Genomic DNA, 115,343 nt, shown 5'->3' on the forward strand with positions numbered 1-115,343 from the left:
GCCCAGGCTCGCGCGGCCAAGCGCAGCTCGGCGCGCCAGCCGGAGCGCGCGCCGGTCGTACTGCCGCCCGCGCAGGCGCCGTCGCATGCGGTTGCCCGCCATATCGATCCGCACGACCATGCGGCGCTTCGGCCGACGCGCCAAGGCGTGATCCGCATGCGGGGCCGGACGGACAAGGGGCGCCAATGGTATCAGGAGATCGATCTCGAGATGGCGGCGACGCTCGTCAAGGAACGGGCCGCCATCGTCGTGAACCGCCATACGATCCGCCGGCTGTTCAGCAACAAGGACTTCCGCAGCATGATCCTCACGCGCGACCGGTATACCTGCTATTTCTGCGGGGAGTACGGAGATACGATCGACCATCTGCTGCCCCGGTCCAAGGGCGGACATACGACGCCGGACAATTGCGTCTGCGCGTGCAATCTGTGCAACCAAACGAAGGCCAATCGAGATCTTGACGAATTCATAAGCGCCGGGATCCCCGAACGGGTCGCCACATCGCTGCAGGAAGGCTGAACGAGCACGGCCGATATCCGGAACGGCTCGGGAGTCTCGTTCCGGTCTTTGAGCGTGCCTCGGAGGCGCGCCGGGGTGCTTCGCATTCCCCAATGAACGGGTTTCCCCGGGATTTGAGGTTTAGCCGCAAAGCTTGACGCAGCTCCCAAAGCGGGCAGCTTCCCCAGAACACCAAAAGACCTCGCCGTCAGCATACGGCGAGGTCTTTTGTCGTCCGTTGCGACTCGGCATCCGCCGTCGCCGGCAGATTTACTTCGCATGCTTCCCGAAACAGCCCTGCGTATGCTCTGCTCCGCGCTCATCCCTGCGCCCGCTGCCGCTTCTTCGCGTAGAACTCCGCGGCCTTGTGGCGGTTGCCGCACGACTCCATGCTGCACCAGCGCCGCTTGCCGCCCTTGGAGGTGTCTACGAAGTGCAGAATGCAGGCCTCGTGCTCGCAGGCGCGGATGCGATCTAACGCGACGTTGGTCAGCGTATCGAACAGCGAGCGTACGATCGGATAGCGCACCGCGTCGACGGCGTTCCGTCCGCGCGGAGCGAGCGCGACCCGGCCTTCGCCGTCGCGAGTCGCCTGCAACGCGACGGCGATCGCCTCTGCGTGCGCGCGCATGCGTTCGAACGTGCCCGCCGTCAACGCGCCATCCCGATCCAGATCGGCCAAGACGGCCGTGCACACCTCGCGCAGTTCCCGCAGCGCCGCGTGAATCGTCGCCAATGCCTCGGGCGCAGGATCGGGCGCATCCGCGGGCAGCAGCTCATTTTCCCGAAGCCATGCCAGTTGGTTCGCCTGTTCGGAGAAGGCGTCCGCTACACGCCCGTCTCGCATATGCAGCGTATTCGCCAGATTGATCCAAGAAGAGCCTCCGCGCATATAGAGGGACTGGGGTTTATCCATAGGGCGTCATCCTTTGTAATTTATAACGTTATCGATTCCTTCGAGGCCAGCAGCGCCACTTCCATTTTACCATCCGCGCTGGACCGCAGGCGACCCTGCCAGTCGTCGGTTTGCCGGTAGAGAGGCGGCTTGTGGATGGCCGTATGGTGTATCGGGACGAGGCGCTTGGCTCCCAGGACGACGGCGGCCGCGACCGCTTGCTCGGGAATCAGCGTGATCGGCATGCCGCTGAACGGCGTCATATCCGGACGTTCGAGGATAGCGCCATTGACCGGCAGGCAGACGGCGTCGAATGGGCCGAAGGCTTTCGCGATCTTCCACCAGTAGCCGTGCCACAGCGTATCCCCGCCGTGGAAGAGGCGCCGTTCGCCGTCGTCGACTACCCAAGCTACCTGACAGTCGCCGACTCCGTCCACCGAGTAGGTGGCCGTGGCGGTGAAGGCGCCGATTCGGAAAGCTTCGCCGACCGAAGCCCCGGTCGCGTTCGTCAACCCGGCCGCCAGAGCGACTGCGACGCTCTCCGCGGGGAGGAATACGGGCACATTCGGGCCATAGGCATCGATGATGGCGGCGGGGTCGAAGTGATCTCCGTGCTCGTGGGTGATCAGCACGGCGTTCGCCGGACCGAACGCGCGAAGCGGGAAAAGCGGTTCGTTCGATGAGCCGTACTTGGTCGGAAAGTTGTAGAGCGGGTCAATGACGACCGCGCTGGTGCCCGATGTTACGCGAATGCCTGCCCAAGGCAGTTTTTGAACGTTCATATTCATCCATCTCCTTTAATTGTATAACCCTTTATAATCATTTCATTGGTTATGTTTGGAGTATACCTGATTCGTTATAACCTGTAAACATATAATTAAAGGGTTATGCATGGCATTGAAAAAAGACAGCGCCTCGGCTGTCTTTCCTGTCTTTCCGGTATGAATGGGAGAACCGCGGCTTGCCCGGTCTAGCCGGGGTGCGGGCCCATTTCGCCAATCGCTTACTTCCGCGTGATGATGCATGGATCGCTCCGGTACCGTCAGCTGGCTTGCAATGCAGGCAGCGGATGGCCTTTTATCGCCTCGTTAAACCGTTCCTCGCTCAGGTGCCGTCAGTGGTCCTGTTGTAGGCGGCAAGCTTCCTTGGATCCTCTACGCTGTCGCTCGCTTCATCGCCGGTCATACCGACACTCGCTTCGGGACTGTCGCGTTCGGCTGGTGCAAGCGACCTGCGATCAGCGCTTCGAGCGCATCGGCCCTGGATAGCTGGGACAGGTCGGACATCGCTTGAAGATCCGCGTCCATCGCGGGATCTTCATTCTTCAACGTGCCGCCGCTTTGGAGGAACAAGCCTTGGATGCCGCCGCCTACGATGTAGTAGGTATCGGGCGTCGCGTCGGGCTGCGGGTTCATGCTGAGGATATATTTTTCGCCGGATTGCAGAAGTCCCGCATCCCCGAATTGTCCGTTCTGAATGACGCGAATATGGAAAGGCGACGCTCCCTTTAGACGATTCCGCACCTCGACGGTGGAGATGACGGCGCGTCCGTCCTGCCGGATCGCCTGCGCGATGACGGTGCCGGACACGATCAGGCTGGAGGCGTCGATTAAATGCTGCAGCGAAGATTGGCCGTCGCCGTAGCTCCCCGGATCGGTCACGGGCCGCATCGGAGGCGGCGTGGCGGATGGCGATCCGCGATGATCCGAATCCGAAGAGATTACCGACCGGACGGCGGATGACAGGGCGAATTGCGGGTTCATGGCGCCGATCAGGATCGATCCCGCCAGCGTAACCGTGCCGGCCAGGAATGCGAACGTCTTGAGTCTCATGGGGGATCACCTTGGCTCTAGGATTTTACCTGTAAGACGGATCGGCAAGCCCAAATGTTTCGCTTGGCGCGGTGCATGGTTCATCCAAATGATGGATCGCTTCGTGGGGTTACAGCCTGCGAACGGGCTCCCGCGCCGTGCGTAACCCGAAAAAATCGGGTTACAGCCCACAAACTAGCCCCTGCGCCGCGCGTAACCCGAAAAAATCGGGTTACAGTCCACAAACTAGCCCCAGCGCCGCGCGTAACCCGAAAAAATCGGGTTATAGCCCATAAACTAGCCCCAGCGCCGCGCGTAACCCGAAAAAATCGGGTTACAGCCCACAAACTAGCCCCAGCGCCGTGCGTAACCCGAAAAAATCGGGTTACATCCTGCAAACCGGCCCCAGCGCCGCGCGTAACCCTAAAAAAATCGGGCTACAGCCCGCGAACCGGCTTTCCCTCCTCTTCGCCGCCTTAAGCCCGGTGGTCCTCGTAGAACAGCGGCGTCCGCAGGAAGCGGACGATCTCCTCCGTCCCGTCGAAGTTGGCGCACGCCAGCATGAGCTTCATGAGCGCGGCCTCGGCGGACATATTCTCGATCGCGATGCCGCCGGCTTCCGTGAGGCTGTTCGAGGAGGCGTAGACGTCCCCGGCCGGGTCGCGCATCGGCACGAGGAAGACGTCCGTACGGTGCGCCCGGCAGTCGGCGATGAACCGCGCCAGCGAGCGGCCCGCCGCCTCCCGCGTGCAAGCCGTGCCGGAGTGGTATAGGTCGTGCAACACGGCGCGGGGCGCGCGGCGCGAGAAATCGTAGACTCCGTAGTCGATGCCCGGGTACGGCTTGATGTACAGGACCGGCGGCATGGCATCCCCTATCGCCCAATGGGGCGCAGCGACCGGCGCCCGCTTGCGGAGCGTCTCCGGCGAAGGGTTCACCGGATGGTCGTTCCAGACGAAGCGCCCGTCCGTCATCGTCCCGTAGGGCGCGTCGTACGTGCAGTCGAATTGATCGGTGAACGGCAGCGCCTGCGTGATGCGCGTGCCCAGGTAGACGACGGATTCGCCGCGGTCGTTGCCGAACACCGTGAACACGCCAGACAGCGCTTGATCCAGAATGAAGTCCGCCGACGCCGCGAAGTTTCGGAGTCCGTTGCTGCGCGCGTCGTCCAGCGGATAGTTGCTGGCCGTGACGACGATGGGCACGGATGCGTCGCAGAGCAGATAGGCGAGCATCGCGGAGCTATAGGCCAGCGTGTCGGAGCCGTGCGTCACGATGACGCCTGCGTAGGCGCCGGGATCGGCCGACCGGATCGCCGCCGTCAGTCGGGCCCAATCCTCCGGCACCAGATTTTCGCTCAGAATATTGTAGGGTTGGACGGCTTCGAACGCGATACCGCGGTTGTTCTCCAACCGCTCATATTGTTCGATCAGAAAGTAGGACCCGGCTTCGTTCACGTCGATCCCCCGATCGCCCTTTCTGCTGCCGATCGTGCCGCCGGTAAATACGACTAATATCTTGTCCAAAGGACGTCTCCCTCCGTTTGCATCCGATTGCTAATAACCCCATACTACTAGACAAGAGCTTTTTCGCCAAATGGAGGGACATCGGTGCAGCATTCGACAGAGGTGAGCGGGGCGGTCGCCCAAGTCTGCCTGCTGGCAGGCAAGATCATGCTGGAGAACGGGGGAGAAACGTACCGGGTGGAGGATACGATGGCGCGGATCGCGGCTTCGTTCGGCATTCAGAGCTCGCATAGCTTCGTCACGCCGACCGGCATCCTCTTCTCGATCGAGGGGGCGGAGCCCGCCACCCGGCTCGTGCGGATCTCGCAGCGCTCGACGGATCTGAGCAAGGTCGCCCTGGTGAACGAGATCTCGCGGCGCATCGGCCAAGGCGAAATGACGGTGACGGAAGCGTACGGACAATTGGCCGCGGCCAGCCGGGCCAAGCCCGTCTATTCCGTCCATTGGCAGGTGGCGGCTGCGGCGATCGCGAGCGGTTGCTTCCTCCTCATGTACCAGGGCCGGCTGGCGGACGTCCCGGCCGCCGTCGTCGCCGGAGGGACGGGCTATTATGTCGCCGCGACGGTGGGGCGGCTGCTATCGATCAAGTTTTTCGCCGAGCTGCTGGCGTCCTTCGTGATCGGGCTGCTGTCCTTCCTGTCCGTCCGCAGCGGATTCGGGCGCGACCTGGACCTGATCATGATCGGGTCGGTGATGCCGCTCGTTCCGGGCTTGTTGATCACCAATGCGGTTCGGGATCTGATGGCGGGACATCTCGTATCCGGGATCTCGAAGGGGGCGGAAGCGCTCCTGACGGCCTTCGCCATTGGTGCGGGCGTCGCGCTCGTGCTGACCCTCAACTAGGAAAGGAGTGCCTCCATGGCGATTCGATATCTCGAGCAGCTGCTCGCAAGCTTCATCGGCACGGCGGCGTTCGGCGTGCTGTTCCAGGTGCCGCGCCAGACGCTCGTCCAATGCGGGCTGGCCGGCATGGCGGGCTGGCTGCTCAATTACGCCCTGATGCGCCTGTCCGTCGACCTGGCGATCGCCACCTGGGCTTCGGCCTTCCTCGTGGCGCTGCTCGCGCACGGGATGGCGATCCGCTTCAAGGTGCCTGTCACCGTCTTCATCGTCTCCGGCATCATCCCGCTCGTCCCCGGCGGCATGGCGTACGACGCGATGCGCAAGGCGGTGCAGAACGACTATGAGGCCGCCGTTCAGCTGGCGGCCAAAGCCTTCATGCTCTCCGGCGCCATCGCGGTCGGTCTCGTCTTCTCCGAGGTGGTTCAGCAGATCGCAAGAAGCGCCCGCGCCCGCCAGAACGGCTGAGCGCGCCGCCCGCCCGTCCGCCGCAATCCCTTAGCCTCTGCGTCACAGGCGTCTCAACCGGCAGGCAGTTGAGGCGTGCGCAAGCCGTCCGCGTAGGCCGGCAGCCGAATCTCCACGCACGTCCCGCGGCCGACTTCGCTCTCGTAGCGAATGCTGCCCTTGTGATTGGCCAGAATCTGCTGGCTCACCATCAGACCGAGGCCGTGGCCGGCCTCCTTGCTCGTATAGAACGGCTCGCCGAGCCGCCCAAGCTCCTGCTCGGGGATGCCGCATCCGTCGTCGCAGATGCGGATCGCTACGCGATCCAGCCGCGGCTCCCCCGCGATATCGATCTGCAGCCGCCCGCCCTCCGGCATGGCCTCCATGCCGTTCTTCAGCACGTTCAAGAACACCTGCTTCAATTGATTGGGCTCGCAGTTGAGCGGCGGAATGTCTTCGTCGGTTCGCAGCTCGATCTGGACGTTGCTCAAGAGCGCGTGGGATTCGATCAGGGAGATCGTCTCCTGCATGATCCGCCGGACGTCGACGAGCTGGTAGTGCACGGCCTGCGGCTTCGAGAAGATCAGGAACTCGCTCACGATGAGATTGATCCGATCCAGCTCCGACAGCATGACTTGGAGCTGCTGCGGGGAGGAGCGGCCCGTCTGCATCTGCAGCTGCACGAAGCCGCGCAGCGTCGTCAGCGGGTTGCGGATCTCGTGCGCGACGCCCGCGGCGAGCTGGCCGACCATGGACAGCTTCTCCGAGCGGCGCAGCACCTCCTCGGTCTGCTTCCGCGCCGTGATATTCCGGGAGATGGAGGCGATGGCGACGATCGCCCCCTCCTCGTCGCGGATCGAGGAGATCGTCATGCTCACGTCGATCGGCGCGCCGTCCTTGCGATAGCGGACCGTCTCGTAATCCGCCACGGCGCCGCCATCCATGACCGTGCCGAGGATGCGGGCGAATTCCGGCTGCAGATCCTCGGGGATGTTGTGCAAGGCGCTGCCGAGCGCTTCTTCCGTCCGCCAGCCGTACATCTTCTCGAAGGCGTTGTTAACTTGCATGAGGCGGCCGTTCAGATCGGCGACGTGGATGGCGTCGGACGTCTGATTGACGAACGATTCGAGATACTGCTTCGTGCTGCGGAGCTCCTCCGCGGCGTCCTTCAGCCGCGTGGTGTACGAATGCAGATTGCTGGACATCGTGTTGACGCGCGAGGCGAGGAGCCCGAGCTCGTCCTTGCTCCGGATCGGCAGGCTTGTGCCGAACCGGCCGCCGGCGACGGCGTTGACCTTGCGCAGAATCTGATGCAGCGGACGGATCAGGAAGCCCGCGAGGAAGTAGCTCGCGAAGACAGTCGCGACCAGCAGGCCGAGACCGATGAAGCTATGGACGAGCAGCTGATGCACGAGCGTCTCGCGGATGACGTTCCGGTCGAAGCTGACGCCAATGACGTAGTTCTTGTCCGCGGCGATCGGGATGAAGCTCTTCAGGAGCCGTTTGCCGTTCCGGTCGGCCGACTTCGTGATCATTCGTCCCGTCTGAACCGCCTCGTCGATGACCGCTTTGTCCGCCGGCACGTCTCTGTAGATGTAGTGGCCGAATTTGAGGTCGCGCACGTCCAGATTGTAGACGGGCTTGCCCTGCTTGATCTTGATGATGGGATTCTTGCCGAAGAACTCGGGGTCGAATCCGGCGATCTCCAGAATGTCGGGGTTGTCCTTGAGCAGCTGGGCGATGATGCCCTCGGTCCCGATCGATTTCTCGAAGTCCATGAATACTTCCACGTGAACGAACGGGTTGATCATATAGTTGGTCGAACCGTCGTAGTAGCTGCCCCATTTGTTGATCTTGGAAGGATCGGAGGTGGAGAAGTTGATCGGCCCGGACCAGTAATGCGTCAGTTTCTGGCCTTGGACGACCGTGACCGGCTTCAAGGCGAAGAGCTGCTGGAAGGCGGTATACCAGTAGTCCATCGTCTTGGAGCCCAGCCCGATCTCCTTGGACTCCGAAGATTTCTGCACGACAATATCGTCGTCCGTCTTCTTCCAGAGGGTGATGCCGTCCACTTCAAGCTTGCGGCTGAGCGCGACCAACTGCGCGTTCGTCACGTTGGCGATGTCGGGATCAAGCTGGGCCTCGGCCGCGACGGCGGCCGCCCGCAGCTTCTCTCCGATCTGTTCCTCCATGAACTGCCGCGCCCGCCAGGACGACTTCACCGAGGCGCCGACCTGCTTGGCGATGATCTCCGTCTGCTGCAGGGCTTGCTCCTCCAGGCCGGACTTGGTGGAGAAATAGGTGATCGATATATTGAGGAAAAGGATGATGGCGACTAGAAATGAGATGTATAACGATAATTTCGCCTTGATGGACAAGGGAGGGTGCCTCCTATTTCTCAACGGCAATCTGGGGTGTTTCTAAAGAATTAGACGTTTTTCGAGCAATTCCTGTTCGCCCGGCCGGCGCGCCCGGTAGTTTTTTTATAGAAAAGCGCCTGCCCGACAAGGGGGAGAGGTTGTACATTCTTCACAAAAATTAAAGCACTTAAACTTTTGGCCTTGCGTTCTGGCTTGTTCCCGGTTTATGATAACGCTAACAAATATTATAGCAGTCGTCCTTGTGAACGTCTTTCTGTTTCTCTTAAAAGTTAAAGCGATTTAACTTTCGAATCGAGGGGAGTTTTAGGAAATGAGACGGAAGCGGATGAACAGGGAGACCAAGGCGTTCTACTGGTTCATCTCCCCATGGCTTGTCGGATTCGTGGTGCTGGCGCTGTTCCCGATCCTGGCTTCGCTGTATTACAGCTTCACGGAATACGACGTCGTGCATGCGCCGGTGTGGATCGGTCTGGACAACTTCCGCGAACTCTTCCATGACGAGCAGTTCTGGAACTCCATCCGGGCTACGCTCAAGTACACGCTCATCAGCGTGCCGCTGACGCTGCTGCTCTCGCTGGCGTTCGCCATGCTCATCAACCAGAAGGTGCCGTTCCAGAGCTTCTTCCGCACGGCGATCTACTTTCCGAGCATGATCTCGGGCGTCGCGATGTCGCTGCTCTGGTTCTGGGTGTTCAATCCGCAAGCCGGTCTTTTCAACTACGTGCTGTCCTGGTTCGGCGTCGATCCGATTCCGTGGCTGCTGGACGCGAGGTACGCCATCTGGGCGCTCATCATCATGTCCTTCTGGGGCATGGGCGCGGGGATGCTCATCTTCCTGGCCGGCCTGCAGGGCGTGCCGCAGCACCTGCTCGAAGCCGCGAAGCTGGATGGCGCGGGGCGCTGGAAGACTTTCCGCAACGTGACCTTCCCGATGATCTCTCCCGTATTCCTGTTCCAGCTGATCATCGGCATCATCGATTCGTTCCAGGTGTTCACGCAGGCTTATACGATCACCCAAGGCGGACCGAGCTATTCGACCTGGTTCTACGTGTACAACATCTACATCAACGCCTTTAAGAACTTCCGGTACGGCTACGCCTCCGCCATGGCCTGGATCCTGCTCATCGCCGTCATGATCATCACCTACATCATCATGAAGACCTCGAACCGCTATGTGTACTACGAAGGGGGGCAGAGCCGATGAACGCAACCGCCATCGCGGACAAAGAGCCGGCTCCGATGCCCCGCAAGCGGAGGCGGCTGAGTTGGGGAGCGCTGCTCGGCTTCGCGCTGCTGCTCGTCGTGACGGTCGCCATGCTGTCGCCGCTCTGGTTCATGGTCTCGACGTCGCTCAAGACGACCAAGGAGATGCTGGCCTTCCCGCCGACCTTCATCCCGGAGACGTTCGCCTGGTCGAACTTCGCGGAGCTGTTCACGAACAGCGACATCAAGTTCGGTCAGCAGTACGGGAACAGCCTGATCGTGGCGGTCTCCTCCGTCATCGGGACCGTGCTGTCCTCGTCGCTCGTCGCCTTCGGCTTCGCCCGCTACAGGACCCGCGGCAGCGGCTTGCTGTTCATGCTCGTGCTGAGCACGATGATGCTGCCTTATCCGGCCATCATGATCCCGCAGTTTCTGCTGTTCACGAAGATCGGGCTGCACGACTCGCTCCTGCCGCTGATCCTGCCGAATTTCTTCGGCTCGGCCTATATCATCTTCCTGCTCAAGCAGTTCTTCTCCACGCTGCCGAACGAGCTGTACGACGCCGGCCGCATCGACGGCAGCAGCGAGTTCAGGCTGTTCTGGAACATCACGCTTCCGCTGGCCGGCCCCGCGCTCGCGACCGTATCGATCTTCACCTTCATCTGGAGCTGGAACGATCTGCTGGCCCCAGTCCTGTACCTGGACTCGCAGGAGAACTTCACGCTCCCGATCGGGATGGCCGCGATGATGTCGTCGAAGTTCCGGCTCGCGCCCTGGAACCTGCTGATGGCGGCCGCGATCTTGTCGTCGCTTCCGATCATCGCGCTGTTCGCGGTCGCCCAGCGGCGCTTCGTCGAGGGCATCGTCCTAACCGGCATCAAGTAAGCCCACATAGAATCGATAAGAGATCAGGAGGATGGGGTTATGAACAAGAAATGGTTGTCCGCGGCAACTTGCATCGCCCTTACGACCGTCGTGGCGGGAACGGCTTGCTCCAAAGGCGAAGGGGGAAGCGGCAAGACGGTCACGATCACGCACTACACGATCGACTCGCCGGACCGCACGTTCGTCGAGAAGCTGATCCCGGACTTCGAGGCGAAGCATCCGAACATCAAGGTGAAGGTCACCAAGGCGCCTTACGAGCAGTTCGACTCCAAGCTGCAATCCGCCATCGCCGGCAAAAAAGCGCCGGACGTCACGTCCCACTGGGGCTACGGCGGCTTCATGGAGTACTACAGCAAAGGCATGCTGATGGATCTGTCGCAGCTGCTGCAGGATGACGGCTTCAACGCCGCGGACTACAACATTCCCGAGAACGTGATGGACATCTACAAGGTGGACGGCAAGACGTACGGCGTGCCGCTCAACAGCTACGTGACCGTCATGCTGTACAACAAGGACATGTTCGACAAGGCCGGCGTCGCCTATCCGCCGACGGATTACGAGGACAAGAGCTGGACGTTCGACAAGATGGTCGACGCCGCGAAGAAGATGACGGTGGACTCCAAGAACCTGGCCGATGCGCAGTACGGCGTAGACTTCGGCTGGGGCGAGCGGGATCAGCGCGTGCAATACTTCGGCGCCGACGTCTATTCGGAAGACACGTGGACGAACGGCGGCAAGCCTTCGAAGGTCAACCTCGACAAGCCGGAAGTCATCGACGCGTACAAAAAGATCTACGGCCTCATTCACGATCAGAAAGTCTCGCCGACCCCGGCGTTCAGCAAGTCGGTATCCGGCCAATTCGGCGATCCGTTCCTCTCCGGCAAGATCGGGATGTCGGTCGTCGGCTCGTGGAGCCTCGCGGCTTCGAACAACTTCAACTTCAAGGTCGGCGTCGCGGCCGTGCCGCAAGGTCCGAATCCGAAGGTGCGCAGCGTGCTGTACGTCGATCCGCTGTTCATCCTGAAGGACTCCAAGCATCCGAAGGAAGCGCTCGAATGGATCAAGTATCTGATCACCACCGAGGTGCAGGAGAAGTCCATCGAGCTGTCGGGGGGCAACCCTCCGGTCAACCAGAAGGCGGCGGATAAGTACTACAGCAGCTTCGACGGCATCGACCCGGCCCAGATCAAGCAAGTCTACGATGGCGCCTACAAATACGGCTTCGAATCGTATAACCACCTGATCGACAACTACTCGCAGATCAACGAGCTGTTCATCAACGAGTTGGGCCCGGTAGAGAACGGGGACAAGAAAGCGGAAGAAGTCCTTCCGGTCATCCAAGAGAAGCTGACCAAGCTGCTCGAGCGGCTGAATAAGTAGCGCCGCGAAGGCGGAGGGACGGCATGCCGTTCCTCCGCCGATACGCCTTTGTCAGCGCTTCTTGGCTATGGTACGGTAATCGTATCCTAGAAAATTTTAGAACGGCAGGAGCGCTGGTTCGATGAAAGTGAGCATATTTGACGTTGCCAAGAAATCCGGATTGTCCGTCGTCACCGTCTCGCGGGTGCTGAACAATTCTTCATCCGTGCGCCCGAAGAACCGCGACAAGGTGCTGCAGGCGATGAAGGAACTGGACTATCAGCCGAACGCCGCGGCGCGCAGTCTGGCCAGAGGCAAGACCGGCATCATCGGACTCACGCTGTCGACGCTCCACGACTCCTTTCTCGACGCTATCGTGAAAGGGATCAACGACCGCTTGGCCGAGCACGGTTACTTCCTGGCGCTCTCGGTCTCCACGGGCTACGACGAATCGTTCCATCGGATGATGTTCCAGGAAGATCGCGTGGACGGGGTCATCCTGCTGTCTCCGATTCGCGAGGACGAATACGTGCTTGAGCTCAAGAAGAAGAAAATCCCGTTCGTCATGCTGGACAATCAGCATCCAGGCCCTTCCGCGCCGTCCGTCATCGTGGACAACTTCAAAGGCGGCTACGATGCGACCCGGCACCTGATCGAACTTGGACATACGAAGATCGCCCATATTACCGCTTCGGAGATCTACCTCAGCAGCCGGGAGAGGGAGCGGGGGTTCCGGCAGGCGCTGGCGGACGCGAGGCTCGAGCCTTATGCGGTGGAGCGGGGCGAATTCGAGATCCCTTCGGGCTACGAGATCGCCTCCCGTTGGATCGCATCGGGACGGCTGCCGACCGCCGTGTTCGCGTCGGACGATTACATTGCGCTTGGCGTCATGGACGCATTTAAGAACGAAGGCATACGGGTGCCCGGCGACGTCTCGGTGATCGGCTTCGACGATCAGATTCTCGCCTCGGCGTTCCGGCCGCAGCTGACGACGGTTCGCCAACCCGCCGAGAAGATCGCGAAGGAGGGCGTGGAGTTGCTGCTCGGCTGGATTAACGGCGCGCCCATGCGGAACGTGACGATTCAGCTCGAGCCGGAGCTGGTCGTTCGGGCGTCCACGGCGCCGCCTTCCATGGATACCAGATAAGAGCATAAGGTGCGGGAGAGGATATCATGAACTATTACTTGGGCGTCGACGCCGGCGGGAGCAAGACGTATACGCTGATCGCCGACGAGCAAGGCGTCATCGTAGGCAAAGGGCAAAGCGGAAACGGGAATCATCAATTGGGTTACGAGGAAGCGAAGCGCAATATTACGGAGTCCGTCGAGATGGCGCTCGCCGAGGCTGGGCTGACGCGGGACCGGATCGCCTACGCGTACTTCGGCTTGGCCGGAGCGGATCGCGAGCCGGACTATCGGATTCTCCGTCCGATGATCGCGGAGCTGGGGTTCCCTAAGCACGACATTAACTGCGACACGATGATCGCCATGCGGGCAGGCACGAGCCGGCCGCACGGGGTCGTCCTGATCTGCGGCAGCGGCACGAACAGCGCGGGGCGCAATCAGGCGGGCCAGTTCTACCAATGCGGAGGCTTCACCTATCTGTTCGGCGACTTCGGCGGCGGCGGCACGATCGTCGTCGAGGCGTTCCGTTCGGTCATCCGATCTTGGGACGGACGCGAACGTCCCACGGCGCTCACGGATCTGCTCCTGACGGAGCTGGGCTACGCGGACGTGCAGGAGATGTTCGACGATTACCTGGACAACGGCAAGTCGCCGCCGCTGCATCTCGCGAAGCTGGTCTTCGAGGCGTCCGTTCAGGGCGACGCCGTCGCGCAGGATATTCTGCGCGTGCAGGGCAAGGAGCTCGGCAAGTCGGCCGTCGCGGTCATCCGCCGGCTCGGCATGGAGGCGGAGGCGTTCGACGTGGTGCTCGCGGGCAGCATCGTCACCCGGGGCAAGGGCGACTTCGTCCATGCCGAGATTCGCCGGGCCGTCGCGCCGGTCGCGCCGAACGCCTCGGTCGTGAAGCTCGAGATCGAGCCGGTGGTCGGCGCGCTCTGGATGGCGTTCGAAGCGGAGGGCAAGCCCCTCCCCGCGCACGTATACGAGCGACTGCGCGGCGTATCGGATTATCAGACTATTTCCTCTTCCATTTCATGATACAGACGGGATGTGACTGGCAATGACCAAGGGATTAAAAGTAGCGGTTATCGGCGGGGGCTCCTCGTATACGCCGGAGATCGTCGAGGGCTTCATTCAGAAGTACGATCATCTTCCGATCCGGGAGCTGTGGCTAGTCGATATCGAGGCGGGCAAGCACAAGCTTGAGATCGTCGGCGCGCTGGCGCAGCGGATGGTGGCGCGGTCGGGACTGCCGATCGAAGTGCATCTCACGCTCGACCGGCGGCGCGCGATCGAAGGTGCCGACTTCGTCTCCACGCAGATGCGCGTGGGTCTGCTCGAAGCGCGGAAGTGGGATGAGCATATCCCGAACCAATACGGCGTCATCGGCCAGGAGACGACCGGCCCCGGCGGCATGATGAAGGCGCTGCGCACCATCCCGGTGCTGCTCGACATCTGCCGCGACATCGAAGAGCTGGCGCCGAACGCCTGGCTGCTCAACTTCACCAATCCGGCGGGCATGGTGACCGAAGCGATCCACCGCTATACCAAGGTTCGCAGCATCGGTCTCTGCAACGCGCCGATCGGCCTGCAGAAATGGCTCAGCACGAAGTACGAGACGCCGGCTTCGCATATCTATACCGAGTTCGTCGGGTTGAACCATCTGCATTGGGTTACCCGCATCGAGGTGAACGGCGCCGACAAGCTGCCGGAGCTGCTGGACAAACGCGAAGAATACTCGGGCAAAAACGTGCCCGCGAGCGAGTGGGACGCCGACTTCCTGCGGACGCTGGGCGGATTGCCTTCTTATTATTTGAAGTATTTCTACATGACCGATGCGATGCTGCAGGAGCAGTTGGAGTCGATGAAGGCGAGCGGCACGCGCGCCGAGGTCGTGAAGAAGGTCGAAGACGAGCTGTTCGAGCTCTACAAGGACCCGGACCTGAAGGAGAAGCCGAAGCAGCTCGAGAAGCGCGGCGGCGCGTACTACTCCGAAGCGGCCGTGAACCTGATGGAGTCGCTGCACGGCGACAAGCGCGACATTCAGACGTTGAACGTGCCGAACGGCGGGACGCTGGACTTCCTGCCTGCGGATGCGTGCATCGAAGTGAACTGCGTCGTCACCGGCCAAGGGCCGTTGGCGCTGCCGGTCACCCAGGTGCCCGAGCAGGCCAAGGGGCTGATCCATGCCGTGAAGACGTACGAACGGCTGACGATCCGCGCCGCGGTCGAGGGAGACCGCGATCTCGCGCTGCAAGCGATGGTCGCGCATCCACTCGTGCCGTCGGTGAGCATAGCCAAGCAGCTGCTGGCCGACATGCTGGAGAAGAATAGGCCTTATTTGCCCGCTTTTTTCCGCGGGTAAGGGAGTGAGGCTGAGACTTGGTTTGGCAGCCCCCGTTCCGCCTTCGGCGGGCGGGGGTTTTTTGGCGTCGGCGCGTGTGAGCTGGAATGTGTGAGATGGAATGTGTGAGACGGAATGTGTGAGACGGAATGTGTGAGATGGAATGTGTGAGATGGAATGTGTGAGTTGGAATGTGTGAGATGGCAGGAGTGAGTTGGCGGGAGTGAACTGGCAGGAGTGAGTTGGCAGGAGGGAGCTGCGCGTGAGAGATTACAGGGCGTGTGAGGGGTGGGCGCAAGCTTGGCAAGTCGCAGAAAAATGGTCGGGGACGGGCGAGGGAACCCGTTTCTCTATTGCCGAGCCTTAGGGGATGGTTTGGAGGGTCATAATCCGATATTTTCGGGTTACATGATCGCGGAATCTTGATTTGGCGGATGCAACCCGATATTTTCGGGTTACATGGCTGCAGGATCTTAGTTTAGGGGGGGGCAACCCGATATTTTCGGGTTACATGATCGCGGAATCTTGATTTGGCGGATGCAACCCGATATTTTCGGGTTACATGATCGCGGAATCTTGATTTGGCGGATGCAACCCGATATTTTCGGGTTAGAAGGGTTTGCATACGGCGGCAGTCCGTTGTTTTAGCGTGAAGAGATGAGAGGGCCCGGGCGAAAACGCCAGGCTATTCATGCACATACTGGCGCAAGTCCATTTTGTAAGCAGGTTGACTTTGACCTGAAATGTAACTATAATAGTTACAGGATGATGCGTGCAAATTTTACATAGGAACTGGAGGGTTATGAAGATGAAGATCGGCATTATCGGAGCGACGGGCAAGGCCGGCGGCAATATTCTCAAGGAAGCGGCGAGCCGCGGTCACGACGTTACAGCGATCGTTCGCGACGCTTCCAAGCTCACGGACAAAGTGAACGTACTGGAGAAAGATGCGCTTGCGCTCACAGCCGCGGACTTATCCTCGTTCGACGTAGTCGTGAACGCCTTCGGCAACATCGAGAACGTCTCGCTTCACGTGGAGCTGGGTAATCGGCTCATCGATGCGCTAAAGGGAACGGATACGCGCCTTATCGTCGTAGGCGGAGCGGGCAGCCTGTTCGTCGATCCGGAGAAAAAGGTGCGCGTCGTCGACACGCCGGACTTCCCGGACTTCATCAAGCCGCTCGCGAACGCGCAAGGAGAGAACCTACGCATTCTCCAAGGCACGAGCGACTTGAAGTGGACGTTCATCAGCCCTTCGGCCGAGTTCGCGCTGGGCACCCGGACGGGCGCTTACCAGAGCGGCCAGGACAACCTGCTGGTGAACGCCAAAGGCCGCAGCTATGTCAGCTACGAAGACTACGCGATTGCCGTCGTCGACGAGATCGAGCAGCCGCGACATATCGGCGAGCGCTTCACCGTCGTATCGGAAGGTTAAACGGCGCTAGACAAACCCCTCGACTGGAAGGTCGAGGGGTTTGCCGTGTTTACGGGATCGGCTGTCGGAATTGCCGATCAGGGGGAGCGGACGGACGCCGACGAACGGAGGGCGATTCTCGCCTTCCGTGCCGTTGGCTGTGCGGAATCTCCTTGCCTGGAGCCGGGGCTGCGCCAACTGAAAAGGTGCCGGAGCCTGTGCCATGGGGCAGGGGCGGCGCATGTTGGGGATCGGGGCGCAACTGCGGCGCCGAAGGCAAGGCGACTTACGCGCCGATGCCGGCGTAAGTGGCGTTCCATAATACTTAGGGCTTCTCGATGCGATCCTCCGGCGTTCTCGGCCACCTCAGGCCGCGTTCGCGAGCGGCTGTTGGAATACGATGTCTTTAAACCGGGCAGTCCGGCTCGAAACCGTTCCGGCGCACTAAAAAAGACGAACTCCCGACTCAGGAGCTCGTCTTCTCCATGCGTACCGACACCAGGCGATCGTCGGACGGGCGGAACCTCACGACGACGCGGACGCCGAATTCGCGGTTTCCTTGCCGCAGCCATAGCTTGAACGTCTCTTCGGACAACGCGGCGCTAATATCCTGCCGGCCAATGTGTAAATAGTCGACGATGGACGCGCTCGGATATTTGGCCTTCGTCTCCTGAACGGCAATGAGGCCCCATTTGGCATAGGCGGGGGCTGCCGGGGCGTAGGCGGCGGCAGCGTGAACCGCGGCGGACGCGTGCCCGGGCGCAAGTGCGAACCAAGACGCCCAGGCGACTGCGTACAGCGTCCGTATCGCGAGCGCTTGTTTTCCTCTCGGCATCAAATACGCTCCTCAACTGGCTCAGATCGAATTCGACCTTAGCATATCCATACCGCCGGCCAGGCTATCGGGCGACTTGTCGGCGGGAACTGGGCCGGCGGCCCGAGGGCTTGGCATGGCGAGCGGTCATAGGATCTACTTGACCCGAAAGGCCGCATACGTCGAAGGCTGCAGCCGCACCTCGTACAGCGAGGCGCCGTCCCGCTCGCTCTCGGCCAGCTTCGTGGCGCGGGCCGCGGCGGTCAGTCCCGTCAGCTCGCGGCCATGCGGAATGAGGATGCGCCACTTCTGCGGCTGAGGCGCGAAGTTCTCCAGCACGAAAGCGCCGTTGTCGTAGGCGAACAACCCGGCGTTCGCGGGCCCCTCGACCCGATAGTCGAGCTGCCGCGCCGTGAATAGGCCGCGCAGCGCGGTGACGACCGGCTCCGGCAGCTTCCATAGATCCGCGTAGTGGTCCGGGATGACGAGCGTGTGGATCTTGCCTTTCCCGTAGTTGTCGTACATGAGGATCGGAATGTTGTTGTGCCCGTTCAAGGCGACGATCGACTGCCAGGTGCCGTTCGTGCTGTAGTCGAAGATCGGATACGACAGCGGCGGCCCGGCCAGGGCGAATTCGTCGAAGGTGCAGCTGTTCGTGTTCAGCGCGAATTGTTGGACGGCCATCCGCTTGCCGGTAGGCCGCATCGTAGTGAACGCCTCGACGCCATGGCCGGTCATGCGCTTCACGAACCCGGACGTCATGACGATCTGGCCGCCCGCCTGCAGGAACGACTTCATCTTGTCGATGATGTCCCCGTCCCTGGCCACGTTCTGCGTGATGAGCAGCGGCGCGGCGGGGTGGGCCGGAAAGTGCGGCGTCAGCTCCATCGGGATGCCGAGCATGCCGAGATAGTCGTATAGATGGTCCTCGCCTTTCGCGTGATGCGGTTCGTACACCGTCACCCCGACGGGATGGCCCAGCTCGCCGGCCAGCCGGTCCAGCTTATCCAGCTGGAAGCCGAGCGCAGGGATATAGTAGCTGTCCCGCAGCAGCGAGTAGCAGAACAGCGTCAGTTCCTTGGCCTTGCCGAAGACGGTCAGGTACGCCTGCTCCAGGTAATAGTCGACATAGGTGCAATCGAGGCTGTCGAACCAGCCGCCCCCGTTGCGGCCGGGCGCTAGATTGTCCATCCATCGGAGCAGCGAGTAAGAGGCATAGCGCGGAATGTGCTGCTGGCTGATCGCAGGATCGCGCGTCTCCGTGCCGGTATAGAGCCCGTCGAACAGGCGCGGCTGCGTCTCGGTATTGTAGCCGGACGCTTGGTAGGCTTCGTTCCAGTTCGGATACTTGATGATCATGCGGGACTTCGGATTGACGGCGCGGGCCGGCTTCAGGATCAGATGCTCGGACACCTCCGTCATGAGCTCCAGTCGGAATTCCTCCCAGCTGCGGTCGCCCTTGCGCGCGAGGCAGTCGTCGCAGCCGCAGTTCGTGAAGAAGAAGTCGTCGAAAAGGACCTCGTCGAACACGGCGGCGGCATTCTCCACGGCTTCGCGGAATTTCGCTCTCGAAGCTTCGTCGGTATAGCAGATGCCGCCGAACAGCCGCTCAAAGCCGGGCCGGTAGGCGGCCCCCAGCGTCGGCGTGATGCCGCCCGCGACTTCGATGCCGCGCGCCTCGAAGAACGCCTTCAGCTCGCGCAGCCGCTCCCTGCTCAGGCTCTTGTCGCCGCGGTGATTTTCCAAGTAGACCTTCGACAGCTTCAGGTTCCGCTGGAAAAAGTCGACGTCCTTCGCGATCTCCTCCAGGCTCTTGTCCAGGCAGCCGGCCGTGCAATAGATCGCCAGCTTGAAATGCTCGTACGCTTGTTGGGCTTGTGCCATGTCGTCCCTCCATCGGGTCTATTTACGACTGATTATAGGTGCTATACTGGGGAGGAAGTTATGCGCTTTCAACCAAAACTATCAAATTTGCAACTTGCGCAAAGCGCGCTGATCCGCAAACGAGAGGGGGCGGGCCGATGTCCGTGCTGCACTTCGACGCGCTGCCGCTGCCGCACTTCATCCATTGCGGCTACAGCCTCGCCGGACCCGGCCGCAAGCATCCCGAGCGATCGTCGGTCGGGGAATTCGACCTGCTCGTCGTCAAGCAGGGCTGCCTCTACGTCGGCGAGGAAGACCGGCACTACGACGTGGCGGAAGGGCACGCCCTCATCCTGCGTCCCGACCTGCACCACTACCCGACCGGGGGCACGCGCGAGCTGACGGCGTCGTACTGGCTTCACTTTCATACGGCCGGCGCGTGGCGCGCGGAGCCCGGCGAATCGGACGCGTCCGCCGAGACCCCATCCGTCGCGGCGGACGAACCGGACGGCGGGGAAGGCTGCACGTGCGGCACGAAAGGCGAAGAGGCCGGCGTCTTAGCGGCATTGAACGCCGGACGGAGCGAAGCTGCGGGCAACGTCCCTGACGAAGACGGGCTTGATCCCCCGGACGTAGAGGGCGGCGGGGCGCTGCATACGGGCCAAGAGGAGGGAGGACGGGGATCGGAGCATTCGGCGGTCTGGACCGGACGTTCCTTCCGGATGGCGGCGTTCGGCATCCGGCTGCCGCAGTTCACTCGTTTGGCCGAGCCGGCCAAGGTGTACGACGCGCTGCAGCAGCTCACGGCGCTGGAGTCGAACTCGCACTTGGACGCGGTCCGCTGGAAGCAGCAGCGGCTCTTCCAGGACGTGCTGGGTTTGCTCGCCGAGTCGCTCGACGCCCAGCGTCCCAAGCCGGGAGAGGACGTCGCGGACCGGGCGGCCTCCTATCTGCGGCTGAATTACAGGGAGCCGGTGACGGCGGCGGAGCTGGGAGAGGCGCTTCGTTTCCACCCGGTATATGTGGCGCGCTGCATGCGGCAGCGGTTCGGCTGCTCGCCCATGGAGTATCTGATGCGCTACCGGCTCGAACAGGCCAAGCGGCTGCTGCTGCAGACCGATCTGCCGGTACACCTCGTGGCGCGCGAGACCGGCTTCCAGCAGGCGGCGTACTTCACCTCCTGCTTCCGCAAGCTCGAGGGACTGACGCCGCGGGATTACCGGATGATTTTCCATAAGAAGGGTTGACCGAATTCGACTTGCGCTTTGACAAGGCGAGCGGCATATCGGTACACTCGGATGAGAGATTTTTTGACGGATCAGAAAGTATAAGTTCCACCTATCCTTCTCTGATCCGTCTCCGATAAAAACGTGTCACCCTCTAAAGAGGACGGCAAATCCGTTTTTACTTGAAGAGACGAACAGAACGGGGAGCAGGAGCGCGCGATGAAATTTGCCATTCAGAATTTGTCCTTCTTCGTCATCCAAACCGACGGCGGCAAGGAGACGGACGCGACCAGACGGTACAAACACTACAAGACGCTGGATCACTACGACTACGAGGACAGCGAGATCAAGTCGTTCCTCGACGAGGAATTCTCCCGGATCGGCAAGCGGAAGGCCGACGTGCACGCGGATTCGGAGAACGCGCCGACGAAGATCGGCCGGTTCATCGTGGAGCCGGGACAGGATCTCGAGAGCAATCCGAACTACAACCTGTTCCAGCGGCTGCGGGCGGCGGGCACCAAGGAGCAGTTCCACTATGCCTGCGACGACCTGCTGCGGGCCTATATGGACACGAGCGCGGTGCGGGGCGGGGCGTTCATCGTCGCGCTCGGCAAGATGAACGAGCTGTTCGACGATCCGTTCGTGTTCGTGTTGAAGTGCGACTTCGAATCGAAGATCGCGCGCATCTCGGACGAGAAGAGCCTGATCTCCAAGGTCGACATGGCGATCAGCGCCCGCAACATCAAGTCCATCCAGTATCCGCACATGCCCGAGGAGGGGATGCTCGAGCCTTGGGAGCTGAAGATCCACCAGGCTTCGCACGCGCGGTATTTCGAGGACTTTCTGAAGTACGTCTCTTATGAGAAATCCAAGCCCGAGATTCTGAACGAGCAGGTGCTCGGTCTCGTGCAGGAATATATGGAGCGCAAGTGGCAGGACCCGGACGCCGGCGCCTCGCTCGCGCCAGCGCCGGCCGCGCCGGCCTACGGCGAAGAGCCCGGCGGCTACGCCGACGCGGGAGCGGGGGCTTACGGTTCGGGCGGCGGCTATGAGGACGCGCCCGCGCGTCTGCAGTCGGCCTACGACGTCTACGAGGACGGCGAGCCGGACGGACAGGCGCCGGCCTACGAGACGACGCGGGCCGAGCGGGAGAGCGCCCCGGGCTCGCAGAACTACGGGTACAGTCCCTACAGCGGCGGCCACCCCGGCTACGCGCAGGAGGCGCGGCAGCTCGAAGTATGGGCGGCCGGAGACAAGCGCCAGCTGCAGGAGAAATGGACGCACGACGATGTCATGGAGGCGACGGCGCGCATCGTCGAGCACCAGCCGGATCTGGACCTCAAGTTCAAGATCGACGACCTCGCCGTCCGCGGCAAGATGACCGACTACGGCGACAGCGTCCACATCGCGCGCATGAACGGGCGGTACGTCGTCCTGATCGAAGGGGATTCGTTCCAGTTCGAGAAGGGGATGTCGCCGGTCGAGCTGCTGCATCCCGAGGACATCGAAGAAGTGCTGGCACGCATGCGGAACCGCACGGCAAGGCACTGACCGGCGCATTTGCGTTGCGGACGACGGTCTGCCGAGGAGGTTTGCGTTGCGGACGACAGTCTGCCGAGGGAGGTTTGCGCTGCGGACGACGGTCTGCCGAGGGAGGTTTGCGTTACGGACGACAGTCTTCCGAGGGAGGTTTGCGTTACGGTCGGATTGCGTGTCACGGGAGCGTCTGCGTTCTGTCTTGCTGTCTGTCGCGAACGGCGATAGCCATGTCCTATCCGCCATACTGAACAAGGGGCACAAGTGTAACTATAACCGTTGCATTTGTGCTTCTTGTTTGACGTTATCCTTTGTCTATACGTCTCCGCTCAAAACGTGTCGTCTCCGCTCAAAACGTGCAGCCTCCGCTCAAAACGTGCCGCCTCCCAGAAGACGGCAGTCGTTTTTTACTTGGTCATACACCATAATGTATGAAGTTATGCGTCTATCCATCACGTATGACCTCCGATCAAAACGTATCGTCGTCTGAGAAGACGCCAAAGCCGTTTTTACTGATGGGAGCGGCTTCACGCCGGCCATCCTTGCGTCGGGAAAGCAATAGCAATATCTTGCAAAAATACAACTTTTTTTGCTCATTTTGGCGTCAAAGAGGAAAAAGCTTGTAAACGTACAACTTATTTGAGCCAAAATCACCGAACGAGCGAAAATAGGCCGAATAAGTGGTACTATTGCAACTTATTCTTGTTTGGACGACGTAAGCGGCGAGAAAAGTGGTACATTTACAACTTTTTTAGTCTGGTGGCTGCTGAAGGCCATTATTTGTTATGCACGCCTAGCTGTTTCAGAGCGCTGTTCGTGCTGGTATCCTGCGTCGGCCTCGTCGGCGCGCCGAGCTTCTCGCTGGCCATGCGCGGCCAGGGCCGCGCGGCGGGCAGCGCCTCCGCGCTGCTCGGCGTCCTGTCGTTCATCGCGGGCGGCCTCGTCGCTCCGCTCGTCGGCATCGCGGGCAACGGCACGGCCGTGCCGATGGGGATCGTCATCGCGGCGGCGGATGTCGGAGCGGTGCCCGTCTATGCGTGCATGGTCGGGAAGCACGGCCGCGGCGCGAAGAACACGGCAGCCTAATCTTGGTCATCCAGCAAGTATAAGTTTATGCCTATGCATTTCTGTATGACCGTCGATAAAAACGTGTTGTCCGCTTCCTAGAAGATGGCAAACCCGTTTTTACTTGGGGTTAGAAGTCGCACCCTCCGAAGCGGTATAATCATAACGTAGATTCAATCGGCGCTTCGGATGACATGAGGTGGCAGACTAACTCGGACGGAAGGCGACAGCGATGGAGATGCAATACGAACCGGCGAGCCGGCTTGCAGTGCCGCGCCGTCCCCGGCTCGGCCGGCTGATCGTCTATGATCGGGGCGGCTGGGGCGCCGCGGGCGCCGGCAGCTGGGTCGCGAGCTGCGCGGCTGCCGTCGTAGGCATGCTGGGGGTGCCGACGGGTCTGGGCCGGACGTTCGACGTGCTGTCCGCCGTCGCGCTCGCCACGGCGGGGTACGCGATCTCGTCCCTGATCGTAGCCTGGCTGCTCGGCCTGCTCCGGCGTCCGCTTCCCGGCGCTGCGATCGGCGGCTTGCTCTATACGGCGATTTTGGTGTTCTTTATCCTTTTTCTCAACGATCTGGGCGTTCCTTTCTCGCTCTTGTTCGCGGCCGGCTATACGGCCTTCGGCGCAGGGGCGGGCTTCTTCGCGCGGGCGATCGGCAGCCGCCGGACCGGGAGGCGCGCCAAGCTGGCCGCCGCGGCGGCGCTTGCCCTCATGGTCGCGGCCACCGCTTATGCGATCGTCGTCCCCGATCGGGAGGATGGCCCGGCTGCGCCGGATGGCGTCGGCTTGCCCGCGGGCGCGGCCGTCGTCCCGGATCCTTCGGTTCCGGGGAGCCATGCTTATACGGCGTTTACGTATGGGAGCGGCGCGGACCGGCAAAGGAAGGCGTTCGGCAGCGGCGCGGCGCTGCGTTCCGAATCGGTCGATGCGTCGGCCTATATTCCGAGCTGGCCGCTGCTGCGGCGCTGGTTCTGGGGCTTCGACGCGCACGCGCTGCCGCTGAACGGCAGAGTATGGATGCCGGAAGGGGAGGGCCCGTTCCCGCTCGTGCTCATGGTGCACGGCAATCACGTGATGGAGGATTTCTCGGACGAGGGGTACGGTTATCTGGGCGAGCAGCTCGCGAGCCGAGGCATCATCGCCATATCCGTGGACGAGAACTTTCTGAACTATTCGGCCTGGTCGGGCATCCCCGCGCAGGATATGAAGGTCCGCGCCTGGCTGCTGCTTTGCCATATTCGTCAGCTTCAGACCTTCGCGGCGGCGCCGGACTCGCCGTTCTACGGCAAGGTCGACTTCGCGCGTCTCGCGCTGCTCGGCCATTCCCGCGGCGGGCAAGCGGTCGCGATGGCGGCCGACGCCGACCGCTGGTTCTCGGAGGCGCCGGGCCTGCCGGAGGCGGGCAGCTACCGGATCCGTTCGGTCGTCGCTTTGGCGCCTACGGACACGGTCGTGGACGGCGCGCAGGCCGAGCTGCGGGACACCTCCTACCTGACGCTCCAAGGCGCGAGCGACGCGGACGTGAACAATTTCTACGGGGATAGGCAATATGTGCGCACAACCTTCACCGGCGCGGAGCCGGGGGCGTTCAAGGCTTCGCTCTATATCGCGGACGCCAATCACGGCCAGTTCAATACGGGCTGGGGAGACGAGGACGCGACGCTGCCGGCCAGCTTGTTCCTCCGCAAGCCGAACCTAAGCGCCACTGCGCAGGAGCGGATCGCCAAAGCATACGTATCCGCGTTCTTCGAAGATACGCTGCTCGGGAACGCCGCGTACGCGGACCTGTTCCGCGATTATCGCGCGGGACGCGGCTTCTTGCCGGTCACCCGGTATTATAACCGCTACGAGGATGCCGGATTCAACGCGATCGCGCGGTTCGACGAAGCGCTCAGCGCCGACCGGCCGTCCGCGGCGGTCACGGCGGACGCCGAAGGCTTCGAGCGATGGGAGCTGACGGAAGCGCTGGATCGGCAGCGGGAGGGCAAAGGGACGAAGGGAACCGCGTTGAAGTGGTCCGAGGAAGGCGGGACTTACGCGATCGAGGCCGCTCCCGACGCTTCGGTCCTTGACATTCCGGGTTTGGCGGAAGCGGACGGCGCGGAACTCGTCTTCTCCATGGCCGACCTGTCGCGCGATCTCTCCGAGTCGGAAGACCTCGAATCGGCGCCGCTCGACCTGGACATCGCGCTGGAGGACGGCAACGGCGTAGAGGTCACCCTGCCGTTAGACGCGTTTATGCAGCCCGAACCGCTGCCGGAGACGAATTATACATGGCTCGCCTGGCTGGAAGAGGAGATGGAGGAGGGCAAATACGCGGAACCCGTCGAGCCCGTCTTCCAGACGTATGCGCTGCCGCTGGAGGCCTTTCAGGCCGCCGATCCGCAGTTTTCGCCGGACTCGCTCCGCAAGATCGCTTTTCTCTTTCGGGGCGGACCCGGCAAGGCGATGCTGGCCGATATCGGGATCGGGAACGCGGCGCGTGAAGATCGGTCTTAGCACGCGCTAGCTATTCGAGGCTCTCGGCAGGGGTCCCGATTCGATCTGTAATTAGATGGTTGACAGTTCGGGGCGCGTCGTCTTATACTGTGCTTTGTAATGCACAGTTGAGTCCGGCATAAGACGACATCGGATGCTTCAAGCTAAAGAGGCGAACCGCGCGTATAACTATGTTAATTATTAGCATCGTTAGCGATCAGCGAGAAGTCGTCCTCATCTATCATTCCTAGGAGGGAAACCCCATGTCTGCTATTCCATTGGATACCATTCAAGATTACAAGACGGTCGTTCGCGAACGGCACTCCGTCCGCCATTATGATCCGAACTGGCAAATCTCCCAAGCCGAGCTTATGGAGATTCTAGGCGAAGCTGCGCTCGCTCCGTCGAGCAGCAATACCCAGAGCTGGCGCTTCTTCGTCTTTCATGACAAAGCGCTGAAGCAACGGCTGCTGCCGATCGCCAACAACCAGCAGCAAGTCGCGGACGCTTCGGCGACCGTCGCGGTGCTGGGCGATATCGAAGGATACAAGAGAGCGGGACAGATTAACGGCATCGGCGTCGACAAAGGCTACATGACGCCGGAATTCGCCGAGCAATTCACGGCGAATACCCTCAAGGGGTACGGCGGCTTGCCTCCGGAGGTGCTGACGCGCATCTCCCTCGTGGACGGCGGTCTGGTGAGCATGCAGCTGATGCTCTCCGCCAAGGCGAGAGGGTACGACACGGTCCCCATGGGCGGATTCAATGCCGCCAAGCTGGTCGAGGAGTTCGGCATCCCCTCGAACCTCGTGCCCGTCATGCTGATCGCCATCGGCAGAGCGGCGGTGCCGGGCCGTCTGACGCCGCGGCTGCCCGTCGAGGAAGTTACCTTCTGGAACGGCGAAGGTCTCAAGTAACTCCAGCACAGTTATCGGTTGATTGCGCAAACCGTCTTTCCCAGATCCGTATAGGGTCCGGCGAAGGCGGTTTTTTTGTTTTAAGCGCTTGTTAAGCGGCATAGCGGACAATGGAGGCAACAGCGCACTTATGCGGCAGGGAGAGATGGCATGAGCGGAACGGTCCTAATTGCGGACGATACGGCATTTATGAGAGCATTCCTGAGAGATCTGATGCAGAGCAACGGCTACGAGGTCGTCGCCGAAGCGGCCAACGGACTCGAAGCCGTACAGATGTTCAAGACCTATCGCCCGGACGTCGTGACGATGGATTTGACGATGCCGATCATGGACGGACTTATGGCCCTCAAAGAGATTCGATCGGTCGACCCGACGGCCAAAGTGATCATCTGTTCGGCCATGGGCAATCAGCAGATGGTGGTGGAGGCCGTTCAGGCGGGGGCGCGCGACTTCATGGTCAAGCCGTTTCACCGGGAGCGGCTGCTGGAGTCGTTGCGCCTGCTTCTGCAGGATTAATCGGCGCGAATCGGCAAATGCGGCTATCCCGGCGTGCGGTTCGGCATTACAATGGGAGAATAAACGGCCAATTCGACAAACGGGCAGGGTGAAATCAACTTGAAGCTGCTGAAGATCATCCGATCCGCGGCGACCGACCCTTTCCTGCTGCTGACGGCGGCAGGCGTCGCCGTCGCCTTGGCGCTGATCCTTTTCGTCGGCGGTTTCGCTTCGTCCGCCCCGGCCGCCAGCAAAGGCGTTCTGGACTTGTCCGACTGGGATCTCGGGGCCGAGGGGACGGTCAAGCTGAACGGGGAATGGGCGTTCTATCCCGGACGGCTGCTCGAGCCTTCCGAACTCGGGGAGCTCGGAGGGAAGGTCGCTCCGACTTACATAAAGGTACCCGGCGCATGGAACGGAAAAGGGATGGGCAGCTATGGAGCCGGCACCTATCGGCTGGAGGTTCGGTTGAAGCCGACCGACCGGCTGCTGGCGCTCCATAAGCAAGTCATCCGGTTCGCCGACCGGACCTATATCGACGGCAAGCTGACGGGCGAGTCCGGTACGCCGGGAACGAGCCGCGCCGCCTACGAGCCGGGCAACGTACCCTATACGGTCGCTTTCTACGAACCGGGAGACCGGATCGAGATCGTCATCCAGGTCGCGAACTTCGACTATCCGACCGGCGGCATTTTCCTGCCGCTCAGCTTCGGGCTGCACGAAGACGTGCAGTGGGCCAGGCAATCCCAGTCCATCCTGGAATGGGCGGGCGTGATCGTGCTGCTGCTCTTTTCGATCTTTTACTTTTCGCTCTATGCGTTTTTCCAGCGCAGCGCCCCGTTCTTGCTGTTCGGCGGCTTTTTCCTGTGCTTCTCCGTGATGCTGCTCTTCAACGGGCAGCGCATGTTTATGCAGTTGATGCCGACCTTCGATTTCGAGTGGAAATGGCGGATCAAAGACATCTCGCTCTTCCTGACCCTGCCTTTCCTGCTCGGGTTTACGGCGACGATCTACCCGTCTCCGGCCTACCGGCGGGCGCTGCTCTGGCCCGCAGCCGTGATCGTGGCGTTTTGCGCGTTCGTGCTCGTCGTTCCTTTTCACGTCTATTCGTGGGCGCAGGAGCCGATGACGGCGCTGTTTGCCTTCTTCATGTCCGGCATGACCTTGCTTCTGATCGGTTCGTATACGGTCGGCAAGTACGGCGTCATCGAGAAGCGGGAGCTGCAGTTCTATATTCTCGGGCTCTGCTGCCTGATTCTAACTACGTTGAACTCGGCCTTCCGCAACAAAGGCGACGGGACGTTCCTCTCCCAAGCGTTGTCGGACTTGTTCCTGGTGCTGTTCGTCCTGTTCATCGCCTCGATGATGGCTTACCGTTACTTCGAGACGTACGCGTCGATGGTCAAGCTGACCGACCGGCTTCAGGCCGCCGATCAGATGAAGGACGACTTCCTGCTCCGCACCTCGCATGAGCTGAATACGCCGCTGCATGGGATCATGAACCTGTCCCAGGCGATGCTGGAGGACGCGGGGGCCGCGCTGCCCGGACGCGGGACGCGGGAAAAGCTGCAGACGATCCGTAATACCGCGTACCGCATGTCCAATCTGGTGAGCGACATCATCGACCTTGCCCGGATGAAGGACGGGCGATTGCAAATCTCGCTGAAGACGGTCGATCTGGCGTCCTGCGTGGCGGTCGTCTTCGAGGTATACGGCTTTCTGGCCAAGGAAAAAGCGATCCGAATGGACAACCGCATCGCGCCCGGGGCGCGATATGCGACGACGGACGAGAATCGGCTCATGCAGGTACTATCCGCCTTGCTCGACCGCGGATTGAACGTTCCGAACCTGACATCGGTAACGGTAAACAGCGAAAGGTCGGGCGAGCGCGTCCTGCTGACGGTCACGGCGGCCGGCACGGGATTCGCGGATGCGGAAGCCGAAGAAGAGCGCATCCGCGCCGGACTCTCCGTCGCTTACGAGCTCGTCCGGGAGATGGGCGGCGGCCTGAAGGCGGAGCTGTCGGCCTCGGCCGGAAGCATGCGATTCGAGCTCGAGATGCCGCTGGCAGCCGTCGCGGAAGCGGCGGGCGCGCCTGTCGCCGCAACGTGGGCAAAGGATGCCGGCCAGGCGGAAGCCGCCGCCGGGAGGGAAGCCTACCGGCCGGAGAGCGGTGCGTATACCTACACGGTACTGGTCGTGGACGCGGAGATGCTGCATCTGGACTTGATGGTGAACCTGCTCGCCGAAGAGGGTTATAGGGTGCTCACGGCGCGTACCGACGAGGAAGCGCTGCGCATCGTGGAGGGACCCGACCGTCCGGACATCGTGCTGATGGACGTCCTTCTGCCCGGCGGCCGCAGCTACGAGCTCAGCCGGAGCATCCGCCATTCGTTCAGCCCGATCGACTTGCCCCTCTTGTTCGTGACGGGCCGGAGCACGCCGGCGGACGTCGAAGCGGGGCTGGCGGCCGGCGGCAACGACTTCCTCAAAAAGCCGCTCGACCCCGGCGAGGTGCGCGTGCGCATCCGCACGCTGCTGGCGATGAAGCGGCTGGCGAAGGAGGCGGCGCAGAGCGAGATGGCATTCCTGCAATCGCAGATCAAGCCGCATTTCCTGTACAACGCTCTGGGCACCATCATGTCTCTCTGTTATACGGACGGCCCGCGGGCGGGCGAGCTGCTCGCCGTGCTCAGCAAATATTTGCGGATTATTTTCCACGAGGACCATACGGAAGACAACGTGCTCCTGCGCAAAGAGATCGAGCTGGTCCGCGCCTATGCCGATATCGAGCAAGCGCGCTTCGGCCAGCGTCTGCAAATCGTCTTCGACGTGGACGAGCGGCTGCTCGGCTGCCGCATCCTCCCGCTCACCATTCAGCCGCTGGTGGAGAACGCGATTCGGCACGGCGTCGCCAAGAAAGTGAGCGGCGGTCAAGTGAAGCTTGCCATTCGCCGGCACGAATCGCAAGTGGAGATCGTGGTCGAGGACGACGGCATCGGGATGACCGAACGGCAGGTCGAGGAACTGACCGATCCCGGCAGAGACCGCGACGGCGTTGGATTCGCCAACATCATGAAGCGGCTCGCGAACCAGACCGGCGCCAGACCCTTGGTGGAGAGCGGGCCGGGCCGAGGCACGCGGGTAACGATCTTGCTTCCTTATACCGAATAAAGACAGAGATCTGAAGGAGGCGAGAGAGATGATACGGGCTTACTTGGCGGACGACGAGGAGCATGCCTTGAACTTGCTCGAGCTGCTCCTCGCGCGGACGGGCGACGTGGAAGTCATCGGCCGTTGCGGCAACGGTTTCGACGCTTTCGGGGAGATCGGCCGGCTGCAGCCGGACGTCGCCTTCCTCGATATCGAGATGCCGGGGATGAACGGGGTCGAGCTGGCGGAGAAGCTGGGCTCGCACTTCCCGGATGTCCAGATCGTCTTCGTGACGGCGTACGATAGGTACGCCATCTCGGCCTTTGAGCGGGATGCGGTCGACTACCTCCTCAAGCCGCTGGAGATGGAACGATTGACGCGATCGGTACAGCGGGTCAAGCGGGAGGTGGCGCGGCTTCGGGCTTCGGAGGCGTGGGCGCAGGCCGCGAGCGAGGTCTCCGGTACGGCGGAGGCGGCCGGTCCGGAGAAGATGCTGCGCGTGCAGCTTCTGGGCGAGACGCAGATCGTGTGCGGGGACCAGGAGCGTCTGAAGTGGCGCACCGCGAAGGAGAAGGAGCTGTTCGCCTACTTCGCCGTGCATCATGGCCAGCGGATCCACCGGGACGTGCTGCTGGACGAGCTGTGGCCGGAGGAGAATTACCAGAAATCGAAAGTGTATCTGCACACCTGCGTGAGCTACCTGAGACGGGATCTGCGCCAGCTGGGCTTGAAGTCGGCCGTGGTCTACGAGGAGGAGAAATATTACTTGGATCCAAATCTGCCCGTATCCGACTACCAATCGCTTCGGCACGCCCTGATCGCAACGCGCGCGGCGGGCAACCTTCAGGCGTCCGAACTGGAGGGAGTGCTGGCGCTCTATGCGGGTCCGCTGCTGCGGGACGAAGACTATCATTGGGCGGAGACGGAGATTCGGCAGCTGGAGACGACCGTCGAAGCGCTGCGGCTGCAGTTGGGAGAGCTGTATGAGCAGGAGGGCGATTACGGGAAAATGACGGAGACGGCCCGTCTCCTGTTGAAGCAATCCCCTTACAACGAGGAAGCCTACCGGCTGCTGATGCGGGGCTGCTCCGGCAGCGGCAAGCTCGACGAAGTGTTCCGCGCGTTCGAAGAGATGACGGCCCGGCTCGGCGAGCTGCGGATCAGCCCGTCCGAGGTGTCCAGGCAGCTGTATCGGAGACTGACGGAGCGCGCCTAATCGGACCGTAGGACAGCCTATTGGCGCGTTTTCCGCCGCAGCAAGGCCAAAGAGACGTGCCCAGTACGTCTCTTTGTGCGATTTCGCGGTGGGAGGGTTCAAAGTGACGTATCCAGTACGTCACTTTGAGGTTTCACGCCGCAGCAGGGCCAAAGAGACGTATCCAGTACGTCTCTTTGTGCGATTTCGCGGTGGGAGGGGCAAAGTGACGTATCTAGTACGTCTCTTTGAGCGTCCACGTCGTAGCAGGGGAAAAGTGACGTATCCAGTATGTCACTTTGAGGTTTCACGCCGCAGCAGGGTCAAAGAGGCGTACTCAGTACGTCTCCTTGAGCGATTTCGCGGTGGGAGGGGCAAAGTGACGTATCTAGTACGTCTCTTTGAGCGTCCACGTCGCAGCAGGGGAAAAGTGACGTACCCAGTACGTCTCTTTGTTGGATTTCGCGGTGGGAGGGCCAAAGAGGCGTACTCAGTACGTCACTTTGTGCTTCTTTGCCGCAGCAGGGCCAAAGAGACGTATCCAGTACGTCACTTTGGGGTTTCACGCCGCAGCAGGGCCAAAGAGGCGTACCCAGTACGTCTCTTTGTGCTTCTTTGCCGCAGCAGCGCCCATTCCAGGGTAGATGAGAGCCTAGTTAGCAGCCCGCAGCGCCTGTCCGCAGCGGCCGCAATACCGCGTGTCCGGCGGAGAGACCGTCCCGCACGCTTCGCAGACGAGATCCCGCCGCTCCCCGTCGTCGGCGAGCCGATCGGCGGCAGGCGCCGGGTTCAGGGCGGCGAGAGCCTGGAGCTCCTCTTTCGCGCCAGAGCGGATCAGCCGGAGGAGCAGCAGAATGCCGGCTGCGCCGACGACGGCCATGCCGGCCGCGCGCCAGCCGCCGCTCGGGTAATGATAGTCCCAGAGCGCGTGAAGGGCCACGCTCGCCACGAGCAGTCCCGCCGCGCGCAGCAGGCGCGACGCGCTGGCCGAGCGGGCGCCGGCCGCGCCGCGTCCGAAGCCGAACCAGACGCCCGTCGCGGCGATCGCCGTCCATGTGCCGTGCCCGAAGGGCGACAGCAGCGCGCGCAGCCAGAGCACGGCCAGCATGCCGCCCGCAGCCCCGGATTGCAGGTGCGTCCAGCCGTAAAGGATGCTCTCGATCGCGGCGAAACCCATGCCGACGGCAGCGCCGAATACGACGGCATCCATCTGGAAGCGCTGGCGCTTGCTCCGCAGGAACAACAGACAAACCAGCAGTTTCGCCGTTTCTTCGATGACCGAGACGGCCAGCGGGATCTTGAGGTTGTCGAAGACGAGCCCGCCGTCCCCGCCGCTGCCGATCAGCCAATTCCGCTCCACGATCCACGCCAGAGGCACCGCGAGGGCAGCCGAAGCGAGGAATGCCGCAACCAGCCGGAACGTCCGGAACCCGAGCAGCTGCGCGCTCCTCGCGTAAGCAACGAAAGTTACCGGACCGGCCAGGCCTCCGAGCAGCAAGGCGGCGACGATCCAGACGGCGTCGCGCTGCCATGCCGCCATCGCCGTCGCGGCGGCGAACAAGCCTCCCATGGCGAGCAGCAGATCGATCCAGCGCTCCCGCTTGGGGATACGGACCGTCCCTGCGGGCGCAGTTGCGCGTTCTCGGGCTTCTTGCTCTTCGGGCGTCAACCAATCCGTCTCCGCCGCACGGAACAGGTCGGGCCTGCGGATGCGGAGCGTCTCCAGGAATTGGCGCTTCACCGGCGGATACTGCATCAAGACGAAGCGATACTCCTCCCGCCCCATCGTCAACAGTTCCCCTTCTTCGCGCGCGACGACGCTGCTCGTTTGCGGCATGCCCGCGAGCAGGGCGATTTCTCCGAAAAAGTCCCCCTGGCCGAGGACGGCGACGCGCTTGTCCCCCGTCCGCATCTCGAACCGGCCTGCCGCGATCATGAAGAATCGGTCCGCCGCTTCGCCTTCCCGCACGATGACGTCGCCGGCCTTCACCTTCCGCCGGACCGTAATCTCCGCCAATCCTCGCAGCTCCGAATCCGGAATCGCGGACCAGATCGACCCTTTGCTCAGCATGCCGTGCAGGATCCGGATATTCGCCGAGTAGGTCAGGCTCTCATGGAAGAGCGGGCCGACCGCGGCTAGCCGCCGGAATCCCTCCCGGTCCAGCCGCAGCGCCTCGACCGGTCCCGAAGCGGCGACGCTCGCGGTTCTCCGTTCGCTGGAGAGGAGGGCGATCTCCCCGATGAGCTCGCCGGGGCCGAGCGTAGCGAGCAGGACGGTGCGGCCGATCAGGCTGCGCGAAGAGACGCGCACCGTGCCGGCGACGATGAAGTAGCAGGCGTCCCCCGCCGTGCCTTCCGCCAGAATCCGGTCTCCGTCCGCAAAGCGGGCGACGGCCATCGCGCGGGCCGCCGCTTCGAGCTCCTGTTCGGGTACGCCGTGAAGGAGCGTATGCCGGCGGAGATATTCCAGGATGGGAGTGGAGGTGAGGGAAGTCATATCGGATCGCTGCCTCTCTAGATTGAAAAGGAATCCGCCGCGGCAGATTCCTTCATCGATAACCTTTTGAATGGAATGAAGATTGCTTAACGCATATTGCCGATGATGCTGCTGCGGCTGTCCTGCATCTTCTTGATGAAGTTCGTCATGACGTCGAAAGCTTCGTTCCGCTTGTTGGTCATGGATTGCAGGCGGAGCATGTCCATCTGCTGAGAGTTGCTCAGGCCGTCGATCTTGCTCTTGAGCGAAAGGATAAAGCCGTCCACTTGACCCTCGTTGTAAGTGCGGTTAGAAACGTTCGCGTTGACCCCTGCGGCATTCAGGCGATTCTGCTGGTCTTCCGTGAGCGTGTATGGCGCTTTCCCCTTGCGGATATCGTTGAGCTCTTGCAGCAGATTGTTCAGCTTGGCGATTTGGTCGTTGCGCGACTGGACGTTTTTCAACTGGTCATTCAGTTGCTGATCCAGCAGTTGCGAACGCTGCTGCTGCACCATCATAAGCGCAGTCTCGAGGTCCATCCCGTTAATCTGGACCGACGTCACCCCATTGGCGCCGATGCCGCCGATGGCGTTGCTCGTCGTGTCTTGCCCGAGCGCTTCCCTCACCGAATCGTATGCTTGGTTGTTGAGCATGATCGCTATGCCTGCTACGACGCCTACGACCAAAGTGCCAACCATTCCTAGTACGGATTTCCTGCTCAAAATAAAAGGCCCCCCATGTCCATTAACTTCCCTAACTATAATGCAAAAAAGTAATTTATGGCAATAAAAAGTGTACGGACCGGCGTCGGGAAAGGGAAAGAGGGGCGATAGAAGGGAGTCTTGGACGCCTACATCGGCAGACGGAGAGCGGATAACGCGAAAGAGGGAGTCTAGGACTCCTACATTAGCGGACGACGAGCGGATAACGCGAAAGAGGGAGTCCAGGACTCCCTCTAGGGCGACTTTTTCCTCCTCCGGTTCCCGAAGCTCCCCTAATGGATAAGGCCGCTCTCGTGCGCCTTGCGGACCATGCCGCCGGCGGCGCGGTTGATGACGCGCTTCAGCGCCAAGCCGACGACCAGCGCGGCCGCGATGTAGATCGCGAGACGCAGGAGATCCCGCTGCACGATGTCCCACAGAATGCCTCCCACCGCCTCGCGCATCATGGAGATGGCGTACGTGAAGGGAAGATAGGGGTGGATCGCTTGGAAGAAGGGCGGCGTCACCTGGATCGGGAACGTACCGCCCGCCCCTGCGAGCTGCAGCACGAGCAGGACGATGGCCATCGCTTTGCCGACGTTGCCGAACACGGAGACCAGCGTGTACACGATGAGCATAAACGCCGCCGAGAGCAGCATGCCGAAGAGCACGAACCACGCTTTCTCCAGGACGTAGGTTCCAAGCAGGTAGATGTCCCCGAGCGTGACGCACAGCGATTGCAGCATCGCGAGCGTGCCGAACGTCAGGTAGCGGCCGAAGTAGACCTGCCAACTGCGATACTCGGCGCCCTCCTCATGCACCTCGACCGTCAGCAGCGATACGAGCAGAAGCGCGCCGACCCACAGCGACAGCGTCGTGAAGAACGGCGACATGGCGGACCCGTAGTTCGGGATCGGGTACAGCCGGTTCTCCTTCAGCGCGACCGGCGACGCGAAGAATTCGCTCTCCTTGCGCGCGTCGTGCCGCAGCAGCTGAATGATCTCCTTCAAGTTGTTCTCCCGCTCGAACGACCGGATTCGCGCAGCGAGCTCCTTGATTTGCTTTTCCACGGCCGGCAGGTCCTGCTTGATCCGGGCGAGCTCCTTGCCCCCCACCTGAATGCCGGTAGCGGCGTCGGCCAGCAGCTTGTTCACGTCCGGGAGCGCGGAGACGGCTTCCCCGAGCGCGGTTTGCGCCTGGCCCGCGGTCTTCGCAGCCTTGTCCAGCGCCTGAGAGACCCGCGGCGCGATCTCGCTGTCGTACCGATCCAGAATATCGCCGAGCGTATTCGAAGCTTTGCCGGAGAGCGTATTCAGCCGGTCGACGAGCGCCTTGGCCGGCTGCTCGCCCCGTCCCGCGGCATCGGCGATCGCATGCAGCGCGTCGGCCTGCTGCTTCAAGTTCGCCCCGACCTGGTTCAGCTTAGAGATGGTAGACGTGAAACGTCCCGTACCGCCTGCGATGCGGTCCAGCTGTCCGAACAAGTCGGCCAGCCGATTCGCGATCTGACCGGCGGCCGTCAATCGCTGCGCCGCTTGGTTCGCGGCTTTCTGGACAGCGCCTAGATCGGGATTCGCCTCGGCCAGCAGCCCCGTAACCGCCTGAGCCGCCGTAGCTGCCTGCTGTAGATACAGCAGGTCCTGCTTGATGGTCGGATTCATCTGCTGCAGCGCGGATTTGCTCGTCTTCAGCGCCTCTTCCGCGCGTCCCGCGAGCTTCTCGCCGTCCTTGGCGAGCTGCGCCGCGACGGGCAGACGGTCCTGCGCTTTGCCTACGATGCCATTCAGCGTAGACAGGTCGGACTGCGCGGTGTTCACTGCCTGCCGGATCTGAGGGAATGCCGCTTCGACCTGAAAGAGAATCGCTTTGACCTTCTCGATCGTCGGCAGGTTCGCTTCGAGCTCGCTGCCCACTTCGTTGAAGATGCCGAAGATGATGCCGTTCGCCGTCTTCACGAAGTTGGCGCTGACCTCCTCCACGACGCCGCTCGCGCCCTTGGAGGTGATCTTCGGGGCGACGGCGTTGATCTTCTCGTTCACGTAGTAGTCGATCTCGGCCTGTTGGGGGCTAGTGGCGAGGACGGTCGCCAGCCTTGCGGAGAAGTCCTCCGGGATGACGATGCTCGCGTAGTAGTCGCCATGCTTCACGCCGCTCATCGCGTGCGCGTCGTCCGTGAACACCCAGCCGATCTTGTTGTTGTCGTGAAGCGAAGCGACGATTTCCTTGCCTAGATTGATCGGTTTGCCGCGCAGCGTCGTGCCGCTGTCGTCGTTCACGACGGCGACGGCCAGGCCGCTCGTCTGCGAATAGGGGTCCCACGAAGCTTCGATGTTGAACCAAGCGTAAAGGGAGGGCAAGGCGACGAGGCCGGCGATGATGACGGCGGCTGCGGGATTGGTCGCGATGCGGCGAAGGTCTCGGCCGTAGATGGCGAAAAGCGATCTCATAAATAGCGGTCTCCTTACCTGCGATTGGCGCTAATGGCTATTATCTCTGTACCCTAGCCGAATCATGCCGAACGCGCCGGATTCCGACAGGGGGATCGTCCGGATCGCCGAATCATGCCGATCGCGCCGGATTCCGCCAAGTCGCTCGTCCTGGATGCAGTTGCATGCGCGATTCGTCCTTGCGGTCTCCGCCGTTCTGCCGATAAATTGACGTCCCCTACCGGTGCGTTACAATGAAAGGACAGGAATGGGTTGTCGAAGGGGACGAGGAGCATGAAGGGATTGCGGAACGTCGGCGTATTCGCGCACGTCGACGCAGGCAAGACAACGACGACGGAGCAAATGCTGTACCGAAGCGGGCGGATTCGGGCGCCCGGCAGCGTGGACGCGGGGACGGCACAGACGGATTGGCTCGAGGTGGAACGGGAACGCGGGATATCGGTACGCGCGGCTGTGACGCGGTTCGAATGGGAGGGCGTCGGCGTCAACCTGGTGGATACGCCGGGACACGTCGACTTTCTGTCCGAGGTCGAACGGTCGCTGCGCGTCATGGACGGCGCGGTGTTGATCGTATCGGCGGTCGAGGGGGTGCAGGCGCAGACCGAAGTCATCTGGCAGGCGCTCCGGGAGCTGCGCATTCCGACTTTGATCTACGTGAACAAGATGGACCGGATCGGGGCGGACGCGGAAGCCGTGCTCGCGCAGATTCGGCGGCTGCTGTCGGCCGACGCCGTGCCGGTGCAGGCGCCGCAAGGGGCGGAGGCATCGTTTGCGGGCGCGGCAGCGCTGCTGGGCGACGAGGGGACGGCGGAGGCGGGCGGCCCGTTCGGCACGCTGCTGATGGAAGCGGTTGCCGAACGGGAGGAAGCGCTCTTGGCGCGGTATCTAGATGAAGGGACGTTGCCGGCGTCAGAGCTGACGGCCGTCCTGACCTCCTCCGCGCGCCGCGGCGAGCTGTTCCCCGTGCTGTTCGGCGCATCCGGCAAGGGGCTGGGCGTCACCGCGCTGATGGATGCGATCGTACGGCTGCTGCCGCCGCCTGGCGGCGATCCGCACGCGGAGGTGGCCGGCGTCGTCTTCAAGTTGGAGCGGGATCCGGTCATGGGGCGCATCGCGTATGTGCGGCTCTACGGCGGCACGATCCGCAATCGCGACACCGTCCGCAACGCCACGCGGGACGCGCTCGACAAGGTGACGCAGATCCGCAAGATCGACGGCCAGAAGGCGGAGGACGTCGGCCTGCTCGAGGCGGGGGACATCGCCGCCGTCTGCGGCTGGAGCCGCGCGCGGATCGGCGATGTCATAGGCTCGCCGGAAGGCGTACCCGGCGAACGGCGGATGGCCGTGCCGCTGCTGACCGTGCAGGCGCATTGGCAGAGCGAGGCCGACTATCCGGCGGTCGTGGCCGCCTTTCAGGAGCTGGCCGACGAGGATCCGCTCCTCGACCTCCAATGGCTGCAGGATGAGCGGGAGCTTCATCTGAAGGTGATGGGACCGATCCAGATAGAGGTGCTCACGAGCGTGCTGCGGAGCCGGTTCGGGCTCGCGGTGACGTTCGGTGCGCCGTCGGTCATCTACAAGGAGACGCCAGCGGCGGCCGGCGAAGGCTACGTCGCCTATCTGGCGCCGAAGCCCTGCTGGGCGATCCTCCGCTTCGCGATCGAGCCGCTGCCCCGCGGCAGCGGGCTCGTCTACGAATCGACCGTGCGCGGGGAGCGGCTGCTCGAGAGCTATCAGAACGAGGTGGCGCGCCGGGTGCCGGAAGCGCTGCAGCAAGGGCTGCGCGGCTGGGAGGTGACCGATCTCAAGGTGACGCTGGTCGAAGGCGAGCATCATGTCTGGCATACGCACCCGCTCGACTTCGTCATCGCGACGCCGATGGGCGTCATGGACGGGCTCGCGCGCATCGGCACGAAGCTGCTCGAGCCGCTGCTGCGGTTCCGCCTGTCCGTCCCCGAGGAATTCGGCGGGAAGCTGATGAACGAGCTGGTCGTCATGCGGGGGGCGTTCGACGCGCCGGTGCTGGCCGGCGAACGCATGGAGATCGAAGGCGTGCTGCCGGTCGCGACCTCGCTGGACTTTCCGGCGCGATTGGGATCGATGACGAAGGGGCGCGGCGTGCTTTCCACCTTTTTCGCCGGTTACCAAGAAAGTCCGCAGGACGCGGACGCTACCCGCAATCGCAGAGGGGTGAATCCGCTCGATCAGGCGAAGTACATCCTCGCCGCCCGGAGCGCTTTGACTGCGCAATAGCGCAACATTGTCCTATCATTCACAAGATTGTGGCCTATACGAGGGGCGCGGCGGTGCCTACAATGAGACTTAAAGGAGAGGTTGTTCATGGGAGGACGCAAGCTTCGTTGGGGAATTATCGGAGGCGCGAACATCGCGGTGAACGCGGTCATGCCCGCCATCGCGCAATCCGAGCTGAATGCGCTCGAAGCGGTTGCGAGCCGTGATACGGCCAAAGGACGCGCGGTAGCGGACAAGTTCGGGATCGCGAAGGCCTACGGCAGATACGAGGAATTGCTCGCCGATCCGGAGATCGACGCCGTCTATATCCCGCTGCCGAACCACCTGCACCGGGAATGGGCGATCCGCGCCGCGGAGGCGGGCAAGCACGTGCTGTGCGAGAAGCCGCTCGTGCTGAACGCGCGGGAAGCGCAAGAGATGGTAGACGCATGCCGGCAGGCGGGCGTCCATCTGGCCGAGGCGTTCATGTACCGGCACCATCCCCGCATGGCCAAAGTGCGCGAGCTGATCCGGAGCGGCGGGATCGGAGAGCTGCGCGCGATCCGCGGCGCGTTCACGTTCAACAACGCGGGCGACGCGGCGAACATCCGCTACCGCGCCGATTGGGGCGGGGGCGGCCTGTACGACGTCGGCGTGTATCCGCTGACCGCAGCGAGATACGTGATGGAGCGCGAGCCGGAAGCGGTGACGGTGCAGGCGTTGTTCTCGCCGGCGCACGACAACGTCGACATGATGGCCTCGGGGCTCGTCGAGTTCGCGGGCGGAGTATCGCTGACCTTCGACTGCGGCATGTGGGCGGACTTCCGCAACTTCGTCGAGATCGTCGGGACGGAAGGACGCATCGAGATTCCGCAGACGTTCTTGCCGGGCGCAGAGACGCCGGACTATGTGCTGCATGCCAAGGGAGAGCGCCGCGAAGAGCCGGCGTCCCAGGTGAATCAATACACGCTGCAGGCGGACAACTTTGCGCGCGCCGTCTGGGGCGAACCCCCGAGGTTTGCGCCGGAGGACGCGGTGCTGAACATGAAGCTGATCGACGCCTGTTACCGGTCGGCGCGGGAGAGAACGCGCGTAACGCTCGAATAGAGAGGATCGTGGGAGAGATGGCGGTGGCGAGCATGAAGCAAGTGAACATACCGGGGCTCGAACGGGGCTGTACGCAGCTCGTCATGGGTTCGATGATGCTGAGCGACGAGCGGATGGAATACTCCGCCGGACTGCTGGATGCCTATGTCGGCATCGGCGGCAATACGATCGATACGGCGCACGTATACGGCCCGAACGGGGCGCGCGCGATCGGAATCTGGATGCGGGAGCGGGGCAATCGGGCGTCGCTCGTCCTGATCGGCAAGGGCGCGCATCACGACGAGAACGGTCCGCGCGTCACGCAAGAGGCGATGGAGCGCGACCTGGAAGAGACGTTCGAGCGCATGCAGACGGACGATGTAGACATCTTCATGCTGCATCGCGACGATCCGGCGAAGCCGGTCGGCTATATCGTAGAGGCGCTTAACGCGCAGCTCGAAGCGGGGCGATGCCGGGCGCTGGGCGCCTCGAACTGGACGGCCGAGCGCATCCAGGAGGCGAACGACTACGCCGCGGCGCACGGACTGACGGGCTTCGCCTGCAACAGTCCGAACCTGAGCCTCGCGAAGCCGAACGAGCCGCGCTGGCCGGGATGCGTCTCCGTCGACGACGATTGCGCCGCCTGGCACGAGCGGACGCAGCTGCCGCTGCTCTCTTGGTCTTCGCAGGCCGGCGGCTTCTTCACCGGCCGTTTCGCGCCGGAGCGCCGCGACAACGCGGAAGCCGTCCGCGTGTACTACAGCGACGCGAACTGGGAGCGGCTCCGCCGGGCGAGCGCGCTGGCGGCGCGCAAAGGCGTGGACGCCAACCAGATCGCACTGGCGTTCGTGCTGCATCAGCCGTTCCCTACCTGCGCGCTCATCGGCCCCAACGAGACGTCGGAGCTGCTCTCCAGCGCCGGGGCGCTGGACGTTAAGCTGACCCTGGCCGAGATGCGGTGGCTGGACTTGAAGGACGCCGAGCTTCGCGGCGAGTAGAAATGGTCTGTATTCGCCATAGAGAATGACTGGGCCAGGGCCGTCGCCCTGGTCTTTGCGCGTTTATAGGGGTGCGTGCGGCATACATATCCTCGGCGATCGATCTCGATCTCTAAGCTGTGCTTCGGGACTCGCCAGGTTCATCGCGCTTATCATTGTTGTCGCGCAAAAGGCCCGCCCCGGGTCGCTGTAACGATAAAAAGCATCGTTAAAGCGTGAGAGTGCCCGCTCCGGGTCGCTGTAACGATAGAAAGTATCGTTACAGCGAGAGAAAGCCCGCTCCGGGTCGCTGTAACGATAAAAAGTATCGTTACAGCGCGACAAAGCCCGCCCTGGGTCGCTGTAACGATAAAAAGTATCGTTACAGCGAGAGAAAGCCCGCCCCGGGTCGCTGTAACGATAAAAAGTATCGTTACTGCGAGAGAATGCCTTCCCCGGGTCGCTGTAACGACAAAAAGTATCGTTACAGCGAGAGAAAGCCCGCCCCGGGTCGCTGTAACGATAAAAAGTATCGCTACAGCGAGACAAAGCCCGCCCCGGGTCGCTGTAACGATAAAAAGTATCGCTACAGCGAGACAAAGCCCGCCCCGGGTCGCTGTAACGATAAAAAGTATCGTTACAGCGCGATAAAGCCCGCCCCGGGTCGCTGTAACGATAAAAAGTATCGTTACGGCGAGAGAATGCCTGCCCCGGGTCGCTGTAACGATAGAAAGTATCGTTACAGCGAGAGAAAGCCCGCCCCGGGTCGCTGTAACGATAAAAAGTATCGTTACAGCGAGAGAAAGCCCGCCCCGGGTCGCTGTAACGATAAAAAGTATCGTTACAGCGAGAGAAAGCCCGCCCCGGGTCGCTGTAACGATAAAAAGTATCGTTACAGCGAGAGAAAGCCCGCCCCGGGTCGCTGTAACGATAAAAAGTATCGTTACAGCGCAAGCGAGGTCGAGCGTTTTCTGCTTGGCCATTCCTCCTGAAAAGCGATGGGGCAAGGAATCGGATTGGAGCGCCTGAGATGCTCCCCATCGCCCTCAAACCGTCACTTTTCCGACGCTGAGGTTCATTTAAAGATGGCGATATTTCCAATATACTGGAATTATATCGTGCCAAAATGAACAGGAGGGACTCGCATGGTCTGGAGAAACGCAGCATCATCCCGCTCCATCCTCCGATTTCTCATCGTCGCTGCTTTTATCGTCTGCTCCGATACGCTGATCGCCCGCTGGCTGCCCCATGCCTCGGAAGACGATCGTCAACTCGGCTACGCCATCCTGTTCGACTTCATGATTCTCATCCCGCTCGCCTATTGGTTCCTCGTCGCCCGGAAGCCTCAGGCGAAGAAGTCCCGCGTCCTGCTGCTCCCCGCCGCCGGCGCCGCGCTGGCCTGGTTCATTCTGCCCGCTGCGATGCGGGGAACCGTGTGGCGGACAGCCTGGTACGTCGAGCTCCTGATCATTGCCGTAGAAGCGGCTGTCGTCTTCTACGAGATGCGCGTCATTTACCTGATCGTCCGCAGCTTCCTGGCGGCGCGCCGCACGCAGCCCGACACGCCCGAAGCGCTGCGTTTCGCGGTGGAGCGGACCGCCGGCCAAGGCAAGCTGGCTTCGGTCTGGCTGCACGATATGCTCATGGTCTATTACTTGTTCTTCTCCTGGGGAAGCCGGTCCGCACGCGCGGTCTCTGCGGCGGAACGATCCTTCGCCTATCACCGGAACAACCACCACGCGATCCTGCTGGCCATCGTCACGAAGATCCTCGTGTTCGAGGCGGTCGCGGTTCACTGGATGGCGGCGATGTGGTCGCCTATCGCGGCCTGGATCCTGACCGCTGCCAGCGGCTGGCTCATCGCCTGGCTGTGGGCGGATTATCGCGCATCCGTGCTGCAGCCGGTTCGGATCGAGGGAGATCGGATCAAGCTGCGGTACGGTCTCCGCATTCAAGCGGATGTTCCGCTGGATCGGATCGAAGCCGTTGAAGCCGTCGCCTCCGAGACCAAGATCGATCCGGCGGTCCGCCGCGCGGCCGCCGAGCCGATCTTCGGTCAAGCGAATGTGTGCTTGGTCCTGCGCAAGCCTCTGCGGGTATCGGGCATGCTGTTCCTGCCCCGGGAGGTGTCTTATCTCTATCTCACCCTGGATGCGCCCAAGGAATTCGAGCAAGCCGTCCGTACCGTCCTCGAAGGCGAGAATGCGGTTTGAAATGAGACGGGCGATCGAGTTATGATCATAGAAGAATCCACCAGCATTCCGCTTTAGGGAAATGAGGAGGCAGTCCAAACTTATGGATATTCTAGAAGCCATCAAGGGTCGCCGCAGCATCGGCAAGGTCAAAGACGAGCCGGTCGCGCGGGAACTCATCGAGCAGATCATCGAGGCCGCCGTCTGGGCGCCCAATCATTTTCATACCGAGCCTTGGAAGTTCGTCGTCATGACGGGAGAAGGCCGCCGGACGCTAGGCCGGGCCTATGCGGACATCGCGGCGGAGGGATGGGCCGAAGACATGCCGGCCGATGAACGAGCCGATCGTATCGCCCGCGAAGAAGCGAAGGCGTTCCGATCGCCCGTCGTGATCGCGGCGATCAGCGCCCCGACCGGCGCTCCGCGCACGATCTTGGCCGAGGAGCGGGCCGCCGCGCATGCGGCGGTGCAGAACCTGCTGCTCGCCGCGCACGCGCTCGGGCTCGGCGCCGTCTGGCGTACCGGGGAGCCGGCGTACCATCCGAAGATGCAGGCGGCCTTCCGGCTGGAAGGCCAGGAAGAAGTCGTCGGCCTGATCTACGTCGGTTATCCCGACATGACGCCGCCGCCAGCCAAACGTTCGCCGGGTACCGAGAAGACGGCGTGGCTGGCTTAGCAGCACCGGACGTTCCCTTGCCAGAACCATGGCTGGGAGCGTCTTTTTTTATCATCATCGCGCTTGCATGAAGCGGGCGGAGGCGGCGCAACTTATGGGAACGCGGAAGGTTAGGTTGGAGGGGGAAAATCGCATGACGCGCGTATTGGCCATTGTGATCTCCGGCGTTGCACTCATCGCGCTGCTGTTGATTCTGATCAGCCTGTACTTGTACCGTTTGGGCGTCAGCCGCAACAAGAAGGAGTTCCTGCGCACCGATCCCAACATGCCGCAGGTGGAGGAGAGCGCCTGGGAGGCGGCTCAGCGCTGGTACCGCGAGCAGCCGTTCCAGGATGCGGAGATCGAGTCCGAGGAAGGGCTTCACCTGCGGGGACACTTCCTGGAAGCCGAGGGGGCTACGCATAAGGTTGCCATTCTTGCGCACGGTTACTCCGGCGAAGGAGAGGATATGGCGGCTTTCGCGCACTTTTACCATGAATCGGGATACCATGTGCTCATGCCCGACAACCGGGGGCACGGTCACAGCGACGGCAAGTACATCGGGTTCGGATGGCACGACCGCAAGGACTACCTGCGCTGGATCGACTATGTGGTGAAGCGGATCGGCGAACAAGCGCAGATCGTCCTGCACGGCGTGTCGATGGGCGGCGGGACCGTCCTCATGGTGAGCGGGGAGAAGCTGCCGGAGCAGGTCAAATGCGTCATCTCCGACTGCGCGTACAGTTCGGTTACCGGGATTCTGAGCTATCATTTGAAGATGATGTTCAAGCTGCCCTCATTCCCCTTCATTCCCTTGACGAGTCTGATCTGCAAGCTGAGAGCCGGGTACTTCTTCGGCGAAGCCTCCGCCATCCGTCAAGTGAGCCGGTCCTGCAAGCCCATTCTGCTCATCCACGGCGACCGCGACACCTTCGTCCCCACGAAGATGGTGGATCAGCTCTATGAAGCGGCGCGCAGCGAGAAGCAGAAGCTGATCGTCCGGAACGCCCGGCACGGCACCTCGTTCATCACCGATCCGGACGGCTATCGCAGCGCCGTGATGGGCTTTATTGGACGGTATGTGGTTTAACGATGCGATACAGCTTCCAGTACCCGCCGAATTCTTGCTCGAGCTCCGCCCAGTCGGCGCCATCGGCATAGAGCTGCGGGTACTTCTGGTTGAGGGCGTCCAGCGACAGCACGGCCTGCGGATTCGGCAGCAGCACGTAATCGGCCTTGCTGCCCGCGGGATCCTCCAACGACCGCGCGAAGTCCGGATCGCTGGTCACGATGAAGCGTTTGGGATGGTCGCTGTCCATGACGATCCGGAAGCTGCTGAACGAATCGGTTAGAACGAGTTGGTCGGAATGGCGCTCGTTGATATAGGCCGACACGGATCTGCCCGCTTGCTGCTCGGCATATAGCTTGTTGTGATGGAAGGCTTCGTATTCATCCGAAGCGACCTTCGGATCGTTCATCATGAGACCCATCACGCCCGCGCTGGCGAGGAAGCCCAGGATCAAGACGAACGTACCCGTGCGCCGAAGCTTCATCTGGCCGATCTCATACGGAATCCAAGCAGCCGCGATCGGGAAAGGATACAGGTAATAGCGAATCCAGGCGGCCGATCCCCCCTTCAGGAGCAGTCCGTACTGCATCGCCGGGATCGACAGGATCAGCGCGAGCAGGACGGCCATGTCTACCCGGAACAGTCTGCGTTCGATCGCTCGGAACAAGACGATGATCGCCAGCGGCATGCTGAAGTAAGACAGCCTATGGCCGACGAACTTCGCCGTCTCCCATGGGTTGCCCGCCAACTTGGCGAAGACGGGATTGCTCTTGATCAACTCGGCTTGTCCGAGATTGCTGTAGGACGACGTGAGAAAATAAAGCGGATCGCCCATGATCGTGTAGTTGAAGAAAATCCAGATCAAGCCGGAGAAGACGACGGGCGCGAGCAGCATCGTCCACGTTCCTTCGGTCTCGTGCCAGCGTTCCCGGCGGCTCTCCTCGCTTCGCCGCCAGATCCATAGCCCGGCTGCCAGCGCGACGCCCATTCCGAACGTGACCGTCTCGTAGCGCGTCCAGAAGGCCAGCGCCAGCGCGAACGCCACGATGAGCAGCGGACGCACCTCCGCCTTCGACATCCATAGCAGCATATAGACGACGCATAGCTGAACGAAGCTGATGAAGACGGCTTCGGTCAGTCCGTTGGCGCCATAGTAGAAAATGTACGGATTCAGCGCGTAGAGCAGGGCGAAGAGCAGGCTGACGCTCTTCCGCAGACCGAAGGAGAGGCCGGCCCGCATGAGCAAGGAGGCCGACCAGGCCGAGAAGAAGCTGGTCAGCAGGACGGCGGCCAGACCCGAGGAAGCCAAGGGCTTGTAGATCGGGTAGAGCGCCAGCGGGATCAGCTCCAGCAAGCTCGGCAGCGGGTTCCACACGAACCCGATATTGGCCAGCGCGGGATGGCGGCTGTACAGCACGTAGAACGCGTTAGCCACGCGGCTGGAGGCGTCGCCGGACATGAAGCCGTAGATATGCGCCAAATAATAGCCCGTTCCCAGTTCCAGCACGAAGACGAGGAGGAAGACGAAACGGGGCCAGCGGCTGCTATGCGTCTGTTCGTTCATAGGGGCCACGCTCCCGTCCTTCAAGATCGGCTGCGACAGTTGTTCTAGACAGACGGGCTGCCCGGTATTCCCGCATCATGGTCCTCCAATGTCAGTCCGTGCGTCGTCTTCTCCCAATAGAACGGCTTCGTGATCAGCTGAATGCCCGCCTTCACGGCCGCTATGCTGATCATGATCCAATATACCGGCGTCAAAAGGGTGTATTTGACGAGGGAGAAGGAGAAGGTCTTGTCCCCTTCCAATCGCATCTCTTTGGTAATCCAATAGAATCCCGCCGTGTAACTATAGACAAAGAGAAAATTGCCGATAAAGAGCTCGATGGCGGAGAAATAATAGATCGCGCCCGGGAAAAAGAGCGAGATGATCTCCAACTTCGCGCCGTACCAAAGCACGATCATGAGCCAGAACAAGGGATTGAGCAAAGGAAGTATCGGCGTGGCGAACACCATCACTTGAAAGCCGAAGAAGCCCTTCGGACCGAGGTCGCGCCATAGCTTCAAGGGATCGCGCATGTGGACGAGCCAGGTCTGCATGTACCCCTTGATCCAACGGGATCGCTGCCGGATCCAGTTGCCGTAGCGGCTGTTCGCTTCCTCCCAAGTGCGGGAATCGACGATCGCCGTCTTGTAGCCTTCCTTGTACAGCCGAATGCCGAGATCCGCATCCTCCGTGACGTTGTACGGATCCCAGGCGTTGATCTCTTTGAGCGCCTTCATCTTGAAGTGATTCGAAGTTCCGCCTAGCGGGATCGGAATATCGAGCTGCATGACGCCGGGCAGCAAAAGTTCGAACCACATGCTGTACTCATGGGTGAACCAACGGGTCAGCATATTCTGATTGCTGTTGAAGTAGTTCAGCTTCGCCTGGATGCAGCAGCATTCGGGCGGGCTGCTCCGGAAGGCGAGATGAACCTTCTTGAGCTGGTCGGAATCGGGCCGGTCCTCGGCGTCGTAGATGACCACGTACTCGCCGCGCGCGCGAATCAGTCCGTAGTTGCATGCCTTCGGCTTCGTCTTCGGCAGGCTGTGCGGGATGACGAGCACAGTGTAGTAGAAAGGCAGCTTCATCGATCGGAGCAGCTCCTGCGCTTCGACGTCGTCTTCTTCGATCAGCAGACGGACGTCGAGCTTGGCTTTCGGATAGTCGAGCTGCTCGATATTGCGCAGGAGGTGCGGGATCACGCTGCTCTCCTTGTACATCGGGACCAGGATCGTATAGACCGGCAGCTCCCGCTCGTCTATGGCGGCGATCTGCTCCGGCGCGAACCGGAGTTGGGCAGCGCGCTTCGTACCGAATAGGATGATGGCGAACTTGAAGACGGACATCGAGAAATAGACCGCTTGGACGGCCACGTTAAGCACGATCAACGTCCACAGCCAATTCCAGACGAGACAACCGGCCAGGACGAACAGCGAGACGGAGAAGAAGACTTTCTGCAAGGTCGTAAAAGTGACGTGCGCCGAATTCTCCGGCTTCTCGGCGATGAGCTTGGACGTGCTCTCGTGCATCAACTCTTCTTCGTAAACGGCCTTCCAGAAGAACTCCATCTCGCTGCTTGTCGCAAGGACCTGTTCCACAGGCATTCCCAGGTACTTCTCCACGTCTGTCCGACGCTCTTCGTCCAGGGGTTCGTTAACCGCGATGAGGAACCGATTCACATACTGGTGCACGACGACCGCGCCATACGCTCTGGCCATCGATTCAGGCAGCCGGATTTGCGAATCAAGACTGATCTCCGCGCCGATTCGTCCGATGCTATGCTGCGTCGCGATGGCCCGGTACAATTGTTCGGGCTCTAGCATTTGCAGCGACAGCAAGACGTCTCCTAGCAACCCGCCGCTCTTCTGCTGGAAGGAGAGCGCTTTGTCCAGCTGCTCCTGCGAGATATAGCCGGAGGCGACCAGCATGTCGCCGAGCCGCCCCTTGGACGGCTGCTCGTTCAGGAACGGCAGCAGCTGCTCCGCCGTAGCGAAACCCATGTCGATGAGGATATCGCCAAGCCTGCCGCCATAATCCCGTTGTCTGGCCATCGCCGAGTCCAACTGCGCCTGGGAGAGGATGCGCTCATCGACGAGACGGTCGCCCAGCCGGGCGCGAGTGGCGGCCGCGGGAGGAGGCCCCTGGTCCTCGGGGGATGACCGCTCGTCGTCCTCCGGAGATGACCGCTCCTGGCGGAGATTGCGGATGCGACTGCGCGCTTCTTCAACCTGCCGCTTCAGCTCTTCCGCTTCGTTGTCCAACCGCATAAGACGGTTGGCATGATCCGCCCGCGTTCGCGCCAGCCTCTCGCTAGCGTGATCCAGTCTAGCCCGCTCCTGCGCGATCTTCTCTCGCGTCTTACGCGGATGAAGCCCCCGAATCTTTAAGCGCAAGCGTGTCATGTTGTCCCCTTCCTTCAATCAACATACGTTCTTCCGCAAGCGATGCTCTTAAGTCGGCTTGCAGCGAACCGTTCCGCGCCGTACCCGTGAGATGCAGCGCCAAGTAACGCTCTTCCTCTTCCGCGATCATTCGCTCCACCGCTTCGATATCGGAACGAATCGCCTCTAACGCGGTCTGAACCCTAGCCGGATCGAACCCGACAAGGGCGTATGGTTCCTGCTCCTCTGAGCGTGATCGCTTCATCAAGCATGCAACTCCTCTGCGGGCCGCTTGGCGTCTCGGAAGATAACGACCTCGATCAAGGCCGCGTCCTGATCGGCGACGAATCTTCCGGGGGCAAGGCAAGTGTGGGTCTGACCGATGTCAAGCGGGACGATCCGATCGTCCTGGATCACGCGGCCATGTCCGCGAATCACGGTCCAGACCGTTACTTGGGATGCCGCTAGCGTATCGGCCGCAGCCCCCTTCGGAAGGTCGAGGCGATTGGTTTGCGACCCATGCGTATCGGCCGACCTCGAGTCGATCCATTGACGATGAACCCGGATAGGCGCCTCTCTGGACGCGGCTGTTTCCTTCAGCCCTTCCAAGAGCGGCTTGATGGCAGGCGCGCCGCGTTTGCTGCTGACGAGAATGCCTTCTTGGCCGGCAATCACGATGACGCCGGACGTATCGTTGACGATTACGGGAATCGGCAGTTCGTTAATCACGTGGCTGTCCACGCTGCTCACATCCATAAAGCCTTCGCCGTAGAAAGGCTTGTCCATGCAACGCGCCACGGATCCCCAATTGCCCAGATCCGTCCAAAAGCCGTCAAACGGCAAACAACCGATATGCGATTCCCGCTCCAAGATCTCATAATCGATACTCCGCGCGGGCAGCGCGGCATAAGACGCAAGGAGATCTTCATAACGGGCGGGATATCCTCTCTCCGCCAGTTTGTCTAAAAGATAGCCGACTCGCATGGCGAACACGCCGCAGTTCCACAACGCCCCGTCCGCGATGAGACGCTGGGCGGTTAGCCTGTCCGGCTTCTCGGAGAAGTCCCGCACGGGCAGAAATGAGCCTGTCCCCGCCGCGGGGAGAATATATCCGTATTGGTCGGAAGGATGATCGGGTCTGGCTCCGATTAAGCCGATATTGCGATCGGGCGCCTCGTGCATCGCTCGTGCCAGGAGAGGAAGACGGTCATAGAATGCGGGTTCCGCGCCTCCGTCGACGGGAAGCACGATCACGATCTCGTCTCTCGGCACATGCATTTCGCTATGTAAGTATGCTGCGGAGAGGGCGATCGCAGGGAACGTGTCGCGGCGTTCGGGCTCGGCGATACAAGGGCACGAGATGTTCAATTGCTCGCGAATGACGTCTTTGTACTGGCCGGAGGTAGCGATAACCGTATCATTCTCCAGCGAGAGCCGTGCCAGATGGGACAAAGTTCGCTGTAGCATCGTCCATTTCTGTCCGGACTCGTTGGTCAAGAGCGGCAGAAACTGTTTCGATTGTTGTTCGGTGGAGAGAGGCCAGAGTCTTTTTCCGGAGCCGCCGGAGAGCAGTACGATCTTCATTGAACCTCTCCTTCCCTATGTCGCTGCGTGCAGGCATAAACGGACGAATAGATAGGTAGTTCTAGGGTCATGAATTCATTATGGATAACGTTGCAATAAAGGGTAAAAAAAGATCATATTTAGGCCTGTTGGACCATTATAATTGGTTTGAAGGAAGAAAAAAACATATATTTTGTAAAAGTTTAAAAGACGTCACCTCAGCATGGGCGACGCCTATTTAGGCTTCATGCGGGCCTCGTTCATCGATTAATCGCCGCTCTTCGGCGAGCGTCGCCTTCAAAGCATCATGAAGCGCACCGTTCCTCTCCGCGCGAAGGTGACGCTGCCTCAGGAACGCCTGGTCTTCTTGCGCGAGGGTTCGTTCCGTCGCTTCGATGTCGGAGCGCAGCGCCTCCAGCGCCGATCGCACGGCAACGGGATCGTAACCGATAAGCGCGTATCGGTGTTTGGGCTTGGCGCGTTTACGTCTCATCGCGGGTTCATCTCCTCGCATATTTGGCGCAGATGTCATTCCATTACCCAAATTCACCGGATTCAATAGCAAAAAATCCGCTCCTCCTATAGACGAAGCGGATCGGGAAAGAGATCGAGGGGATCGCTGCAGGCCCTTGAAGAAGTCATGGGCCGGGGGAAGCCATGGCCAACGGACCTGCAGCCCGGATGCGGCAAGGCACGACTCGCCCGACTTACTTCCCGGTCGATTCCTCGCCTGCCTCCGCGTTCTCATAAGCAATCAGCGTAACCTCGTGGCCGTTCGTCTCGCGCAGGCGCTGCTCCAGCTGGCGGATCCGTTCCACGTCGTCCTGGGGAAGACTGGCGAAGCGGTAGGGGTCGGTGTGCATGAATCTATCGCGCTCCTTTCTGCAAACTTGAGATCTTCGTTAGTATGGGCGCGGCGGCGGGGGCTCATTCAACGGCCATTTGACTTCCGCGCTTGACCTTTGATATAGTTCGTCTGTAGAACAATTCACGAATCAAACTATTCTCGGAAGGTGAGTTCATGATCGACTGCAAGCTGCTTAGTCAAATCATCAGCCGCTACAAATCGGCGATGTTCACGGTACAGCGGCGGATGAACGCGCTGATCCGCGACGAGATGCCGCAGGATCTGACGATCGACCAGTTCTCCACGCTCGAGTATATCCGCTCGCGGGGGCAGTGTACCTCCTCGGAGCTGGCGGAAGTATTCTGCGTCGGCAAGAGCTCCATCACGGCGATCATCACCCGCCTGTTCGACAAGCGCCTCATCAAGCGCCTGCCGGACGACAAGGACCGCCGCGTGACTTATTTGCGATTGACCGAGGAGGGCGAACGGATTGCCGGCGAGCTCGACGGCAAGATCGAAGATCTCCTCAGCCGATATATGGGTCACTTCGAAGAGAAGGAAGCCTCGCAGTTCATAGAGACATATGAGAAGCTGGCGCGCGTGCTGGTCCAACAGCCGGAATCCGACGCGCCGGCGGGAGAGGAGAAGCGGCAAGGATGAGAGCGATGGTGAAGTTCAAGTGGCTCGTGCTGGCGGCGTGGCTGGCGGCGGTCGTCGGGCTCGCGCTGACGGCGCCGAACATGGCCGATCTGGTCCGGGAGAAAGGACAGATCTCCGTGCCGGACGGGTATTCGTCCACGAACGCCTCGAAGTGGATCAGCGAGATGAGCGCCCAATCTAAAGAAGGCCAGCGCGGTGATGCTACCGTGCTCGTATTCAGCGGGAAAGAGAAGCTGAACGCCGATCATCTGGCGGAGATCCAGCGCGGCATCGGCGAGCTGAAGGCGCAGCAGGAGAAGCTCGGCATCTCTTCGATCACCACCCACTTCGACACGCCGGACTTGGCGAAGCAGATGGTATCGGAGGACGGCAAGACCGTCCTGGTGCTGCTTAGCGTCGACGCGCACGGCAAGGAGACTTCAGACGCCTTGTACAAGGCGATCGCGGACGTGAAGGTGGATCATTATCTTACGGGCAACTGGCTCATCCAGGAAGACGTCATCCAGAGCTCCGAAGAGGGCTTGAAGAAGACGGAGTACATCACGGTCGCCTTCATTCTGGCTATCCTGTTCCTCGTGTTCCGTTCGGCCATCGCGCCGTTCATTCCGCTCCTCACGGTCGGGATCAGCTACGTGGCGGCGCAGTCCGTCGTGTCCTACCTGGTCAAGTATCTCGACTTCCCGCTGTCGAACTTCACCCAGATCTTCATGGTCGCGGTCATGTTCGGGATCGGGACGGACTACTGCATTCTCTTGATCAGCCGGTTCAAGGAGGAACTCGCGCATAACGGCGGCGACAAGGTGAAGGCGATCCTGGATACGTACCGGACGGCGGGGAAAACGGTGCTGTTCTCCGGCCTCGCCGTGCTGGTCGGGTTCGCGTCGATCGGCTTCTCGACGTTCGGCCTGTACCGGTCGGCCGTCGCGGTCGCCGTGGGCGTCGCGGTGCTGATGCTCGCGCTCGTCACGCTGGTGCCGTTCTTCATGGCGGCGCTGGGTTCGGTCATCTTCTGGCCGGCGCGCGGATCGCTCGAGCACAAGCCGAGCGGATTCTGGGGCGCGGCAGGCAGCTTCTCCCTGCGGAAGCCGCTATGGGCGCTCGTGCTGCTCGCCGTCATTCTCGTTCCGTTCTTGAGCTTCTACAAAGGAACGACCTCGTTCAACTCCCTCGACGAGATCGGGGACAAATACAATTCCGTGCGCGGCTTCAATCTCATCTCGGACAGCTTCGGACCGGGCGAATCGCTGCCGACGACGGTCGTCATGAAGACCGACAAAGCGCTCGATACGTCCGAAGGCCTCGCGATGATCGAGCAGGTGTCCCGGGAGCTCTCGAAGGTGGACGGCGTGAAGGCGATTCGCAGCGCCACGCGGCCGACGGGCGAAGCGCCGGCGGACTTCCAGGTCGCCTCTCAAGTCGATACGCTCGGCAACGGCCTGAACCAGGGGACCGACGGCATCGACCAAGTGGCCAAGGGACTGTCCGACGCGAGCAAGTCGCTGGAGAGCAACGCCTCCAAGATTAGCGGAGCGGCCGCCGGCGCCGATAAGCTGGCGGTCGGCACGCAGGCGCTGAAGCAGGGCGTCGTGCAGCTCGGCGACGGCTTGAAGCGCATCGAGAAAGGTTTGCGCGACGGTTCGGTCGGCGCCAAGCAGCTGAGCGACGGGCTGGCGCAAGCGAAGGCGAGCGCGGACCGGCTGACGGCGGCGAGCAAGCAGCTGCTGGACAGCTACAAGCAGATGGATTCGGGGCTGGGGCAGCTCGCCGCGGCCTACGCCGATCTGGCGAAGCAGCAGCAAGGGCTGACGCAGGGGCTGGCGGATCTGGGCCAAGGCTTGGGCGGGTTGGCGGAGAAGTATCCCGAGCTGAAGCAGGACGCCGACTTCCTGCGTGCGCAAGGCTCCCTCACCCAGCTCCAGACGGGCTCCGCGCAGCTCGGCGAAGGCCTGAAGCAACTGAACGACAAGCTGGCGGGCGTGAACCAAGGGCTGTCTCAGGCGAACGCGGGCTTCGGCCAAGCGGCGGACGGCCAGGCGAAGCTGGCGCAGGGACTCGCGAAGCTGTCGGCGGGCATCGCCGACCTGCAGGCCGGCATCGCGCAGGCGGCGGACGGCCAAGGCCAGGTCATCTCCAAGCTGCCGAGCATGACGAGCGGCTTCGACAAGCTGGCGTCGGGCCAGCAGGAGATCGGGTCGGGCTTCGCCCAGCTGAACGGCCAGCTTGGCCAGCTGACCGACGGACTGAACCAGAGCGTGGACGGCTTGACGAAGGTCGCCGGCGGCTTGAAGTCCGCGCAGGGCTACATCGGCGAGCTGACCGCGACGCCGGACAAACAGCTGAGCGGCTGGTTCATTCCGGAAGAGGCGATCCGGGACGCCGAGTTCCAGAAAGCGCTGGATGTCTACCTGTCGCCGGATCGCAAGATCGTGAAGTTCGACGTCGTGTTCGCGGGCAATCCGTACGCGTCCGAGACGATGGCGAAGATGCCGGATGTCGAGGCGGCGGTGGGCCGCGCGCTCAAGGGCACCGGCTACGAACAGGCGAGCGTCGCGGTGGGCGGCGTGACCAGCATCAACCACGACCTGAAGACGATCTCGTCCGGCGACTACGCGCGGACCGTCGTGCTGATGCTCGTAGGCATCGGGCTCATCCTGATCCTGTTGTTCCGCTCGTTCGTCATTCCGATTTATCTCATCCTGTCGCTGCTCGGCACGTACTACACGTCGCTGGCGATCAACGAGCTGATCTTCGTCCGGATTCTCGGGTACTCGGGCGCTAGCTGGACCGTTCCGTTCTTCGGCTTCGTGCTGCTGCTCGCGCTAGGCGTCGACTACAGCATCTTCCTGATGGACCGGTTCAAGGAATACCGCCATCTCCCGCCGCGGGAGGCGATCTTGAAGGCGATGAAGAACATGGGGACCGTCATCCTGTCGGCGGCGGTCATCCTGGGCGGCACGTTCGCGGCCATGCTGCCTTCGGGCGTCATGTCGCTGCTGCAGATCGCGACGATCGTGCTCAGCGGACTGTTCCTATACGCCGTGGTCGTGCTGCCGCTGTTCATCCCCGTCATGGTGCGCACGTTCGGCGAGGCCAACTGGTGGCCGTTCATGGGCCGGCAGCGCGCGCCGCACGACGGCGAGAGCGAATCGCATCCTTCGGCGCCGACCGCGCGCCCGGCGCACGACAACTAATAGCTGCGTTTTACGCAAAAAGGAGAGCTTCCCAGACGCGAGAGATCGCGAGGGGGAAGCTCTCTCTTCGTTCACAGGTCAACCAACGGGCCGGAACTGGATGAGGGCGTGTCGATTCGGGCGTATCTGATATCGCGCGAAGATCGAACGGGAGACTTCCTGACGATCGCGCTGCAGCTGGCCGGATGGCTGAAGCGGCTGCATCTGGAGGGGAAGGAGGCCCCCGCGATCCGGCCGGATCGATTCGCCATACGAACGGCGGACGGGGCGGTACTCGCGACGGCACCCGCCTCCGATGCCCGCGCCCGCCGACGAAGTGGGACCGGCGGAACAGCCGTTTTTATCTGATGATGGGATGGGGCGTCCAAAAGTTAGGCCAAGCTTGAACGCCCTCCAAGGTGCATGCCCGCCGTTATCCCAAGTCCGGGAAGTCCTGCAGCGTTACGGCGGCGTCCTTCGTCCCGTGCAGCTCGAAGACGACGATCTCGTTCTCGCCTTGGCGGAGCAGCGGACCCGGCAGGTATAGCGCCTTCTGCGGGCCGACCTCCCAGTAGCGTCCGAGGTTGAAGCCGTTCACGTAGACGACGCCTTTGGTCCAGCCTTCCATCTGGACGAACGTGTCCATCGGCTCGTCCACGCGGAAGGTCGCGCGGTGGAACGCCGGTCCTCCGGGCGCTTCCGCTTCGGCTGCCCGATCCGACGAGTGCGGCTCGAAGACCAGTCCGGTCAGGTCCTCCATCGGTAGCGAGCGAATCGTCCAGTCATAGAGGAATTGGCGTTCGAAGCGGACGCCTTCGGTGATGCCCTTCGGGTCGTCCATTTTCCACCCGTAATTGATGCGCCCCATGTTCTCCACCAGAATATCGAGCCGTACGCCGCCTTCCGGCACCTCGAACGCGATGTCGTGCGCCTTCGGCTCCAGCAGCAGATCGTGGCTGTTGCGCTCGATGACGCCCCGGTAGACGCCGTCTACGAAGACCAGCGCCCTGTCCCGTACCTCCTGCAAAGTCAGCTTGCTCAAGGGGCGCGGTCCCGACAGCTGCGTCGAGTAGAGGATGAAGCCGTAATCCTGGTCCAGCGCCTCCATCGTCTCCGTGTGCGCGCGGTGCACCGGCGTCGACAGACGGTCCAACGAATCGAACAGCGCCGCGCGCTCCGTCATCGCGATGCGTCCGTAGTTGCCTTTGGGCGAAGGCGCGGGCAGCGGGATATCCGGGAGCTTCGCATACTTGCCGATGATCTCCTGCATGGCGTGATATTTGTCCGTCAGATCGCCCCACTCGGTGAGCAGCGCATTGTAGTCGTAGCTGGTGATCGTCGGCTCATGCTTGTCGAAGAAGTTCGCGCCGTTGTAGAAGCCGAAGTTCGTGCCTCCGAAGAACATATAGAAGTTGACCGAGGCGCCGGCGCGGAGGATGCGGTCCAGAACGTCCGCCACGTCGTCCCAGCCGCGCACGTGATGCTCTTCGCTCCAATGGTCGAACCAGCCGTTCCAATACTCCATGCACATGACGGGCCCGTTCGGCTGGTACTCCTTGAGCTTGGCGAACGCTTCCTCCGGCCGCGAACCGAAGTTGACCGTCGCCAGAACGCCGTCGACCATGCCTCCTTGGAGCATGTGATCCTCGGGTCCGTCCGAGGTGAACAGCAGCACGTCCATCCCGCGGTCGATCATACCCTGTCGGATGTAGTTCAAATATTGCTTGTCGTTGCCGAAGCTGCCGTACTCGTTCTCGATCTGCATGGCGATGATCGGCCCGCCGTTCGTGCAGAGCAGCGGTTTGAGCCTCGGCAGCAGCGCGTCGAAGTAGGCGTCGACTTTGTCGAGAAACGGTTGATAGTAGCAGCGAAGCTTCATGTTCCGATCCTTCAGCAGCCAGGAGGGGAGTCCGCCGAATTCCCACTCCGCGCAGATGTACGGGCTTGGCCGCACGATGACGTGAAGCTCCAGCTCGGCGGCGGTCTCGATGAACTTCACGAGATCCGCTCCGCCGTCGAAGCGGAATTGCCCTTCCTTCGGCTCGTGGACGTTCCAGGCGACATAAGTCTCGACGGCGTTGAAGCCGCAAGCTTTGAGCTTCAACAGCCGATCCCGCCATTGCTGCGGAATGACGCGGAAGTAGTGGATGGCCCCCGAGATGATCTGAATCGGTTGGCCGTTCAGCAGGAAGTCGGAACCTGCGGTCGTAAAAGTCGCCATTTGCGCATCGCCTCTTTATAGGATGATAATGACAGTTTAAATCATGGAAATGATTGATTCAATCATAATTATGCGCAATAAATACCGCTCGGCTCCTCCCATGCGGGATGAAGCCAAGCGGCAAGACTCGAATCGCGATATGCATCGGAATCGTGGCGCGCGGAGGTCGGGCAGCGTAGCGAGGCCGTCGGTCGGCAGCCGATGGAGGATGCCGCTTGGCGTCCGCGAGGCCGTCCGATCGGCCTAGATCAACCGCTACGGCGACTTGAGGCGGGCCATGTCGCGCTGTAACGATACTTATTATCGTTACGGCGACGATGGGCGGGCCATGTCGTACTGTAACGATACTTTTTATCGTTACAGCGACTTGAGGCGGGCCATGTCGCGCTGTAACGATACTTTTTATCGTACGGCGACTTGAGGCGGGCCATATCGTGCTGTAACGATACTTTTTATCGTTACGGCGACTTGAGGCGGGCCATGTCGCGCTGTAACGATACTTTCTATCGTTACAGCGACCAGAGGCGGGCATTGCCGTGCTGTAACGATACTTTTTATCGTTACGGCGACTTGAGGCGGGCCATGTCGCGCTGTAACGATACTTTCTATCGTTACAGCGACCAGAGGCGGGCATTGCCGTGCTGTAACGATACTTTTTATCGTTACGGCGACTTGAGGCGGGCCATGTCGTACTGTAACGATACTTTCTATCGTTACGGTGACCTGAGGCGGGCCATGTCGTGCTGTAACGATACTTTTTATCGTTACGTCGACTTGAGGCGGGTTACCAAGGCCCGGCCTAGCCGCTGGGCTGTCTGCTCGGACTCGCCACGCACAGGCGAACCGACCCACGCACAGGCGAACCGACCGGTCAGCGTCGCGGCGTTCCGATCATTTTCTCCGGCCGCACGTACGCGTCGAACTGCTCTTCCGTGAGCAGTCCCGTGCGGAGGGCGGCCTCGCGCAGCGTGAGTCCTTCCTTGTGCGCGAGCTTGGCGATCTTGGCCGCGTTCTCGTAGCCGATGTGCGGGTTGAGCGCCGTGACGAGCATGAGCGATTGGGCGAGATTGCGGTCCAGCACTTCGCGGTTCGGCTCGATGCCGACGGCGCAGTGCTCGTCGAACGAGCGCATCGCGTCCGCGAGCAGGCGGACCGATTGCAGGAACGCGTTCAAGATGACCGGCTTGAACACGTTCAGCTCGAAGTTGCCCTGGCTGGCCGCGAAGCCGATCGTCGCGTCGTTGCCCATCACCTGGCAGGCGACCATCGTCAGCGCCTCGCATTGGGTCGGATTGACCTTGCCCGGCATGATCGAGCTGCCCGGCTCGTTCTCGGGGATCGTGATCTCTCCGATCCCGCTGCGCGGGCCGCTGGCAAGCCAGCGCACGTCGTTCGCGATCTTCATGAGGTCTGCCGCGAGCGCCTTCAGGGCGCCGTGGACGAACACCGTCTGGTCGTGGCTCGTCAGCGCGTGGAACTTGTTCGGCGCGCTGACGAACGACTTGCCGCCGGCCTCCCGGCCCAGTGCCTTCGCGACGCCGTCGCCGAAGTCCGGGTGCGCGTTAATCCCGGTGCCGACGGCCGTGCCGCCGATCGCGAGCGCCTTCATCGTCTCGACGCTGGCGCGGATCATCGCTTCGCTCGTCGTCAGCATCGCGTGCCAGCCGCTGATCTCCTGGCCGAGCGTCAGCGGCGTGGCGTCCTGCAGATGGGTGCGTCCGATCTTGACGATATCCATGAACGCGTCGGACTTGGCCGCAAGCGTCGACTGGAGCTGCGCGAGCGCTGGCAGCAGCGTATCTTCGACGGCGATCACCCCGGCCACGTGCATCGCGGTCGGGAACGTATCGTTCGAGCTCTGGGAGCGGTTGACGTCGTCGTTGGGGTGGACGCGCTTGTCGCTGCCCCGGGCTTCGAGCAGCTGGTTGGCGCGGCGGGCCAGCACCTCGTTGACGTTCATGTTCGACTGGGTCCCGCTGCCGGTCTGCCAGACGACGAGCGGGAAGTGGTCGTCCCACTTGCCGGCGATCACCTCGTCGGCCGCCTCCGCGATCGCGCCCGCTTTGTCCGCGTCCAGTTGACCGAGTTGTTCGTTCACCTGGGCGGCGGTCTTCTTCAGCATGGCAAAAGCCCGGATCAGGTCCGGCGGCATCCGCTCGCCGCCGATCCGGAAGTGCTGGCGACTGCGTTCCGTTTGCGCGCCCCACATGGCCTCCGAAGGCACTTGAATCTCGCCCATCGTATCGCGTTCCGTCCGATATGCCATTGTCGTTTCTCCTCCTATCGCGGCGCAATCCAAAGATTGCATTCCTCTCTATGTTTACCCTATTCCGGACGGTTTACATATATGGGGGGACGGGTTCGATCGAAACATTCGATTTCGGGCGATCGTCTAACCTTACATAACGAAGGAGGGATCTTGCATGCGTACGGGAACAAAGGCGGCGCTAGGCCTGCTGGCCGGCGTCATCGCGGCGGGCGGTTGGGAGGAGACGGCGGCCTTCGCCCAGTCAGCCGGACCGAATGCCAGCTACGAGATGCCGGGCGCGGGATTTGTCAACCCTAATCCGGTGCCGTCGGCGCAGCCGAAATGGACGGCGGATCTGGACGCGCCGCTGGTAGACGCTCCCGCCGGACTCGCGACCGGGAACGGGAATGTGTATTACCTGAACGACGGGAAGCTCATCGCCAAACAGGCGGCCTCCGGCAAGACGCTGTGGTCTTATGCCGCGAAGCTCCAGGGCGGGCAGATCGCGATGGCTGGCGGTTTCCTGTACGTCAGCGGGCAGGAGGGTAGCGTCTACCGGGTCGAGGAGAAGACCGGCAGCGGCAAGCGCGTCTATCAAGCCAAGGGGGAAAAGACGGCGCCCGCCCTCTCGGTAGACGGCGGAACCTTGTACGTGCTGGCCGGCGGGACGCTATTATCCGTGAATCTGGCGACCGGCAAGGAGAATTGGCGCAATACGGACGCCAAGACACTCCCCACGAAGATCGGGAACACGCTGCTTGCGGGCGCGGTAGAGTCGGGCGCCCTCACGGTCATGACCTATTACGCGATCGATCCCGTGACCGGCAAGTCGCTATGGCGGCTGGAGGGCGACCATACGGGGCCGTTGAAGGTGGACGGGGACAAGCTGTATTTCCGCGACCTGTGGCCGCATAACGATCAGACCGAAACGTTGGCCGATATCGACGAGGTGGATTTGAAGACGGGCAAGATTACCGCCACCAAGTCGTTCGTTCCCGTCAAGGAAGGCGAGGATCCACTGTACCAGCATGCGTCAAAGGTCGTTATGGAGGGCAGCGACATCTATGTCGTGACGAGCGACCGGGGCGTGTTTAAATACAATTACGATTCGGATCCGGCGGTCGTGCAGCCTGAGGTCATCCAGAACAACGGCATGTTCATCGCGGGCCCGTATAACGGCAAGCTGTACTTCCGCAACGGCGACAACCGGGGCATCGAAGCCCGCAAGATCGTCGACAAGTCGCAGGTGTACTACGAGGGACTGAACAACCCCGTCAGCCGCTTGGACCTCATCGATGCGGGTATGTACGTCGGGCAGACGGACGGGCAGATCTTCGCCCTGAACGTCGCGACGGGAAAGGCATTGTTCCGCTTCCAGACGTCGGCGGAGAGCTATGGTCCTTTCCAGGTGGAGGAAGGGACGCTGCTGGCGCAAGCGGGGGGCAAGCTGTACGCGTTCGCGCTGCCGGCTGAGCTGCAGAAGCCGGCGAGCGGCGGGACGACGGCCGGCTCGTTCGTCAAGGCGGACGCGAAGCTCACGATCGACGGCCAGGCCCGCGCGTTCTCGCCGTCGATGATGACGACGAACAATCGCATGTTCGTGCCGTTCCGATCGTTGACGGAGGCGCTCGGGGCCAAGGTGGGCTATGACGGCGCGACCAAGCGGACGACGGTCACGTACGGTGATCGCAGCTTCCAGATTGCGGACGGCGCGCCTTATGCGGTGGTCGGCGGCAAGCAGAACCCGCTCTCCTACGCGCCGGTGACGCTGAGCGGTTCGCTCTACGTGCCGATCAAGGACTTCGGCGATCTGCTCGGCGTAAGCGTCGTCTGGAACGGCGGCTCGCGCACCGTCGAAGTGAAGACGAAGGCGTAGCTTCACGTGTAAAAAACGGCACCGCCGTCTCCCGGATGCTGGGGAGGGGCGGTGCCGTTTTCAGCGTGTTTGGCGGGGAATTCGGCCGAGATAACCGAAGACTCGGGTTAACGGACCCCGCCGAGCGGGGAATTTGGCCGAGATAACCGCAGAATCGGGTTAACGGACCCCGCCGAGCGGGGAATTCGGCGGAGATAACCGCAGAATCGGGTTAACGGACCCCGCCGAGCCCGGATTTCGCCCGAGATAACCGAAGACTCGGGTTAACGGACCCCGCCGAGCGCGGATTTCGCTCGCGATAACCGCAGAATCGGGCTAACAGGCCCCGCCGAGCGCGGAAACCGGCCGAGATAACCGCAGAATCGGGTTAACGGCCCCGCCGAGCGCGGATTTCGCCCGTGATAACCGCAGAATCGGGTTAACTTGCTACGCCCTCACACCGCGCGCTGGAATTGGCTGTTGTACAACCGTGCGTAGAAGCCCTCCCGCGCCAGCAGCTGCTCATGCGTGCCCCGCTCGATGATCTCGCCGCCGTCGATGACGAGGATCAGATCGGCGCCACGCACCGTATTCAGCCGGTGGGCGATGACGAAGCTCGTGCGGCCCTGCATCAGCGCGTTCATCGCTTCTTGGATGTGCATCTCCGTCCGCGTGTCGACGCTGCTGGTCGCTTCGTCGAGCACGAGGATGTCCGGATTCGCCAGAATGGCCCGCGCGATCGTGATCAGCTGCCGCTGACCGTGGCTTAGGTTGCCGCCCGACGAGGTCATCGGCGTGTCGTAGCCGAGCGGCAGCTTGCGGATGAAAGCGTCGGCGTTGGCAAGCCGCGCGGCTTCGGCGATCTGGGCGTCGGTGGCGTCCAGCCGGCCGTAGCGGATATTCTCGCGGATCGTGTCCGAGAACAGATACGCGTCCTGCAGTACGATGCCTAGCCGGCTGCGAAGTTCATCCTTGGCGATGCCGCGTATATCATGGCCGTCGATCGTGATGGCGCCTTCGTCTACGTCATAGAACCGCGTCAGCAGGTTGATGATCGTCGTCTTGCCGGCCCCGGTGGGGCCGACCAGCGCCACGACCTGGCCCGGTTCCGCGACGAAGTCGATCTCCCGCAGCGTCGGCGCATCCGCCTGATAGCCGAAAGTCACACGGTCGAAGACGACGCGGCCGTCGCCAACGCCATCCGTCGTATCCGGGCTCGCAGCGATCTTCCCCGCGAATGCATCCGCACCAGCATGATTGCCCTCGGAAGAACGACGGCTCATATCCGTTTGCTCGCCCTCGTATAAATGCCGCTTCTCGGACGCACGCTCTTCATCCTCGGATAAATGCCCGCTCTCAGAAACAATCTCGCCCTCGGAAGAACGACGGCTTATATCCGCATGCTCGCCCTCGTATAAATGCCGCTTCACGGACGCACGCGCCTCACCCTCAGATGAATGCCCGCTCTCATCCCAATGCTCGCCCTCGGAAGAACGACTGCTTATATCCGCATGCTCGCCCTCGAATAAATGCCGCTTTTCGGACGCACGCTCTTCATCCTCGGATGAATGCCCGCTCTTAGACACAATCTCGCCCTTGGAAGAACGACGGCTCGTATCCCCATGCTCGCCCTCATACGGATGCCTGCTCTCAGACGCGCGCTCATGGCTCCCATCAGCAGGCTCCTCTTCATACTCCGTCTCCATATCCATGACGTCGAAGACGCGCTCCGCGCCGGCGACCGCCGCCTGGATCGCGTTGTACTGGTTCGCCAAGTCGTTGAGCGGCCAGGTGAACTGGCGGGAGTAGCTCAGGAACGCGACGATGACGCCGACCTTCGTCAGATCGTGTAGCGCCATCCAGCCGCCGGCCGCCGCGATGAGGATGAAGCTCAGGTGGCCCATCATGTTCATGGCGGGGCCGATCGTGCCGGAGAAGATCTGCGCCTTCGTCCCCGCGCGCTTCAGCTCCGCGTTGATCCGCTCGAATTCCGCGACCGCTTTCTCTTCCCGGCGCAGAATCTTGATGACCTTCTGTCCGGAGACGGTCTCTTCGATGAAGCCGTTCAGCTCCCCGAGATGCTGCTGCTGGTTCTTGAAGTAGCCCTTCGTACGCCGGGCGATCGTCTTGGCGACCAGCAGCACGAGCGGCGCCGTCACCATCGTGACGAGCGTCAGCCAGACGTTGAGCGTCAGCATCATGACGAGCGATCCGACCAGGGTCAGCAAGCTCGTGACGATCTGGATGAAGCTCTGGTTCAGCGTGGCCGAGACATTCTCCACGTCGTTCGTCGTCCGGCTCATCAGCTCGCCGTGCGGCGTCCGGTCGAAGTAGCGCAGAGGCAGCCGCTGCAGGTGGCGGAACAAGTCCTCGCGGATCTCCCAGACGGTCCGCTGGGAGACGCCGGCCATGACGAACGACTGAATCCAGTTCGTCAAGCTGCCGAGCGCGTAGACCGCCATCAGGACGGCGCACAGGCTGAGCAAGCCGTCGAATTGACGCGGAACGATGTGCGCGTCGATCGCCCGGCCCAGCAAGTAGGGGCCAGCGAGCGAAGCGGCAGTGCCGATCAGCGTCAGGCCGACAACGGCGAGCAGACCCGCGCGCTGACGGCCCAAGTATCCCCAGATGCGCCGGAGCGTCGCGCCCGTGCGCTTGGCCCGCTGCTTCTCCGTCGGCTGTGGCCGGGATCTGCGGTCAAACATGGTAGAGCGCCTCCTTGCCCCGTTGGGATTGGTAGATCTCCCGATACACCGGGCTGCGCGCCAGAAGCTCGTCGTGCGTACCCTCGGCGGCGATGCGCCCCTCGTCCAGCACGACGATCTTGTCGGCGTCGATGACCGACGAGATGCGCTGCGCGATGATCAGTCGGGTGCTGCTCTTCATCCGCTCCCGGAGCGCGCTCTGGATGCGGGATTCGGTCCCGAGATCGACCGCGCTCGTACTGTCGTCGAGGATGAGGATGCCCGGATTCAGCAGGATCGCGCGAGCGATCGAGATGCGCTGCTTCTGACCGCCGGACAGGTTGACGCCCTTCTGGCCGACCTTCGTGTCGTAGCCGTCCGGGAAGCCGGCGATGAAGCCGTGCGCCTCGGCCGCGCGAGCCGCGGCCTCGACTTCCTCTTGGGTGGCGTCCGGCTTGCCGTAGCGAATATTGTCCCGGATCGTGCCGCTGTACAGCACTGCCTGCTGCAGCACCATGCCGACCTGGCGGCGCAGCCGCGCGGAAGGGATGTCCTTCACGTCGACGCCCCCGATCGCGATCCGGCCCGCCGCAGCGTCGTACATGCGGGGAATGAGGCTGACCAGCGTGGACTTGCCCGAGCCGGTCGCCCCGAGGATGCCCACCGTCTGGCCGGGCTCCACGGCGAGGTTCACGCCCCGAAGGACGAGGTCGTCCCCTTCCGCGCCGTAGGCGAACGAGACGCCGTCGAACACGATCCGTTCCGCCCGGATCGTCTCGTCTTCGACCGAATCCGTCTCCCGTGCCGGCGGCTCCGCCATGTCCGGCACGGTATCCAGCACCTCGCGGATGCGCGCGGCGGACGCCTTGGCGCGGGAGATGGTGACGACCAGGTTGCCGAGCGCCGCCATCGCGAACGCCATCTGCGATACATAGGTGATAAAGGCGGCGAGGCTGCCGACTTCGAGACCGCCGGTCTTCGTCAGGTTCCCGCCGAACCAGAGCACGGCTACGACGCCGGCGTTCAGGATGAGCGTCAGGAGCGGCACGTTGACGGCGACCGCGCGGGCGGCGCGGATCGCCATGTCCCGGTTGTCGCGGTTGGCCCGGCCGAAGCGGGCGCGCTCGAACCCGGCGCGTACGAAGGCCTTGACGACGCGGATGCCGGACAGGTTCTCCTGCACGACCGTGTTGACCCGGTCGAGCTTCTCCTGCACCTGACGGAACAGCGGAGCCGAGCGGCGCAGCGTGACGTACAGGATCGCGAACAGCACCGGGAGGATGGCGAGACAGAGCAGGGCGAGACGCGGGTTGATGAGGAAAGCCATCGTCAAGCTTCCCGCGAAGAGGAAGAAATCGCGCACCAGCATGCGCAGCGACATCATCACGAGATTCTGGAGCTGCACGATGTCCGCGGTGAGCCGCGTCACCAAGGAGCCGGTCGTTAGGGCGTCCAGATTGCGGAACGTGAATGTCTGCACCCTGCGGAACAGCCGGTTGCGCAGATCCGTGCCGAAGCCTTGCGAAGCGAGCGTGGAGAAATAAGTGCAGCCTACGCCGCCGATCAAGCCGACGCACGCGGCGCCGATCATCCACCCGCCATACTGCCAGACCGCGCTTAGGTGCCCGGCCGTCACGCCGTCGTTCACGATGCCTGCCATGAATCGCGGCTGCAGCAGATCCATGCACACTTCCAGGATCATGAATAGTGGGCCCAGGATCGCAGCCGCGCGATACGGACGCAGGAAAGTCGTTAATTTCGTCAAGCGAACGTTACCTCCTTCGATCATTCGTCGGCTAACGAATCGGGTGTGTCGAGATTGTGCTGCATTTGCATGAGCAGACGGCGCAGGAGCAGTTGTTCCTCCGGAAGGAACCCGGCGAACGCCCGCTGCTCCACCGACCGAATCGCGCCGCCGACCGCGTCCAAGGCCGCACGCCCTTTGGCCGTCATATAGACGCGAGAGATCCGCTGGTCTCGGTCGTCCGGCCGGCGCTCGACGAGCCCGGTCTTCTCCATCCTCGTCAGCATAACGGTCAGCGTAGCAGGGGTCAGCCGGACTCGCTGCGCCAGCTCCCGCTGGCTGAGCCCGTCTTGCTCGCAAAGGCGGAAGAGCACCGGCGGCTGTCCTGGATAGACTTCATATTCGTGAATTAACCGATCGACTTCCCGCCGGTGCTGCTTCAGGACGTGACGCATCAAGTGCGTGAGCGAATCCGGAAAAGGCTGCATATATAGGCCTCCGTAATTAGTTAGTCAGCTAACATTAATGTAGGGGCCGCGCTTCCGGTTGTCAATCCTTTTTTCGTCAGGTTCGTGCGCGAGATGGCGTCTTTTTTTTGAAATGGGGCTTGGCCATTATCCCTATCAGGGCTTACACACCTAATAATCGTAGGGAATATTCGTCTTCGGTTGGCAAAGGTCGCCCGGAATTCATCGACTGGGACCTGTCCGGTGGTGCTTGTCGGTGGTGCTTGTCGGTGGTGCTTGATGGTAGTGCTCGCCGATGGTATTCGCTGGTGGTTCTTTCTCATGGTTCTTTCTCGTGGTGGCTGCTCCCCAATAAATTGTNNTGTTCGGTCGGCGTTGGAGGTTTCGGAGGTCTGAAGCTGCGGAGGTCCGGAGGTCTGGAGGTCTGGAGGTGCGGAGGTCCGGAGGTCTGGAGCAGTGGAGGACTGGGGATCTGGAGGTCCGGAGGTCTGACAAATCTATGAAGACGTAACAATAGGTGCTTAGAATGTCAGAATGGCCGCTTATCACCAAATAAGAATCAGATAGGCCATGTAGATGATATCGTTGCAGCTCGTAAAGACCGGATTCGCCGTTGTGAGATCCTTTTATAGCCCGTCGCAATTTCATATAGCCTGTGACCTGGTAAGGGCATGCGTCTTTTTTGACAAAGTCGAATCTATATAACGTTATTTACATGTGCTATGCTAGGGTGAGATGTACGTACAAGCACATTCATGGCGCAGGAGGATTCGATGACGATGGAGAATCAAGCGTTCGAGGGCACCTATAAGGGGGAGCGGGCGATTTGGCTTCAGGCCGGTCCCTACGAAGCGGCGGTGCTGCCGGATACGGGGGCGAACCTGATCGCTTTCCGCGACAAACAGCGGGGCTATGCATTCATCCGCGAGCCCGAATCGGCGGAGATGGAAGCTTTCAAGGCCCGTCCGATCGTGCACGGCATTCCGGTGCTGTTCCCGCCGAACCGGTACGAGGACGGGAAGTTCGCGTGGGAGGGTCAAGTCTATCATTTCCCGGTGAACGAGCCGGACCGGCGCAATCATCTGCACGGCTTTCTCAGCGACATTCCGTGGGAGGTCGACCAGTTCGGCGCCGACGGGCTGGAGAGCCGCGTCACGCTGTCGGTTACGATCGATCCATCGCACCCGGTGTACGCTTGTTTCCCGCACTCTTTTACCGTTCAACTGCAATACACGCTTAGCGCGCACGGCCTTCATCAAAGGATCAGCGTCCGCAACGAAGGCGCGGACCGCATGCCGTGCCTGCTCGCGTTCCATACGACGGTCAACGCGCCGTTCGTGCCGGGCAGCACGCCAGCCGATCATACGTTCAAGCTGACGGTGGGCGAGCGGTGGGAGATGGGCGCGGACGGCCGGATGCTGCCGACCAAGCGCAAGCTCGCGCTGACGCCGGGCGAGGAGCGGATGCGCGACGGCACCCAGTCGCCGTTCTTCGAGGCGATGGACAACCATTATACGGCGCAGCCGCAGGACGGCCGCAACCGGATGGAGCTGCTTGATACGCGCGTCGGCGTGAAGCTCGTCTACGACATCGGGGCGGGCTACAAGCAATGGATGATCTGGAACGACGGCGCGAAGGGCGGATACTTCTGCCCCGAGCCGCAGGTCAACCTCGTCAACGCGCCGAACATCGAACTGACGGCCGAGGAAGCCGAGGCGGTCGGGCTCATCGGCCTCGCGCCGGGCGAGATCTGGGAAGAGACGAGCCGGCTGTACGTGATCGGGTAAGAGATAGGCAACGTTTGAAGCTTTTGTACGCAAGCGCCGGCGAAGATCGTTCGCCGGCGCATTTTTTTTCATCAGGAGCACGGGCTCCCGCTTTCGCCGTGAACGCTTCGGGGCGCTCATCCGTCTGTATGTAGAGATACCGCGCGAAGCACGGACGCCGGAACGATCGGGTCCGACTCGCATGCAGAAGGAGCGTGAACCATGACGCCATCGTTGAAGCCCGTCCCGAGGAGCGCGATGCGCATCTATATCGGGAAAAAGGCATACCGGTTGAAACGGTATGCGGAGTGGTACTTCGGAGACAAGAAATACGCGAAGCGTCTCGAGCCGGAGCGCCGTCTGCCCCATGTCGCCTTCACGCACCGGACGGTGCTGCTGCGGCAGCTCCGCGCGGTCGACATGCAGCTGCAGATCAACAAGGTGCACAATCTCAAGATCGCGTCGCGCCTTCTGAACGGGCTTGTCCTGCAGCCGGGAGAGACGTTCTCCTATTGGCGTCTCTTCGGCGATGCCACGAAGCGCAAAGGTTATCTGGACGGCATGATCCTCTTCTACGGTCGGGTGACGACCGGCGTCGGCGGCGGATTGTGCCAGCTGTCGAACCTCATCTACTGGATCACGCTGCACACGCCGCTCACCGTCACGGAGCGCTATAGACACAGCTACGATGTCTTCCCCGATACCGGGCGGAGCCAGCCCTTCGGCAGCGGCGCGACGTGCGCCTACAACTATCTGGACTTGCAGATCAAGAACGAGACCGACCGGCCGTACCAGCTCATCGTGTATCTGACGGATACGGATCTGGCGGGGGAGTGGCGGACGACGGCGCCTCCGACGAAGTCTTACGAGGTTTACGAGAAGGAGCACTGGATCACGCAAGAACACTGGGGCGGCTATATCCGGCATAATCGCATTCACCGGAAAGTGTTCGACCGGGAGCAAGCAAGCGCGGCGGACGAATTCGTCACCGAGAACCATGCCGTTATGATGTACGAACCGATGCTCGGCAGCGGCAAAGGCGGCCCGAATTGAGAACGTACGCGCACGCTGCCCGATCTTGGCGGTCCAAGACACCGCGAGCCGCAAGCCCTGCCTTCTGTACGAGTCCGTACGGAAGCCGGGGCTTGCCGTTGCTCCGGGCGCCTATTCGCCCACCAGCCGCCGCAACTTGGTCTCGGTCGGCGAATTGGACGCGGGCGTATAGACGCTCATCCGCAAGTCGGCGCTGCCGTGCACCTGCAAGGAGGTCAGATGGAACAGCATCTTGCCCGCCTTCGCGTGGCGGAATTCCAGCACGACCTCGGGCGCGCTGTTCACGCGGCTGTCGTGCCACAGTTGTTCGAAGTCGGGGTACAGCCCGCCCATCTCAGTGAGGAAGCGATCGTACCAGTCGTCCTCGACGTACTGTCCGTAGTAGGCGCGGAAGATCGCCAGATACCCGCTCGCGAAATGTTCCCAATTGACCGCGAGCCTGCGGAATTCCTTGCGGGCGAACAGTAGGCGGATCATATTCCGCTGCTCGGGCGGAACAGCCTCGAAGCCCAGGAACACATGAGCCGCCGCTTCGTTCCAGCCGACGATCTGGCAGCGCCGGTCCGAGATGATGGTCGGGCAGTACCGGAGCTCGGCGAGGATCTTCTCGAGCGCCGGCGTGATGCGCGGCGTCGGCTCAGGGGCGTGGAGCGCGGTGCCGATGCCGCTGTCCGAAGCCAGCGCGATCAAGTATTTGCGCTCGTCCGGCGTGAGCCGGAGCGCCTCGGCGATATTGTCGAGGACGGAGAGAGACGCCTGGATGTCGCGGCCTTGCTCCAGCCACGTGTACCAGGTGCTGCTGACCCCGGCGAGGTGCGCGACTTCCTCTCGGCGCAGGCCCGGCGTCCGGCGTCGCATGCCTTCAGGCAGCCCGACCGATTGGGGCGTCAGCTTGGCCCGCTGCGCCTTGAGGAAGGCGGACAGGGCTTGCAGTCTTGTTTGGGTATTCACAGGGGGGACACCTCCCGATGGATTCGGCGTATTTGGCGCGCAAGGCCATTCGGGCGAACCGGGGCATCCTTGCCGCCGATTCGGCGCCTTGCATTCTGGTAGTTATTATACCAGGATAAACGATAACTTGTAATAGGATATATCGTGTGGAAAGATGGAAGGTACAAGAGGTCCGCGGTCAGCATCGATCTGGACCGAAGGCAAGGAGGAAGCAATCATGGAGAGAGTAGTCATAACCGGCATGGGCGCGATCACGCCGCTCGGCAATGATGTGGAGACGTTCTGGAGGCGGCTGGCGAACGGGGAGTCTGGCGTCGGCCCGATCGATACGTTCGACGTGTCGCGGCACAAGGCGAAGATCGCCGGCATGGTTCGCGAATTCGACGCGGAAGCGCGGTTCGGGCGCAAGGAAGCGCGCCGGATGGATCGCTTCTGCCAATTCGCGGTCGCGGCGGCGGATGACGCTGTCGCGGACGCCGGACTCGACATGGAGACGGTGGACCGCGAGCGCGTCGGCGTCTATGTCGGCGCGGGCATCGGCGGCCTGCAGACGCTGCTGGACAACGACGGGCAGCTGCGGGACCGGGGACCGGAGCGCGTGAGCCCGTTGCTCGTCCCGATGATGATCCCCAACATGGCGGCGGCGATGATCAGCATCCGCCTGGGCGCGTACGGCCCCACGATGGCGCCCGTGACGGCTTGCTCGATCGGCAATACGGCGATCGGCGAGGCGTTCCGGCTCATCCGGGCCGGCGACGCGGATATCATCCTGGCCGGCGGCACCGAAGCGGCCGTCACCGATATCGCGCTCGCCAGCTTCGGCAACGCGACGGCGCTGTCCGGGCGGAACGAAGCGTCCGGCGAAGCCAGCCGGCCGTTCGACGCCGGCCGCGACGGGTTCGTCATGGCGGAGGGCGCCGGCATCCTGGTGATCGAATCGCTGTCGCACGCGCAGCGCCGAGGGGCCCGCGTGCTGGGCGAAGTGATCGGCTACGGCGCGAGTTCGGACGCCTATCATATAGTCGCGACGCACCCCGAGGGGCGGGGCGCGTATCAGGCGATGCGCGCCGCCTTGCGCAGCGCGGGGCTCTCGCCGTCGGACGTGGACGTCATCAGCGCGCACGCGACGAGCACGGAGATCGGCGATCTCTCCGAGACGGAAGCGATCAAGCGGCTGTTCGGCGAGGACGCCTACCGCATCCCCGTCACGGCGAACAAGTCGATGACCGGGCATATGCTGGGCGCGGCGGGCGGGATCGAAGCGATCGCCCTCGCGAAGATGCTGCAGGAGGGCGTCGTGACCCCGACGATCAATCTGACGTCGCCCGATCCGGCCTGCGATCTGGACTATGTCCCGAACGAAGCCCGGCGCGGTCTGGATCTGCGGATCGGCCTGTCCAATTCGTTCGGATTCGGCGGACACAACGCGGTGATCGTGCTGCGCAAATATGAGGAGACCGCCTAACGCAAGCAGAATAGCTGCGCGCCAGAGCCGTTCGCGATATTCGCGGGCGGCTTTTTGTCGCGGGCGATTGCTTGAACGTCGGGGCATCCGCCGCAAAATGGAAACTGCGGTTGAGTTAAATTGATCGATAATGTAATATGTTTATTAAATAAGCAAACGATATGAGGTATTGTCTATGAATAAATTCGAAGAGCGGTTTCCCGTGACAGACCGGGAACGGTCGGATCTGATCCAGCGGTTTTTCCCGAAGGGGCCGGACGGTCCCCTGAGCCATATCCCGAAGAAGGAGAAGCGGAAGCTCGTCGTTCTGCGCCATCTGGCGGATACGTTCGAGCCGGGCAAGCGGTACACGGAGAAGGAAGTGAACGAAGCGCTGAAGGCGCGATTCGAGGACCATGCGACGCTGAGGCGGAATCTGATCGACTACCGGTTCATGGACCGGGAGCCGAATGGGAGCCATTACTGGCTGAGGACGACGGATGCGGCAGAGCGGGGAGAGCCGGAGCGCGGATAAGCAACGGCGCAAGGAAGTCGGAAACGCGTACGCGCGCAGCATCCGCCGGATGGGGATTGAGCAAGTACAAGAAGGAACCGAAGGAACCCGAACGGCGGCTCTGGCTCGAGAAGCTGCAGTCCTGCGGCGAGCGGGGTTACAATCGTCCGCTCCGAGGTTGCGTTGCGGTCGGGCGCATAGAGGCCTCCATTCGCGGCGATCTCCGACGGATGGAGGCCTCTTTCGCCTTGGTTCGTTTGCTTTGAAAAAATATTTGGATTGCGGGCTTGAGCCTTACGTCGCGTAATGGTTTATAGTAAGAGTACCGGTAAGCACGATCGCGCGAATCGAGGGGATGATCATCTCAGGGCAAACGCAATGGAAAGTGGGCGAGCTCGCCAAGTTGACGGGACTGACGGTGCGAACTTTGCGCTTTTACGATCAGATCGGATTGTTGTCGCCGACCGGCTATTCGGATGGCGGGTACCGGCTCTACGAGGAGCCGGACCTGTCGCGTCTTCAGCAGGTCCTGGCGCTAAAGGAACTGGGGCTGCAGCTGGATGAGATCAAGTCCGTCTTGGCGGACCCGCACTACAATCCGTTGGAAGTGGTGAACCTGCAGGTCGCCCGTCTCCGGGATCAGATCGCAAGGCAGCAGCAGTTATTGAAGGAATTGCAGAACGCCGCGTCGCTCATGCAGGCGAACGAACCGTTGAATGTAGAGGGCTTTGCCAAGCTGCTCGGCATGATGAAAAAGTCGCACGAATCGTACTTTTCCGAACGACGGACAAGCATGGAACGCTATTTCGACCGGCTCGGCGACTGGCTTGCGCAGCCGTCCGAAGCCAATATCCATGAGGAGGATGACCGATGACCGCACGATTTGCTACGCATGACACGTTTGTAATCGAGAAAACCTATGAGGTCGCGCAAGACCGCGTTTTCGCGGCCTGGTCGAATCCCAAGGCCAAGGCCAAGTGGTTCTCTCCGGCCGACACGTTCGAATTCCGGGTCGGCGGACGGGAGACCAGCCGAGGCGGCCCTCCGGGAGGTCCTATATTCGCCTTCGAAGCGACCTATCAAGAGATCGTCCCCGGCGAGCGCATCGTCTACGGATACACGCTGGACATGGACGAGACGCGGATCTCGGCCTCCGTGGTCACGGTTGAATTCAAGCCGGCAGGTTCCGGGACGCAGCTGATCTTCACGGAGCAAGGCGCCTTCCTCGACGGACACGATTCGCCGAGCCAACGAGAGCATGGGACGAACGCGATGCTGGACACGCTGGGCCAAGTGCTGCAGAGCGCGTCCGCATCCGGGGACAGTGAAATTTAGTTGTTCCGCGCGGCCAACCTTTATCTCCATTAGGGACAACATCCCTACCTTCACCCGCGATTCCCGCGGGTTTTCTTATTTTTTGGGGGAAGCCGCGAACGAGAAAAAAGGGCATCCGCGCCGCATGCTCCTCGTGAAAGGGATGCGGCAGGGATGCCCCGACCAAGCTTAAGCGTCCGGCTGCGCCCCGCTCCCGGCCGCGCGGACGCGCGCCGATTCGGCGGCTTCGCTGCGCATGGCGGGCGCCCCGGCGGGAAGGATCGCCGCCCGACGGCGCGACGCGATGAACAGCGCGGCCACGATCGCGGCCCCGGCCAACGTCGCCGCGGCGGCGACGATCAAGGAGACGTGCATGCCGTCCACGAACAACCGGCCGCTCTCGCGGACGACCGCCTCCCGGCTCTCGGCCGGCACCGGCGCCAGCGCATCGCGCGGCAGCGAACCGCTCTCCAGCTGCGCGGAGAGCCGCTCCGCCGCGCCGTCCGGCAGCGGCAGTCGCGCCAGCGCGCCGGGAGCCGCCGAGCGGATGTGGCCGCTGACGATCGCGCCGGTAAGGGCGACGCCGAACACGGCGCTCAATTGGCGGAACGTATTCGAGAGGCCCGAAGCAGCGCCGGCCCGCTCGGGCGAGACCGCGCTCATCAGCGCGACCGTGGCGGAGGAGCCGCACATCGAGATGCCGAGCCCGAGCAGCGACAGGGCCCACCAGTAGCCGCCGTAGCCCACGCCGTCCCTGCCGATGAGCAGCAGGCCGGCGAGCGACCCGGCGACGAAGAGCATGCCGAGCGGGATGACGCTGCGCGGAGGAAGCTTGGGCGCCAGCGTCCCTCCGATGTAGGAGAAGACCATGATGCTGGCGGTCAGCGACAGGAAGCGCACGCCCGTCTCGACGGGCGAGAGGCCGTTCGCGTTCTGCCAGTACAGGGTCAGCAGGAAGATAACGCCGTACAGGCCGAAGAAGCCCAGGAAGTTCGCGAGGGACGCGACGGCGACGACCGGGTTGCGGAACAGTCCCAGCGGGAAGAGCGGCTCCCGGCGGCGCAGCTCCCAGAGGACGAAGACGAGCAGCAGGACAGCCGAAGCGCCCAGCGTGCCCGCGATGCGGACCGAACCCCATCCCCAGGCGTTGCCTTCGATCAAACCGTAAGCCAGCAGGGCGATGGAGGCGATGAACAGCAACTGACCGGGGGCGTCCATGCCGCGCGCCTGCCGCTGCTCGGCCGGTCCTCTCATCAGCGCCAGCGCCAGGGTTACGGCAGCGCCGACGGGGAGGTTGATCCAGAAGATGCTCTGCCATCCGAACCGCTCGACCAGCCATCCGCCCAAGACCGGTCCGGTCGCCAACGCCACGCCGCCGACCGCGGACCAGATGCCGATGGCTTTGGCGCGCGCGGCGGGCTGATCGTACAGCCTTCGGATCATGGCGAGCGACAGCGGGAGGAGCACGGCTCCGAATACCCCTTGGAACGCGCGGCCGGCGAGCAGCCAATCCAGCGAAGGCGCCATCGCGCAGAGCACCGAGAACATAGTGAAGCCGACGATGCCGGCGAGGAATACTTTGCGCGGCCCGAGCACGTCGCCGATCGCGCCGGATGATAGCTGCAGGCAAGCGAAGGTAAGCAAGTAGGCATCGACTACCCACTGGAGTCCTTTCAAGCCGACGTCAAAATGCCGCTGAATGTCGGAGAGGGCGACATTGACGATCGTGCCGTCCAGATACACCATGAATACGCCGAAACAGAGGAAAAACAGCATCCACCCCCGGCTGCGGGGCGAGATCGCTTCGATCGATCGATTGGTCATGTTCATCCGTCCTTTGGCTTGCCGATTCGAACGGGCCGCGAGCGCCGTTCGGTATCTTCATTGTAGAAATTGACAACTCATTCTGTCTAATTTATCATTTGAATCAATATCATAAATTACGTTCATGCATTTGACATTCAATTGCTCTGTCAAGGAGTGTGCCGCCGATGGAATGGAACCAGATGGAGTACTTCCTGACGGTCGCGAGATTGCAGCACGTGACGCGGGCGGCCGAGGTGCTGTCGATTACGCAGCCGGCCTTGAGCCATTCGATCGCCAAGCTGGAAGAGGAGCTCGGGGTACAGCTGTTCGAGCGAAGCGGCCGCAACGTGCAGCTCAATCGCTATGGGGAGCTGTTCGCTCATCGGGTGGAGCGGGCGCTGCAGGAGATCGAGAAGGGCAAGCAGGAGGTCGAGGAGTTGACGAACCCGGAGTCCGGCGTCGTGTCGCTGGCCTTCCTGAACGTGCTGGGGACGCGGCTCGTCCCGATGCTCGTCCGATCGTTCCGGGAGCGGCATCCCGGCATCCGATTCGAATTGAACCAGGGGACGTGCGAGGACAATCTGAAGCGGCTCGCGGCCGGCGGCTGCGATCTGATCGTCAGCGCGCCTAGGTGCGGCGAGGACGGGATCGCTTGGGGGCCTATCACGGACTTCAAGGTGGACTTGGTCGTGCCGGCCGGACACCCGCTGAGCGGCCGCGACAGCGTCACGCTTGGCGCGCTTGCGGGCGAACCCTTTATCGGCCTGAAAAACCAGTGCGGTCTTCGCCTTGCGATGGATCGGATGTTCGGGAAGTGGGGCTTCGACCCCCTCGTCGCTTATGAAGCGGAGGATCTGCCGACGGTCGCGGGCTTCATATCCGCCGGGCTCGGCATCTCGCTGCTTCCTCGGACGGCGGGCGTGAAGTTGGAAGGCATCGAATGGGTAAAGCTGGACGCTGAAGACAACGAGTTCGAGGTCGGGTTGGAATGGAAGGAGAAGCGGTACCTGTCGCCGGCCGCGCGATTGTTCCGGGATCACGTCTTGGAAAAAAATCTCGCGCTTCGCTTCTGAGGCTGATAATAATTCTCAATCGTGGGCATAATGCTGGAGGACAAGTAAAAACGGCTTCGCCGTCCTTCTCGGAAAGAAAGAAAGCAACCGTCCAAGGGTTGCTCTCCGCCAAACGCTAAATTTTCGGTTCGAACGTCTTGCAGTCGGTTTCTTCGGAATTTCTCGCCTGTTGTCCGCGGTTGCTGACCACATAGATCGAGGTAGCGTTGCATTTGTTGCCATTCGCCCAATACTTGCACGAGTTCACTTCGCAGAGCACGTCTTTTGCCATGGCCTGTCTCACCTCCCGTCTTCTCTAGGATGGGTGAATCGCGGGACATTCATACCCGGACGGCGCATCGCTTCCGAGCCGAAGCGGTGCCGTTTGGGGTGTGCGTTTTTTGTTGTATAATGGGACTTATTCGAATGAGGCAGGGGGCTGGACGGACGAGATGTTCCAAACGAAGAAGCTGTTGATGCTCGGATCGGGCGAATTGGGCAAAGAAGTCATCCTGGAGGCGCAGAGGCTGGGACTGACGACGATCGCGGTGGATCGCTACGAAGACGCGCCCGCGATGCACGTCGCGGACCGCAGCTACGTCATCGATATGCTGGACAGGCAGGCCGTGCGGGAGCTGGTGCTGCGCGAGCGCCCGGATCTCATCGTGCCGGAGATCGAAGCGATCGCGACGGCGGAGCTCGTGCAACTGGAGGAGGAAGGCTTCCGCGTCATCCCGACGGCGCGCGCCGCGCAGCTGACCATGGACCGCGAGGGCATCCGCCGTCTCGCCGCGGAGACGCTGGGGCTTCCGACTGCGCAGTATCGATTCGCCGATACGTACGAGGAATTCCAGGCCGCCGCGCGGGAGATGGGCTTCCCGTGCGTCGTGAAGCCGCTCATGAGCTCTTCGGGCAAGGGGCAGAGCGTCTGCCGCTCCGAGGACGGGATCGAGCGGAGCTGGCAGATCGCCATGGAAGGCGGGCGCGTGCAGCAAGGGCGGGTCATCGTGGAAGAGTTCATCCGCTTCGAATCGGAGATTACGCTCCTCACCGTACGCTCGGTGCACGGCACGCTGTTCTGCCCTCCGATCGGCCACATCCAGCAGGATGGAGACTATATCGAGTCATGGCAGCCGCACGACATGACCGAAGCGCAGATCGAGGAAGCGAAGCGCATCGCTCTGACGATCACCGACGCGCTCGGCGGAGCGGGCCTGTTCGGCGTGGAGCTGTTCCTCGCGCAGGACAAGGTCATCTTCAGCGAAGTATCGCCGCGCCCGCACGACACGGGACTCGTGACGCTCGTCAGCCAGAACCTCTCGGAGTTCGCGCTTCACGTCCGGGCCGTCCTGGGCTTGCCGATCCCGGAGATCAAGCTCGTCGCCCCTGGCGCCAGCCGCCCGCTGAAGGCCGTCCAGGAGTGGACATCCTACCGGCTGGAGGGCGTAGAGGAAGCGCTCGCGATTCCGGACGCCCAAGTCCGCGTATTCGGCAAGCCGGTCACCAAGGTAGGCCGCCGCATGGCCGTGGCGCTCGCGACTGCGGAGACGGTCGAACAAGCCCGCGCGCAGGCGGCCGAAGCGCTGGGCAAGCTGCGTCTGTACGGAGAATAAGCAGCATTTGGCAGGCGGGGGCCGTTGACAGGGACCACGCCTGTAACTATAATGATCACAACTTATAAAGGATTCTGTCGGGACACGGCACGGCAGGCATCCGATGGACGGAAAGGGGGACGCAATCATGGCGGCCAATAGCCGGTTTGCCGTTGCGGCGCATGTCCTGTCCCTCCTGCACATTCACGAAGGCGGCCGGATCACGTCCGAGTACATCGCGGGCAGCGTGAATACGAATCCGGTCGTGGTGCGCAGGATTATGGGCATGCTGAACAAGGCCGGACTCGTGCAGACGAGTCCCGGCGTAGCGGGCGCCACGCTCGCCCGACCGATCGACGAGATTACGCTGCTCGACGTCTATCGCGCGGTACAGCCCGAGGACGGGAGCCTATTCGCGATCCACGACAACCCGAATCCCGATTGCCGGGTCGGCCGGAACATCCAGGTCACCCTCGATACGGCGTTCACGCGCGCGCAACAAGCCATGGAGCGGGAACTCGCCGGCATGACGATGGAGGAAGTCTGTCTCGACATCGTGAACCGCCCGTGAGCGCGATCCGCTCCGGGTACGCCGTACGGTAAGACTTTCGAACGGTAGACATCTATTATCTTGGCCATGAGGCGATCTCCCGCAGACCGGATCTGCGAGGGGTTCGCCTCTATTTGTCTGCAACCGGGTAATAAAGTCTATAGGGCGTTGAGCGACTATCGATGCGGATCTCGCGGCGAGGTCCGGAACAAGGGGGCTAAAACATGTTGGAATCGCGCGCATATGAGGTGGTGGAGGTGCCGGCGTACGGCGGGAGCGACGTGATGCGCACGGCCAGATGGCAGGGCCGCGCGCTCGCGCCGTTCGAGGTCGCGATAGAGATGGAGGCGGCCGGCGTATCGCAAGCCGACGTGCTGATGCGCGAAGGCGCTTATGTCGGCGGCCCCCAAGCCGCCGTTCGTTCCCGGATACGACATCGTCGGCCGCGTCCTGCACATCGGGCCCAGCGTGACGACCGTCCGGCCGGGCGACCGGGTGGCGGCGCTCACGCTGCATGGCAGCTATGCGGAGATCGTCTACCTGCCGGAGTCGGATCTGTATCCGGTGCCGGAGGAATTGGATCCCGCCGAAGCGGTCGCGGTGATCTTAAACTATATGACGGCGTATCAGATGCTGCATCGGACGGCGGAAGCGAAGGCGGGCAGCAGGGTGCTGATTCACGGCGCCGCCGGCGGCGTGGGGACGGCGCTGCTGCAGCTGGGCGCGGCGGCGGGTCTGCGGATGGCGGGCGCGGCGGGGGACGGCGAGCGCGAGCGGCTGCTCCGCTATGCGGCCGACGCGGTCGACAGCCGGCGGAGCGATCTCGGCGAAGCCCTCCGCAAGCTCGCCCCCGAGGGCTACGATGTCGTGATCGAAGGGACGGGCGGTCCGCAGGTCAAGCAATCCGTCCCTCTCCTCGGCCGGGGCGGCAAGCTCGTCGTCTACGGCGTCGCGCATCTGTTTGCGGGCGGCCGCCGGCGGGCGCAGCGGGCCGTGCGGACGTACGCCGGTCTCGCCGCCGCCAGGGTCCGGGTCCGGCTGCGGGGGAACCGCTCGCACATCTACTCCATCACCGCGTCGAAAAAACGGCATCCGGAATGGTTCGCCGAGGATCTGAGCCGGCTGTTCGACCTGCTGCGGGATCGCCGCATCGCGCCCGTGATCGCAGCTCGGATGCCTCTCTCGGAGGCGCGGCGGGCGCATGAGCTGCTGGAGCGGCAGCAGGCGTTCGGGAAGATCGTGCTGCTGCCTTCCTGAGCGCGCGATGCCTCTGAAGGGAATTGCTCCTCAAGCCCAACGGTCGCAGAGAAGCCGCCGCCCCGCCCGCGATTGCGAGAGAGGGCGGCGGCTTCCGTTCGCCATTTAGAATTTATAAGTATCGCGCTTATCCAAACTTGGAAGCCTTATTCGGCTGTCGGGGAGGTCTTCTCCCTGGCGGGCAGTTGCTTCACGTAACTATCCGACAAGGTCAGCAGCTCCAGCGCCCGCTCGTATTGGGATTGAGCGACGCCGGCAGCGCCGGCCGGCATCGTGGCGTCGTTGTCCAGCGCATAGTTGACGCCGTCCTCGAAGCCGCTGCCCGGAATGAACAAGTGCCGATCGTCGATGACCGAGCCCGAGGGCAGATAATAACGCTCCGGCAGCAGATTGCTGGTCTGGTTCAGCAGATCCTGGCCGAAGTGGAGCTGGCCGGCGAGCGGGATGCCCGCCAGATTCGCGAGGGTCGGCAGTAGATCGATCTGTCCGCCCGTCTGCGTCAGCTGCGCCGGGTAGGTGACGCCCTGGGAAGCGATGACGAGCGGGATGTTCACCATATCGGAATAGCCGTACGGACGGCCGTAGATCTCTTTCATCAGATCCTTCTCGGCGCTGTTCAGGGAGTAGATCGGCAAGCCTAGGTGATCGCCGTAGAGGAGCACCAGGCTGTTGTCCCAAACGCCGTTCTCCTTCAGCTTCGAGATGAACTGGCCGAGCGCGTAGTCCGCGTAATTCTGCGACCGGATATAATCGCCGACCAAGGTGCCTTCGTACCGTTCCGGGAGCGTCATCTTGTACTTGTCTTCCGGAATGGAGAACGGATGGTGCGCGCTCATCGAGATGACGTGCGCATAGAACGGGTTGCTCGCCCGGTCCATCCGCGCAAGTTCGGCGGCCGTCTTGTCGTACAGCACTTCGTCCGAGGCGCCGAAGAACAACGCGTCGTCCGTGCCGAAGAAATCTTTGTCGTAATAGCGGTCGAATCCGACGGCGTCATAGAGTTCGCCGCGGTTCCAGAACTCGACGACGTTCGTGTGGAACGTCGCGGTGTCGTACCCGTTGCCGCGGAGCAGCTTCGGCAGGCTGGGCAGGTCCTTGTCCACGTAGTTCATCGTCGCGGCGCCGTGAAGCGGGATGTAGAGCGACGTGTTCACCACGTACTCGGCGTCGGACGTGTTGCCTTGGCCGACCATTTGATAGAAGTTCGGGAAGTAGAAGTTGCCCGACGCCAGCTGGTTCAGGTTCGGGGTCACTTCCTGACCGTCGATCTTCAGGTTCACCAGGAAGTTCTGGAACGATTCGAGCTGAACGATGATGATATTTTTGCCTTTGGCGACATGCCAGTACTGCGGAATCTCCGGCTCCCGGATGCCCTTCAACCGGTTGATCGCCTCTTGGGTAATCTCGGACTTGTCGACGAGTTCCTCGTTGTCCGGCGCCAGGATCGAGTAGAGCTCGTAATTCAGAATGCCCATCTCCTCGGCCTTGGTCCGCTCGTTCATGCTGGCCCGGTTCGGCAACACGTTGAACAGGCAGATGGCGATGGAGACGACGAACAGCGCGGTGACGGCTTTGCGGCTCTCCCGCTTGGAGGCGATGCGGCGCCAGTCTTTGACGCGTTTGCTCGTGAAGAACAGGACGCCGATGACGACGATGTCGATAAAGATGAGCACGTAGTAAGGATCGAGCAGGGAGAAGACGCTGTTGCTGACGGCGGTCACCTGGTTCACTTGCTGCAAGGCGTGATAGGTCGCGATGACGCCGTAATATTTGTAGTACATAAAGACCGAGAAGAGGATGGCCGTCACGACCAGATTCACCAGCAGATACAGCGCGAGCTTATGCTTGCGGGCGAACCATTCGATGAGGCAGAAGACGATCCAGAAGAACGGAATCTCCGTTACGATGGTCCGCCACGAGGGGCCGTCGTCGAAGATGACGAGCCAAGCCACGCAGCTTTTGAGCAGCAAGACGAAGGTGAAGAATACAAAGGGTTTGTTGCGCCATAATCGCATAGGAGGGACAAGTGTCATGTATGCGCCTTCCTTTCTTCGCAGACTACTCTCTTTTTGAAACGGAATCGTAGATTTGGACGCAGAAAAAACAACAGGCCTGTAGCGCTTCGCAGCGAACAGCCCGTCTCTTCAGTTATCACTATATTATGCAGGCCTGCCAAGTCAATGTCAAAGGAAAGGGCCTCCAGCGCTTGACCTCCCGCCGGAGCAGATCGAGCGTGGCCGTCAGCGTGAGACCGACGCCCGGCGTGCCTGCCGATCCGGTAATCGAGCAGCCGAACGACTGTCCCGGCGGGACGGCGATCCGCCCGTGCAGCGGCCATTGCAGGTCTTTCCCTTGCGGAGAACGGGGAAGACGGTTCAGGGGTTTTTCCATTCGCGGTACCAGGCCTGCGTGCGGCTGGAGGGCAGGGTGCCGAACTCCTCCGCGAGCATCGCCGACAATTGCGCGTACTGCCGTTCCACCATGCTGTTCTCGCCCATGGCGCCGTACGCCTCCATCAGCTTGAGGGCGACCTCTTCCGCGAAGGGGAACCGGTCTTGGATGCGATGGTACCAGACGGCGCCTTCGGCGCTTCCCCGCCAGTCTTCCAAGTACTGCGCGAAACGCATCGCTTGATGGAACCAGATGCCGCGCAAGCGCTGCCGTTCGCCCTCCGCCCAGATATAGTCGTGGGCTTCCAGATAGTCCCCCCTATAAGTCGTGAGCAGCTGTTCGAACGCTTCGGCCGTATCCCGGGCGAGGGGCGGCGCCTGCTGCAGCCGATCTTCCCACTGCTCCGCCTCGTATATGCCGTCTCCCAGATCCAGCGCATAGCCGTTTCCGGCATTGACGATCCGGATGTCCAGCCCGGCGGCTTCCATCGATCTGCGGAGCTGATAGATCGTCGTATACAGTTGGGTATATGCCTTCTTGCTCTCCGTGTGAGGCCAGAGCAGATCCAGCAGCGTATCCTTGCGGGTAGGCTGATGGCGGCGGTACAGCAGGTAGGCGAACAATTCCTGCGCCTTCGTCGTGCGCCAAGGGAGCGTCTTTCCGTCGCCGTACTCGATCTGCAGGCTCGGGAAGCACCGGATCATCGGCGGAGCGGCGACGGGGGCGGGCTTCTGCTGCAAGCGGTCGGACAATCGTCCGATCGTACGGAGCAGCCGCTCGGGCTGCAGCGGTTTGAGGATATAGTCCAGCGCCTGGAGCTCGAAGGCTTTGACGGCGTACTCTTCATAGGCGGTGACGAATACCACTTCGGCCGCGGGGTGCAGGTCCTGCACTTTCTCGGCGGCGGCCAGGCCGTTCATTTCCGGCATGTCGATATCCAGGAAGACGACGTCGGGCCGGATCCGAACGATCGCCTCCAGCGCCTCTTGCGGATATTGATGCATCCCGACGACTTCGACGTCGTCGATCTTGCTCAATTGTTGGTGCAGCGCCTTGAGGGCGAGGTCTTCATCGTCGACCAGCATGCATCTCATCTCTTCGGGTCTCTCCTTCCAAGGGACGCTTCCCCTGCGATAGAGCTTTATTCTATTTTCTATTATCGGCATCCCGTTTGTCGATTTTCTGTATTAATTTGTTTAATTTTAGCGGATTCTGTTCATTTTTTGTACAGATCGAGTTGATAGGATGCATATGGACGTTAAATCAAGGCGAATGAAAGATGGTGGATGCATTGAGAACATGGTGGAGGAAATCGTTGGTCGTGACGCTCGCTTTTCTGATCGTCATCGCGAACGGGGCGTGGAGACCCGGCACGGCCCAAGCGGGGCCAGCCGATAAGCCCGACAAGTATATTACGTTTGTCTACGACAATTTTGCAGATTCGAATCCCATGGTGAACAAGCAGTTTCTCGCGCTTAACGGGGACGCGCGGTATGCCGACGACGGCGGCAAAAACGTGCTGAGAATGACCCGGAATGTCGGAAACGTCTTCGGGACGGCTTTTCCTAAGAACCGGAGAATATCGCTCACCAACGACCGCTCCTTCAGCACGTATTTCTCGTTCCGCATGCACGGCGGTTCGTCGAGTCCTGCGGACGGCATCGTCTTCACCGTGCAGACGAAGTCTAGCTCGGCGGGCGCCGTCGGCCAGGGGATGGGCTACGGCGGCCTGCAACCCAGCATCGGGATCGAGTACGATACGTATTACAATCCCGACAACAACGACCCGAGACGCATAGGCGAGACTACGGGCACGCGAAGCAACCACATCGCGGTAGATTTGAACGGCGTCACGAAGCATGCCCCGAGCGACTTCGTGAACATCGATCAAGGGCAGATGGACCTGACCAACGGCATCTACTATACCTGGATCGACTACGACGGCTTGACCGATACGCTCAAGGTCTACCTGAGCAAGACCAATCAGCTGCCGGACGCGCCGATCTTGACGAAGACGGGACTCGATCTGTCCAAGCTCTTGAACCAGGACGAGGCGTATGTCGGGTTCACGGCAGCCACGGGCGGCCAGAATCAGAATCACGATATCGACGCTTGGTACTTCAACAACGACAGCGGACCGATCGAGCCGGCGAAGTTCGATTACTTCAACGCTCCGCTCGACATTAAGCTTGGCATCGTTCCCGGCGAAGGCTCCAAACGTTCGGTGCAAGCCACGGTGTACGACCTGAACGGCGATATCGTACCGAACTACCCGGTCACCTTTTCTTTATACGACGTGCTGGGCTACCTCAAGAACGACGGCAGCCATACGTCGAATCCGGCGGATCCCGGCATTGTGTACGATGACAGCGATCCGTCCCGCGTCATCCCGCTCGAAGCGCGCCAAGTCGAGACGCGTGCGGCCTTGGACGGCGAGACGAAGGTCCTGGACGGCGGCGCGCTCGTCAACCGTTACGTGACGGTGAGGGCGAACGAGTACGGGGTCGCGACCACCGATCTGTACAGCTCCGTCAGAGACGGCTTTACGACCCATGTCAAGTCGGTCGTAGGCGGCGTCTACGGCGGGATCTCCTATGGCGGCGGGGCGTATGCGGAAGGACCCGTCTCGTTCTCGGCCGACAACGAAGGACCGCAGCTGGAAACGGCGGTCGTCGACAACGGCGACCGTGGCCGGCTGCTCGTGACCTTTGACGAGCCTGTCCTCTACGGAGGCGACGGCGGATTCTCCGTGATCGTGAATGACGACGCGGGCAACCCGATCCCCGCCGTCATTGCCGGCGGGAGCGGCACGCCGCGAGATCCGCTCGTCTTGGATCTGCCGCCGGGGGTGACGATCCCGCCCGGCTCCAAAGTGCAAGTGACGTACCGCAGCCAAGACGGCGACGTGACCGACTTGGTCGGCAACGACCTGTCGGACATCACGTCGCAGCCGGCGGACAATCCGTTCGGACCGAGCGGCGCCGCCGTCATCAACGACGCGGGACGCAGCCAAGTCGCGCTGGACTTCGGGTATCCCGTCGCCCTGAACGATCTGAACCCGGGCCTGTTCGGCATTCAATATGTCGACGGAACGACTTCAAAGCCGGTCTCGGTCACGGGCGTCACCTATGACGGCTCCGATACGAGCCGGTTGATCCTGACGCTGGGCGGCCCGGTGCCGGCAGGAGCGCCGGTCGCGCTGAATTATCAGCCGACCGCTGGCTTCCCCGGCATTACCGACCTGAACGGAAACACGTTATCTCCGCTCGGGAACTATCCGGTGCGGAACCAATTTGGGCCTGTTCATGCGGCCGTCGTCAACGACGAGAGCCGCCAGACGGTCCGGGTCGAGTTCCCGTCGCCCGTCGCGCTGACGGGGGACGTCAAGGATGCGTTCCTCATCCGGATCGCCGGCGCGAGCGCGCCGGTGTCCGCATCTGACGTTCAAGTGGACGGTTCGAACCCGAACGCGCTGCTGCTGACGCTGCGGCTCGACGAGCAGGCGTTCCCGGACGGCGTGCCGTTCGGAGCGGCCGTCACGCTGGACTACGCGCCGGCATCGGCCATCGTCCAGGAATCGGGCGGACAAGGACGGGAGCTCGCGCTGCAGAACGGCTTCCCGGTGGACAACCAGCTGAAGCCGCAGCGCGCCGCCGTCCTGGACGATGAGCAGCGGGATCGCGTCAAGGTCACGTTCGATTCGCCGATCCGCGTGGATCCGGGCAGCGAAGACGCCTTCATGCTCCATCTGAGCGGCGATTCGTCGCCTATTCCCGTCACGCGCGCCGAAGCGGATCCGCAAGATCCGAATGCGATGATCCTGACGCTCGAGCTGGATAGCGGGAAGTATCCGGAAGGCGTGCCGGCGGGCATCGCCGTGTCGATGGATTACGACCCGTCGAAGGGCCGGGTGGAGGGGGCGAACGGCTTCCCGTTGTCGCCGCTGTCGAACTTCCCGGTTCGCAACGCGGATGCCGCAGGCATCGTCTTGACCGCGAACCCGGCCGCGATCGTAGGCGACGGCAAGTCCCGGACGGAGCTGAAGGCCGTCATCACGAAGCCGGACGGCTCCCCCGCGGCCGGAGTAACGGTGAACTTCGGCGCGCCGGCGGGCAAGGGCAGCTTCCCGAACGGGGCGACTGCCGTGACGGATGCGAGCGGCATAGCCACGATCCCGTATCAATCCTCGGCGATCACGGGCGTCGATCCGCAGCGGATCCTCGTCGTCGCCAAGGTCAACGACGCGGAGCAGGGGCTGATCGCTCAAGCGCAGATTGACATCGAATTCGCTCCGGCCTCCGTAGAGGGCGTGGTCACCAGCGATAACGAGCCGGTATCGGGAGCGGTCGTGACCATCACCGGACCGGACGGCTTCACGAGCACCGTCACTACCGGACCGGACGGAGCATACGCCTTCGTCGTTCCGAAGGGCAACACGACGTACGACATCGCGGTCACGCGTCCGTTCGGGGCCTCCTCCAGTCCCGTGACCTACAAGCAAAAAGTAAACGTGGGCGACGTGGCCGGCACCGGCCACGAAATCGTTCCGTCGACCCGGACGGTAACGGGGATCGTCGGCTCCAAAGGACCGGACGGGCAAAGCCTCCTGTTCGATCCGGCGATCGTCGGCCAATTGAAGGTCTACCTGAAGGATGCGGATACGGGCGTCTATCTGACCGATGCGGCGACCGGCAACGGTTGGTTCCCGCTCGCGGGTGCAGGCGTGTTCAGCATCGATAATGCCGTTCCGAATCAAGCATACCAATTGGAAGTGCGCTACGTGCTGCCGGATCCGGCCCGCCCGGACGACCGGCGGTATGACCGGGAGATCGTTATCAACGCGCTTGACAACAACGGGACGCTGCCGGTCATCAAGCTGACCCAGGACGGCGAGCTCAACATCCTGGAAGCCTTGATCGATCCGTACGGGGATATTACGGACGCCAAGACGAACGCGCCGGTCGACGGCGCAGTCGTCAAGCTCTATTACGCCGATACGCCGCGGAACGCCGCGAACGGCGTGACGCCGAATACGCCGGTCGCGCTGCCGGGCATCCCGGGCTTCGCGCCGAACGACAATGCCAATCCGCAGGCCGGCAAGGACGGCGGCAAGTACGCGTACTTGGTCTATCCGACTACCGACTATTATGTGGTCGTCACGGCGGCGGGCTATGAGACGTACACGAGTCCGATCCTGGCCGTCGAGCATGCCATCGTCAGGCACGACGTGAAGCTGCAGCCGGTATCGGGAGGTTCGAATCCGCCGGTGGTCACGCCTACGCCGACACCGACGCCGCCTGTGCAGCCTGCAGTAGGAAAACCGGGATTGACGGTGAATCTGACGGTCGATCGCAGCGCCTACGAAGAGAACGGCACGGCGACGATCGTCGTGGACCATCTGAATGACGGAACGGCCGTCCTCCCGTCCGGAGAGATCACCGTAACCTTGCCCGAAGGCGCCAAGGTCCTTGATGCGGACGGCGGAAAGGTGACCGGAAACAAGATCGTCTGGACCGTATCCGGTCTCGCGGCAGGCAATGGTGGCCAGCATAAGATCAAGGTGCAATGGCCTGCGATCTCCGCAGCCGAGCAAGTCGTCGAAATCGCAGGACAAGGCGCCGCGAACGGGACGGAGCTGGCCCATCCGGATGCCGCCCGCGCTTCGGCGAAGGTGCTGCTGTACAGCAACCGCTTCGGCGAGACCGTCCACATCCGCTACATTCTGGGCTATCCGGACGGCAAGTTCCTGCCGGACCGCCACCTTACGCGCGCCGAGCTGGCGGCCATCATCGCGCGGCTGCTGAACGGCGGCGGCACGACCGAGCATGCGGCCTATGCCGACGTGCCGGCCAAGCATTGGGCGAGCGGATACATCCGGATCGTGACCGATCATGAGATCTTCAACGGGTTCAACGACGGTACGTTCCGTCCGGACGTCCCGGTTACCCGCGAAGAGCTGGCAACGGTTATGGTCCGCTACCTGAAGCTGAATGTCTCCCAGCCGATTCATTCGAACTTCGCGGACACGCAAGGGCGCTGGTCTTCCGCCGCGGTCGAGGCGCTGTTCCGCAACGGGCTGACGACGGGTTACCCGGACGGCACGTTCAAGCCGGGCAGCGGCATCGTCCGCACGGAAGCGGTGACGCTGATCAACCGCTTGCTGTTCCGCGGTCCGCTCGCGAACGTCGCGCCTTCTTTCCCGGACGTGAAGGCTGACCACTGGGCGTTCGGACAAGTGGAAGAGGCGACGCATTCGCACGCCTCCACCCGAGCTTCGAACGGCAGCGAAGTGTTCGTGAAGCAAGTGGAAGACCAAGTAAAATAACGGCTTGACCTTCATGATCCCGAATCGGCCTTGCACCGGTTCGGGATTCTTTTCGCCCTTTTCCGAGGACGGCGAAGCCGGGTTTCTTGGATGGGGACGGAAGCGGGGGCGTCGGATGCTCGAAGTTTCGGCGCCTGCTGTACATCTGTGCGCAATTGCGCTATTCTCACTTCATCGGCATCTGGCGCTGAGATCGAGGAGAGGGGAATGACGGATGGCTGGCAAACGCATCGCCTTGTCGTGGAGCGGCGGCAAGGACAGCTGCATGACGCTGGACAAGCTGGCGAAGGCGGGGGAGGAAGTGGCTTGCCTGCTCACGACCGTTCCGCGCGAGATCGGACGGACGTTCGGGCACGGCGAACGGACGGAGCTGATCGCGGCCCAGGCTGACGCGCTGGGCTTGCCTGCGGAGTTCATCGCCTGCTCGTTCGACAGCTACACGGAGGATTACGTCGCGCGGCTCGGGGAGCTGAAGGCGATCTACGGGTTGGAGGCGATCGCGTTCGGCGATCTGTTCCTGGCCGAGCACCGCGAATGGGGAACGCGCGTTGCGGAACGGGTCGGCCTCGAGGCGCTGTATCCGCTCTGGATGCCGCCGGGGGAGACGGGGGAAGCGCTGAAGGCGTTCGTAGCGTCGGGCTACCGGGCGGTCGTCATCCGCGTGCGCGACGAGGCGCTGTCGCCTGCGTGGCTGGGACGGGAGCTGGATGCGAGATTTTACGCGGATATTTTGCTGGAACGGAATGTCTGCCCGATGGGCGAAGGCGGCGAATATCATACCTTCGTATATGACGGCCCCTTATTCCGGAAGGCGGTCGATTGGGTGCCCGGCGAGCGGCTTCGGTTGGAGACGACCACGCGGTTGGATATCGGACCTCCGACGGCTTAGCGCAGGATGAGACGGCAAGACCCCCGGTTCGCTTAGAACCGGGGGTCTTCCTAATGTATGGGCATGATTACTCGTTCTCTTTGGGTGTCTGGTCGAGCAGCTTCCGATAGATGGCCGTCATCAGCGCGATCTCCTCGGGATCCAACGGATCGAAGAGCTTGTCGATCAGCGCTTCCTGCTTGATCCTGATCTGCTTCATCGCTTTGCGGCCCTCGTCGGTGATCTCCAGCTTGACGACCCGGCGGTCGTTCGCGTCGTTCACCCGCCGCACCAGATTCTGGCGCACCAGCTTGTCCGAGATGACGGTCATGCCGCCCGAAGTCACGCCGACGAGCTGCGACAGATAAGTGCTGGGCTTGGGGCCTTCGGTGTTCAGGACGTCCAGCGTTATCGCTTGGCTCTGCGAGATCTCGAGCGGATTGTTCTTGCTCCACTCCGAAGTCCAGAGCCGCGCGTGCATGCGCATCATATCAACCAACCGTACCAGCTCTTCGTGTTTGCTCACGCAGAACCTCCACATCCAAGATCTTCTCTTCGCCAGAATATTCGATATTGCTCGCGGAGTCAAATTTATTCCGGCCGGTTGAATGTGGCGGAGCCCATCTCGAACGGCGTCGTGACTCCTTCGTACATGAGGTGCATCGACATGCCGACGGCGGCATGGGTCAGATTGTGGCAATGATCCATCCATAATCCCGGATTGTCGGCCGTGAAGGCGACTTCGTAGACGTCGCCTTGGCGGACGTCCAGCGTGTCGGACCACCAAGGACTGCCGTCCGCGCGTTCGCCGTTGCGGGACAGGACGAGCATATGATGGCCGTGCAGATGCATCGGGTGGTCGACCTGGCCGCGGTTGACGATCTTCACGCGGATCCGCTCGCCTTCCCGGACCATGAACATCGGCGTCTTGGGGAACACTTGCCCGTTGATAGTGTACAGATTCGTGAAGCTTCCATCATAGAAGCCGAATTTGTTGTCCAGCACCATCGTGAAGTTCCGGTCGAACGGCGTGTGCTCGTCAAAAGGGACCTCGGCCGGCTGTCCGTAGTGAAGCGGATCGAACGCGCGCGTCTTCGGAAGAGCCGGGATCTCGCCGCCGCCGTCCGCGCTTAGCAGAATGCCCCGTTCCTTCGATCCCCCGACGCTGAGGAAGACGGGATGGTCCGGCATCAAAAAGACCAGGTCGGCCCGGCCGCCGGTCGAGAGTTCGACGTGCGTGTCCGTGAGCTCCCCCGGTCCGTTCAGATCGGTGCCGTCCAAGGCCGCCACCCGGAAGGGCGCGCCCGCCAGCGTATAGCGCTGGATGGTCCAGTCGTCGGTGTTGATCAAGCGCAAGCGAACTTGCGTGCCCGGGGCTGCCCGCTCCCGGCGTACCGTATCGTCGTTGCCGACGGCGCCTTGGTGGGTGATCGCGACGATGTCCTTGATTCCCGCATCCTGGCCGCCGGCCGGCTCGACGACGAGCGGGCCGAACAGTCCGCGTTGAACGGCTTCCTGCGAATCCTGGTGCGAGTGGTACCAGAACGTCCCTGTCTGCTCGGCGCGGAACCGGTAGACGAAGGTCTCGCCCGGCCGAACGGCGTTCTGCGTGGCGCCGGCTACGCCGTCCTGCGCGTTCGGGACGTCGAGGCCGTGCCAATGGATCGTGACGCCCTCGGCGATGTCGCGGTTGATCAGGGTGACTTCGACAAGCTCGCCTTGGCGCATTCGGAGCTCCGGGCCCGGCATCTGGCCGTTATACGTCCAGGCGTCGATCGTCTTGCCCGAGCTGAGCGTAACCTTGGCTTCCTGGGCCGTCAGCGTGAAGCGGCGGTCGGGCGTCCCGGAGACGTCCCCGGTCAATCGGGTGACCGGCAGCGAAGCGGCGTTGCCGGCTGCCGCGGTTGCCGCTGCGGCCTCGCCGTGGCCGGCGCCGTGCGGGAACGCGATACCGCCGCCGTAGTCCATCGCGCCTTCGTCCATGCGCAGATGCTCCGGCAGCCGGCTCGCTTGGGCGTTCAATGCGATGCCGCCGGTCGCCAGCGCTCCGGCCACGGCCAGTACGGCGAGCGTACGCATGGAACGCTTCCAGAGTGGCGGCAGCGTGGCCGACGCGGCGTCGCGGTCGTTCAGCAGCCGGCGCCAGCGATACCACTGCAGATGGGACAGACCAACGATGAGAAGACCCAGCAGCAGCAGCGGGAGAATGAGATCCGCGGGGATGAAGGGGACGGGCGGCACCAGGTAGAAGTAGATCGCGGTCAGGGCGCACAGGGCGGCGCCGCGAAGCGGGACGACCAGCAGCGGATGCGACGCTTGGCGGAACAGCTCCGGGTCCAGCGGCGCGCCGGTCCTGCGTCCCGACTCCCGCCAGATCCAGAAGAGTCGCGGAACCGCGCACCCGACGACGAACAGGGCCGGGATGACGACAATCGGCAGATGGACGGCGACGCGATCCTGGGACAGGATCCATTCCGAGTGCGCCCATACTTCGACCACCGCCCAGATCTCCATGCCGATCGCGGCTATTAGCGCGGCCATCCAGGAGATCGTCTTGCGCGTCTTGCGGCGCAGCCGTTCGGCCGAGCCGCCGTATCTCAGCTTCGCGGCGCTCGCGCCGGCCCGCCAGGCGAAGAGGGCGATCAGGAACAGCACGCCGATCTCGATATTGCTCCAAAGGCTAAACATCATGGTAGAGCTCCCTCCGTACGGTTATCGTTCTGTTGCTTCCATCTTAAGACGGACGCGGCGAAGACCGAACCGCCCGGGGGAGGGTTTTGAACCCCGACCTGAGGTGGAGTGGGTCTCCGACTAGGGTTGCTCGATGCGGATGCTGCCGCTGTCGGTGCGCACCTTCACGAGTTCCTTCGTCTGCTGCTTGGATTCCGGCGCCTTAATGGATCCCGAGTCGGACTTCAGATCGTAGAAGCCGCCGTAGGCTTCGGGCAATTGAATGCGCACGCTCCCGGAATCCGTTTTGACGTCGACGCCGGATGCGTCATCCTTCTGCAGCCGCACGCTGCCGGATTCGCTCTTCACCGCGACGGCGCCGGTCACGCCGCTCAGCTTGACGCTGCCCGAATCGGAGGAGGTCGTGAGCTTGGCCTTGATGCGCTCGCCTTGAATGCTGCCCGATTCGGACTTCACGGTCAGGCTGTCCCCGGCGAAGCCGGCTAGATGGACGCTGCCGGAGTCGGCGCTGACGGCCCAACTGCTGCCGGCGAAGTCGGCCAGATGGACGCTGCCGGAGTCCGATTTGATGACCGCATTGCGGGCGGCGGCGCCGTTCAGATGCAGCGAGCCGGAATCCGACTTGACGACCAGGGAGTCGAGCAACGTCTCGTCGGAGATCGAGACCGTGATCGTCTGCGCTTCGCTTGGCTTGATGAAGTCCAGGTTGAAGACGAACCAGCGCGGATTTTCCTTCAAGTTGAGGGTCAAGCTGCCGTCCGAGATGCGGGTCCCGTTGAGACGGTCGGCGATCTCCTGTTCGACTTTGCCTTCGAAGAGAACCGAATCGGTGCCGTCCGTGCTATGGACGAAGTTCACGTCCGTGCGCTTGTATTCGTTGTCGACGATCAATTCGCGAAGCTCGCCGCTGCCGAACGTCCACTTCTGCTCGTGTACCTGCAGCGTCTTGTCGGATTTGTCGGCGTTGAGATTATAGAACGCGAGCCCGCCCGCGCCGATCAGAATGAGTCCTAGTGCGATTAACAGCCATTTCTTCATGAGTAAGTCCTGCCTCTCCACATATTTACATTCCAGCGCAGATATACCGCAGTCAGCCAGATCCACAGCTTCGCGGCGTAGTAGGTGACGAAGACCATCAGCAAGCCTACCCCGAGAGCGGCCATCGTTACGAACAGGAACGCGGGAGAATAATGCGCGTTCAGCACCCATTCGAGCAGCACGGCTCCCGGCGAGAGCAGCAGGCCGACCGTGGCGGCCGCGACGCCGAGCAGCGCCGACCAGAGCGATGCGCCGATCGGCAGCATGATGAGATTCAGGAAGAAGAGAAGAATGGCCACGCCCAACATACGGGGGACGTCGCGTTCCACGGGCGGCTGCGGGGGGGCCGGCGGATAGCTGAAGCCGAGCGCTTGCGCCGCGATGCGCATCGGATCGCCTAATTCATAGGCGATTTGTTCTTCCGACTTGCCGATCTGCTCGCCGGAGAGGAAGTAAGCGTCAATGTCTTGGAGCATGCGATCGCGCTCCGGTTCGGGCATCGGCTCCAGATAGTGGCGGAGCGAGCCTAGGAATTGCTTCTTATTCATAGCGATCTCCCTTTTCGATTGCGGCTTGCGGCATGTTGCGTTTGCCTTTCACTGTTTTCATTCTATTCGATTTCCTTTTGTTCCCTAACCGACGCCGGAACGGTTTTGTACCCCGACTAAAGTTGGGGGCGGAACTCTCTTGGGACAACTTCCGGTTTAACGGCGGCGGGGGTCGGGTAATCAAGGTCTACTTCGCCTATTTTTGAACGAAGACGCAATTTGGACTATATTTTGCCACACATTTGTGATAAAATGTTCACATATAGCAGCGCTTTCATGAGGAGGTTAACCATCATGAGAAAAGACATGACCAACGCATTGAAATGGATCGCGACCGTGATTATCGGATTGGGCATCCTGTTCAGCGCCTTCAATATGCACCAGTTCAGCGACGAGAACCTGGGTCTGATGATCGGACTGGGATTCTTGGTCGGCGGATTGCAGATTCTGCTCTTCGGCGTCGCCGCCCCGTTGATGATGAGGAAGTCGGAGCAAGTCTCGGAGCCGGACCCTTCGAAGGAACCCGCTTGAGGATGTAGGTCATTTCTGGCTGAGCGACCAAGGACTGCCGCTGCGGAGAGGATTTCCCGCATGCCGGCGGTCTTTTTGCGTTGTTCTGTTTGAACAAAGGTCGAATTGGTGAACAAATTATTGCTAAATATCAAACAAAGATTGACGCCTTTGTTAACAGTAGAGAACCGCGCTCTCCTTTCTGCTATGTTAAGGGCAGAGCGCGGAACCTTAATGAGACAGGTCCGTGCAAGTGAGCGCAAAGCGGCTATCGAGGAGTGGAAGCAAATGAAGTGGACGGGAATGTACCGACGGATCGCAGCCCTAATGACGATGGTCTTGACCGCCGTTCTCCTGGCAGGATGCAGCGACGTAGTCGTGCTTAACCCCAAAGGCTCCATCGGCCAGCAACAGATGGATTTAATCCTCATCTCTACCGTATTATGCTTGGTCGTCGTCGTACCTGTCCTGGTACTGACGTTTTGGATCGCCTGGCGTTACCGCAAGAGAGAGAAGGACCAGGCGGCATATCAACCGAATTGGGATCACAGCACGAAGCTGGAGACGATCTGGTGGGGGATTCCGATCATCATCATCGCCATCCTGGCCGTGATCACCGTTCAATACACGTACAAGCTGGAGCCGTCGAAGCCGATCGAATCGGAAGCCAAGCCGATCACGATCCAGGTGACGTCGCTCGACTGGAAATGGCTGTTCTTCTATCCCGAGCAAGGGATCGCCACGGTCAACTATCTGAAGTTCCCTTCGAATGTGCCGGTGCAATTCGAATTGACCTCGGACGCGCCGATGAACTCGTTCTGGATTCCGCAGCTGGGCGGCCAGATCTATACGATGTCCGGCATGGCGATGAAGCTCCATCTGATCGCCGACGAGCCGGGCGAGTACAAGGGCGCGGGCGCGAACTTCAGCGGCAAGGACTTCGGCCAGATGAACTTTGTGGCCACGGCGACGTCCCAAGCGGACTTCGATCAATGGGTGCGGGAAGTGAAGCAGTCATATCCGTCCTTGACCAAGGAAGGGTATACGGAGCTCGCCAAGCCGGGCACGTCGCTCGTTCGCTCGTTCTCCTCGTTCCCGCAGGGATTGTTCAACGAGATCGTCACCAAGTATCAGGTCGACGGACAATCGGGCCATCACCACGGCGGCGCGGAGGCTTCCTCGGGCGACGCGAAGGCGAAGGACGGCGCAGCCGGTTCCGATGCCGATGGACACGATATGTCGGGCCATGACATGTCCGGAATGACCGATCACGACATGTCCGCCATGACCGATCAAGACATGACGTCGCACAATCATAACGGTTAAAGGAGGGGACCCACTTGAAAATCAACAGTTTATCCGATTTCTTCGTCACCGGGGACCCGCTAATCTACGGTGCGGACGTCGCCATCGGCCTGACGATGGTCGCGGTCGTCCTCGTGCTTACCCTGTTCAAGCGATGGGGCTGGCTCTGGCGCGAATGGCTCACGACCGTCGACCACAAGCGGATCGGCATCATGTACGTCATCGCGTCGCTTCTCATGCTCTTCCGCGGCGGCATGGACGCTTTGCTCATGCGGACGCAGCTTGCGATGCCGGATATGGAATTCCTGAAGCCGGACCACTATAACTCGATCTTCACGACGCACGGCGTCATCATGATCCTGTTCATGGCGATGCCGCTTATGTTCGGCCTGTTCAATCTCGTCGTACCGCTGCAGATCGGCGCGCGCGACGTCGCGTTCCCGTTCCTGAACTCGCTCAGCTTCTGGCTGTTCTTCATGGGCGCCATGCTGTTCAACCTGTCGTTCGTCATCGGCGGTTCGCCGGATGCCGGATGGCTGTCCTATCCGCCGCTCTCCGAGAGGATGTTCAGTCCCGGCGTCGGCCAAGACTTCTATATCTGGGGCATCCAGATCTCCGGGATCGGGTCGCTCATGACGGGGATCAACTTCATCGTGACGATCCTGAAGATGCGCGCGCCGGGTATGAAGCTCATGAAGATGCCGATGTTCTCCTGGTCGGTCCTCTCGAGCTGCCTGACGATCATCCTGGCGTTCCCGATTCTGACCGTCACGCTGGCGCTGTTGTTCATCGACCGCTACTTCGGCGCGCATTTCTTCACGCTCGACGGCGGCGGCAATCCGATGATGTACATCAACCTTATCTGGATGTGGGGTCACCCCGAGGTATATATCGTTATTTTGCCCGCCTTCGGGATCTTCTCCGAGGTGGTCGCCACTTTCTCGCGCAAAAAGCTGTTCGGCTACAAGTCGATGGTGTTCGCACTCATGAGCATCAGCTTGTTCTCGTTCTTCACTTGGGCGCATCACTTCTTCACGATGGGCTCCGGCGCGGACGTCAACGCGTTCTTCGCTTTGACGACGATGCTGATCGCGATCCCGACCGGGGTCAAGGTGTTCAACTGGCTGTTCACGATGTTCCGGGGCAAGATCACCTTCGAGTCCCCGATGCTCTGGACGATGGGCTTCATTCCTTGCTTCGTCGTCGGCGGCATGACCGGCGTTCTGCTCTCGGTGGCCCCGGCGGACTTCCAGTTCCACAACAGCTACTTCCTGATCGCGCACTTCCACCAAGTGCTGATCGGCGGCGTTGCGTTCGGTTACTTCTCCGGACTATACTACTGGTGGCCGAAGGTGTTCGGCTTCAAGCTGAACGAGAAGATCGGCAAGTACGCGTTCTGGTTCTGGAACATCGGCTTCTACGTCTGCTTCATGCCGCAGTACGTCCTCGGCCTGATGGGCATGACGCGTCGCGTCAGTACGTACGGATGGGATTCCGGCTGGTGGGAATGGAACTTCGTTTCCACGATCGGCGGCTTCCTGATGGGGATCGGCTTCCTGTTCCAAGTGTGGCAGATCCTGCACAGCATCAAGTTCATGGAGCGCGTATCGGGCGATCCGTGGAACGGCCGCACGCTCGAATGGTCGATCCCGTCTCCGGCGCCGGCCTACAACTTCGCGACCATCCCGCAGGTGCAGGAGCGCGACGACTGGTGGGCGACCAAGGAGCGCAAGGCGCAGGGGGTACCCGAGCAGCCGCGCGCGCCGCTTGAGCCGATCCACATGCCGAAGAACTCCGGCATTCCGATCATCATGTCGGCCTTCTGGTTCATGGCCGGATTCGGTTTGGTCTTCGACTGGCTGTGGATCGCCATCCCGGGTCTCATCGGGGTAGCGGGAAGCATGCTGGCTCACTCGTTCAACTACAATACCGACTACTACATTCCGGTCGATGAGATCGAAAGTACGGAAGCGGCAGCAGGGAGGGTCGTCTAATGGCACACGGCGGTAATCACGCGGCATCTCAAGCGCACGGTCATGATGGGCATCACGACCAGGAAGCGCTGCGGATGATGGGCTTCTGGATCTTCCTGATCACCGACTGTATCCTGTTCGGCACGCTGTTCGCGACCTATGTCGTCCTGCACGGCAGCACCGCCGGCGGACCGACGGCCTCCGAGCTGTTCGAGATGCCGGGCGTCATCGCCGAGACGTTCATCCTGCTCACGAGCAGCTTCACGAGCGGGCTGGCCGTCCTCGCGATGAATAAGGGCAGCAAGCGCGGCCTCATCGGCTGGCTTGCCGTCACGGCGATCCTCGGCGCCTCCTTCATCGGACTCGAAGTATCCGAGTTCGTGAAGATGGTGCACGAAGGCGCGACGATCAGCACCAGCGCGTTCCTGTCCGGCTTCTTCACGCTCGTCGGCACCCATGGCGTTCACGTCTCGGTCGGTCTCGTCTGGATGGTCGCTATCATGCTGCAGCTGAGCCGGCACGGCATCAACTCGGTGACGAAGCGCAAGGTGAACGTCATCAGCCTGTACTGGCACTTCCTCGACGTCGTCTGGATCTTCGTCTTCACCATTGTATACATGATGGGGGTGAAGTAAGATGGCAGAGCAGCATCCGCAATCGCACGGACGCGACGCGCACGGCGGCCATGACGAACACGAGTCGCACGGCTCGCTGAAGTCGTACGTCATCGGCTTCGTCCTGTCGCTCGTCTTGACGGCCATCCCGCTCATCGTCGTGCTGAACGACATGGTGACGGGAACGGCGGCGAACGTCGTCCTGCTAGGCACGGCGGTCCTGCAGTTCGTCGTGCAGCTCTTCTTCTTCATGCATCTGAAGGAAGAGAAGAAGCCGCGCTTCAACTTGCTGGCGCTGATCCTGGGCCTCGTCATCGTCATGACGATCGTCGCGGGCTCGATCTGGATCATGACCTACAACAGCGTAGGTTGAGGGTAATTGTTAAAGGGAAGAAGCGGAGGGTTCCTCTGCTTCTTCCCTTTTTGGCGTTGGGTGAGCGTGCCGTGCGGCGATTGGGCTGAGATCGTCGATTACTTCGACTATCTCGCGAGGAAAGTGTGTGTCTCGGGCGAAGATCGTCTAAAATTTTTGACTAACTCGCGGTAGTGTGCCAGGTCCCACGGATCAGAGCGGATATTCCGCCTTAATCGCCTCGAGCGTGCCGCATCCCACGGATTAAAGCGGATATTCCGCCTTAATCGCCTCGAGCATGCCGCATCCCGCAGATTAAAGCGGATATTCCGCCTTAATCGCCTCGAGCGTGCCGCATCCCACGGATTAGAGCGGATATTCCGCCTTAATCGCCTCGAGCGTGCCGCATCCCGCAGATTAAAGCGGATATTCCGCCTTAATCGCCTCGAGCGTGCCGCGTCCCGCAGATTAAAGCGGATATTCCGCCTTACTCGCCCTGGTAGAGTCGCGCTATCGCTTCGCAGTGCGGGCCTCCCGTCGTGCCCCGCCCCCGTCAGATCGCGCGGACCGCGCCGCCGTCGATCAGGAGCGACTGGCCGGTCATGTAGCTGTTGGCGGGGCTGGCGAGGAAGGCGACCAGCTTGCCGAATTCCTCCGGCGTGCCATAGCGGCCGGCGGGGATGAGGGCCGCTGCGGCCGCCTGCACTTGTTCTAGCGGCTGGCCGGACCGTTCCGCGTTCGCCTCGTCCAGCTCCAGGATGCGATCGGTGGCGAAGCGCCCCGGGCCGACGGTGTTGATCAGGATGCCTTCCTTGGCGAGATCGGCGGCCAGGGACTTCGCGAGTCCGACGACGCCGACGCGGAAGGTCGACGACAGCATGAGGTTGTCGATCGGCTCCTTGATCGAGCTGGACGTGAAGTTGACGATGCGGCCGAAGCCTCGCTCGCGCATGTGCGGCAGCGCCGCGCGGATGGCGCGGATATAGCTGAGCAGCGTTAGTTCGAACGCCGACTGCCAATGCTCGTCCGACAATTGGTCGAACTTGCCCGGCTTCGGCCCGCCGGAGTTGTTGATCAGAATGTCGAGTCCGCCGAAGCGTTCGACGGTCGCCTGGACGGCGCGGTCGATGTCGCCCGCTTGCGTAATGTCGGCGACGAGCGCGATCGGCGCGGTTCCGGACGCTTGGGCGATCTCGTCCGCCGTCTTCCGGATCGTACGTTCTTCGCGGCCCAGCACGGCGACGTTCGCGCCTTCGAGCGCCAACTGCAGCGCCGTCGCCTTGCCCAGCCCTTTCGAAGAAGCCAGCACGAGCGCGGTCTTGCCCTTCAATCCTAAGTCCATGAATGAAAGCCTCCTTCGGGATGCGCGATAAAAGTAAAGGGGTGCGCGATGCATACGAGACCCGGAACGGCGCAGACCCGCTCTCCCGCGGCATCCATGCCGCAGGAGGCGCTCATTCGCCCTCGTTCCAGGGATTCAGATGCACCAGCACCTCCACGACGTCCGGGTCGCTCTCCATGATACGCCGCTTGATCTCCCGGCCGATATCGTGGCCTTGCTGAATCGTGTAGTGGCTCGGCACGCCGACCCGCACGTCGACGATTACGTAGTGGCCGTGCTCGCGGGCGCGAACGCGGTCGATCCGCTTGATATCGTCGAGCGAGGCGATGAGGCGCTCATAGGCCCCGAGCTTCTCGACGGGAATATTGTGCTCCATCAGGATGTCCACGGCCTCCGTGCCCATCTCGTAGGCGAGCTTGAGCACGAGCAGCGAGACGATGATGCCCGCGATCGGATCGCCGTAGGCCGCCCAGGACCAGTCGAGTCGGTCGCCCAGGATGGCTATGCCGATGCCGATGACGGCTGCCAGAGAGGCATAGACGTCCGCCAGATGGTCGTAGGCGGTGGCGAGGACGCTCTTGCTCTTGGCGGCCCGGCCGACCCGGATGGTGTAGAGATACAGCGCCAGCTTCCAGACGAGCGAGATGAAGGCGGCTACCAGCGGCAGGAGGCTTCGCTCGCTCTCCGGCGGCTCGGTCAGCGACAGGATGGACTGATAGCCGATCCACAGCGCCGCTGCCGCCAGGATGATGGCGACCAGCGCGGAAGCCACGACCTCCGCCTTGCCGTGGCCGTAGGGGTGATCCTCGTCAGCTGGCTTCTTGGACACCATCGAGGAGGTGAGGGCGGCTACCGTCGCGATGATATCGCCCGCATTGTGCACGCCGTCCGCCACGAGCACGGGGCTTGCGAACAGCAGGCCGACGGTAATCTTAAGCGCCGTTAGCGCGATATTGCTGATGAGGCTGATCCATATGGCCAGCAGCCTGGACGGATGCCGTGAGGTCACCTTTCATTGCTCCTTTGCGGAGAGAGACTCGCGAGCGGTTCTTTGCGATATTTTACCATACACGATAGACGTTACCTAATCCCCGGCGTTGCCCGGCGACCCCGAACGGCGGTACAATAGACGTATGAGTCGGCTTCGGTAGAAAGGGAGTACAGAGGATGAGTGTGACAAACAGCATGCCGCAAATCTTCTCGCTGGTCGGTTCTCTGGTGGCGGGCGCGACCGTCATCGCGGTGCGTCTTCGCGCGACTACGAAGCCGGCGACGATGCGCAAGATCATCGCCCCGCCGCTCGGGATGGCGACCGGATTCCTCATGTTCGTCTCCCCGCTCGTTCGGGTGCCCTTAACGTGGGGACTGGCGGCTTTCCTGATCGGGGCGTTGTTCTTCTCTTACCCGCTCATCCTGACCTCGCGGTTCGAGGTCGCGAACGGGCATATTTATCTGAAAAGATCGAAGATGTTCATCGTCATCATCGTTGCGCTGCTGGCGGTGCGGATCCTGTTGCATGACGTGGTGGAGCGGTACGTCAGCATTCCGCAAACGGCGGGGCTCTTCTTCCTGCTCGCGTTCGGCATGCTGCTGCCGTGGCGTCTCGTCATGGTGAAGCGATTCAAGGCGGTCGAGCGTCAAATGCTGAAGCAGCCCGAGGCTTAGGCCGGCGCATATTCATGCGGTTCTGCGGCAAACGCGGAGCCGTTTTTTATTTCATAAATATAACATGAATAGTTAAATATATGTTATATAATAACAAAATACGAGGAATACATGTTATGAATATTGACATAAATCTGCGGGGCGAATAAAATTACATACAATACCAATCCTAGCCGGAATGCCGGCAGGACGCATCGGATACCCGCCTTGAAAGGAGGAAAGGCTACTCTCCTCCGTGTCCGCCCGAAGGGGAGAGCCGCCCCGCATGGAACTATGGAACGCCGTTTCCTCATTGACTCCTTCCTCCTCCCGTTTCTACGACGAGATGTACGAGGGCTCCGCGGTTCGGCCGCATTACGAGAAGACGCAGGGCGTCCTGTCCCGGATGAGCTTCGAGGAGCGCGCCGCCCGTCAGCGGACGATGAACCGCCGCCTGCTCGAAGAGGGCATCACCTTCACGCTGGCGCAGCCGGATCAGCCCGAGGCGCTGGAGCGAACCATCCCGTTCGATCTCGTTCCCCGCATCATTCCGAGCGAGGAGTGGGAGACGATCGAATCGGGCGTCAGCCAGCGCGTCCGCGCGCTCAATGCCTTCCTGCACGACGTCCACCACGATCAGCATATTTTCCAAGACGGACTGATCCCCCGGCGCATGATCATGGGCAACCGCTATTTCCGCACGGAGATGATGCGGCTGCGCGTGCCCGGGGGCAGCTATATCACGGCGTCCGGCATCGACCTCGTCCGCGACGACAAGGGCGGCTACTTCGTGCTGGAGGACAATCTGCGCTCGCCGTCCGGCTTCTCCTACCTATTCAAGAGCCGATCGATCATGACGCACGACTTCCCGGAACTGTACTTCTCGCACGCCGTCCGCGGCATCGATCGCTCGCTCGACGCCTTCCGCGCGGCGCTGCGCGGCATGGCGCAGACCGACAAGAGCGATCCCGTGATCGCCTTGCTCACTCCCGGCAGCTACAACTCCGCCTACTTCGAGCATGCGTTCCTGGCGCAGCAGATGGGGCTCGAGCTCGTCGAGGGCCGCGATCTCGTCTGCCGCGACCACAAGATCTACATCCGCGGACTGGGCGGCCTCCGGAAAGTCGACGTGCTGTACCGCCGGATCGACGACGACTATCTCGATCCGCTTGCTTTCCGTCCGGACTCGATGCTGGGCGTAGCGGGGCTCATGAACGCGTACCGATTCGGCAACGTCGCCATCGCGAACGCGCCCGGAACCGGCGTGGCGGACGACAAGGCTATCTATACCTTCGTGCCCGACATGATCCGCTACTATCTGAACGAGACGCCGATCCTCTCCAACGTGCCGACCTACCTGATGAGCCGGCCGGAGGAGCGGGAGTACGCGCTCGGTCGGCTGGAGGAGATGGTCGTGAAGGAGACCTCGCTCTCCGGCGGTTACGGGATGCTGATCGGCCCCGCCTCGACGGAGTGGGAGCGGGAGCGTTTCGCGGCCAAGATCCGCGAGCACCCGGACAACTACATCGCCCAGCCGACGATCCGGCTGTCGACGGCGCCGGTCTGCCTGGACGGCAAGCTGGTGTCGCGCCATATCGATCTGCGGGTGTTCGCGCTCATGAACGGCGGACGCGTGCACGTGCTGCCGGGCGGACTGACCCGCGTGGCGATGAAGGAAGGTTCGCTCATCGTCAACTCGTCCCAGGGGGGCGGCTGCAAGGATACTTGGGTATTAGCGCGATGAAGGAGGGGGACGCGATGCTGGATCGGATGGCGGAATCGTTGTTCTGGTTGGGGCGTTACGCGGAACGGGCGGAGAATCACGCCCGGCTGATCGATGTGTACTATCATCTGCGGGAAGATGCGGCCGGTTCGGACGGCGAAGTGTGGCGGCGTATCGTAGGGGCGATCGGGGATCGCTCCGCTTTCGAGGAGAAATATCCGGCGTACGGCGAGCGGGAAGCCATTCACTTTCTCACGCTCGATCCGAGCCAGGACAACGCTCTGGTCGTCTGCGTGGCGCAGGCGCGCGACAACTTGAAGAAGATCCGGGAGCGGCTGCCTTCCGAGCTCTGGAATCTGCTGAACGGCTTCTACCTGTGGCTGCGCCAGGCGAACGTGGACGAGGTGCTTCGCGACTCGCCGCATCGCTTTTACGGACGGGTCAAGGAAGGACTCGCGGCCTTCCAGGGGATGGCGGTGTCGATCGCGCTGCGGGACGCGTCTTGGCACATGATGGAGTGCGGCCGGTATCTCGAGCGGTCGGAGAACGTCGTTCGGCTGCTCCAGTCGATGCGGCAGACGGCGGCGGAGGCGGGGGGGTCCTCCTACGCGTACCTGATGGCCGTGCTCAAGTCGGTCGGCGGCTATGAAGCCTATCGGCGGCTGGGCATCGAGGAGCTGAACCTGGAGGAGGTGTCCTCCTTCCTGCTGCTGCAAGAGCCCTTCCCGAGGTCGGTGCACTATGCGCTCGCTTCGTTCGAGAGCCAAGTGAAGGCGATTCGCGGCAGCGCGGACAAGTCGGGCAGCGGGCTCGACCGCATCATCCGCATGGCCGGGAAGGCGCGGTCGGAGCTCGGGTGGCTGGAGCGGCGGGATATCGCGGCGGATACGATCGACAACGTGCTGCTGCAGCTCGCCGGGACGAACCGGCAGCTCGGCGAGGCGATGGCGAAGACCTTTTTTTCCTCCGGAAGGGAGGTCATCGCATGAAGCTCGAGATCTGCCACGTGACGAGGTATCGGTACGGGGGGGTCGTCTCGGACAGTGTCAATGAACTGCGGCTCGCGCCCCGGACGGATGAGCGCCAAGCCTGCTATCAGCACGTCTTGACGGTCGATCCGAACGTCACGATGATGTCCTACGAAGACTACTTCGGCAACCGCGTGCATGCCTTCACGGCGAACGATGCGCACCGGGAGCTGGTGATCGCGTCCAGGTCGACGGTCGTCACGCGGGACTCGGAGATGAAGCGCAAGACGGAAGAGCCGCCAACGGAGTCGTGGGCGCGCATCCGCAGCGACGCCTTCGTCGACGCCTACGCGGAGTATCTGCTCCCGAGCGCGTTCGCGACCTTCCATGCGGCGGTTAGCGCGTATGCTTCCGTGATCGGCGCCGAGGCGGGCGTGTTCGACTTCGTGAAAGGCGCTTCGGGGCGAATCTATGAAGACTTCGAGTACAAGCCGCAGTCCACGGGCGTACACACGACGGCGGACGAGCTGATCGGCATCGGCTCGGGCGTGTGCCAGGACTTCGCGCATCTGCTATTGGCGGTCTGCAGGCTGCGCGGCGTCCCCGCGCGGTACGTCAGCGGCTATCACTTCGTGGGAGACCTGCAGGGGCGCGACGCCGACTTCGAGCAAGCCTCCCATGCGTGGATCGAAGCCTACGTGCCCGGCGTCGGGTGGCTCGGCTTCGATCCGACGAACAACGGGCTCGTCGATTGGCGGTACGTGAAGCTGGCGCACGGGCGCGACTACCTGGACATCGTGCCGGTTAAGGGCGTCTATCGCGGGACCGACGAGCAGGAACTGACGGTGAAGGTGGACGTTCAGTTGGCGGCGGGGTGATTCGGTTAGGGTGAATGGAACGTTGGCGGAGGCTGTCTCCGCAGGTCGGATCAGGCCTCGGGGATAGCCTTTTTGCGTTCTTCGCGGCGGCAGGACGGGTGGGGGCGTGGCCTCAAGAGATGTACCCAGTACACCTCTTGAGGCGCTATCGCCGCAGCGGGACCCGGAGACGGCTTTAAGCCGTCCCCAGCGTCACGCCCATCTTGCGCAGATATTGCCGATAGGCGATGCTGACCCGGTCGCAGCGCAGCGACAGCTCGGCCTGCAGGTCCAGCGGCAGATTCTCCGGCTTCTGATTCTCGACGATCGGCTTGTCCTGGGCGAAGATCATGTCCTGGAAGGCGATGATCTCCTCGTCGGTCGTCCCGGTGTCATAGTTGAACGACAGGATGCCATAGGCGACGGACATGCCCTCGGCGACGGGGCGGATCGTGAGCAGGATGGTCATCAGGTAGCCCGTCTCGCGGTCGCGTTTCGTGAAGCGGACGGTGAGCGGACGGACGATCTCATACGTATAGTAGACGTATTTGGCTTGGCCAGAGCCGTCCGGATCGGGCTGATAGACCGCGATCTCCTCGGAACGGATGCCGTCCGCGTCTTCGATCATCCGGTAATCGCCGACGACGGCGTGCTCCGGGACGCCAAGGTAGCCTTGGTGAATGAAGGCCAGGTGGCCGACGTCCAGGAAGTTCTCGGCGATGCGCGGGGGATTCGCCAGCACTTCCTGGGGACCCCAGATGACGTTGCGGTAGGCGGAATCTTCGTATTCCGGGTACGCCAGGAGAGGCGCGTCGCTGCCGCTCAGGTTCACCCAGACGAGTCCGTACCGCTCCTGGCATGCATAGGCGCTTACCTTGGCCTTCAGCGGGATCGCTTGACCTTCGGACAGCTGCGGAATCTTGGCGCACGCGCCATCCGTCTCATACTCCCACTCATGATACGGGCAGACCAGGCGGCCTTCCCGGACGCAGCCGAGCGAGAGCGCGGCGCCGCGGTGCACGCACAGGTCGGCGAAGCAGTGGATGCCGCCTTCCGTCCGGAACAGCACCAATCGCTGGCCCAGCATCGTCACCGGGATAGGGCGGTCTTGTACGTCCGAGGCGCGGCAAGCCACGATCCAATCGCCGGCCAATACGGGATCAAGCGTGTTCATAAAAGGAGTCCTCTTTTCCTCGGTCTGATGCTTATGCCTCCATCATAGGACAAGGCGGCGGGGAGGTCAATAAAGACGAACGATAGTTGTGATAATTGCAAAGATCGTACGTAAATAATCTATACAACTTGTCGAAATTCGTCTATAATCAGACAAGTCGAGTCAAAACGGCGAGTCCGCCTCAAGAACATTCCGCCCATATCCAAGGAGGTATCACCCCGCGCCATGCAAGGTGAACAATTGAGTCAAGCGCCAAGCAACAACCTGATCGTCGGCGTCGACGACAAGATCGGTTACGGCAAAGCTTTTCTGCTGGGACTTCAGCACGTTCTGGCGATGGACTTGTACATCGCGCCCATTATCATTGCCGGACTGCTGTCTCTTAGTACCGGGGATACCTCGTTCTTCATTCAGATGTGCTTCTTGGCCACGGGGATCGGCACGCTGATCCAGACCGGCTTCGGACTCAAGCTTCCGGTCGTTCAAGGCCCATCCTATATTCCGATCGGCGCCATGTCGGCCATCGGCGGCAAGCTCGGGCTTGCTGCGATGACGGGCAGCCTCCTGCCCGGCGCCCTCCTCATCGCCGTCCTCGGCGTGCCGCTGAAGATTTTCGCCAAAGCGGTGCGCAAGATCGTCCCTCCGATCGTCGGCGGCACCGTCATCATGGTCGTCGGCGTCACGCTGATTCCTTCCGCCATGAATTCCATCTTCACCTACTCCGGCAACATGGGCCATAACGTGATCGTCGCGGGCGCGTCTGCGGCCGTCCTTGTCGCTTGCATTCTGCTGGGCGGCAAGATGAAGGGCTACGGCACCTTCTTCCGCCTCATGGGCGTCATCATCGCCATCGTGGTCGGCACCGTCATCGCTTCCTTCTTCGGCACCGTGGACTTCTCGCCGGTCCGCGACGCGGCTTGGTTCTCGCTGCCGAAGTTCTTCCCGTTCGGCACCCCGACGTTCGATTGGAGCGCCGTGCTGACGATGGTATTCGTCTATCTGATCGTCCTCCTGGAGACGACCGGCACCTGGTTCGTCGTCTCTTCGGTAACCGGCAGCGAGCTGAACGAGAAGCGGCTGAACCGCGGCGCGTTCGGCGAAGGGCTCGGCTGCTTCGTCGGCACCCTGTTCGGCGGCTCGCCGATGACCGGCTATTCGTCCAACGCGGGCCTCATCGCGATCACCGGCGTCGCCAGCCGGATGGCGATCATGGCGGCGGGCGTCATCCTGCTCGCGCTCGGCCTCATTCCGAAGCTGTCCGTCCTCATCACCTGCATCCCGGATACGGTCATCAACGGCATTTTCGCCATCGTCTGCGTGGCCATTCTGATGAACGGCATGAAAGTCATCCAGCCGCTCAAGATCAACGACCGCAACATGATGATCATCGGTATCCCGATCGCCCTGACGCTCGGCTGTACCGTATTCCCGAAGGACGTGCTTTATTCGCTGCCCGACTTCGCGAACTACATCTTGTCTTCCGGCACGGCGGTAGGCGCGATCGCGGCGCTCATCTTGAATCTCGTCATTCCGAAGGGCAAAGACAAGGAAGGCGAGAAGGCCTGAATCGGAACGTTCGGATTTTAATGTTCGGATTTAAGTTGTTAACGCGCCACATTTGGACTATTAAAGTTCGGATTTTGTTAGAAAAGCGAATGATTGTGACAAACGCCACTTGACGCGTGCGGATAAATGGCGTACGATTTGATTCGTGATCGGAAACGGGCCGTTATGCCCGAACATTCGAATCGAATCGCCTCACATGATCGGATCTTCCATTCGTATATCCTCGGCAATAGGGGCCGGGGGTCTCTACCGGGAACCGCAAATTCCCGACTACGAAGGAGGTGGAGTTTTCCACATCCTTTGTCGTCGGGAATTTTTTTGTTTTCTTCAGGGTCAAAACGTACGTCTCGCCGTCCAGGAAGACGGCAATGCCATTTTTACTTGGTCATCCAACATGTATAAGTTTCACGCCTATACATTTCCGCATGACCGACGATAAAAACGTGTCGCCGTCCAGGAAGACGGCAATGCCATTTTTACTTGGGAGGCTGAACATTCATGAACGCTTATGATGTCATCGTCGTCGGAGCCGGTCCGGCGGGTATCTTCACCTGCTATGAATTGACGCGCAAAGCTCCTCGCCTCAAGGTGCTGCTGGTCGACAAAGGCCACGAGATCCACCGCCGCAGCTGTCCGATCCTCGAGGAGAAGATTCAGCTGTGTCCGCCCGCCGCGGGGAAGAAAGAGTTCGCCGGTTGTCTGCCCGCGTGCTCGATCACGGCCGGCTTCGGCGGCGCCGGCGCCTACAGCGACGGGAAGTTCAACATCACGACGGAGTTCGGCGGGTGGATGACGGACTACCTGGCGCCTTCGCAGGTGCTCAGCCTCATCAAGTACGTGGACGACGTGAACCTCGCGCACGGCGCGACGCACACGCTGACCGACCCGACGACCGAAGTGGTCAAGGGCATCGAGCGGAAGGCGTACGCGGCGGGCCTCAAGCTGCTGCGGGCGCAGGTGCGCCACCTCGGCACCGAGCAGAATCTGGAGATCTTGAAGTCGATCGCGAGCTTCCTCTCGGACAAAGTCGAGATGCGCTTCAAGACGGAAGTCGCGGATCTGCTGACGGCGAAGGAGAACGGCGCGCACACGGTGAAGGGGATTCTGCTCAAGAACGGCGAGGAGCTGCATGCGGATCAAGTCGTCGTCGCTCCCGGGCGCGACGGTTCGGCCTGGCTGACCGAGGTGCTGAAGAAACGCCGCATCAAGATGCACAACAACCAGGTGGACGTCGGCGTGCGCGTGGAGACGAGCGACGTGGTCATGCGCGAGATCAACGAGCATCTGTACGAGGGCAAATTCGTGTTCAACACGTCCGTCGGCACGCGCGTCCGGACCTTCTGCAGCAACCCTTCTGGACACGTCGTCGTCGAAAATCACAGCGGCGTCATGGCCGCCAACGGCCATGCGTTCAAGGATCCGGCGCTCGGCTCGACCAACACGAACTTCGCGCTGCTCGTCTCGCACAAGTTCACCGAGCCGTTCGACAAGCCGAACGAGTACGCCCGCGAGATCTGCAAACGCGCGAACGACCTGTCGAGCGGCGGCGTCATCGTGCAGAAGTACGGCGACATCCTGCGCGGCCGCCGCTCCACCGCATCGCGGATCCGCGAAGGCTTCCTCGAGCCGACGCTGAAGGAAGCCGTGCCGGGCGACCTCGGGCTCGTGCTGCCGTACAACACGATGAAGAGCCTGATCGAGATGGTGGAGGCGCTGGACAAAGTCACGCCGGGCATCGCCTCCGAGCACACGCTGTTCTACGGCGTGGAGGCGAAGTTCTACTCGGCGCGGCCGCAGCTCACCGACAAGTTCGAGACCGAGATCGCCGGTCTGTACTGCGGCGGCGACGGCGCGGGCATCACGCGCGGCCTCGCCCAAGCGGGCGCGGCCGGCGTCTGGGTGGCGCGCGCGATCGCGGAGCGCGGGGACGCGTAAGCGAAAGTAGGTCGCGCAGGGTCTAGGCTGGCAAAGTTGCGGTTGGTGCCGTTTGGTGCTTTTGGGATGCGGGTCACGCGAGGAGAGTTATCAACTGCAGATCAATGCCGGCGCCGCTAATCAATAACCGCTCCTTCTTATTCCCCAACAATTGCTGCGTCCAGTCTACGAAACCGCCATCCACGATACTCACATCATTCACGTTGATTTTGAAATTAATTCCGTGGTAATAGCGGTTGTTGCTTTCTTCCTTGTCGGCGATAAACAAGCAGGAACGAAACCGCTCGTTCAAATGATCGTACATTCTGTCCATTAAACCGTTCGAATCGGTGTATCCCTTTCTCATGTGAAGAAATACCTTTATCTCTTTTCCTAGCTTCTCGCCGAAATAGTTGATGTAGAATTCCATTTGCTTGGTCATTGCCTCTTTTTCGAAGCGATACGACCCGGTATCTTTACCTGAACTAACCAGGGTAAACTTGTTCGACGCGAGGCGCCGCCGATCCTCCGCGCGATGGGATATTTACCGCGGATGCGGGTGTTGGTATAGTCAAGCTATAGCGGGGCCCGCTCGATCGGGCGCGGATGGGGGAGAGAAGAGGATGAAGATTGCGGTCATCGGCGAATTGAATGTAGATGTCATCGTCACGGGAAGGGACGTCCTGCCGGAGTGGAACCGGGAGAAGCTGGTCGATTCGTTCGACGTGGTGCTGGGATCGTCGTCGGCGATCACGGCGGCGGCGCTCGCTTCGCTGGGTGCGGACGTGAAGTTCGTCAGCGTCGTGGGAGACGACGACTTCGGCCGGCAGTGCGTCCGGGAGCTCGGGCGTTTGGGCGTGGATACGAGCGGCGTGGTCGTGGACCCGGCGCTGAAGACGGGGGTCACGCTGTCGCTGTCCACGCCGCAGGACCGGGGGCTGTTGACCTTCCCGGGCACGATTCCGCTGCTGGGTCCCGGCCATGTGCCGGCAACGCTGCTCGCCGAAGTCGAGCACGTGCACTTCGGATCGTACTTCTTGCAAGACGGGATGCGGCCGCATTGGGCGGAGCTGTTCCGGAAGGCAAGGTCTCACGGGGCGAGCACGTCGTTCGACACCGGCTGGGATGTGGCGAATGCGTGGGAACGAAGCGGCATCGACTACTTGCTCCCCGAGACGGACTTGTTCATTCCGAGCGAAGAAGAATTCCTGCAGCTGTATCCGGCGCCATCGCTGGATGCGGCCTGGCCGCTGCTGCCGGAAGGGGTCCGGGCGGTCGCGGTGAAGCGCGGGGGCAGCGGGGCATCGTTATATGTGCCGAGCCAGACGGTCGCGTCCGTCCCTTCGTTCGCGGTGCGAGTGGCGGATACGACCGGCGCCGGGGACAACTTCAATGCGGGCGCCATCTATGCTTACCGCAGCGGCAAGCGCGGGGAAGCGCTGCTGCGCTTTGCCTGCGCCTGCGGCGCGATCGCGGTGCAGGGCGTCGGCGGCACGGGCAAGCTGGCCACCGTCGCGGAAGCGGAGCGGCTGGTGCGCGAGGGCGCGGTAAACGCGTAAGGAGAGCGGACATGGGAACGGGATCGCCGAGCAATCGGCGATCCCGTTTTCGTTGCCTTCGGCATTCGCGACATCTGGGAGGGCACCAGTGGCACCCGTGTAACCCGCGGCATCCATGACAATCGAGATTCCCTTGTCACCTTGAATCCCCTCCGAACCACTCATGTTTTCCTCGATTAACCCGGTTAACGCTTAGCCGTATAAATTTTCTCTACAACAACGTAACCAACGTCAGCGCAGACAACAGGACGGAGACGATGAGCAGTACGATCATCGGCCGAACGGCGGTGCGGAGCTCGCGCAGGTTCACGTTCAGACCCATGCCGGCCATGGCCGTCGTCAGCAGCACCGCGGTGAGCGTCGAAGTGCCGCTCATCCAGCCGCTCGGCAGCGGCAGCCAGGCGTCCGGATGCGTTGTGCCGAATACGCTCATCGCGAGGAAGCCGAGCAGGAACCAGGGGAACGAAGCTGCCGCGCGGGCGGCGGGAGCGCCTGCCGCAACGCCGCGTGCTCGGTCGGCCTCCGCATCGCCAGCGGCGGCGGCTTGCGCCTGACGCTTGGCCAGCTGCCGCTGGCGGAAATGCAGCGCCAGACAAAGCGGCACGAGCAGGAACACGCGGCTCAGCTTCGCCAGCATGCCGCTCGCCATGGCGTCCGGACCGCCTGCGGCCGACGCCATGGCGACGTGGGCGATCTCGTGCAACGAGAGGCCCGACCAGAGGCCGTACGTCGCGCCCTGCAAGTGCAAGAGCGGCTCCAGCAGCATGTAGGCGATCGCGAAGATCGTGCCTACGGCGGCGATGAGACCGGCGCCCATCGCTGTCCGCTGCTCTTTGGCGGCGAGGAGCGGGGACACGGCCGCGATGGCGGCAGCCCCGCAAATGCCGGTGCCGACGGCGAGCAGCAGCGTCAGCTGCCGGTCTGCCTTCAAGAGGCGGCCGAGCAGCAGTCCCGCCGCCAGCGAGAAGGCGAGGGTGGCTGCCGCCCGCGCCAGCAGGGGCAGTCCCTGCTGCAGCACGGCGTCGATCGGCAGCTTCAAGCCGTACAGCACGATCGCGGTCCGCAGCAGGGTCGTCGTCGAGAAGCGGATGCCGGGGCGCAGCGCCTCGGGCAGCCCGAACAGATGCCGGTACGTCGCGGCGATCAGCAGCGTACAGGCCATCGGCCCGAAGAGCGAGAGTCCGGGCACGCGGGCGAGCTGCCACCCGGCCAGCATCAGGATCAAGGTCAGGATCAACCCGCCGGCGATGCCGGTCGAGCGCAGCCGCCAATGGCGAAACCCTTGGAATCGTTTAGGGGAAGGCGCGGGAGAAGGAAAAGGAACGGTGGCGTTCATGCGGAAGCACCTCTTTTCGGTTCGGTTGCATCTATCATACTTCCGTTAGTATGATAAGAAAAATGAATTATTATTATAGTCACGATAAGTAAATGATTATGATAAGGACGGGAGGATCGCCGATGGATATCCAGTTGCAGGTATTCTCTGCCGTCGCGGAGCTGCGGAACTTCTCGCGGGCCGCCGAGCGGCTGCATATGACGCAGCCGGCCGTCAGCCAGCATATCCGAGCGCTGGAGGAAGCGCTGGAGACTCGACTGCTGGAGCGGAACAACAAATCGGTCTCTCTCACCCGGGCGGGGGAGATCGTCCTGCATCATGCCCGCGAGATTAACGGGCTGTATGCCCGGATGCGCGAGATGGTCGACGAGCTGACGGGCAGCGCGCACGGCCCGCTCGCGATCGGGGCGAGCTACACGTTCGGGGAGTACATGCTGCCGCTCACGCTGGCGCGATTGCACGAGACGTATCCCGAGATCGCCCCGTCCATCACGATCGCCAACACGGCGGATATCGCGGAACGGCTGCGCGGGCGGGAGCTGGACGTGGGCATCGTAGAGGGGGAGGAGATCGGGACGGGACTCGACGCCGTCCGGTTGGCGGAGGACGAGATGGTCATCGCGGCGGGCCGGCAACATCCGCTCGCAGGACGGGTGAAGCCCGCGTCCGCGCAACGGCTCGCCGAGGAGCCCTGGATGGCCCGCGAAGCCGGTTCGGGGACGCGCGCCGCGATGGACCGGATGTTCGCGGAATGGGGCGTCCGGCCGGCGCGCCTCATGGAGCTGGGAAGCACGCAGTTGATCAAGGAGACCGTGGAGGCCGGGCTCGGCCTCACGCTGCAGTCCCGCTGGGCGCTGCGCAAAGAGCTCGGTCTCGGTTCGCTGAAGCTGGTGCCCGCGCCGGGGCTGCCGGTACGCCGGAGCTTTCATGTCCTGCTGCGCAAAGGCGATCTGCGGACGCGGACGATGGAGCTGTTCCTGCGGACGCTGCGCGAAGAGACGAACAAGCTGCTGACCGAGCCGACGATCTGAACCGCGCCGTTCCCCGAGAAAGGAAGACGACCGCAAAAAAGCCGTCTCGCAGCTTGGCAGCTGGGGAGACGGCTTTTTCGGGGGCTTCATGAATTTCAGCTTAGCTTTTCTTTTCGTTCGAGAGCATAAGCTTAGCTTTTCGTTTCGTTCGAGAACTTCAGCTTAGCTTAGCTTTGCGGTTGCTGAACGATTTTCTCGAACGCCTTCAAAAATTCGGAAGCGGGATAGGCGCCGGACAATCCGTACTTGTTGTTCAGCACGAAGAAAGGAACGCCCGAGATCCCCATCGCCGAGGCGTGGTCGAGATCTTGCTGCACTTCCTCCGCGCCGCGGCCTTCCGTCAGGCCGGCCTCCAGCTCGAAGGAGGGCAGGCCGAGATCCGATGCGATCTCGAGCAGCACTTCCGGCTTCGCGATGTCGCGGCCGTATTCGAAGTAGGCGGTCATGACGGCATCGATCCACTGCTCGCGTTGGGACTCCGGCGCGAGATAAGCCAGACGGTGCGCCAATACCGTATTCGGCATGCGCGTAACGCGGTCGAACCGGAAGGTCACGCCGACGGCGGCACCCGCGTCGGTCACCCGCTGCAGCATCTCGGGGATGCGGTCCGCCCCGCCCATTTTCCGGGACATCGACGATTCGAACGGGAGTCCTTCTTCGGGCAGCGTCGGATCCAGCAGGAAGGCGTGGTAGCGGACGTCGACTTCTTCGCCTGTCTTCGCCGTCCATTCGGAGACGGCGTCCAATACGTTTTTCTTGCCGATGCGGCACCACGGACAGACCATGTCCGAATAAATATCGATTTGCACGTTCAACACCTCATTTATAGATGTGGGTTTTGGAACCAGGCTGCGTCACTGAACAATTACACTGAGTATGACAGAATGCCGGAGCCCTTACAATGCGCTGGTGGCGAGCCTTATCCAACCTCCGGCCCAAATGCGTCGGAACGGCGAATTTCCGCTCCGAACGGCCTTGGCAAGGCTGGCGGAATAGGTTCCCGTCCGTTGCGGCACACTAGAACCCGGCCCCCTTGACAGCTCCAACTGTAACTGTTAGTATTACAGTAACCACCCGGGGAGGCGGTGTCAAGATGAACAGCGAATTTATCATTGCCGTGCACAGTCTCGTGCTGCTGGCCCACAAGCCGGATTGCATGGCATCGAGCGAGGAGATCGCGGCAAACGTATGCACCCATCCGGCGCGCGTGCGGAAGGTGCTCGGCTTTCTGCGCAAGAGCGGGTACGTGGCGACGCGCGAAGGCTCCGGCGGCGGCTACCGGCTGATCAAGGATCCGACGGACATGACGCTGGCGGACATCTACCGCGAGATGGCCTCAGGTTCGCTGACGCCCAGCTGGTGCAGCGGCAACCCGGAGATGGATTGTATGGTGGGCTCCAACATGCAGGATGTCATGAACGCGGTGTTCTGCGGGGCGGAGCAGAAGCTCGAGGCGTATTTTGCCGAGATTACGATCGGCCAGATGCTCTCTCGGATCAAGGAGCGTCAGCACGTTTAGGCAAGGGTAAGAGTGTCTGACGGCTGTCAGTCAGCTTGGATGCCGCGGGCTAGCGGGCGATGTCGTCCGATCGGTCCGATCATCATATGGAGATTGGCCTATATTTT

91 protein-coding genes, 1 pseudogene and 1 riboswitch are annotated in these 115,343 nt (G+C 61.9%); of the genes and pseudogenes, 54 read left to right on the forward strand and 38 right to left on the reverse strand.

Translation table 11 applies throughout. From position 1 onward, the window contains the following. Positions 1-519 (forward strand): HNH endonuclease (locus H7C19_RS03865; RefSeq protein ID WP_246469298.1); only part of this gene is annotated, 519 nt, incomplete at its 5' end. A gap of 298 nt (positions 520-817) precedes the next feature. Here H7C19_RS03865 and H7C19_RS34595 read toward each other — a convergent pair. The 4 genes from H7C19_RS34595 to H7C19_RS03885 form a co-directional block, all read right to left on the reverse strand. After that, on the reverse strand, positions 818-1,414 hold the full coding sequence (locus H7C19_RS34595; RefSeq protein WP_246469299.1) for a CGNR zinc finger domain-containing protein: 597 nt from the start codon (positions 1,412-1,414) through the stop codon (positions 818-820). 20 nt (positions 1,415-1,434) lie between these two features. Next, positions 1,435-2,175, reverse strand: coding sequence for an MBL fold metallo-hydrolase (locus H7C19_RS03875; protein WP_185141271.1), 741 nt, complete (start codon positions 2,173-2,175; stop codon positions 1,435-1,437). Between the two features lie 399 nt (positions 2,176-2,574). After that, the gene (locus H7C19_RS03880; RefSeq protein WP_185141272.1) at positions 2,575-3,225 is read right to left on the reverse strand and encodes a hypothetical protein; all 651 of its coding nucleotides are present in this window, start codon (positions 3,223-3,225) and stop codon (positions 2,575-2,577) included. Between the two features lie 455 nt (positions 3,226-3,680). Further along, positions 3,681-4,730 carry an asparaginase gene (locus tag H7C19_RS03885; RefSeq protein WP_185141273.1) on the reverse strand — a complete coding sequence of 350 codons (1,050 nt, stop codon included), beginning with the start codon at positions 4,728-4,730 and terminating at the stop codon, positions 3,681-3,683. A gap of 84 nt (positions 4,731-4,814) precedes the next feature. Here H7C19_RS03885 and H7C19_RS03890 point away from each other — a divergent pair, with 84 nt between their 5' ends. After that, complete coding sequence (locus H7C19_RS03890; RefSeq protein ID WP_313731356.1) at positions 4,815-5,573, forward strand: threonine/serine exporter family protein; 759 nt, start codon at positions 4,815-4,817, stop codon at positions 5,571-5,573. 15 nt (positions 5,574-5,588) lie between these two features. Next, the gene (locus tag H7C19_RS03895; RefSeq protein ID WP_185141274.1) at positions 5,589-6,038 is read left to right on the forward strand and encodes a threonine/serine exporter family protein; all 450 of its coding nucleotides are present in this window, start codon (positions 5,589-5,591) and stop codon (positions 6,036-6,038) included. A 53-nt stretch (positions 6,039-6,091) separates the two neighbouring features. Here H7C19_RS03895 and H7C19_RS03900 read toward each other — a convergent pair whose 3' ends face one another. Beyond that, entirely contained in the window at positions 6,092-8,395 is a 2,304-nt protein-coding gene (locus H7C19_RS03900) for an ATP-binding protein (protein WP_185141275.1), read from the reverse strand. A 313-nt stretch (positions 8,396-8,708) separates the two neighbouring features. Between H7C19_RS03900 and H7C19_RS03905 the strand changes: the two genes are divergently transcribed. The 7 genes from H7C19_RS03905 to H7C19_RS03935 all read left to right on the forward strand — a co-directional run bounded on the left by H7C19_RS03905 (position 8,709) and on the right by H7C19_RS03935 (position 16,749). Beyond that, entirely contained in the window at positions 8,709-9,602 is an 894-nt protein-coding gene (locus tag H7C19_RS03905; RefSeq protein WP_185141276.1) for a carbohydrate ABC transporter permease, read from the forward strand. After that, the gene (locus H7C19_RS03910; protein WP_185141277.1) at positions 9,599-10,486 is read left to right on the forward strand and encodes a carbohydrate ABC transporter permease; all 888 of its coding nucleotides are present in this window, start codon (positions 9,599-9,601) and stop codon (positions 10,484-10,486) included. The genes H7C19_RS03905 and H7C19_RS03910 overlap by 4 nt, the downstream gene beginning before the upstream one ends. Before the next feature lie 39 nt (positions 10,487-10,525). After that, the gene (locus H7C19_RS03915) at positions 10,526-11,866 is read left to right on the forward strand and encodes an ABC transporter substrate-binding protein (RefSeq protein ID WP_185141278.1); all 1,341 of its coding nucleotides are present in this window, start codon (positions 10,526-10,528) and stop codon (positions 11,864-11,866) included. Positions 11,867-11,987: 121 nt separating this feature from the next. After that, positions 11,988-12,992, forward strand: coding sequence for a LacI family DNA-binding transcriptional regulator (locus tag H7C19_RS03920; protein WP_185141279.1), 1,005 nt, complete (start codon positions 11,988-11,990; stop codon positions 12,990-12,992). 26 nt (positions 12,993-13,018) lie between these two features. Then, positions 13,019-14,008, forward strand: coding sequence for an N-acetylglucosamine kinase (locus H7C19_RS03925; protein WP_185141280.1), 990 nt, complete (start codon positions 13,019-13,021; stop codon positions 14,006-14,008). A gap of 22 nt (positions 14,009-14,030) precedes the next feature. Then, positions 14,031-15,335, forward strand: coding sequence for a 6-phospho-beta-glucosidase (locus tag H7C19_RS03930; protein ID WP_185141281.1), 1,305 nt, complete (start codon positions 14,031-14,033; stop codon positions 15,333-15,335). A 787-nt stretch (positions 15,336-16,122) separates the two neighbouring features. Next, entirely contained in the window at positions 16,123-16,749 is a 627-nt protein-coding gene (locus H7C19_RS03935; protein WP_185141282.1) for an NAD(P)-dependent oxidoreductase, read from the forward strand. Between the two features lie 445 nt (positions 16,750-17,194). Here the strand turns inward: H7C19_RS03935 and H7C19_RS03940 are convergent, their stop codons facing one another. Further along, positions 17,195-17,563, reverse strand: coding sequence for a DUF3889 domain-containing protein (locus H7C19_RS03940; protein ID WP_185141283.1), 369 nt, complete (start codon positions 17,561-17,563; stop codon positions 17,195-17,197). A gap of 135 nt (positions 17,564-17,698) precedes the next feature. Next, positions 17,699-19,426: a putative glycosyl hydrolase gene (locus H7C19_RS03945; RefSeq protein WP_185141284.1), complete on the reverse strand. Its 1,728-nt coding sequence runs from the start codon at positions 19,424-19,426 to the stop codon at positions 17,699-17,701. 137 nt (positions 19,427-19,563) lie between these two features. Between H7C19_RS03945 and H7C19_RS34600 the strand changes: the two genes are divergently transcribed. From H7C19_RS34600 to H7C19_RS03985, 8 genes and pseudogenes are all read left to right on the forward strand, one after another. Next, positions 19,564-20,652: a helix-turn-helix transcriptional regulator gene (locus H7C19_RS34600; RefSeq protein WP_246469300.1), complete on the forward strand. Its 1,089-nt coding sequence runs from the start codon at positions 19,564-19,566 to the stop codon at positions 20,650-20,652. Between the two features lie 198 nt (positions 20,653-20,850). Continuing rightward, positions 20,851-22,182 carry a DUF3900 domain-containing protein gene (locus H7C19_RS03955; protein WP_185141285.1) on the forward strand — a complete coding sequence of 444 codons (1,332 nt, stop codon included), beginning with the start codon at positions 20,851-20,853 and terminating at the stop codon, positions 22,180-22,182. A gap of 795 nt (positions 22,183-22,977) precedes the next feature. Next, positions 22,978-23,253 (forward strand): annotated as a pseudogene (locus H7C19_RS03960) (MFS transporter); the annotation flags it as partial. A 211-nt stretch (positions 23,254-23,464) separates the two neighbouring features. Beyond that, the gene (locus H7C19_RS03965) at positions 23,465-25,732 is read left to right on the forward strand and encodes an alpha/beta hydrolase family protein (RefSeq protein ID WP_185141286.1); all 2,268 of its coding nucleotides are present in this window, start codon (positions 23,465-23,467) and stop codon (positions 25,730-25,732) included. A gap of 242 nt (positions 25,733-25,974) precedes the next feature. After that, complete coding sequence (locus H7C19_RS03970) at positions 25,975-26,628, forward strand: nitroreductase family protein (RefSeq protein ID WP_185141287.1); 654 nt, start codon at positions 25,975-25,977, stop codon at positions 26,626-26,628. Between the two features lie 150 nt (positions 26,629-26,778). Next, positions 26,779-27,144, forward strand: coding sequence for a response regulator (locus H7C19_RS03975; RefSeq protein WP_185141288.1), 366 nt, complete (start codon positions 26,779-26,781; stop codon positions 27,142-27,144). Positions 27,145-27,243: 99 nt separating this feature from the next. Beyond that, positions 27,244-30,297: an ATP-binding protein gene (locus H7C19_RS03980; RefSeq protein ID WP_185141289.1), complete on the forward strand. Its 3,054-nt coding sequence runs from the start codon at positions 27,244-27,246 to the stop codon at positions 30,295-30,297. A gap of 28 nt (positions 30,298-30,325) precedes the next feature. Further along, entirely contained in the window at positions 30,326-31,492 is a 1,167-nt protein-coding gene (locus tag H7C19_RS03985) for a response regulator (RefSeq protein WP_185141290.1), read from the forward strand. A gap of 631 nt (positions 31,493-32,123) precedes the next feature. Here H7C19_RS03985 and H7C19_RS03990 read toward each other — a convergent pair. The 3 genes from H7C19_RS03990 to H7C19_RS04000 all read right to left on the reverse strand — a co-directional run bounded on the left by H7C19_RS03990 (position 32,124) and on the right by H7C19_RS04000 (position 37,095). After that, a complete protein-coding gene (locus H7C19_RS03990; RefSeq protein ID WP_185141291.1) occupies positions 32,124-33,968 on the reverse strand; it encodes a cyclic nucleotide-binding domain-containing protein in 1,845 nt (614 codons plus the stop codon). 86 nt (positions 33,969-34,054) lie between these two features. After that, positions 34,055-34,645: a hypothetical protein gene (locus H7C19_RS03995; RefSeq protein WP_246469301.1), complete on the reverse strand. Its 591-nt coding sequence runs from the start codon at positions 34,643-34,645 to the stop codon at positions 34,055-34,057. Between the two features lie 296 nt (positions 34,646-34,941). Then, positions 34,942-37,095 carry a YhgE/Pip domain-containing protein gene (locus H7C19_RS04000; protein WP_185141293.1) on the reverse strand — a complete coding sequence of 718 codons (2,154 nt, stop codon included), beginning with the start codon at positions 37,093-37,095 and terminating at the stop codon, positions 34,942-34,944. 273 nt (positions 37,096-37,368) lie between these two features. On the opposite strand from H7C19_RS04000, the gene H7C19_RS04005 reads away from it, so the two are divergent. The 3 genes from H7C19_RS04005 to H7C19_RS04015 all read left to right on the forward strand — a co-directional run bounded on the left by H7C19_RS04005 (position 37,369) and on the right by H7C19_RS04015 (position 41,411). Further along, a complete protein-coding gene (locus tag H7C19_RS04005) occupies positions 37,369-39,348 on the forward strand; it encodes an elongation factor G (RefSeq protein WP_185141294.1) in 1,980 nt (659 codons plus the stop codon). An 87-nt stretch (positions 39,349-39,435) separates the two neighbouring features. Next, positions 39,436-40,434: a Gfo/Idh/MocA family protein gene (locus H7C19_RS04010; protein ID WP_185141295.1), complete on the forward strand. Its 999-nt coding sequence runs from the start codon at positions 39,436-39,438 to the stop codon at positions 40,432-40,434. Positions 40,435-40,466: 32 nt separating this feature from the next. Next, complete coding sequence (locus H7C19_RS04015; RefSeq protein ID WP_185141410.1) at positions 40,467-41,411, forward strand: aldo/keto reductase; 945 nt, start codon at positions 40,467-40,469, stop codon at positions 41,409-41,411. 152 nt (positions 41,412-41,563) lie between these two features. Here H7C19_RS04015 and H7C19_RS04020 read toward each other — a convergent pair whose 3' ends face one another. Beyond that, complete coding sequence (locus tag H7C19_RS04020) at positions 41,564-42,373, reverse strand: hypothetical protein (protein ID WP_185141296.1); 810 nt, start codon at positions 42,371-42,373, stop codon at positions 41,564-41,566. 162 nt (positions 42,374-42,535) lie between these two features. Here H7C19_RS04020 and H7C19_RS04025 point away from each other — a divergent pair, with 162 nt between their 5' ends. From H7C19_RS04025 to H7C19_RS04035, 3 genes are all read left to right on the forward strand, one after another. Beyond that, positions 42,536-43,603: a YdbT family protein gene (locus H7C19_RS04025; protein WP_185141297.1), complete on the forward strand. Its 1,068-nt coding sequence runs from the start codon at positions 42,536-42,538 to the stop codon at positions 43,601-43,603. A gap of 82 nt (positions 43,604-43,685) precedes the next feature. Beyond that, a complete protein-coding gene (locus H7C19_RS04030; protein ID WP_185141298.1) occupies positions 43,686-44,258 on the forward strand; it encodes a nitroreductase family protein in 573 nt (190 codons plus the stop codon). A gap of 133 nt (positions 44,259-44,391) precedes the next feature. Then, positions 44,392-45,327 carry an alpha/beta hydrolase gene (locus tag H7C19_RS04035; protein WP_185141299.1) on the forward strand — a complete coding sequence of 312 codons (936 nt, stop codon included), beginning with the start codon at positions 44,392-44,394 and terminating at the stop codon, positions 45,325-45,327. Here H7C19_RS04035 and H7C19_RS04040 read toward each other — a convergent pair. The 6 genes from H7C19_RS04040 to H7C19_RS04065 form a co-directional block, all read right to left on the reverse strand. Continuing rightward, entirely contained in the window at positions 45,305-46,870 is a 1,566-nt protein-coding gene (locus H7C19_RS04040) for a glycosyltransferase family protein (RefSeq protein ID WP_185141300.1), read from the reverse strand. The two genes, H7C19_RS04035 and H7C19_RS04040, sit on opposite strands and share 23 nt — an antisense overlap. A 44-nt stretch (positions 46,871-46,914) precedes the next feature. Further along, on the reverse strand, positions 46,915-49,251 hold the full coding sequence (locus H7C19_RS04045; protein WP_185141301.1) for a cyclic di-GMP-binding domain-containing protein, MshE-related: 2,337 nt from the start codon (positions 49,249-49,251) through the stop codon (positions 46,915-46,917). Continuing rightward, positions 49,208-49,495 carry a hypothetical protein gene (locus tag H7C19_RS04050; protein WP_185141302.1) on the reverse strand — a complete coding sequence of 96 codons (288 nt, stop codon included), beginning with the start codon at positions 49,493-49,495 and terminating at the stop codon, positions 49,208-49,210. Before H7C19_RS04050 ends, H7C19_RS04045 begins: the two co-directional genes overlap by 44 nt. Next, positions 49,495-50,814 carry a sugar phosphate nucleotidyltransferase gene (locus H7C19_RS04055; protein ID WP_185141303.1) on the reverse strand — a complete coding sequence of 440 codons (1,320 nt, stop codon included), beginning with the start codon at positions 50,812-50,814 and terminating at the stop codon, positions 49,495-49,497. Before H7C19_RS04055 ends, H7C19_RS04050 begins: the two co-directional genes overlap by 1 nt. Positions 50,815-51,031: 217 nt before the next feature. Beyond that, positions 51,032-51,286 (reverse strand): hypothetical protein, encoded by a 255-nt coding sequence (locus H7C19_RS04060; RefSeq protein WP_185141304.1) that lies wholly within the window; start codon positions 51,284-51,286, stop codon positions 51,032-51,034. 214 nt (positions 51,287-51,500) lie between these two features. Next, entirely contained in the window at positions 51,501-51,656 is a 156-nt protein-coding gene (locus H7C19_RS04065) for a hypothetical protein (protein WP_185141305.1), read from the reverse strand. A gap of 158 nt (positions 51,657-51,814) precedes the next feature. Here H7C19_RS04065 and H7C19_RS04070 point away from each other — a divergent pair, with 158 nt between their 5' ends. From H7C19_RS04070 to H7C19_RS04080, 3 genes are all read left to right on the forward strand, one after another. Further along, on the forward strand, positions 51,815-52,300 hold the full coding sequence (locus H7C19_RS04070) for a MarR family winged helix-turn-helix transcriptional regulator (RefSeq protein WP_221469023.1): 486 nt from the start codon (positions 51,815-51,817) through the stop codon (positions 52,298-52,300). After that, positions 52,297-55,491 carry an MMPL family transporter gene (locus tag H7C19_RS04075; RefSeq protein ID WP_185141306.1) on the forward strand — a complete coding sequence of 1,065 codons (3,195 nt, stop codon included), beginning with the start codon at positions 52,297-52,299 and terminating at the stop codon, positions 55,489-55,491. Before H7C19_RS04070 ends, H7C19_RS04075 begins: the two co-directional genes overlap by 4 nt. A gap of 108 nt (positions 55,492-55,599) precedes the next feature. Continuing rightward, entirely contained in the window at positions 55,600-55,839 is a 240-nt protein-coding gene (locus H7C19_RS04080; RefSeq protein WP_185141307.1) for a hypothetical protein, read from the forward strand. Positions 55,840-55,903: 64 nt separating this feature from the next. Here H7C19_RS04080 and H7C19_RS04085 read toward each other — a convergent pair whose 3' ends face one another. Continuing rightward, positions 55,904-57,691 (reverse strand): glycoside hydrolase family 35 protein, encoded by a 1,788-nt coding sequence (locus tag H7C19_RS04085; protein ID WP_185141308.1) that lies wholly within the window; start codon positions 57,689-57,691, stop codon positions 55,904-55,906. Between the two features lie 871 nt (positions 57,692-58,562). Next, the gene (fumC, locus tag H7C19_RS04090) at positions 58,563-59,957 is read right to left on the reverse strand and encodes a class II fumarate hydratase (protein ID WP_185141309.1); all 1,395 of its coding nucleotides are present in this window, start codon (positions 59,955-59,957) and stop codon (positions 58,563-58,565) included. A 157-nt stretch (positions 59,958-60,114) separates the two neighbouring features. Between fumC and H7C19_RS04095 the strand changes: the two genes are divergently transcribed. Next, on the forward strand, positions 60,115-61,815 hold the full coding sequence (locus H7C19_RS04095) for a stalk domain-containing protein (protein WP_185141310.1): 1,701 nt from the start codon (positions 60,115-60,117) through the stop codon (positions 61,813-61,815). A 434-nt stretch (positions 61,816-62,249) separates the two neighbouring features. On the opposite strand, the gene H7C19_RS34605 is transcribed toward H7C19_RS04095, so the two are convergent. From H7C19_RS34605 to H7C19_RS04115, 3 genes are read right to left on the reverse strand one after another with little or no spacing between them, the layout of a single operon-like run. Continuing rightward, positions 62,250-64,499 (reverse strand): ABC transporter transmembrane domain-containing protein, encoded by a 2,250-nt coding sequence (locus tag H7C19_RS34605; RefSeq protein WP_246469302.1) that lies wholly within the window; start codon positions 64,497-64,499, stop codon positions 62,250-62,252. Then, on the reverse strand, positions 64,492-66,243 hold the full coding sequence (locus H7C19_RS04110; RefSeq protein ID WP_246469303.1) for an ABC transporter ATP-binding protein: 1,752 nt from the start codon (positions 66,241-66,243) through the stop codon (positions 64,492-64,494). The genes H7C19_RS34605 and H7C19_RS04110 overlap by 8 nt, the downstream gene beginning before the upstream one ends. A gap of 20 nt (positions 66,244-66,263) precedes the next feature. Continuing rightward, complete coding sequence (locus tag H7C19_RS04115) at positions 66,264-66,710, reverse strand: MarR family winged helix-turn-helix transcriptional regulator (protein WP_185141312.1); 447 nt, start codon at positions 66,708-66,710, stop codon at positions 66,264-66,266. Positions 66,711-67,468: 758 nt separating this feature from the next. Here H7C19_RS04115 and H7C19_RS04120 point away from each other — a divergent pair. Together H7C19_RS04120 and H7C19_RS04125 are read left to right on the forward strand one after the other, a co-directional pair. Continuing rightward, a complete protein-coding gene (locus H7C19_RS04120; RefSeq protein WP_376775318.1) occupies positions 67,469-68,476 on the forward strand; it encodes an aldose 1-epimerase in 1,008 nt (335 codons plus the stop codon). Between the two features lie 201 nt (positions 68,477-68,677). Then, positions 68,678-69,508 carry a VanW family protein gene (locus tag H7C19_RS04125; RefSeq protein ID WP_185141314.1) on the forward strand — a complete coding sequence of 277 codons (831 nt, stop codon included), beginning with the start codon at positions 68,678-68,680 and terminating at the stop codon, positions 69,506-69,508. 111 nt (positions 69,509-69,619) lie between these two features. Here the strand turns inward: H7C19_RS04125 and H7C19_RS04130 are convergent, their stop codons facing one another. Continuing rightward, a complete protein-coding gene (locus tag H7C19_RS04130; protein ID WP_185141315.1) occupies positions 69,620-70,459 on the reverse strand; it encodes a helix-turn-helix transcriptional regulator in 840 nt (279 codons plus the stop codon). 217 nt (positions 70,460-70,676) lie between these two features. On the opposite strand from H7C19_RS04130, the gene fabF reads away from it, so the two are divergent. The 4 genes from fabF (at position 70,677) to H7C19_RS04150 (ending at position 73,752) form a co-directional block, all read left to right on the forward strand. Then, complete coding sequence (gene fabF, locus H7C19_RS04135) at positions 70,677-71,924, forward strand: beta-ketoacyl-ACP synthase II (protein ID WP_185141316.1); 1,248 nt, start codon at positions 70,677-70,679, stop codon at positions 71,922-71,924. 175 nt (positions 71,925-72,099) lie between these two features. After that, positions 72,100-72,438 carry a DUF2087 domain-containing protein gene (locus H7C19_RS04140; protein ID WP_185141317.1) on the forward strand — a complete coding sequence of 113 codons (339 nt, stop codon included), beginning with the start codon at positions 72,100-72,102 and terminating at the stop codon, positions 72,436-72,438. A 334-nt stretch (positions 72,439-72,772) separates the two neighbouring features. Then, positions 72,773-73,291 (forward strand): MerR family transcriptional regulator, encoded by a 519-nt coding sequence (locus H7C19_RS04145; RefSeq protein WP_185141318.1) that lies wholly within the window; start codon positions 72,773-72,775, stop codon positions 73,289-73,291. Beyond that, complete coding sequence (locus H7C19_RS04150; RefSeq protein ID WP_185141319.1) at positions 73,288-73,752, forward strand: SRPBCC family protein; 465 nt, start codon at positions 73,288-73,290, stop codon at positions 73,750-73,752. The genes H7C19_RS04145 and H7C19_RS04150 overlap by 4 nt, the downstream gene beginning before the upstream one ends. A gap of 168 nt (positions 73,753-73,920) precedes the next feature. Here H7C19_RS04150 and H7C19_RS04155 read toward each other — a convergent pair whose 3' ends face one another. Beyond that, on the reverse strand, positions 73,921-75,555 hold the full coding sequence (locus H7C19_RS04155; RefSeq protein WP_185141320.1) for an MFS transporter: 1,635 nt from the start codon (positions 75,553-75,555) through the stop codon (positions 73,921-73,923). A 167-nt stretch (positions 75,556-75,722) separates the two neighbouring features. Between H7C19_RS04155 and H7C19_RS04160 the strand changes: the two genes are divergently transcribed. Beyond that, positions 75,723-76,610, forward strand: coding sequence for a LysR family transcriptional regulator (locus H7C19_RS04160; protein WP_185141321.1), 888 nt, complete (start codon positions 75,723-75,725; stop codon positions 76,608-76,610). Between the two features lie 115 nt (positions 76,611-76,725). Here the strand turns inward: H7C19_RS04160 and H7C19_RS04165 are convergent, their stop codons facing one another. Beyond that, positions 76,726-76,881, reverse strand: coding sequence for a DUF1540 domain-containing protein (locus H7C19_RS04165; RefSeq protein WP_185141322.1), 156 nt, complete (start codon positions 76,879-76,881; stop codon positions 76,726-76,728). 160 nt (positions 76,882-77,041) lie between these two features. On the opposite strand from H7C19_RS04165, the gene purT reads away from it, so the two are divergent. From purT to H7C19_RS04180, 3 genes are all read left to right on the forward strand, one after another. Next, positions 77,042-78,202 (forward strand): phosphoribosylglycinamide formyltransferase 2, encoded by a 1,161-nt coding sequence (purT, locus tag H7C19_RS04170; protein WP_185141323.1) that lies wholly within the window; start codon positions 77,042-77,044, stop codon positions 78,200-78,202. Positions 78,203-78,329: 127 nt separating this feature from the next. After that, on the forward strand, positions 78,330-78,752 hold the full coding sequence (locus H7C19_RS04175; protein WP_185141324.1) for an Rrf2 family transcriptional regulator: 423 nt from the start codon (positions 78,330-78,332) through the stop codon (positions 78,750-78,752). A gap of 372 nt (positions 78,753-79,124) precedes the next feature. Next, entirely contained in the window at positions 79,125-79,988 is an 864-nt protein-coding gene (locus tag H7C19_RS04180) for a zinc-binding dehydrogenase (protein WP_185141325.1), read from the forward strand. 146 nt (positions 79,989-80,134) lie between these two features. Here the strand turns inward: H7C19_RS04180 and H7C19_RS04185 are convergent, their stop codons facing one another. The 3 genes from H7C19_RS04185 to H7C19_RS04195 all read right to left on the reverse strand — a co-directional run bounded on the left by H7C19_RS04185 (position 80,135) and on the right by H7C19_RS04195 (position 83,473). Continuing rightward, positions 80,135-82,021, reverse strand: coding sequence for an LTA synthase family protein (locus H7C19_RS04185; protein ID WP_185141326.1), 1,887 nt, complete (start codon positions 82,019-82,021; stop codon positions 80,135-80,137). Between the two features lie 121 nt (positions 82,022-82,142). Then, positions 82,143-82,379: a hypothetical protein gene (locus tag H7C19_RS04190; RefSeq protein WP_185141327.1), complete on the reverse strand. Its 237-nt coding sequence runs from the start codon at positions 82,377-82,379 to the stop codon at positions 82,143-82,145. Further along, positions 82,364-83,473: a response regulator gene (locus tag H7C19_RS04195; protein ID WP_185141328.1), complete on the reverse strand. Its 1,110-nt coding sequence runs from the start codon at positions 83,471-83,473 to the stop codon at positions 82,364-82,366. Before H7C19_RS04195 ends, H7C19_RS04190 begins: the two co-directional genes overlap by 16 nt. A gap of 197 nt (positions 83,474-83,670) precedes the next feature. Between H7C19_RS04195 and H7C19_RS04200 the strand changes: the two genes are divergently transcribed. Both H7C19_RS04200 and H7C19_RS04205 read left to right on the forward strand, forming a co-directional pair. After that, positions 83,671-88,704 (forward strand): S-layer homology domain-containing protein, encoded by a 5,034-nt coding sequence (locus H7C19_RS04200; RefSeq protein ID WP_185141329.1) that lies wholly within the window; start codon positions 83,671-83,673, stop codon positions 88,702-88,704. 214 nt (positions 88,705-88,918) lie between these two features. Then, on the forward strand, positions 88,919-89,593 hold the full coding sequence (locus H7C19_RS04205) for a Dph6-related ATP pyrophosphatase (RefSeq protein ID WP_185141330.1): 675 nt from the start codon (positions 88,919-88,921) through the stop codon (positions 89,591-89,593). 67 nt (positions 89,594-89,660) lie between these two features. On the opposite strand, the gene H7C19_RS04210 is transcribed toward H7C19_RS04205, so the two are convergent. The 4 genes from H7C19_RS04210 to H7C19_RS04225 form a co-directional block, all read right to left on the reverse strand. Further along, positions 89,661-90,098 (reverse strand): MarR family winged helix-turn-helix transcriptional regulator, encoded by a 438-nt coding sequence (locus H7C19_RS04210; RefSeq protein ID WP_185141331.1) that lies wholly within the window; start codon positions 90,096-90,098, stop codon positions 89,661-89,663. Positions 90,099-90,163: 65 nt separating this feature from the next. Further along, entirely contained in the window at positions 90,164-92,260 is a 2,097-nt protein-coding gene (locus H7C19_RS04215) for a multicopper oxidase family protein (protein WP_221469024.1), read from the reverse strand. A gap of 123 nt (positions 92,261-92,383) precedes the next feature. Further along, positions 92,384-93,301 carry a DUF4097 family beta strand repeat-containing protein gene (locus H7C19_RS04220; protein WP_185141333.1) on the reverse strand — a complete coding sequence of 306 codons (918 nt, stop codon included), beginning with the start codon at positions 93,299-93,301 and terminating at the stop codon, positions 92,384-92,386. Further along, entirely contained in the window at positions 93,298-93,849 is a 552-nt protein-coding gene (locus tag H7C19_RS04225; protein ID WP_185141334.1) for an HAAS signaling domain-containing protein, read from the reverse strand. Before H7C19_RS04225 ends, H7C19_RS04220 begins: the two co-directional genes overlap by 4 nt. Positions 93,850-94,143: 294 nt before the next feature. Between H7C19_RS04225 and H7C19_RS04230 the strand changes: the two genes are divergently transcribed. From H7C19_RS04230 to cyoD, 5 genes are all read left to right on the forward strand, one after another. Beyond that, positions 94,144-94,380: a hypothetical protein gene (locus H7C19_RS04230; protein WP_185141335.1), complete on the forward strand. Its 237-nt coding sequence runs from the start codon at positions 94,144-94,146 to the stop codon at positions 94,378-94,380. Positions 94,381-94,647: 267 nt separating this feature from the next. After that, the gene (gene cyoA, locus H7C19_RS04235; RefSeq protein WP_376775317.1) at positions 94,648-95,685 is read left to right on the forward strand and encodes a ubiquinol oxidase subunit II; all 1,038 of its coding nucleotides are present in this window, start codon (positions 94,648-94,650) and stop codon (positions 95,683-95,685) included. A gap of 14 nt (positions 95,686-95,699) precedes the next feature. After that, positions 95,700-97,658, forward strand: a complete 1,959-nt coding sequence (locus tag H7C19_RS04240; RefSeq protein ID WP_185141336.1) for a cbb3-type cytochrome c oxidase subunit I — start codon at positions 95,700-95,702, stop codon at positions 97,656-97,658. Next, complete coding sequence (gene cyoC / locus H7C19_RS04245; protein ID WP_185141337.1) at positions 97,658-98,272, forward strand: cytochrome o ubiquinol oxidase subunit III; 615 nt, start codon at positions 97,658-97,660, stop codon at positions 98,270-98,272. Before H7C19_RS04240 ends, cyoC begins: the two co-directional genes overlap by 1 nt. Position 98,273: 1 nt before the next feature. After that, positions 98,274-98,624, forward strand: a complete 351-nt coding sequence (cyoD, locus tag H7C19_RS04250) for a cytochrome o ubiquinol oxidase subunit IV (RefSeq protein ID WP_185141338.1) — start codon at positions 98,274-98,276, stop codon at positions 98,622-98,624. A 532-nt stretch (positions 98,625-99,156) separates the two neighbouring features. Here cyoD and H7C19_RS04255 read toward each other — a convergent pair. Both H7C19_RS04255 and H7C19_RS04260 read right to left on the reverse strand, forming a co-directional pair. Continuing rightward, positions 99,157-99,945 carry an SDR family oxidoreductase gene (locus tag H7C19_RS04255; protein WP_185141339.1) on the reverse strand — a complete coding sequence of 263 codons (789 nt, stop codon included), beginning with the start codon at positions 99,943-99,945 and terminating at the stop codon, positions 99,157-99,159. Positions 99,946-100,057: 112 nt separating this feature from the next. Continuing rightward, a complete protein-coding gene (locus tag H7C19_RS04260) occupies positions 100,058-100,954 on the reverse strand; it encodes a cation diffusion facilitator family transporter (RefSeq protein WP_185141340.1) in 897 nt (298 codons plus the stop codon). 158 nt (positions 100,955-101,112) lie between these two features. Here H7C19_RS04260 and H7C19_RS04265 point away from each other — a divergent pair, with 158 nt between their 5' ends. From H7C19_RS04265 to H7C19_RS04280, 4 genes are all read left to right on the forward strand, one after another. Then, on the forward strand, positions 101,113-101,610 hold the full coding sequence (locus tag H7C19_RS04265) for a CcdC family protein (protein ID WP_185141341.1): 498 nt from the start codon (positions 101,113-101,115) through the stop codon (positions 101,608-101,610). Positions 101,611-101,875: 265 nt separating this feature from the next. Next, positions 101,876-103,333: a circularly permuted type 2 ATP-grasp protein gene (locus tag H7C19_RS04270; RefSeq protein WP_185141342.1), complete on the forward strand. Its 1,458-nt coding sequence runs from the start codon at positions 101,876-101,878 to the stop codon at positions 103,331-103,333. 14 nt (positions 103,334-103,347) lie between these two features. Beyond that, positions 103,348-104,301, forward strand: a complete 954-nt coding sequence (locus tag H7C19_RS04275) for an alpha-E domain-containing protein (RefSeq protein ID WP_185141343.1) — start codon at positions 103,348-103,350, stop codon at positions 104,299-104,301. Continuing rightward, positions 104,298-105,158 carry a transglutaminase family protein gene (locus H7C19_RS04280; protein ID WP_185141344.1) on the forward strand — a complete coding sequence of 287 codons (861 nt, stop codon included), beginning with the start codon at positions 104,298-104,300 and terminating at the stop codon, positions 105,156-105,158. Before H7C19_RS04275 ends, H7C19_RS04280 begins: the two co-directional genes overlap by 4 nt. Before the next feature lie 175 nt (positions 105,159-105,333). Here the strand turns inward: H7C19_RS04280 and H7C19_RS04285 are convergent, their stop codons facing one another. Then, positions 105,334-106,311, reverse strand: a complete 978-nt coding sequence (locus H7C19_RS04285; RefSeq protein ID WP_185141345.1) for an aromatic ring-hydroxylating dioxygenase subunit alpha — start codon at positions 106,309-106,311, stop codon at positions 105,334-105,336. Between the two features lie 225 nt (positions 106,312-106,536). Here H7C19_RS04285 and H7C19_RS04290 point away from each other — a divergent pair, with 225 nt between their 5' ends. Next, positions 106,537-107,877 carry a uracil-xanthine permease family protein gene (locus tag H7C19_RS04290; protein ID WP_185141346.1) on the forward strand — a complete coding sequence of 447 codons (1,341 nt, stop codon included), beginning with the start codon at positions 106,537-106,539 and terminating at the stop codon, positions 107,875-107,877. A 193-nt stretch (positions 107,878-108,070) separates the two neighbouring features. After that, positions 108,071-108,170: riboswitch (purine riboswitch) on the forward strand. Positions 108,171-108,375: 205 nt separating this feature from the next. Further along, entirely contained in the window at positions 108,376-109,812 is a 1,437-nt protein-coding gene (locus tag H7C19_RS04295) for an NAD(P)/FAD-dependent oxidoreductase (protein ID WP_185141347.1), read from the forward strand. Between the two features lie 73 nt (positions 109,813-109,885). Here H7C19_RS04295 and H7C19_RS04300 read toward each other — a convergent pair whose 3' ends face one another. Continuing rightward, positions 109,886-110,233, reverse strand: coding sequence for a hypothetical protein (locus H7C19_RS04300; protein WP_221469025.1), 348 nt, complete (start codon positions 110,231-110,233; stop codon positions 109,886-109,888). Positions 110,234-110,414: 181 nt separating this feature from the next. Between H7C19_RS04300 and H7C19_RS04305 the strand changes: the two genes are divergently transcribed. Beyond that, positions 110,415-111,350 carry a carbohydrate kinase family protein gene (locus H7C19_RS04305; protein WP_185141349.1) on the forward strand — a complete coding sequence of 312 codons (936 nt, stop codon included), beginning with the start codon at positions 110,415-110,417 and terminating at the stop codon, positions 111,348-111,350. Between the two features lie 211 nt (positions 111,351-111,561). Here the strand turns inward: H7C19_RS04305 and H7C19_RS04310 are convergent, their stop codons facing one another. Then, on the reverse strand, positions 111,562-112,686 hold the full coding sequence (locus H7C19_RS04310; RefSeq protein ID WP_185141350.1) for a YeiH family protein: 1,125 nt from the start codon (positions 112,684-112,686) through the stop codon (positions 111,562-111,564). 122 nt (positions 112,687-112,808) lie between these two features. Here H7C19_RS04310 and H7C19_RS04315 point away from each other — a divergent pair, with 122 nt between their 5' ends. Then, the gene (locus tag H7C19_RS04315) at positions 112,809-113,717 is read left to right on the forward strand and encodes a LysR family transcriptional regulator (RefSeq protein WP_185141351.1); all 909 of its coding nucleotides are present in this window, start codon (positions 112,809-112,811) and stop codon (positions 113,715-113,717) included. Positions 113,718-113,884: 167 nt separating this feature from the next. On the opposite strand, the gene H7C19_RS04320 is transcribed toward H7C19_RS04315, so the two are convergent. Then, complete coding sequence (locus H7C19_RS04320; RefSeq protein WP_185141352.1) at positions 113,885-114,526, reverse strand: DsbA family oxidoreductase; 642 nt, start codon at positions 114,524-114,526, stop codon at positions 113,885-113,887. A 284-nt stretch (positions 114,527-114,810) separates the two neighbouring features. Here H7C19_RS04320 and H7C19_RS04325 point away from each other — a divergent pair, with 284 nt between their 5' ends. Beyond that, on the forward strand, positions 114,811-115,236 hold the full coding sequence (locus H7C19_RS04325) for an RrF2 family transcriptional regulator (RefSeq protein ID WP_185141353.1): 426 nt from the start codon (positions 114,811-114,813) through the stop codon (positions 115,234-115,236). Positions 115,237-115,343 lie beyond the last annotated feature (107 nt).

Source organism: Cohnella nanjingensis, from assembly GCF_014212125.1.
Lineage (GTDB): Bacteria > Bacillota > Bacilli > Paenibacillales > Paenibacillaceae > Cohnella > Cohnella nanjingensis.

Excerpts from the sequence above, each read along its gene's own strand:
- H7C19_RS34595 (WP_246469299.1), bottom strand. The coding sequence starts at position 1,414 with ATGGATAAACCCCAGTCCCTCTATATGCGCGGAGGCTCTTCTTGGATC.
- H7C19_RS03875 (WP_185141271.1), bottom strand. The coding sequence starts at position 2,175 with ATGAACGTTCAAAAACTGCCTTGGGCAGGCATTCGCGTAACATCGGGC.
- H7C19_RS03880 (WP_185141272.1), bottom strand. The coding sequence starts at position 3,225 with ATGAGACTCAAGACGTTCGCATTCCTGGCCGGCACGGTTACGCTGGCG.
- H7C19_RS03895 (WP_185141274.1), top strand. The coding sequence starts at position 5,589 with ATGGCGATTCGATATCTCGAGCAGCTGCTCGCAAGCTTCATCGGCACG.
- H7C19_RS03905 (WP_185141276.1), top strand. The coding sequence starts at position 8,709 with ATGAGACGGAAGCGGATGAACAGGGAGACCAAGGCGTTCTACTGGTTC.
- H7C19_RS03910 (WP_185141277.1), top strand. The coding sequence starts at position 9,599 with ATGAACGCAACCGCCATCGCGGACAAAGAGCCGGCTCCGATGCCCCGC.
- H7C19_RS03915 (WP_185141278.1), top strand. The coding sequence starts at position 10,526 with ATGAACAAGAAATGGTTGTCCGCGGCAACTTGCATCGCCCTTACGACC.
- H7C19_RS03920 (WP_185141279.1), top strand. The coding sequence starts at position 11,988 with ATGAAAGTGAGCATATTTGACGTTGCCAAGAAATCCGGATTGTCCGTC.
- H7C19_RS03925 (WP_185141280.1), top strand. The coding sequence starts at position 13,019 with ATGAACTATTACTTGGGCGTCGACGCCGGCGGGAGCAAGACGTATACG.
- H7C19_RS03930 (WP_185141281.1), top strand. The coding sequence starts at position 14,031 with ATGACCAAGGGATTAAAAGTAGCGGTTATCGGCGGGGGCTCCTCGTAT.
- H7C19_RS03935 (WP_185141282.1), top strand. The coding sequence starts at position 16,123 with ATGAAGATCGGCATTATCGGAGCGACGGGCAAGGCCGGCGGCAATATT.
- H7C19_RS03940 (WP_185141283.1), bottom strand. The coding sequence starts at position 17,563 with ATGCCGAGAGGAAAACAAGCGCTCGCGATACGGACGCTGTACGCAGTC.
- H7C19_RS03945 (WP_185141284.1), bottom strand. The coding sequence starts at position 19,426 with ATGGCACAAGCCCAACAAGCGTACGAGCATTTCAAGCTGGCGATCTAT.
- H7C19_RS34600 (WP_246469300.1), top strand. The coding sequence starts at position 19,564 with ATGTCCGTGCTGCACTTCGACGCGCTGCCGCTGCCGCACTTCATCCAT.
- H7C19_RS03955 (WP_185141285.1), top strand. The coding sequence starts at position 20,851 with ATGAAATTTGCCATTCAGAATTTGTCCTTCTTCGTCATCCAAACCGAC.
- H7C19_RS03965 (WP_185141286.1), top strand. The coding sequence starts at position 23,465 with ATGGAGATGCAATACGAACCGGCGAGCCGGCTTGCAGTGCCGCGCCGT.
- H7C19_RS03970 (WP_185141287.1), top strand. The coding sequence starts at position 25,975 with ATGTCTGCTATTCCATTGGATACCATTCAAGATTACAAGACGGTCGTT.
- H7C19_RS03975 (WP_185141288.1), top strand. The coding sequence starts at position 26,779 with ATGAGCGGAACGGTCCTAATTGCGGACGATACGGCATTTATGAGAGCA.
- H7C19_RS03985 (WP_185141290.1), top strand. The coding sequence starts at position 30,326 with ATGATACGGGCTTACTTGGCGGACGACGAGGAGCATGCCTTGAACTTG.
- H7C19_RS03990 (WP_185141291.1), bottom strand. The coding sequence starts at position 33,968 with ATGACTTCCCTCACCTCCACTCCCATCCTGGAATATCTCCGCCGGCAT.
- H7C19_RS03995 (WP_246469301.1), bottom strand. The coding sequence starts at position 34,645 with ATGGTTGGCACTTTGGTCGTAGGCGTCGTAGCAGGCATAGCGATCATG.
- H7C19_RS04000 (WP_185141293.1), bottom strand. The coding sequence starts at position 37,095 with ATGAGATCGCTTTTCGCCATCTACGGCCGAGACCTTCGCCGCATCGCG.
- H7C19_RS04005 (WP_185141294.1), top strand. The coding sequence starts at position 37,369 with ATGAAGGGATTGCGGAACGTCGGCGTATTCGCGCACGTCGACGCAGGC.
- H7C19_RS04010 (WP_185141295.1), top strand. The coding sequence starts at position 39,436 with ATGGGAGGACGCAAGCTTCGTTGGGGAATTATCGGAGGCGCGAACATC.
- H7C19_RS04015 (WP_185141410.1), top strand. The coding sequence starts at position 40,467 with ATGAAGCAAGTGAACATACCGGGGCTCGAACGGGGCTGTACGCAGCTC.
- H7C19_RS04020 (WP_185141296.1), bottom strand. The coding sequence starts at position 42,373 with ATGGCCAAGCAGAAAACGCTCGACCTCGCTTGCGCTGTAACGATACTT.
- H7C19_RS04025 (WP_185141297.1), top strand. The coding sequence starts at position 42,536 with ATGGTCTGGAGAAACGCAGCATCATCCCGCTCCATCCTCCGATTTCTC.
- H7C19_RS04030 (WP_185141298.1), top strand. The coding sequence starts at position 43,686 with ATGGATATTCTAGAAGCCATCAAGGGTCGCCGCAGCATCGGCAAGGTC.
- H7C19_RS04035 (WP_185141299.1), top strand. The coding sequence starts at position 44,392 with ATGACGCGCGTATTGGCCATTGTGATCTCCGGCGTTGCACTCATCGCG.
- H7C19_RS04040 (WP_185141300.1), bottom strand. The coding sequence starts at position 46,870 with ATGAACGAACAGACGCATAGCAGCCGCTGGCCCCGTTTCGTCTTCCTC.
- H7C19_RS04045 (WP_185141301.1), bottom strand. The coding sequence starts at position 49,251 with ATGACACGCTTGCGCTTAAAGATTCGGGGGCTTCATCCGCGTAAGACG.
- H7C19_RS04050 (WP_185141302.1), bottom strand. The coding sequence starts at position 49,495 with ATGAAGCGATCACGCTCAGAGGAGCAGGAACCATACGCCCTTGTCGGG.
- H7C19_RS04055 (WP_185141303.1), bottom strand. The coding sequence starts at position 50,814 with ATGAAGATCGTACTGCTCTCCGGCGGCTCCGGAAAAAGACTCTGGCCT.
- H7C19_RS04060 (WP_185141304.1), bottom strand. The coding sequence starts at position 51,286 with ATGAGACGTAAACGCGCCAAGCCCAAACACCGATACGCGCTTATCGGT.
- H7C19_RS04065 (WP_185141305.1), bottom strand. The coding sequence starts at position 51,656 with ATGCACACCGACCCCTACCGCTTCGCCAGTCTTCCCCAGGACGACGTG.
- H7C19_RS04070 (WP_221469023.1), top strand. The coding sequence starts at position 51,815 with ATGATCGACTGCAAGCTGCTTAGTCAAATCATCAGCCGCTACAAATCG.
- H7C19_RS04075 (WP_185141306.1), top strand. The coding sequence starts at position 52,297 with ATGAGAGCGATGGTGAAGTTCAAGTGGCTCGTGCTGGCGGCGTGGCTG.
- H7C19_RS04085 (WP_185141308.1), bottom strand. The coding sequence starts at position 57,691 with ATGGCGACTTTTACGACCGCAGGTTCCGACTTCCTGCTGAACGGCCAA.
- fumC (WP_185141309.1), bottom strand. The coding sequence starts at position 59,957 with ATGGCATATCGGACGGAACGCGATACGATGGGCGAGATTCAAGTGCCT.
- H7C19_RS04095 (WP_185141310.1), top strand. The coding sequence starts at position 60,115 with ATGCGTACGGGAACAAAGGCGGCGCTAGGCCTGCTGGCCGGCGTCATC.
- H7C19_RS34605 (WP_246469302.1), bottom strand. The coding sequence starts at position 64,499 with ATGTTTGACCGCAGATCCCGGCCACAGCCGACGGAGAAGCAGCGGGCC.
- H7C19_RS04115 (WP_185141312.1), bottom strand. The coding sequence starts at position 66,710 with ATGCAGCCTTTTCCGGATTCGCTCACGCACTTGATGCGTCACGTCCTG.
- H7C19_RS04120 (WP_376775318.1), top strand. The coding sequence starts at position 67,469 with ATGGAGAATCAAGCGTTCGAGGGCACCTATAAGGGGGAGCGGGCGATT.
- H7C19_RS04125 (WP_185141314.1), top strand. The coding sequence starts at position 68,678 with ATGACGCCATCGTTGAAGCCCGTCCCGAGGAGCGCGATGCGCATCTAT.
- fabF (WP_185141316.1), top strand. The coding sequence starts at position 70,677 with ATGGAGAGAGTAGTCATAACCGGCATGGGCGCGATCACGCCGCTCGGC.
- H7C19_RS04140 (WP_185141317.1), top strand. The coding sequence starts at position 72,100 with ATGAATAAATTCGAAGAGCGGTTTCCCGTGACAGACCGGGAACGGTCG.
- H7C19_RS04145 (WP_185141318.1), top strand. The coding sequence starts at position 72,773 with ATGATCATCTCAGGGCAAACGCAATGGAAAGTGGGCGAGCTCGCCAAG.
- H7C19_RS04150 (WP_185141319.1), top strand. The coding sequence starts at position 73,288 with ATGACCGCACGATTTGCTACGCATGACACGTTTGTAATCGAGAAAACC.
- H7C19_RS04155 (WP_185141320.1), bottom strand. The coding sequence starts at position 75,555 with ATGACCAATCGATCGATCGAAGCGATCTCGCCCCGCAGCCGGGGGTGG.
- H7C19_RS04160 (WP_185141321.1), top strand. The coding sequence starts at position 75,723 with ATGGAATGGAACCAGATGGAGTACTTCCTGACGGTCGCGAGATTGCAG.
- H7C19_RS04165 (WP_185141322.1), bottom strand. The coding sequence starts at position 76,881 with ATGGCAAAAGACGTGCTCTGCGAAGTGAACTCGTGCAAGTATTGGGCG.
- purT (WP_185141323.1), top strand. The coding sequence starts at position 77,042 with ATGTTCCAAACGAAGAAGCTGTTGATGCTCGGATCGGGCGAATTGGGC.
- H7C19_RS04175 (WP_185141324.1), top strand. The coding sequence starts at position 78,330 with ATGGCGGCCAATAGCCGGTTTGCCGTTGCGGCGCATGTCCTGTCCCTC.
- H7C19_RS04180 (WP_185141325.1), top strand. The coding sequence starts at position 79,125 with ATGTCGGCGGCCCCCAAGCCGCCGTTCGTTCCCGGATACGACATCGTC.
- H7C19_RS04185 (WP_185141326.1), bottom strand. The coding sequence starts at position 82,021 with ATGACACTTGTCCCTCCTATGCGATTATGGCGCAACAAACCCTTTGTA.
- H7C19_RS04190 (WP_185141327.1), bottom strand. The coding sequence starts at position 82,379 with ATGGAAAAACCCCTGAACCGTCTTCCCCGTTCTCCGCAAGGGAAAGAC.
- H7C19_RS04195 (WP_185141328.1), bottom strand. The coding sequence starts at position 83,473 with ATGAGATGCATGCTGGTCGACGATGAAGACCTCGCCCTCAAGGCGCTG.
- H7C19_RS04205 (WP_185141330.1), top strand. The coding sequence starts at position 88,919 with ATGGCTGGCAAACGCATCGCCTTGTCGTGGAGCGGCGGCAAGGACAGC.
- H7C19_RS04215 (WP_221469024.1), bottom strand. The coding sequence starts at position 92,260 with ATGTTTAGCCTTTGGAGCAATATCGAGATCGGCGTGCTGTTCCTGATC.
- H7C19_RS04220 (WP_185141333.1), bottom strand. The coding sequence starts at position 93,301 with ATGAAGAAATGGCTGTTAATCGCACTAGGACTCATTCTGATCGGCGCG.
- H7C19_RS04225 (WP_185141334.1), bottom strand. The coding sequence starts at position 93,849 with ATGAATAAGAAGCAATTCCTAGGCTCGCTCCGCCACTATCTGGAGCCG.
- H7C19_RS04230 (WP_185141335.1), top strand. The coding sequence starts at position 94,144 with ATGAGAAAAGACATGACCAACGCATTGAAATGGATCGCGACCGTGATT.
- cyoA (WP_376775317.1), top strand. The coding sequence starts at position 94,648 with ATGAAGTGGACGGGAATGTACCGACGGATCGCAGCCCTAATGACGATG.
- cyoC (WP_185141337.1), top strand. The coding sequence starts at position 97,658 with ATGGCACACGGCGGTAATCACGCGGCATCTCAAGCGCACGGTCATGAT.
- cyoD (WP_185141338.1), top strand. The coding sequence starts at position 98,274 with ATGGCAGAGCAGCATCCGCAATCGCACGGACGCGACGCGCACGGCGGC.
- H7C19_RS04255 (WP_185141339.1), bottom strand. The coding sequence starts at position 99,945 with ATGGACTTAGGATTGAAGGGCAAGACCGCGCTCGTGCTGGCTTCTTCG.
- H7C19_RS04265 (WP_185141341.1), top strand. The coding sequence starts at position 101,113 with ATGAGTGTGACAAACAGCATGCCGCAAATCTTCTCGCTGGTCGGTTCT.
- H7C19_RS04270 (WP_185141342.1), top strand. The coding sequence starts at position 101,876 with ATGGAACTATGGAACGCCGTTTCCTCATTGACTCCTTCCTCCTCCCGT.
- H7C19_RS04275 (WP_185141343.1), top strand. The coding sequence starts at position 103,348 with ATGCTGGATCGGATGGCGGAATCGTTGTTCTGGTTGGGGCGTTACGCG.
- H7C19_RS04280 (WP_185141344.1), top strand. The coding sequence starts at position 104,298 with ATGAAGCTCGAGATCTGCCACGTGACGAGGTATCGGTACGGGGGGGTC.
- H7C19_RS04285 (WP_185141345.1), bottom strand. The coding sequence starts at position 106,311 with ATGAACACGCTTGATCCCGTATTGGCCGGCGATTGGATCGTGGCTTGC.
- H7C19_RS04290 (WP_185141346.1), top strand. The coding sequence starts at position 106,537 with ATGCAAGGTGAACAATTGAGTCAAGCGCCAAGCAACAACCTGATCGTC.
- H7C19_RS04295 (WP_185141347.1), top strand. The coding sequence starts at position 108,376 with ATGAACGCTTATGATGTCATCGTCGTCGGAGCCGGTCCGGCGGGTATC.
- H7C19_RS04300 (WP_221469025.1), bottom strand. The coding sequence starts at position 110,233 with ATGACCAAGCAAATGGAATTCTACATCAACTATTTCGGCGAGAAGCTA.
- H7C19_RS04305 (WP_185141349.1), top strand. The coding sequence starts at position 110,415 with ATGAAGATTGCGGTCATCGGCGAATTGAATGTAGATGTCATCGTCACG.
- H7C19_RS04310 (WP_185141350.1), bottom strand. The coding sequence starts at position 112,686 with ATGAACGCCACCGTTCCTTTTCCTTCTCCCGCGCCTTCCCCTAAACGA.
- H7C19_RS04315 (WP_185141351.1), top strand. The coding sequence starts at position 112,809 with ATGGATATCCAGTTGCAGGTATTCTCTGCCGTCGCGGAGCTGCGGAAC.
- H7C19_RS04325 (WP_185141353.1), top strand. The coding sequence starts at position 114,811 with ATGAACAGCGAATTTATCATTGCCGTGCACAGTCTCGTGCTGCTGGCC.